Genomic DNA, 115,343 nt, shown 5'->3' with positions numbered 1-115,343 from the left:
TTCCGTTCGCAAACTGTGATCGTTACTGATATAGAGCAGCCTTCATCCGATATCATCAAGGCTATCAAAGAGAAGGGAATGATGATTGGGAGCGGTTATGGGGAATTCAAAAACTCCCAGCTAAGGATCGCCAACTTCCCGGCTACATCTGCGGAAGAAGTCGAAAAGCTGCTTTTCGAGTTAGGGAAGGTATAGTAAGAAATATTTTGTGACCGGGAGGTTGTTTGAACGTCTAAATTCAAACAACCTCTTTTTTTGTGCAAATAAATGACATACTCTGGAAGTCGATCCTGGAAGATATCTTCGAGGATTTTCTTTTGTTCTTTTTCCCGGATTCAAAATCGTTATTCGATTTTAGCAGGGGGTTTCAATACCTTGATAAAGAGCTCGAACAACTTTTTCCTGTCGACAATTGTGATCATGAAGTCAGGTTTGTAGACAAGTTGGTAAAGGTGTACTTGCTTGACGGCCAGGAACAATGGATATTAGTACATATTGAAGTGCAAGGGTATGTGGACAAAACTTTCTCGGAGCGAATGTTCACCTACTATTACAGGATCTGGGACAACTACCGCCGCCCGATCACTGCATTTGCTATTTTAACGGACGAGCATGCCACTTTTCTGCCTGCGAAATTTGAGCAGCACTTTCTGGGAACACGGCTGAGTTTTGAGTTCAATTCATACAAAGTGCTCGATCAGTCAGAAGAATATTTGCTTAAAAGCACAAATCCTTTCGCACACGTTATCTTGGTTGTGAAATTAGCGATGAGAGGTAAATCCTTGCAAAAAGAGGATTTGTTTTCACTGAAAATAGCCTTAGCCAGGCGGTTGCTGGCCATGCAAATTCCGAAGAGGAAAATTGGAAAGTTGATGAAATTTCTGAAACTTTATGTGAAGTTCAATGATAAGAATTTTGAGAAAAAGTTCGAAAACGAAATAATCAACATCACTATAAATACGCACAAAGCTATGGGAATCGACGAACTGTATTTGCAGATAAGAAAACAGGAGGCGAGAGAAAAGGGGTTGGCGGAAGGGAAGAAGGTAGGTCGGGAAGTGGGCCTGGCAGAAGGTGAACATCTTGCCAAGATGAAGCTCGTTCAAAACTTGCTACGGGAAACTTCATTTGACCACATTACAATCGCTAGACTTGCAGACGTTCCATTAGAATTTGTGGAGCAAGTGAGGTCGGAATATTAGAAAAATCACTACTTATATATCAGCGCAAAGCGTAGAATCACCGATTCTGCGCTTTTTGTTTTTTAGAGTTAAGAAAAACAACCTTAATACAAATGAAACTACTGAAATCGACCGTACTCACGGTATTTGCCGCATTCCTGTTTTTTAGTTGTTCTCCAAAAAAAGAAGATAACCAAACATCAACCGACTCCACGGCTACCTCGGAAGCCAGGGAGATCTGGACCAAGGAGCAGGCGAAAGACTGGTATGCCAAACAAGGCTGGCTGGTAGGCGCCGATTTTTTGCCTAGTACCGCCATTAATCAGCTTGAAATGTTCCAGGAAGCGTCTTTTGACACCGCAACAATCAATCGTGAGCTGGGCTGGGCGGAAGATATTGGCATGAATACGATGCGCGTTTATCTCCACGATCTGCTTTTCCAGCAGGATTCTGCGGGCTTTGTAAAGCGTGTTGGCATATTCCTGGATATTGCTAAGAAGCATAATATCAAACCAATGCTGGTCCTCTTCGACTCCTGCTGGGACCCCTTTCCAAAATTGGGCACGCAACGCGCACCGAAGCCGGGTGTTCATAATTCGGGCTGGGTACAAAGTCCGGGGCTGAATGCATTGAAAGACAGTACCCAATATGCAAGACTGGAAAGATACGTAAAAGGTACAGTAGCTGCATTTGCAAACGACGACCGCGTGCTAGCGTGGGACATTTGGAACGAGCCGGACAACCCAAACACCAGCTCTTACGGGAAAGTCGAAATACCAAATAAAGTAGACTATGTATTGCCTTTGCTCGAAAAATCATTTGCCTGGGCGCGTACCGCTAATCCTTCGCAACCACTTACAGCCGGCGTTTGGAATGGAGACTGGACTTCGCACGAAACTTTGAAACCTATTGAAAAAGTAATGATCGACCAATCGGATATCGTTACTTTTCACAACTACGAGGACGCTGCGGACTTTGAAAAACGCATTAAACAATTACAGCAATATGACCGCCCGATGATCTGCACAGAATATATGTCTCGTGGAAACGGCAGCTTTTTCAAAGGTTCTTTGCCGATCGCAAAGAAATACAATGTAGGTGCGATCAACTGGGGCCTGGTGAGCGGGAAATCTCAAACCATTTATCCCTGGGATAGCTGGAAGAAAACCTACACCAGCGAGCCAGAACTTTGGTTTCATGACATTTTCAGAAAAGACGGAACGCCGTACAAAAAGGAAGAAACGGATCTGATAAAAAGTCTAACGGCATCCAAATAGGATTCGATATTCTGCGAAGCTGAAAAAAAGAGACTTAATACTAAGTTACTATTACAAAGAAGTTGCGTCTAAATGCATAAACACAAATCGTTTATGCAAACACGCTACCCAGTATTTCGAATTGTCCGGAAAGCACTCATTGTAGTGCTTTCCGTGTTTTCAGTCAGTCACGCGCAAACCGTGTATTTCCATCAGGATTTTGCGAAAACGACTTGGCTTGTCAATCCGTTGCCTGATACCGGCCAGTTTAGCCACATGATCCTAACAGCTCCGCAGCTTTCCTATCACAAATTTCACAAGGGATACCTGGAGCTGGTCCGTTCGCAGCAGGATTCGGCGACGGGAGGCATTATCAGGGCAATGCGCGCGACGCCTTTTCAGCCCAGTCCGCAGACATTAATGATTCAAATTACGTTCAGTGCAGAATATTTGCCCTCCGACGCGGCGAATGCGTTATACTTATATGTTGGCGAAAATTTCAATCCGGTTAATAATTCTTTTCCCGGAAATGACCTGATGTTTTCGAAATGTGCGGTCAGTTTTGTAAAGGATTCAATGATCATCAAGGACCCGGAAACCCAGCGGACGAGCAGGTCTATTCCAATAAAAAAGCGCATTACGCTCACCTGGGTATTAAATAATTCCAATGAAATGCTTACCTATCAAATACCGGGCGATTTGCAGGAAAGAGCAGTTTCTTCCGGTACTTATGATTTGTGGGTTGACAATGAGCCAGTTTGTTTAGGTGCTACCGCATATCCGGGAAATGCAGAATTCTCGACCGCAAAGCTTTCCAATTTCGAACTCAGGTTTCGGAATGGACTTGGGAAAATTCGGATCTATGATATATTGATCAGGGAAGGTAAAGTGCCAAAATTACCTGCGGAAGCGATTGCAGTGCCGAATCCAGTCTCAGGAAATTCATTTTCCATTAACACAGACAATATGGATATGTCGACATTACAGCTTGTTTCATTGAAAGGCATTCCGGTAGCTTTTGATATTAAACCATCGAAAAAAGGGTTTTCACGAATATTTGTTCCTGAATATTTTGTGCCGGGTTTTTATATTTTGTGTTATAAAGATCTGCAACGGCGGAGGAAGAATTTGAGAATAGTGGTACAGTAATTTTGCCGGAAGGAGTATGAAATACATCGTTATTTTACTGATCTGCATTGCGCCCTGCCTGGTTTCTGCTCAGAAAGGTGTTTTGGATACAAAGAAATTCAAGCATTACGTCGACGAGTTTAACCAGAAGGACCATGAACTGTACCGGCAAAAATTTCCAAATTCCGAAGCCTGGGCATTTATGGAAGCGAATATTCCATTTTTTGAGTGTCCCGATAAACAGTTGGAAAAGACCTACTATTTCCGGTGGTGGACTTACAGGAAGCACATCAGGGAAACGCCGGATGGGTATGTGATCACAGAGTTTCTTCCGAATGTCCCGTGGGCAGGAAAACACAATACGATTAGTTGCCCGGCGGGTCACCACTTTTACGAAGGCAGGTGGCTGCATAATGCCTCCTATTTGTCGGATTATGCTCAGTTCTGGTTCAAAAAAGGTGGAAATCCCAGATCTTACAGCTTCTGGGCCGCTGATGCGATCACGCGATTTTGCGAAGTGCAGGGTGACTTTTCCGTCGGTTTAAATTTGCTGCCGGACCTTATATCAAACTACAATGCGTGGGAAAGTGAAAAGCTGGATTCTACGGGTTTGTACTGGCAAAAAGACGATCGGGACGGAATGGAAGTATCAGTTTCGGGCGCGATGAGCGAAGGTAAGTTAGGCTATCGCGCTACGATCAATAGCTACCAATATGGCGACGCGAAGGCTATTGCATATCTGGCCGGTTTGAAAAATGACAGAATCACTGAAAATGCTTTCAAACAAAAGGCAGCAGCTATTCGGAAGAATGTAACCGAGAAATTATGGGACGAAAAGGCGCAGTTTTTCAAGGTAATCCCGCGCGGTAAGCCGGAACTTACGCAATCTGATGCGAGGGAATTGCACGGTTTTACACCCTGGTATTTCAATATGCCTGATAATAAATATGCGGTCGCCTGGCAGCAGCTGAGAGATACGTCCGGCTTTTCGGCACCTTTTGGATTGACAAGTGTAGAGCGGCGGCATCCGGACTTTCGGATCAGTTATGAGGGGCACGAATGCCAGTGGAATGGTCCCAGCTGGCCTTTTGCTACTTCGATAACACTTGCGGCGCTTGCCAATCTGCTTAATAATTATCAACAAAAATACCTGACCGGATCAGATTACCTCAAGGCACTGCGTACTTATAGCCGAGCCCATCGTCTTGAAAAAGCAGACGGAACTAAGATACCCTGGATAGACGAAAACCTGAATCCATTCACAGGTGACTGGATTTCGAGAACGCGGCTGAAAAGCTGGGATAATGGAAGCTGGTCGGCCGGAAAGGGAGGCGAGGAACGGGGCAAAGATTACAATCACTCTACCTTCTGCGACCTGATCATTTCCGGATTAATAGGCATCAGGCCGCAGCAAGGCAATATCCTGGTTGTAAACCCGCTGGTACCACAGAACGAATGGGACTACTTCTGCCTCGATCGCGTGAAATATCACAACAGGATACTCACTGTACTTTACGATAGATCCGGGAAGAAATACGGAAGGGGTAAAGGGTTCAGGGTGTTTGTAGATGGGGTTGAGAAATTTGCATCTGACAACATTGCGAAGGCAGAAATACGGTTGTAAAGGACTGTCCGCGGTTCATTTCATCTTAGGCTTAACCACTTGCTCAATATCGGTACCGGTTACTCGGTATCACTTCCGCAGAACAACTTACACATCTATTTTCGTGATTATTTAACAAAAACAACATAGTCATGAAAATGTTATCCCTGAAAAAATTAACCAGTCTTCTATTGTCTATCGCGCTGCTGGCCGGTGCTGTATCCTGTAAAAAAGACAAAGACGATCCTACTCCCGGCGGCAATGGAAATGGCGTGGAAGGATCCTGGAAACTATCCGCAATTACTGTCGATCCTGCGCAGGATGGGATTTCGGATTACCTCGCGTATTTGGAAGCATTGACCGGAACGAAATGTCTCTCGCAAACTACTTTTGTTTTTAAAGGAGATGGTACCGTTTCAGGAAACGTTCCGGCAGGTTGCACGGTGGACGAATCTCCTGTTATTGAAGGAGATGGAGGCTGGAAAGTTGTAGGAAATAAAATCCAGATGACGGATGGAACCGAAGTTGATGAATACGACCTGGAAGTAAAAGGAAACGAAATGAAATGGTCGGATACTGTCACGGAAGACGGCGCTACTTACAAAATGACGCTTGTCTTCAAGAAAGCATAACACTGCGGGTGCTCGAAGGATAGTTGACTGAACACAACTTTCTCTTTAAATTTTAGAAATTATCAAACAAATAGCCGGTCTTATGTCCGGCTATTTGCATAATATTGCAGTCATTCCTAAGAAACCCATATAACTTGAAATGAATACCCTTACGCAAGCACCTCGTTCAGATGCTTCCCACCTTTTTAGTGCACCCGTCATTGTTGCAGCGCTTGGTTACTTTGTCGATATCTACGATTTACTCCTTTTCGGGATCGTGCGCATTCCCAGCCTTGTCTCGCTTGGTTTAACCGAGGCTGAAATTTCCATCACCGGCGCCAGTATTCTGAACTGGCAAATGACAGGATTACTGCTTGGCGGTATTTTGTGGGGTGTTTTGGGAGATAAAAAAGGCAGGCTTTCCGTTTTGTTTGGTTCAATTATCACTTATTCGCTTGCTAATATTGCCTGCGGTTTCGTACAGGATCCGGATGTTTACAAGGTACTGCGTTTCATCGCAGGAGTTGGTTTGGCAGGGGAGCTGGGCGCTGGTATCACGCTCGTTTCCGAAATTTTACCCAAACATCTGCGCGCTATCGGCACTTCGCTGGTAGCAGGTATTGGTCTTTTGGGCGCAGTTGTGGCCTATTTTACGGTTGAGTTCTTCGACTGGCGTTATGCCTACTTTATCGGCGGCGGACTTGGGGTCTCGCTACTTTTGCTGCGCATCGGTGTTTTTGAATCGGGCATTTTCAAGGATATCAAGAATCAGAAACACGTTGAAAAAGGTAACTTTTTTGCTTTGTTCACCAATAGGGAAAGATTATTCAGATATCTCCGTTGTATCGGGATCGGCTTGCCTACCTGGTTTGTGATCGGTATCCTGGCTACTTTCAGTAATGAATTCGGGCGGGCATTGGGTATTGAGGAGGGAATCAAGCCTGGCTTATCCATTATGTGGTGCTATGTCGGATTGTCGATCGGTGACTTGGCGAGCGGATTTATCAGTCACTGGCTCGAATCGCGCAAGAAGGCTGTATTTTATTTGATGATTTTTACGTTAATAGGAAGTTTGGTCTACCTCTACGCAGGACTCAAAACTTCAACCTCTTTTTACGCCACGGCAGGTTTGCTGGGTTTCGGAATAGGTTATTGGGCAATGTTTGTGACAATCGGAGCGGAACAATTTGGGACTAACCTGCGCGCGACGGCGGCCACAACAGTACCTAATATGGTAAGAGGGACGGTGGTGTTAATGACGACTTTATTTGCTACTTTTAAAGAGTCCTTTTCAGTAGTCAACTCTGGTGCATTGGTAGGGGTAATTTGCTTTGCAATAGGCATTTACTGCATTTTGACAATACCTGAAACACACGGCAGGGACTTGGACTTTTTGGAAGAATAGGAGGGAAGATCCCCACAGGTTTTTGAATGTTCACAATCAAATTTTTATAAGTAATGGAAAGACGCATAGCTCTTAAAAGCATGGCGTTGGCTGTGGGTGCTTTGGCCAATTTACCGGCATGGGCGTCGGGGTGGACGAAGGAAACGATCACAAACACTGCATTTCTTTCGGCTGATCAGGCTAAAAACCTGGTAGCAATAGTGGAAACGATGATACCTAAAACCGATACACCGGGAGCGGGTGAATTGGGAGTAGGCGATTTTGTACAGAAAATGGTAACGGATTGCTACGATGCAAAAACGCAGAGCAGCTTTACCAGCGGCATCTCCAATCTCGACCAACAAAGTGTCCAGAAATCTGGCAAATCCTTCGCTGAAAGCAGCAAAGAACAGCGGCTGCAATTGCTGAAAGACCTGGAAGCAAGTTCAGATATGGCGCAAAAGGGATTTTTTAGTCTGGTAAAAAACCTGACCATTCAGGGATACCTGACTTCGGAATACGTAATGACCAACATAACTCACTACGAACTGGTGCCAGCCCGCTACCACGGCTGCGTTCCTGTTAAGAAAGTATAAAAAGGGAGGAAGGAGGAAGGGAGGAGGGAGGAAGGAAAATATCACTTTAATATCCCTTTCCTCCATTCTCCGTTTCTCCATCCTCCCTTAAAAACAACGACTATGGCGAATTTTAATATAGATAGCAAAAAGGCCCGGACTTATGATGCGATTGTGATCGGGTCGGGGATAAGTGGCGGCTGGTCTGCCAAGGAATTGACTGAAAAGGGCTTGAAAACCCTCGTTCTTGAACGTGGCCGGGATGTGCAGCATATTAAGGATTATCCTACCACGAATATGATGCCGTGGGAATTTCCACACCGTGAGAAGCTTCCCAAAGAGGTTACCGACGCAAATCCGATCGCAAGTCGCTGTTATAACTTCAAGGAATCTTCCGCTCACTTTTTTGTGAAAGATAACGAGCATCCCTACGTGCAGGAAAAGCCTTTTGACTGGCTGCGTGGCTACCAGGTAGGGGGGAAATCGCTGCTGTGGGCTAGACAGACGCAGCGTTGGAGCAAATACGATTTCGAAGGTCCGGCGCGGGACAAGTTTGCAGTCGAGTGGCCGATCGGTTACGATGATATTGCACCATGGTACAGCCACGTTGAAAAATTTGCCGGGATTACCGGTAATAAAGACGGGCTGGATTCGCTGCCAGACGGCGAGTTCCTGCCTCCGCATGAGCTGAACTGCGTTGAAAAATATTTCAAAGAGCAGGTTTCCAAACAATATAAGGACCGCCATTTTATCATTGGACGCGCTGCGCATATCACTCAGCCAAATCAAATTCACCTGGATCAGGGCCGGGCGCAGTGCCAGAACCGGACATTGTGCGAACGCGGGTGCCCGTTTGGAGGCTATTTTAGTAGCAACTCATCCACGATTCCGTGGGCAATGAAAACGGGTAACCTTACCCTGCGGCCGCATTCGGTTGTTCATTCTATTATTTACGACGACAAAAAGCAAAAGGCTACCGGCGTAAAGGTGATCGATGCGACTACGAACCAGATGATCGAGTTTTATGCTGATATCATTTTTGTAAATGCAGCTGCATTGAATACAAATCTGATCCTGATGAATTCCACTTCGAGCCGGTTCCCGAACGGACTTGGGAATGATAGCGGCGTGCTGGGTAAATATGTGGCTTTCCACAATTACCGCGCAACTGTTTCCGGTGAGTACGAAGGATTTCTGGATTCTACAACAGATGGTCGCCGACCAAATGGCGGGTATATTCCACGATTCCGGAATGTGTATAAGCAGGAAACTGACTTTTTAAGAGGATATGCGGCAGGTTTCGGTGCAAATCGGCAGACTTCTAACGACCGAAGCGGGATCGGCGAATCTTTGAAGGATGGTTTATTCCAGGTAAAATACGGCAACTGGAGTGTAGGGTCGCACATGATGGGCGAAACCATTCCAAAGGAATCCAACTATGTCTCGCTCGACAAAACGCAAAAGGACGCGTGGGGTATTCCGCTATTAAATATCTCAGTCGATTACGACGACAACGACGAGAAAATGATCAAGGATTATGTGGAGCAGGTAAGTGAAATGTTCACCAATGCGGGCTTCAAAAATATCAGATCAAATGACGGTAAGCGTAACCCGGGAAATGATATTCATGAAATGGGCGGCGCGCGGATGGGTAAAGATCCTAAAACGTCTGTGCTGAACAAATTCAACCAGTTGCACGCGTGTAAAAACGTATTTGTAACTGACGGTGCCTGTATGACTTCTACCTCAACTCAGAATCCGTCGTTAACCTATATGGCGCTTTCTGCCCGGGCTGTGGACTTTGCGGTGAAAGAAATGAAGGCGAAGAATTTGTAATTATAATTTGAAAAACGTTCAAGAGGCTGTCACGAAGTGTGACAGCCTCTTTTTGTATCGGATGATACCTTTTCCTGGATTTTTTTTAAACTTAATTGGGATGACCATTCGTTTTCACCTCAACAAATGGCTCATTGTTGTCGATAAGACTGTCTTTGATTACATACGATTGCAGTTCGTCAAGCTTGATTCTTAAATTCGCAAGGCTACGCAAGGCAGCCTCATCTACATTATTATATTGACCGCCCCATCCACTGCCAGGATCATAGCAGATAGTCATAAGCTTGCCAGCTGCGTAGTAATTAATAATGTAATCGCCTTTTGAGATCACCTCAAAATACTCTTTGGTATTATCGGAATTAGAGTAATGTTCGTAAAATTTCGAAAAAGCCTCACTTCTTACCGAGTCTGAATGTTTAGACTTTAAATAAAAAGTTTCGACCGCCGGATCGACCTTGTTAAAGCAAGCTGCTAAAACAGCAATGCTCAAAATGATAAGTAGTTGATTTGCTTTTTTCATGATTGATTTTATTAAATGCCTACAAAGTCCCATAACAACACTTATCTAGCCTATATTCCTTCTCTACAAGTTTGAGACGCGTTTTTTTAACTTCGGCTAATTCGGATGACCGTTCGTTTTTACGTCAATCCTCGGTTCATTATCATCAATAATGCTGTCCGTGTTTACATACGACCGAAGATTGTCCAGTTTGATCTTCAAATCGGCAAGCCTACGTAAGGTGGCTTCATCTACATTTTTGTATTGACCGCCCCAGCCGCTACCAGGATCATTACAGGTTGTTAATAGTTTGCCCGCCGGGTAGTAGTTGATAATGTAGTCACCCGTTTGTTTTGAGACCACCTCATAATATTCCTTTGTTTTATCGGAATTAGAATAGTGTTCGTAAAGTTTCGAAATAGCCTGGCTCCTTAATGTGTCTGTACGGCCTGAGCTGAAATACAGTGTATCTACCGCCGGATCGACCTTGTTAAAGCAAGCTGCTAAACCAGCAATGCTCAAAATGATAAGTAGGTGATTTGCTCTTTTCATGATTGATTTTATTAAATGCCTACAAGGTCTCATAACAATACTTATCTAGCCTATTCCTTCTCTACAAGTTTGGGACGCGTTTTTTTATTTTGGCTAATTCGGATGACCGTTCGTTTTTACCTCGAGAACGTTATTAGGGTTCTCACTAATTATGCTGTCTTTGGATACATATAATTGCAGGTCAACTAGTTTGATCTTTAAATCTGCAAGCTTACGCAACTCGGCTTCGTCTACATTCTCATACTGATTGCCCCAGCCACTCCCAGGATTAGTACAGGTTGTCAACAATTTGCCGGCAGGATAGTAATTTAAAATATAGTTACCTGTTCTTTTTGAGATCACTTCGTAGTACTCTCTGGTTTTATCCGAATTAGAATAGTGCTCGTAAAGTTTCAAAAGCGCTTGATTCCTTAAAGTGTCCGGATGACCAGTGCTAAAATAGAATGTACTTACCGCCGGATCGACTTTGTTGAAGCAAGCTCCTAGGCCAGCAATGCTCAAAATTATAGCTAGTTGATTTGCTTTTTTCATGATTGATTTCATTCGATGTGTACAAGGTGTTCATAAGGCCCATACATATTGTTATAGAGATTATTCCACCCAGTAGCATTATTTCCTCCATGGGCATTTAGTATCGCGTTAATGGTACCACTCGCATCAATCAAATGCTGATAGAAAATTGCTATTGCTGCTTTTCCTTTCATTTCTGCAATAATCTCGCCATAGTCTGGCATTTTTCTAAATGGCCCTATTCCCCAAGAAGTTTTCTTTTCCATCCAGACTCGCGCAGACATATTGTTGTGTAGATCCATTGCAGCTGCTGTTGAATGTATTTGACCGTCTTTATTCATTTCATGCTTGGAAGTACCATCCTGAACAAAGTCTATTGCCTGATTTTCGCTCGCAGGGGCAGACGTTAGTATATTTCTAATGGCGAATGCATTCCATACAGCATGTCTAAAGGCATTTCCAATTTTACTGTCGGCCAAATTCCCATAAATGGACTGCGTGTAACTATTTGCGTCAAGCCCAGAATTTACGTATGCCAAACCATACGCCGGAACGGTGAGCAAATGCACTTGTTCCTGATCTGATAATTTGCCGGGAGATAGCGTTCTCAGGTTTTCATCACTATTTCCGTAGTTAATAACTTCCAATGTGGCGTCACGTTTACATAAATCCTGGTAGTACTCAAAGATGACAGGCCTTTTGCTATTCACTTCTTCTACCGTTCTGAGCCTCGGAAAGTCTTGAAAAATTCTTTTAAGATCATTTTCAGATATAATATTGTCCGAAGTTATCTTCGGATATCTCTCAACGCACTTCTGCAATATCGGTTGCAATTCCTCAAAGGATAATATGCTCATTTCCGCCGTGGTATTCGTCCGGGCACTTACAAAAAGACTACGATAATAACTTTCGAACTCTTCTGGTGACTGATCAAACAGCGTTTTCGGGAAGCCGGTAGGTACAATGACTGTTTCTCCTTTGAAGTCGATCAGTTCGATTGGATCAGGTTGCTCAGCTGATTTTTGTAGGAATTGTTCTTTACAGCTAAATACCGTACTGGTGAGAGCTATCATAAATAAAGCATTCAGAAACGTTAAGGTATCTGTTAGCTTAATGCACAAAAGTCTTTTCATTTAATTTGAACTTGATGGTGATATAGTGCACCAAAATTCAGTCAAATGAATGCGCGTAAAAAGTCATTTGAGTGATCAAAAATTGACTACTTAAGTGACTTGCATGCTTCGCGCTTTTTTATTAGTTAGAGAGCCGAGGCGGAAACAGAACGCGGAACAATTGTTTGAGCGCCCGCCGATGCTGTCTCGCAAATCTAGCCAGCGTGTTGTGTCCCTTCAATATCAGCTTGTCGCCAATGCGGTTGCGCATCGACCTGATGCTTTCAATCTTCATGTTTGTAATAACAGCAATATCCTTATTGCTCCTGTCTTCCGATATCAGGAGCAAAATTTCCCATTCACGGAAAGTCAGTTCCGTAACCGCGAAGTCGGACAACGATGCATTCTCCTCAGATTCAGTAAAGTCAGGCATTTGCTTTGATTTTTTTGGTAGAAAACACGGAGGTGGAAGGCTTTGCGATGCCTGGATATCGAGGTTTAAGCGTACAAGACAAATATAGCCGAGGTAATATCAACTCAATTTATTACACCAGATGCGTTATTAACCGGCAGACACAAATAATCCTGCGGCATAGCATTAACAAAAGTTTCAGTTTTTTTTAATTAAGACTAAGGGGATTCAAGTGCAAAAAAGTCTTTCTATTATTACATAAATAAAGACTCAATGCAAGATCCTTTGCTTACTAACGAAACGAAGCATTCAAGTCCGTTTGTGTCACCTGCGCAGGAGGTTAAGGTGGAAGCAAACGAAATTGATTCTGCCACTTTCCTGAAAGCTACTTTTGAGCAAAACCCTTCAAAAGGTCTGGAATTGCTGTTCAGGCGTTTTTATACGCCACTTTGCAGCCACGCGGTCAGGTTCGTTTATTCCAAACAGCTGGCTGAAGATCTGGTAAGCGAGGTCTTTTTTCAGTTTTACCGCACCAAAGCATACGAGAATATCACTTCTTCCTACACCAGCTACCTCTTCCGATGCGTGCGAAACGAATGCTATACGTATATGCGTCGGGAGTTTGGGAAAATGGATACGCTGGAAACGACAGAGGAAAACTCCATTTCTTGCTACCAGCAGCTGCCGGATGCTGAAATCCACTACAATAACCTTTTTATAAAGGTGAACGAGGTGATCGCAAGACTGCCGACGCAATGCCAGCGGGTATTCCTGCTCAGCCGGTTCGAAAACAAGAAATACAACGAAATAGCCAACGAGCTTCATATTTCCCCTAAAACCGTAGAAGTACATATCTCAAAAGCACTAAAACATCTGAGGTCCGCCTTGCACGGCGAATGGATGATCTCGCTTGGTTTGACGCTTTTGAGTTTTTCAGAATACTGATCAGCGCCTGTTCAGGCTGTACTTCGAAATGCATTAAAAATGAAAACACTTATATCAAGATATACTCTTTTCGAGTATCTGGCCGGACGCGCCAACCCGCTCGAACGTCAGCTGGTGGAGGACTGGATTATCCGCAAAGAGAATAGCGAACTGTTTCATCAATGGTTGATGGAATATGAATCCAGGCACCCGCAGTTCGCTCCAAACCAGGAAAAAGCACTGGAAAACCTGCTGCAAAAACTTGATGACGATAAGGTTACCGAAAAAAGCCCCGAAAAGCTGAGCAGTTCTGCCGGAATTTCACCTAAACCATTGAATAACCGATCCTGGCTGATCGCGGCGTCGCTCCTGTTGCTGGTGGGTTGTGGCTGGCTGTTCCGTGAGCCGATCCAGTATAAAACCTACCAGACGGGCTACGGCAAAACGACTGATATCTACCTGGAAGACGGCAGCAAAGTTGCGCTTAATGCAAATTCTAAATTAAAAATTCCGCGATTTGGCTTCGACCAAAAAGTGCGGCAGGTAATGCTGGAAGGTGAGGCTGAGTTTTCGGTGAGCCACACTGTTGATAGTAAACTTTTTGTGGTAAAAACATCTGACAAGTTCAAGGTGGAGGTTTTGGGGACGACTTTTTCAGTGTACGCCCGGCCACGCGGAACGAAAGTCTCTCTTACCAGCGGAAGTGTCCGCATTGATTATTCCCAAAACGACCAGAATAAAAAAGTCATGATGGAGCCCGGAGATCAGGCAATACTTGATCCGGTAGGCGAAGTGCAGCTTGAAAAAAAGCAGGATGTTAAAACTTTTGCGAGCTGGAAAGAACATCGCTACGTATTCAATGCGACCCCGGTAAAGGATATTATCTCAATGATCGAAGAGAATTTCGGTCAGAAAGTGAGCCTCTCAGATTCTGCTATCGCCAGGCGCACGATTACGGGGAATTTTAAAACCAAAAATGCCGAAGAACTTTTACGGACGATCTCCGAAGTACTCGATATGAAAATCGAGCAAGATGGCCGCACTATCTTTTTGACAAACAACTGATTATTCTTAACCATTTTATTATGAATGTAATGCTATCAGCTAAGCAATGGGTGGCGATAGGACTTGTCTTGATGACGCAGGTCTCGCACGATGCCCGGTCCCAGGTAATTGCATTTGCATCTGTTCCTACCCGGCAGCATACCGGTTTCGGGCAAGAGATGAAATTGAAAAATGTCCTCCTAGAAATGCAAAAGCATTATGGAGTTGAAATCGTGTTTGAAGATCGGCTCGTTGGCTCGGTGAAGGTTCCTTCCGGCGATATTGACCTGACCCAGACACTTGAAAAAAACCTCGAACAGGTTTTGGGCCAGCACGGTCTTAAATTCAAGAAAACGCGGAAAAGTACTTTTGTGATCATTGATGCCAGAGCAAAGGATTCTCAGGATAAGTCAGAAAAAAAGGAATCGGCCGGCTTGCCCGACCAGTCGGTGAGATCGGAAAATCTTGATGCGCCGGGCACGGGACAGCAGGCTGCGGTTGACCGGACTATCAAAGGAAAAGTAGCTGACGAATCGGGTGCGGGCTTGCCTGGCGTGAGCGTAGTATTGAAAGGAACGCAGCGCGGAACATCCACAGGCGGAAGTGGCGAATTTACATTGGAGATACCCGACGGCGGCTCTAATGTGCTTGTATTCAGTTTTGTGGGATTTAAATCTCAGGAAGTTGCAGTCGGGAACCAGTCCGACTTTAATGTGGCGCTGGTACCGGACGAGAATTCTCTGGACGAGATCGTGGTCGTTGGTTACGGTACTGTTAAAAAGTCTGACCTGACCGGCGCAGTAGGTACGATCAAGGGCGAGGTGTTGCAGGAGCGTCCGGCTTCTTCACTAAACCAGGGACTTTCCGGCCGCATTGCGGGAGTGAACGTATCGTCCAATTCGGGCCGGCCGGGTGGGCGCGCGAATATCCGGATCCGTGGCGCGAGCTCGATCAGCGTTTCAAATAATCCGCTATATGTGATCGACGGTGTGATCCTGAATGCAGTGGACCTGGCCAACGGAAGTACACCGATCGATTACCTTAACCCGAATGATATTGCTTCGATCGAAGTATTGAAAGATGCTTCTTCAACGGCTATTTACGGAGCGAGGGGCGCGAACGGGGTTATTCTGGTAACCACAAAACGCGGGACTTCCGGAGGCGGCAAAATTACTTACGATTCCGATTTCAGTATCGGTGTAGCACCTAAGAAACTGCCGGTTTTGAATTCGAGGGAATTCCTGGCAGTGGAAGAACTGGCTTATACCAATGCAGCAAAATACGATCCGGTAGGCTGGGCAACCGGTACTAAATACACCGATCCGAAAAAGAAACGCACCAATCCGCTGTTGTTCGATTCGAATGGGAATCCGCTGTACGATACTGACTGGCAGGATGAAGCATTTCAAAAAGCTTTTACCCAAAATCACCAGCTCGGCATGACGGGTGGAAGTGAAAAAGGAAGCTATGGTGCATTCCTGAACTACCGGAATGAAAACGGTATTGTGCGGGAATCGTGGCAGAAGCGATTTGCAGGCCGGTTTGTATTTGATAGTCAGATTAAAAGCTGGCTGAAAGTTGGCGGTACCCTGGGTTACACGGACCAAAATGAAAAGCAGATCGATCAGCTTGGCGGCGGCGGTATTACGGCAATGCGCCAGGTTTTGGAAGCTTTGCCTATTATTCCTGTCAAATATCCTGACGGCCGCTGGGCAAGTAACCGCGATTATCCGGGAATGGAAGGCGGCGACAGCCCGTTGCGTGTAGGTGCGGAGCGACTTTCTTACCTGCGTACCCAGACGATGCTCGGCAATATGTACGCGACGATCAGTCTGGCTCCCGGGCTCGATCTGCGTTCTACGATCGGAACGAATGTGATCAACCAGCGGGAGGATTATTTTGCCGCCGCCGGGCTGCAATACATTTCCAACAATGGCGATGCTTCTGTGAATAACAGGCGGTTCAATTCCTGGCAGTTTGAGAATTACCTGACCTATGTAAAGGACTTTGGTAAAATACATTCTGTGAATGCAATGCTGGGGTTATCATGGCAGCATGTGGATCGTTTTGAGAATCTGGCGAGAAGTCAGAATTTCACAGATACCTACTTTCAGTTCAATAACCTGGGTGCCGGCGCTACTGCACTTGCCCCAAGTTCCAATGCATCTGCTTACGGTCTGAACTCGTATTTCGCGCGTTTGAATTACAGTCTGCTCGATAAGTACCTTGTTACATTCACGGGTCGTATTGATGGTTCGTCCAAATTCGGGGCAGCCAACAGGTATGCGTTTTTCCCGTCGGCTGCGGTTGCGTGGAGAGTTTCGGAAGAAGAATTCCTGAAAACAAGTACGACCATATCAAACCTGAAAATACGCGCCAGCTACGGAGCGACTGGTAACTCCGAAATTCCTGCTTATCGTGCTTTGGCTGGGATGACCAACAATATTGCCAATGTGATCGATTACAGCGTTATTTTCAGTGGCGAGCGGAATATCGGTACGGGTATCAGCCGGATGTCGAATTCGAATTTACAATGGGAGAAAACGCAGCAGGTCGATCTGGGTATAGAGCTGGGTTTGTTCTCTAACAGACTGAGTTTCGAGCTGGATCTTTACCGTCGGAAAGTCAATGAAATGCTATTGGACGCGCCACTTCCTTTGAGCAGCGGTTACAGCAGCATTTATACGAATATCGGAAGTATGGAAAATAAAGGTTTGGAGTTTGCGGTGAATTCCACCAATATCAAACTCGGTGATTTCTCCTGGAATACAACCTTTAATATTTCGGTAAATAAAAATAAGGTACTCGCATTATCCGGCGGCAGCGACATTTTCTCGGGTGCTACGGTGATCAGGGTAGGAGAGCCGGTGGGTTCATTTTTTGGCCGGGTGCATCAGGGAACGTATTCAACCGCAGAGGCTGAGCTGGCTAAAAAATACAACGAGCTGCCGGGCGATGTGAAATACCAGGATCTGAACAATGACGGAACGATCAATGATAACGACCGCACTATTATCGGAAAAGGTATCCCGGACGGATTTGGAACATTCCTGAATACATTCCAGTACAAAGCCTGGTCGCTGACAGTTGACCTGCAATACATGTACGGAAACGATGTGCTTGACAGAAGTATTCACTCGGCGGAAGACAGACAAGGTATTGCAAACAGCTACAAAACGGTTTTGAATGCCTGGACAGAAACCAACCAGAATACGCCTATTGCCCAGGTGAGGCCGATCAATGCTGGATATGATACCAATAATGATAGCCATAAAGTAACAGATGCTTCCTTTATCAGGGGCCGCAACCTGCTGCTCGCCTATTCATTTTCACCTGAACTTGTATCGAAACTGAAACTGGACAGGCTGAGAGCTTATGTATCTGTTCAAAACTTCTTCGTAGCCACCAAATACAAAGGTTATGATCCCGAAGTTTCCAATTCCGGCTCTCCTTTCGACCAGGGTTTGGGATTGTATGATTATCCCAAGCCGCGTGTATTTATGCTGGGATTAAACATTGGTTTATAAAATACGGACTCTTATTCAGAAGCAATATGAATCGAATATCAAATAAAATAGGATTGCTCGCGACAGTGGTGAGCATATTTTTCGCCACAGGTTGCAACGATTTTCTGGAAGAGACAGACCCGAGCAACTTCACGACGGACAGCTACTTTACGCAGCCGGCCCACGGCAGAAGTGCGGTCAATGCGATTTATGCAAGTTTGCGGGAGCCGCTCGGCAGCGGGTTTGGAGGAGGAGCCTGGATGATGACAGAGTTCGCAACCGGCCTCGCAAATACCGACCTTGGGCAGGCTGTAAACAGCTATTTTGTCAAAGATCTGCGTAATACATCGGATAATGGTTACGGCCAGACGTACTGGGCAGCCTATTACCGCGGGATTGCGAATGCAAATTTGTCCATTGAAAAAATCCCGGGTATTCCTGCTATGAATGCGGCAGAGGCGGCGAAGCTGGTCGGCGAGGCGCAATTTCTGAGGGCATTTTATTATTTCAACCTGGTGCGGATGTTCGGAAATATTCCCCTTGTGACGGAATCTGTGAACCTGCAATCGCCGCAACTGAAACCTTCTCAGGCGACAGTGGAAGAAGTTTACAATTATATTGTGGCAGATCTGAAAGCCGCCGAAGCATCGGGCTTACCCTGGGCAGATCCTTCCGGAAAGGTTTCTATGGGAGCGATCAAATCGTTGCTAGCTCAGGTTTACCTGACAATGGCCGGTTACCCGCTGCAAAAAGGAGCTGCATATTACGAGCTGGCAGCCAAAAAAGCGGAAGAGGTGATCGATTCAAAACAGTTCAGGTTGTTTACTACCTACAACGATCTGCATAATCCTGCAAAAAAGAATGTGGAGGAAAATATCTTCATGATCCAGTTCAAAACCCAGATACTACCTTCTGGCTGGCAGGTGTCTATCATTCCTTACAACAAGAATATCTCCCAGTATTCGGATGAAACCGGCGGGATTTATTCTACTGCGGATTTTGTAAAATCGTACGATTCGGCGGATTTGAGAGCGAAGGAAAAGCAGTTTTTCTATACCAAATTCACAGATGAAGCCGACAGGAACAAAGTGGTAGATCTGGGTGGGAATTTTATTTACAAACATTTTGATGTTACAGCACAGACAAGCACTGCCAACAGTGACCTGAACTGGCCGGTGATCAGGTATGCCGATGTGTTGCTCACTTATGCCGAGGCAGCGAACGAAGCCACCGGGCCTTCTGTAAAGGTTTATGAATCTTTAAATGCGGTCCGCACGCGGGCGGAACTGCCTGCATTGGCCGGCCTGACAAAGGACGGACTTCGCGAGGCGATCTGGCGGGAACGCTGGTATGAGCTTTGTTTTGAGAATATAACCTGGTTTGATATGGTACGTCTGCGAAAAGCATTCAATGTGACTACCAAAAAATTTGACAACTATGTAGGGCACAAATTCTCTTACGGACCGACAGTTACCGCGCGTGAACTGCTATTCCCGATACCTACTTCGGAAATGAGGAACAATACGAATTTGAAACAAAACGAAGGATATTAATGCTTGAAAAAATTGGCAATTAAGGTGCCGCCTGACGTAGGTGTTTCATTATCTGATAGCCAAACCCCTGGAAACTTTTCAGGGGTTTGTTCATTTAAGAGACCGCGTTGGCATTAAAATTTAGTGGTGTTTAAATTTTCAACCAATAAATTCATCAACAGATATGAAAAAGACAATGAGCGTATGGGTCGCTGGGACCATGATTTTAATGGCTTCGATGACATTCAGCTGTAATTCAGGTGCAGATAAGGATAGAAAAGAACTTGCGAATGCAGAGGAAGAGGCACTGGAAGCGGCTGAAAAGACCTCTGAGGTAGTATCCAATGATACCAGCAAAGAAGAAATGTCGAAGGCGAAAGAGGAATTGCTGGATGCAAATGCGAAGCTCAATGAAAAGCAGCAGGAATACCTCACTTCACTCAAAGAACGTGAAACGACAATTCAGGATCGTATTAAAAAGCTGGACGAGAAACTTCAATCGGCCAATGATAATTCTAAAAAGCGATTGACGGAAAGAAGGGATAAATTCACCAAAGAGCGCGATCTGCTGCAAGCCAATATTCTGGAATTGCAAAAACCGATGGAGGATAAGCGACTGGAAACCGTACAGAAAGAAGTACAGCAACGTGTGGTTGCAATTGATAAGGAGTTAAGTCAGCAAGACTAAATTCTAAATCTTCAAATAGCAAAAATGGCCGGCAATGCGCCGGCCATTTTTTATGGGATAATGTATTTGCTGATCAGCTTAGATAAACTTGTTGATCAGGTTTTCAAGGTATTCCTGTCTGCCGGAGATAATCGCCGGTTCACCGTTTGTTGCCGCCAGATCAAAAAGATCTTCCAGTTTCAATGCACCGTTTTCAAATTCAGCACCTTTTCCACCGTCGAAACTTGCATATCTGTTCGTACGGATCTTGTCGTATTCGCCGTTCTGAATGATTTTGTCAGCCACAACAAGTGCTCTTGCCACCGTGTCGATACCGCCGATATGTGCGTGGAATACATCCTCCATATCAGTTGAGTTACGGCGACGTTTCGCGTCAAAGTTGATACCGCCGCCCTGCAAGCCACCTGCTTTCAGGATCACAAGCAATGCTTTTGTCCATTCTGCCAGATCGTTCGGGAATTGGTCGGTGTCCCAGCCATTTTGGTAATCACCGCGGTTGGCGTCGATTGATCCCAGGATACCGGCGTCTGCTGCCACTTGCAATTCATGCTCGAAAGTATGTCCCGCCAATGTAGCGTGGTTTACTTCCAGGTTTAATGCGAAATCGTTCAACAGATCGTGGTGGCGAAGGAAGCCGATCACAGTCGCTGCATCGTAATCATATTGGTGCTTGGTAGGCTCGCAGGGTTTTGGCTCGATAAAGAACTTACCTTTGAAACCATTCGCACGAGCATACGCTACCGACATTTTAAGCATTTGCGCAAAGTGCTCCTGCTCTCTCTTCATATCCGTATTCAAAAGGGTCATATATCCCTCACGGCCTCCCCAGAATACATAGTTTTCTCCGCCCAGAGCGATCGTCGCATCCAGCGCCATTTTCACCTGTGCACCTGCGTGTGTTACCACAGCAAAGTCAGGGTTTGTGGAGGCGCCATTCATGTAACGGTGGTGACCGAACAGGTTAGCTGTTCCCCAAAGCAGTTTTACACCAGATTCCTTTTGTTTCTGACCCAGGTATTCAGTCAGGGTTTGCAGGCGCTTTTCGTTCGTTTTTACATCGTCGTCATAATCCACTACGTCCACATCGTGGAAGCAATAGTAGGGTAGTCCCAACTTGGTGATTAATTCAAATGCTGCATCTGCTTTATCTTTCGCACGGTCAACTGCGTCTGCTTTTTTATCCCATGGGTAAAAAAGAGTAGGTCCGCCGAAAGGATCCAAGCCTGATCCGCAGAATGTATGCCAGTAAGCAACCGCGAACCGCAAGTGATCTTTCATGCTTTTGCCGCCGATGATACGGTTTTCATCGTACCAGCGATATGCCAACGGGTTATCTGTTTCGGGTCCTTCAAAAGCGATTTTCCCGACTCCTTTAAAGTACTCCTGTTCTCCGAGTAAGATGCTCATTGTGATTATAAGTGTAAGATTGACAATTGATAGTGCAATACTATTACTTTTTTCTGAATTTTTTGCAGTCCTGAAACAAAAAGAGGAGCAGAAATGAATTCTGCTCCTCTCAGTGAAATATTATTTTTATTTATCTCAGAAAAACTTAGCTCTGTTATCTTCGATTTTCGCGTTATCCCGGATCGCCTCATTCACGAGGTAAGACGTTCTGCCTTCCAGTGATTGGGTCAGCTGCGTTTTGTATTGTGTAAAATCTGCAATTTTAGGAGCTTCTGTTTTGTTCAGCAGTTCTACGATGAAAACACCGTTCTCGCCTGTGAATACGTCTGATTTCTGACCAGCTTTCAGACCAAATGCTTTTCCCAATGCGATCGGATCAAATCCTGCGCTGGTAAGGAAACCGGTGGCCAGTGAAATATCATTTGCTGATTCAACCAATGCGCCTGCACCATATTTCTTGGCAATTGCATCCAGATCGCCGGTCGCGCCTTTCAGCTTGGCTGTGATTTGTTCCGCTTTGATCTGGTTACGTACCTTGGTAGTAAGCTCATCACGGAAATCATTCACTTTCACATCTTTTGCATCCGATTTGCCGGTAAGAACAGCCACGATATATTGTTCTTCTGTTTCAAATACCGGAGATACCGAGTTGATTTTAGAATCGTCTTTGAAAGCCCATCTTACAATCTCACGACCATTTTTGATCGCATTGATATTGGTTGAAGACTCAGGAATACGGTTTGCTGTCGCTACGATCAGGTTTTTATTTTTCTTAACCTCCGCGTCAAACTGTTCTTTTGTTTTAATAGAATTAACAAATTCATCCGCTTTTCTGTAAGCTTCGTCACGTGTTGCCTGACTTGGCGCGATCGTTTTTCCTATTGCAGCAATGCGGTACAGCGTATTCGATTTTGTGTCTGTTACCTTGATAATGTGGAAACCGAACTGGCTTTCTACAAGTCTTGGGATCAAACCAGGTGCGGTAGCAGAGAAAACTGCATCTTCAAATGGCTTTACCATTGCACCGTTGTTCTGGAAATAGTCAAGGTCACCACCACGCTGGGCCGAGCCCGGATCAGCGCTGGAAGTAGCAGCCAAAGCTTCGAAATTTGCTCCTGCTTTAATCTGGGCAAGAATACCTTCGGCTCTTACACGGGCAGCCGCTTTTGCTGAATCCGACTGATTTTCTGCACGGATCAGAATGTGGCTGGCTCTTGCAGATGAGACTGTATCAGAGCGGGTACCGCCGTATTTGTAGATATAATAAGTATTTTCTTCCCGGTAAGGTCCGTAAACACCACCTGGCACGAAAGTCTTAACTGCTTCTTTCAATTGGTCTGACATATTTGCCAAAGACATATTGATAGGAAGCGGAATATCTGAATTCATGCTCGCAAAAGCCGAATCGTTGGGTGCAGCTGCAAGACCTCTCGCCAATTCTTTGATCTCTGCATAAAGTGCAGCACTGTCATCCTTTGCAGGTTGTACCGGGAAAGTAACGTACTCGATCGAGCGGGTATCTGTTCCCTTATATTCTTTGCGGTGCGCGCTGAGGTAATCTTCCAGCTGCGCGTCGGTAACTTTGATCGTTGTATCTACAACCGAGAAATAAGGTACGTACAGGTAACGTAAGTTGGCTTTCGTGTTTTGCGCTACATATTCTTTCTCAGCCTGTGCTTTCGGAGTATAAGTAGAAAGTCTCAGCAGGTTTTCATATTTACTGCGGGTACGTTCTTCACGAAGGCTTTTCTCGAAATTCTCCCACGATTTTTGTTGTTCGATCGGAAGCGTTTTAAGATTTTTCAGATAGTTGATAACTGCATTTTTATCAAATTTTCCGGTGGTAGGATCCGAAAATGCTTGTAGAATCGATGGGCTGATGTGGTTTCCCTGAACCATATCGTATAGTTCGTCATCTGTAACAGTCAGTCCCAGCTTGTCGAATTGGCTTTTATAAGCAATATCCACTACGAACTGGTTCCAGGCCTGATCTCTCAGAGAAGCAAGCTCGCCTTCATTAAGGCTGCGTCCCGATTGCGCTTCGTAGTTCTGGCGGAATCCATCGACCCTGCCCTGGAAATCTTTTATGTTAATTTCTTTGCCGGCTATCTCGCCTACAACCTGGTTATTGTTTCCTCCAAGCATTGAATTGGGGCCCATAAGATCGCCGCCAATCATAAAAAGAATTAAACTGATAGCGATTACCGTCACGGCAATCCCGGATTTCTCTCTGATCTTGTTAATTAAAGCCATTTTCTCGATTCAAAATTAGTGCGCAAAATAAAATCTTTTCTTCGTGGAAAGCAAGACCTTAGATTCTCAATTTCACGAATTGAATGCAACGTGAGTCGCTGCGCGTTAGGGTTAAGATAGGATTAGGTAATATACTGATATTAAGACATGTGTTTCAGGTTCAAAGCATACAGCACGGCCATGAAAATACTCAGGAAGATACCCGCCATCGCATTGATCACTCCAAGCCAGCCACCTATCAGGAAAAGGGGCGCTAGAAATGCGACCGCAATGCCAGCCAGATAGAGATAGTACCCTTTCTTATTCAGGTTCCACATTAAATAGGCTGCATAAAGCGCAAGAGATTCAAAGATCAGCATAATGATCGCCGCAGTCCTGACAGAATCAGCAGTGGTCTGTTTGATCACGGATTCGAACATTTTGTCCATTGTTTCGGTATCTGCGGTTGCTTTCTGAGTATCCAGACTTTCACGCACAGTCTCGAAAGTCTCCCTGGTTTTGTCGGCCATGATCTCAGGACTCCATAGTTTTTCGGAATGTGTCCAAAGACCGGAAACGGCACTCATAAAGGTAAGAAAACACAGAATAGTGAGGAAAGTCGGACGTATTGCGGGAGCACTCATTGAGTAAGATAATCAGCAGGTCAGTTTAGCCTGCCATGTAAAATTTGCGGATTTAGATGAAAACACCAAAGCCGATTTGAATATTCTTAACGTCCAACATACATTTGTCGTTCAGGTTTGACTTAATATTCAACAACACAAAAACCATTATCATGAGCCTTCAAACACTTACCGAGCGCGTAACAAATATGCTCGGCACAGACAGCGGACTGAATGCGACCGCGAAATTTGTAACCGAAGAAGGTACTGTATACGTCGATGGAAAATCGGTGCCGAATTCAGTTTCAAATGAAGATAAGGAAGCAGATTGCACTTTTGAGGTTTCGACTAAAAATGCATTGAAACTCATGGATGGGGACTTAAATGCGATGATGGCTTTAATGTCGGGCAAGCTGAAAATCGACGGGGATATGGGCGTGGCTATGAAAATCGCTGAAACTTTCGGGGGTAAATAGTAGGGCTGGAATAGCGCTGGCTTTTCATCGAGACGGGTTTGTTTTATAAAGAACCTGCACTTCAAAATGGAAAATCAGCAGGCAGAGTCCGTACAGGAGATTAATCGCAGAAAATTCGTCAAAGCCGGCGCAATAGCGGCTGCAAGCTTTATGATCGTTCCTCGCCATGTGCTGGGGAAGGGATTTATTCCTCCAAGTGACAAGCTTAATATCGCCGCCGTGGGCTGTGGCGGCAAAGCCGATGTGAATATCAGGCTTGCATATAATAATGGTGCAGATAATATGGTCGCGCTCTGCGATGTAGACGACCGCCAGTCCGAAAAATACAGAAAGCAGTTTCCAAAAGCGCCCTATTACAGGGACTACCGGAAAATGCTGGAAAAGGAAGCCAAAAACATCGACGCTGTCCTGATCACAACCCCGGATCACATGCACTTCCCAATCGCAATGTCTTGCATTGAGTTAGGAAAGCACGTGTATGTTGAAAAACCGCTGACGAAGGATATCTGGGAAGCCAGGAACCTGACGCAGGCCGCTAAAAAGTACAAAGTAGTAACTCAAATGGGCAACCAGGGCAGCAGTAGCGACGGTACCCGGCAAACGGAAGCTATTGTTCAATCGGGCGTTATCGGTGATGTTTATAAAATTGAAGTATGGACCGACCGCCCGGTTTGGCCGCAGGGTGTAAAATCTCCAAAAGATAAAAATGAATCTCAGCCAATCCCGAAAGAAGTAGACTGGGATCTCTGGCTTGGTAATGCTCCAAAACGACCATATCACGAAGCTTATATGCCTTTTCGGTGGCGCGGTTACTGGGATTTCGGTACCGGCGCGCTTGGTGATATGGGTTGTCACTTTATAGATGTACCCTTTCGCGCGATGAAGCTCGGGTACCCTACTTCCGTCGAATGCAGCGTAGGCTCGGTATATTCCGATTTTTTCAGCCAGGCATTTTTCGATGACGTTTGCCCGCCTTCTTCCTCGATACATTTAAAATTCGCTTCAAAAACGCCCGGAAAGGAAATCAGCTTTTCTTGGTACGACGGCGGAATCAGGCCGCAGTTACCCGATGGTTGTGACTACAAAACTGTTTTTGGTAGTGTGGACGGCGGAATGCTGTTTATTGGTACCAAAGGCATTTTAAGTGCAGAAATGTTTGGTGAAAATCCCAGACTATGGCCGGAGAAGCAGTTTGAGAATGTGCGGCTGAATATCAATCCGCGTGAACTGGTACCCGGCGGCCCCGCAGGCCACCAGCAGCAATTTGTTCAGGCTTGCAAAAAAGGATTTGGCGCTTACACCAGCTCTTCATTCGATCAATCGGGCCCGCTCACTGAAATCGTTTTAATGGGAAACCTGGCAGTAAGAAGTTACCTGCACCGCGAAGCCAAGGCCGACGGAAAAGGATTCACTTTCCCCGGCCGGCAAAAGCTGATCTGGGACGGGGATAATATGAAGATCACCAATTTCGATATCGCCAATCAGTTTGTCAAAAGGGAATATAGAAAGGGCTGGTAGCCTTCGTTCGTCGAGCACGCCAGCCCGACGATTACAAGACCAACTCTCTTAAATACATTTGTATCGTATTTTCAAGACCCAGGTAAAGTGCGTCGGAGATCAGTGCGTGGCCGATAGAAACTTCGTCCATCCAGGGAATACTTTGTTTGAGGAAACGCAGATTGTCCAGGCTGAGATCGTGGCCGGCATTTAAGCCCAAACCTACTTCTCTTGCAGTTTCAGCGGCTGCTACGAATGGTAACACTGCTTTTTGTCTGTTCTCAAAATAGCCTGCGGCGTAAGGTTCTGTATAAAGCTCCACGCGATCGGCGCCGCATATTTTAGCTCCTTCTACCATTTTTTGATCCGGATCCACAAAAACAGATACACGAATGCCGGCAGACTTGAAAATGCTGATCAGATCTGTCAGTTCACTCTTATTATTAATGGTATCCCAGCCTGCATTTGAAGTAATGGCGTGCAATGCGTCTGGCACGAGCGTAACCTGGTCGGGCTTGTTGGCCAATACCAGCTCGACGAATTTTTTTTCGGAAGGATTACCCTCGATATTGAATTCAGTAGTAACCACTTCTTTCAGATCATACACATCCTGGTAACGAATGTGCCGCTCGTCGGGCCGCGGGTGAACTGTAATACCTTGTGCACCAAATCGCTCACAATCCAGCGCCACTTTCAGTACATTAGGATTATCACCGCCGCGGGAATTGCGCAGGGTAGCAATTTTGTTGATGTTAACGCTTAGGCGAGTCATTTTTTAATGATTGAATGATTGAATGATTGAATGAGTGAATGATTTAGCTAATACTTGTTGAAGGCGCTAATGAGCGATCGGGTGCAATGAATGCTTTGATTCGGGTTATTTGGGACGAATCTCTTAAATTCGCCGATTGCAAATTTAGTGTTCACTAGTTCAAAATACGTTTTATAAACAATTAATCAAATATTCATCGCGCCGGCACCCGGCAATTCAGTCATTCAATCATTCAATCATTCAACATTAAAAACATGTCTTTAAAAACACAAGTCGAGTCGGGTATAAAAGATGCAATGCGGGCCAAGGACCAGGATACTTTACGTGCACTCCGCGCTATTAAGTCCTTGATTTTATTGGAAGAAACAAAAGGCGGCGCGAGCGGTGAGCTGACTTCTGATGACGAGCTGAAATTGCTGACCAAAGCTGCCAAGCAACGTCGTGAATCAGCCGATATTTACAAGACGCAAAACCGTGAGGATCTTCTGCAAAAAGAGGAGGCAGAATTAGCGGTCATCGAACAATTCCTGCCAAAACAACTTACGGAGGACGAAGTGAAGGCGAAATTGCAGGAAATTATTACCCGCATAGGAGCTTCGGCGCCTTCTGATATGGGCAAAGTAATGGGCGTGGCGACCAAGGAACTGGCTGGCCAGGCCGACGGAAAAGTAGTATCTGCATTGGTGAAGGGATTGCTCGCATGAAATTACTGGATGTAATCATCCTCATTCCGCTTTTGTGGGGTGCATTACATGGTTACCGCAAAGGTTTGCTGATCGAAATTATCGGAATAGCAGGTTTTGCGGTCGCTATGGTTTTAGGATTTAAATTTTTAGGGCTCGGAATGGAGGTATTAACACCCTATTTCAGCGATAGTATGGCAAAGCGGATCCTGCCATATATCGGGTTTTCAGTGATTTTCTTTCCTACCATATTCTTATTAAATCAATTCGGATATATGATCCGGCGCTCGCTGAGGTATTCTATTCTGGGTACTTTCGACAGTTTTGCTGGCGCGATGGTGGGCGTTTTTACGTGGGTTTTCGGGATCAGCGTTTTCTTCTGGCTGGTCGATATGATCGGAGTGAAAATTCCGGCGCACCGCACGGATGATACTTATCTTTATCCGCTGGTGGTACCTATTGCGCCCAATCTGATCACCAAAGCATTGTCCATTATGCCCGCAGGTACCGACCTGATCCGCGAGTGGAAAAGTGAATATCTAACCGATTGAACTTTCAGAATCAGCGCCGGGTTAAGTTTTCGTTGCTGACTTTCAGTACCTTTGCAGCTCAAACAGGCTGAATGCAAAACGCATTTGACCCAAAAAAATAACAATGACCGGAATACAAGACAAGCAGGATATCCGAAAATTGACAGTCGATCAGCTGAAAGGCTGGATGGCCGAGCACGGAGAAAAAGCTTTCAGGGCGAAGCAGATATATGAATGGATCTGGAAAAAATCCTCCCATTCATTCGCCGAAATGACCAATCTTTCCCTTCCTACCCGCCAGTTGATGGATGAGCATTTTGTCATTCATAATATGGAAGTGGCAAAACAGCAGCAGAGTAATGACGGTACGATCAAATCTGCATTCAGATTATTTGACGGAAATCTGGTAGAAGGCGTTTTAATCCCTGCCACAGACAGAATGACCGCCTGCGTGAGCAGCCAGGTTGGTTGCTCGCTTACCTGCAAATTTTGCGCAACCGGATATATGGACCGCAAACGCAACCTGGAAGCTGGCGAAATTTACGATCAGGTAGTGGCGATCGCGCGCCAGGCGGAAGGAAGTTTCAATGCGCCGCTTACCAATATTGTGTATATGGGAATGGGCGAGCCGCTTTTGAACTATACAAATGTTCTGAAATCCATCGAGCACATTACCTCGCCGGAGGGACTGAATATGTCGCCAAAACGCATTACCGTTTCTACTGCGGGCATTGCGAAAATGATCAAAAAGCTGGGCGACGACGAAGTGCGTTTTCGGCTTGCATTGTCGCTCCACGCGGCAAATGATGCCAAAAGAAATCAGATCATGCCGATCAATGAATCCAATTCACTCGATAACCTGGCGGAGGCTCTGAACCATTTTTACAGAAAAACGGGCAACAGGATTACCTTCGAATATATCGTATTCAATAATTTCAATGATACTTTGCAGGACGCGAAAGAGTTGTGGGAGTTTACCAAACGCGTTCCTGCTAGGGTGAATATCATCGAATATAATCCGATTGCAGAAGCCGATTTCAAGAATACGGAAGGGGATAAGCTAGATAAGTTTGCCGGGTTTCTGGATGATCGTGGCGTATCTGTGCACGTGCGCAGAAGTCGTGGGAAAGATATCGACGCGGCGTGCGGCCAGCTTGCAAATAAGGAGACAGCATAAAACTTTGGCTTAACAATTTGTTAATATTGCATCGCTCAAGAATAAGTAGCTTTGTGCTGTTTATAAATAAACTTATATACTTCTTCTATGTTTGGTCTTGAAACCGACATCTTTATTCTCCTCGCTTTTAGCCTTTTAGCCGCCTGCGCATTCGAATTTGTCAATGGTTTTCACGATACTGCCAATGCGGTCGCTACTGTGATTTATACAAATTCCCTGAAACCAAATGTGGCCGTAGTTTGGTCTGGTTTTATGAATTTCTGCGGTGTTTTCTTTGGTGGAATAGCAGTAGCAATGGGTATTGTCAACCTGCTTCCCGTCGAATTGCTCATTGATCAAAACGTTTATCATAGTGCCGCAATGGTCTTCGCGCTGCTTTTCAGCGCGATCATCTGGAACCTGGGTACCTGGTATTTTGGCTTGCCTAGTTCGAGCTCCCATACATTGATCGGCTCTATTTTAGGGGTAGGTCTTGCATTTACATTCATGCCCGAGAATTCCAATGCAGCGGGTGTAAACTGGTCGAAGGCAAAAGAATTGTTCATGTCGCTGCTGACTTCTCCGATCTTCGGTTTTGCATTGGCGATCATCATTATGTTCATATTAAGGCGGTCACTTTCAAAGCCTTTACGTGAAATCGTTTTCAGTGAGCCCAAGAAAAATCAGCCGCCTCCAATCTGGATCCGCGCTATTTTGATCACAACCTGTACATTAGTAAGCTTTTTCCACGGTTCCAACGACGGACAAAAAGGAGTAGGGTTGGTAATGTTGATATTGATTGGAATTGTGCCTGCACATTTTGCATTGGACAATAGCCAGGATCCTATTCAAATGAAAGCGGATCTGATCGGTATCGAGCAGGCGGTTTCAAAAATTGATTCTTCCAGACTTTCAGTTACAGATCGCCACAATCTGGCGACAATTAAACATGAAATTACCAACCTGAATGCACAGGTAAGCGACTCGCTGCCGGAACATAAATTACCGTTGGAAAAAAGAATGGACGCCCGTCGCTCATTGCTTTTGATCAGCCGCAATACAAAAACGATCCTTGATAACGGACATGCAAACCTGGGTCCGGCCGATGCTGCTTACCTTAAAATGCAGTCGGGAAGTGAGCAGGGTATCAGACGTTACACGGATTACGCGCCGGACTGGGTTATTTTGATGATCTCACTTTCGCTGGGTCTGGGTACAATGGTGGGCTGGAAACGTATTGTGGTGACGATTGGTGAAAAAATCGGGAAACAACATTTGACTTATGCGCAAGGTGCTTCTGCTGAGCTCGTTGCAGCCAGTACGATCGGTGTTTCGTCTTACCTCGGCTTGCCGGTGAGTACAACGCACGTACTTTCTTCCGGGATCGCGGGTTCGATGGTAGCCAGTAAAGGTGTCAAAAACTTACAGGGTGGAACAGTCCGGAATATCGTAATTGCCTGGATATTAACATTACCGGTCACTATGCTGCTTTCAGGAACGTTATATGCGTTTTTTCGCTGGATATTATAAGTAAGAAATTTTGTTGGATTGAAGCCGGGGCGGAAACGTTCCGGCTTTTCCATTTATAAACCGCGTCGCACTTTCTTTGCTTTGGATTGGTTTTAATATCGTAATTTCGAAAAGGAGTTTTAATATCAATTAGAGCCAATTATTCACCAGAATGACAACTATTGAAGAGCAGGTAAACCGTTACGGGTATGTCACCGAAGCTGTTGCCGAAGATATCGATCTGATCGCCGAGATCACGAGGTTAAAGAAAGAAAAGAATGCAGTGATCCTCGCACACTATTATGTGGACGCTGAAATTCAGGATCTTGCGGATTATATTGGTGACAGTCTCGGTCTTTCTCAGCAGGCGGCTGCGACGGAGGCAGATATGATCATCTTCTGCGGCGTACATTTCATGGGCGAAACTGCAAAAATTCTGAGCCCCAATAAAAAAGTCGTTATTCCTGATCTCAACGCAGGATGTTCGCTCGCGGATTCTGCACCCGCCGACAAATTTGCTGCATTCAAGGCGCAATATCCCGATCATATTGTGATCAGTTATATCAACTGTTCCGCAGAAATTAAGGCTTTGACGGATATTGTTTGTACGTCCTCAAATGCATTGCAGATCGTTGAGAGTTTGCCGAAAGATCAGAAAATTATATTTGCTCCCGATGCAAACTTAGGAAGATATGTCGCGCATAAAACAGGTCGGGATATGGTTTTGTGGGACGGCGCCTGCATTGTTCACATTGATATTTCGAGGGAAAAATTGAAGCAGTTGCAGGATGAAAATCCGGATGCATTGCTGATTGCGCACCCTGAGTGTAAGGAAGATATATTGAAGCAGGCGGATTATGTTAGTTCGACGACCGGGCTATTGAAGTTTGTTAAAGAATCTAACCATACCAAGTTTATAGTTGCGACCGAAGCAGGCATTTTACACAAAATGAAGCAATCGGTGCCGGACAAAAAACTGATCCCTGCGCCAGGTTCGGACAACAATACCTGTGCATGCTCAGAATGTCCATACATGAAGATGAATACGTTAGAAAAAGTTTATAATGCACTTTATTATGAGCAGCCGGAGATTTTTGTACCGGAAGATATCAGGCTGAAAGCCTACGAATCAGTGGCCCGCATGCTGGAACTGAGCAAAGGTATCTAATCTTATAATTTGTATTTTTCTCTCAATTTATGCCCCAGTTTGATTTTCTGATTATTGGTTCGGGTATTGCCGGACTCAGTTACGCGGCCAAACTCGCCAGACATTTTGATTCCCTGAAACAGGAGAAGTCCATTGCCGTGATCACGAAAGTTCAGGCTGACGAAACGAACACTAAATATGCACAAGGCGGTATTGCGGTCGTTTGGGCAGAATCGGATTCATTTGAAAAGCATATTCAGGATACGATGGACGCGGGCGACGAGGTCAACAAGCGGAATATCGTCGAAATCGTTGTGCGCGAAGCGCCCGAGCGAATCCAGGAACTGATTGATTATGGTACCCGGTTCGACAAGGAAAGCGGGGGAGAATATGACCTGGCCAAAGAAGGCGGACACTCGGATAACCGGATTTTACATTTCAAGGATATTACCGGCGCTGAAATCGAGCGGGCACTTTTGGAAGAAGTGAACCGGCACAAAAGCATTCAGATATTCACCCACTATTATGCTGTCGAACTGATCACGCAGCACCATTTGGGCGAGACCGTTTATCGTTACCAGGAGGATATCAAGTGTTTTGGCGCGTATGTTCTGAACCGCCAGACCGGAGATGTGGAAAAATTCATAGCAAAAACTACGATGCTCGCGACCGGCGGGATCGGGAATATCTACCAAAGTACTACCAACCCGACGATAGCGACCGGCGACGGAATCGCGATGGCTTACCGGGCAAAAGGGATTTGCGACAATATGGAATTTATTCAGTTCCACCCCACCAGCTTCTATAAACCGGGTCAAAAACCTTCATTCCTGATCTCCGAGGCAGTTCGCGGTTTTGGAGGGATATTGAAAAGAGCTGATGGAAGTACATTTATGGAAAATTACGATTCCAGGCTTTCACTTGCGCCGCGCGATATTGTAGCCCGGGCTATTGACTCAGAAATGAAGAAGAACGGGGTGGATCATGTTTACCTCGATGTGCGTCATTGCGATTATGAAAAGTTCGTTGAGCATTTTCCAAATATCACAGAATACTGTCTGAACGAGGGAATTGATGTACGGAAAGATATGATCCCGGTGGTGCCTGCGCAACATTATATGTGCGGAGGAATCCGGGTGAATGAATGGGGTAAAACTAATATTGACTTTTTATACGCAGTTGGGGAATGTGCCTGTACAGGTTTGCACGGATCCAACAGGTTGGCTTCCAATTCATTGCTGGAAGCAGTAGTTTTTGGCCACCGGGCTTATGAGAGCACAATATCCAGTTTTGAAAATGCCTTTACTCCTGATAATATCCCAGAATGGGACGATTCCGGCACTACGCACCCCGAAGAGCAGGTATTGGTCACAGAAATGACGCGGGAGCTGAATAGTATCATGTCCAATTACGTAGGTATCGTCCGCACCGACCGAAGGATGAAACGCGCCTACGACCGGCTTGAATTGCTGCATCAGGAGCACGAAGATCTGTATCGCGAATCCAAAATTTCCGTAGCAATATGCGAGCTGCGGAATATGATCTCTGTTTCGTATCTGATCATTAAAATGGCTATGGCGCGAAGAGAAAACATCGGCCTGCACTACAATGCGGATCGCGTCGCGTAGATCGAGTCGCGTAGATCGCGTCGCGTAAAAAAATCACTTACTGGCAATTGCGTGACGACCTTTCTTGGTAACCGCGCGTTGCCAGACATTTTGACCGATTTTTTCACCCAGATAAGTGCCTTCTTCCACGCCGTCGCGGTAGTGTATTCCGCCATAAACCCGACTCATCGAAGCATCCCAATAGGCTTCTTTAAACGATTTAAAGGATTTTACACCATGCCCGTATTTCTTTTCAGTCGAATCTGTAAAAGCTACATTGTCGCCGATCAGGTTCGTTAATACTACTCCGCACGCGGCCGAGATCGTGCTGTGCCCACTTACATATTCCGGGAAAGCCGGTGTTTCGAGGAATGGTCGCCAGTTTGGGTCCCAGTTATTATTGATCACCGTTTCGGGCCGGATTCTCACAGTCCTGTACTTTTCATCCCAGCATGCTGAAAACGCGTCAAACAGTGCCAATGCGCCCAATGTATATGCTTCGGTGGAGCGGATCAGATCCAGCTTTTTGTCTGTCGATACCGTTCTGATAATAGCGAGCCAGTGTCCGGCGGGAGTCATTTTCTTGTTTGCGAACATTGCGTGGCCGACTACATTGGTAACAAATGCATTATCATCCCAAAAATAGGCAGCTGCCTTTTGCTCTTCGGTCAGCGTTTTGCCGGTATTGTAAACCTCCATCGCCAACTTCATAAACTTGCTGTTTTTGTCAAGATCGTACTTGGCCGGGGGCGGGCAACGGAACTGTGTGATCGAATCTAATGTGAAAGTCCGGACCGTATTCCACATAGGTTCACAAGCATCGGCGTAAGCGGGCGGCGTCGGTACCCAGGTGCCGGGCGCGTGGGTTACCGTATACCTGTAACCACGGATTTCCTTATAGTGATCTTTGGAAGAATATTGCATCACATGCTTCGCAACCGAATCACCGTATGCTAGTGACCGTTCGTATACTTCTTCCGGAATTCCCATGTTTTGATACTTCTCAAAAAGCCCTTTTTCATACTTATCCCACATATCACCTGAGAAAGTCAGTGTGCGGCCCACGGAAGTAAATGCCCGGATACTAGCCAGGGGAAAGCAATAGGCAAGCGAGGAATCAGGCTTTGGCGGTGCTGTAAACTTGACCAGCTGGCCTGCAAGAGATTGATATTCAGGATACCCGGGCACTAGTGCTTCGTAAGCAGCCAGGAACGAATAACTGTAAATGCGGCTTGCAACCGGCGGTTTGAAAATATCGTGGATGATCACGTCCGTCAGGTAGGTAGCGGTTTCGTGGAAAAGCGCTGGATCTGCCGCCTTTGCATTGTATTCGGCTGGCGTGAGCTCTTTTTTACAACTAAAACAAAAGGCGAGAGTGATCAGGGAGAGTAAGCTTAATCTCATTACAAGTAGATAGGTGGGTAAAGACAGTAGCAGTTAAGAATGCGAATATAAATAATCAATCAGTGGTTACCAATTCTGGATTAAAGAACGAATAATTGTAACTTATATATTACAATAACTGCATTTCCAGCTAAATAAGTGATATATATTGTTATTTTCTTATAAATTATAGACTATAACCGTGAACGCTTTCTTTTGTTAAATAATTAATATCTTTTTGTACAATCGCATGAGTAAATCATTCTGATATGTACTTATCGAAGGGATTTTGCAGGCGCTGTAAATCGAATTGTGTTAAAAGTACACCCTCTGAATTAATGACTGAACGTTTCAACCACCCTTAAAAAAAGCGTATGTAAAAACTTTCCGATCCAACTCTTCTTTGACTTGTAGACTACTTCCGTGACTGGGAGAATTTTTCAGCTCTACGTTCCGTGCTTATACGGTTAAGCAACTTTCAATTACCACTTTTAACTCTAAATTTTAATCTATGAGATTTTCTACTGATTGGGTACCCCGTGTCGTGTCGCGTGGTATTTTTTCACTTCTCCTCATGCTTGCTTTTGTGACAGCCGCCCACGCGCAGAACACAATCAAAGGTAAGATCAAGGATGAGCAAGGCCAGGCATTGCCGGGTGTAAGTGTAGTCGTAAAAGGGACTACCGCTGGGACTGTGACCGACAACGAGGGTAACTACACTGTGAATGCAGAAAGAAATGCCACGCTCGTCTATTCATTTATCGGTTACCTGACCCAGGAAATTGCGATCGGGAACAGGAATTCTGTCGATATCACGCTGCAAACTGATACCAAAGCACTGGAAGAGGTAGTGGTTGTAGGTTACGGTACCGCCAAAAAAGCGACGCTTACCGGTTCAGTTACAGCGGTTAAGGGAGCCGAATTGCAAAAAGCACCGGCAGCCAACTTATCAAATACATTGGGCGGCCGCCTTCCGGGTGTTTCTGCTGTACAGGCAAGTGGTGAACCAGGTTATGATGGATCGGCGATCCGTATCCGGGGTACTAACTCTCTGGGTAACAGCAATGCACTGATCGTTGTCGACGGGGTACCAAACAGAAGCGGTGGTCTTGACCGGATCAACCCTGCTGATATTGAAAGTATTTCGGTTTTGAAAGATGCTGCGGCTGCGATTTACGGTTCACGCGCCGGTAACGGGGTTATCCTGATTACTACCAAACGCGGAAAAACCGGCAAGCCGATGATTTCGTACGATGTGAACCTGGGGTTGTCTGCACCAACGCGTACTCCGGAAATGTCGAATGCAGAAGAATATGCGACAATCCGTAACGAATTGCAGATTTACGATAACCTGCCTGTGGGACAATGGGGCGGTGCTTTGCAAGGATTTAATTCAAACGGATCCTATACCCGTACCGACAATCAAAATGTGGTTAATGCAGTTTTCAAGCCGGAGGATATTCAAAAATTCAGAGACCAATCTTCGCCTCTGCTTTACCCTGATACAGACTGGTACGGTTCGGTACTTCGTAAATGGGCACCTCAGCAGCGCCATAACCTGCAATTGACAGGTGGTAGCGAGAATATCAAATACCTTGCCTCGATCGGGCACATCAAGCAGGACGGATATTACATCAATTCTGCAACCGGTTACAAGCAATATGATATGCGTATCAATCTTGATACAAAAATCAATAAATATGTAACTGCTAATCTGGGACTTACACTGCGCGAAGAGCACAGGCATTTCCCAAGTGGTGGAAACAGCGCGCAGGCGATTTTCCGTATGTTAATGCGTGGAAAGCCGACTGAAATCGCAATCTGGCCAGACGGTCGCCCGGGTCCTGATATTGAAAATGGTCAGAACCCTGCGGTTATCACAACCAATACAACTGGTTATAACAACGATAAAAGGGATTATATCCAGACTAACGGTGGACTTGAAATTCAGATTCCAGGCGTATCCGGGCTGAAAGTAAACGTGATGGCGGCTCTGGATAAGCAGCTGCGTCGTCAGAAAAACTTCGAAACGCCGTGGACTTTGTATTCATGGCCTGACAAATCTAAATTCGAAGCCGATGGCGTAAGCCCGCTCCTTAGCGGAACAGTTCGCTCTACTTTCAAAGATCCTCGTTTGAGAGAAAGTGCTTCTCAGGAGCTTTCAATCCAGCTTACTGGTCAGGTTTCTTACGAAAAATCTGTTGGCGCGCATAACTTCAATGTGATGGCGGGTATCCAGAATGAGAAAGTGGACGCAGACGGATTCTTCGCATTCCGCCGCTACTTCATCTCTCCGGTAGTTGACCAGCTTTTCGCGGGTGGTACTGCCGAGCAGGATATCAATAACTTCGATTTGTATAAAAGAGCGCGTTTGAGCTACTTCGGTCGTGCGGGTTATAACTACAAAGAGAAATATCTGGCTGAATTCCTGTGGCGTGTGGATGGTTCTTACGTATTTCCAAAAGAAGGCCGTTTCGGATTCTTCCCTGGTGTTTCGGCAGGATGGAGGGTTTCGGAGGAAGATTTCTGGAAAAACAATATCCGCTTCCTGAACAATGTGAAAGTACGCGGATCGTGGGGCCAAATGGGTGCTGAACCTTATTTCCTTGGAACAGAAACATTGGCTGAATACCAATATCTGTCTACAATGGGCTTCGGAAGCTACATTATCGGCGATCAGGTTGCTAAGACTTTGCTCGAATCACGCGTTGCGAACAAGAACTTCACCTGGGAGGTTGCCAACAATACCAACTTCGGTATCGAGGGTACACTGTTCCGTGATAAAGTCGCTTTCGAATTTGATTATTTCGTAAACAACCGTTCTAATATCCTGATCCCTAAGGCTGGTTCTACACCTTCAACTGCCGGTATCGACGGAAAGCTTCCTCCTCAAAACCTGGGTAAGCTGCAAAACAAAGGATGGGAATTTAAAGTGAGCTACGATGGTAATGCGGGTGATTTCACGTATTCTGTCAGTGTAAATGGTGGTTTTGCTAAAAATGAGATTAAATACTGGGATGAAACGCCGGGTGCTCCTTCTTATCAGAGATCTACCGGAATGCCTTACAACTCATTCCTAGTCTATCAGTTTGACGGTGCATTCAGAGACCAGGCTGAGATCGATGCCAATCAAATCGATTACAGCCCGATCACTGGTAACCTGAGACCAGGTGATATGAAGTTCAAAGATGTGAATGGTGATAAGAAAATCAGTGCGGATGACCGCGTGCGCAGCGAGAAAGTGCAGCGTCCATGGTTTACAGGCGGTGCTTCTATCAACCTTGGCTACAAAGCATTTGACCTTTCAGTATTGTTCCAGGGCGCTACCGGCGGTTTGCAGATCATCGGTCTGACAGAATCCGGCGACATTGGTAACTACCTGAAATATGACTTCGACCACCGCTGGACGATCGATAACCCAACTAGCGAGTACCCACGTTTGACAAACCGTAACAACCGTTACTACACCAACACTGGTCAGGCTGGTATCAACGACTACTTCCTGAAAAGCAGCAATTACCTGCGTTTGAAAAACATCGAACTGGGTTATAACCTGCCTTCTGAGATCGGATCGAAAGTCGGGTTGAGCAATCTGAGAATTTATGTGAACGGACTGAACCTGCTTACGATCGACAAGATCAAAGTGTGGGATCCGGAAGCGACCAGAAATGATGGTCAGTATTATCCTCAGGCAAAAATTATGAGCGCTGGTGTACGTTTGGCATTTTAATGAAAACAAATATGAAATTAAGATATAAAGGTTTAGCTATCGTAATGCTGTTGGCGGGCGGTTTGGCATCGTGCGATACCGAGTTCCTCGACGTAACGCCACCGACCGAAATCCCGACCGAGGAGGTTTGGAAAGACGGGGCATTGGCAGAAGGTTTTGTAACGGGTAATTATGGAGGACTTCAGCAGGGTGGATTTAGTGAGCAAATGCTCGCTTCCCTCACGGACGAAGCCGTTTTTACCCACACTGGTCGTAATATCAATACAGTGACCGAAGGAAGTTTAAGCCCGTCCAATCTGGGCTGGGTTGACGCGACTTACGGATGGAGCCAGATGTATACGCAGGTTCGTAATGCAAATATTGCACTGAACAACCTGCCTATCGCTACTTTCACTGACGAGGCGCTTAAAAGCAGACTGATCGGAGAAGCTTACTTCCTGAGAGCTTACTACTATCAGCAGCTGGTGCGTTACTATGGATCTGTTCCTATCATCAAAAAAGTGTACAAACTGAATGAAGATTATTCGGTGGCACGTAACACTTTTGACGAATGTATCAAGGCGATCGTAAGTGACTGCGACAGTGCTGCATTGTTATTGAAAGGGAAAAATCTTGCAAAAGGCCGCGCCACTGAGGCAGCTGCTTTGTCACTGAAAGCGAGGGTACTCCTTTACGCAGCAAGTGATTTGCACGATATCCCGACTGCCAAAGCGAAATCTTCGGTAATCGCAGGCTATCCTAATCCGGAATTCCTTGGATACACAACCGGCGACCGCAAAGCGCGCTGGCAGGCTGCGCAGGTAGCTGCGAAAGCTGCTTTGGACGCAACAATAGGCGGAGGTTTCAAGCTGAACCTGGCTGCCCCCGTAACTCCGGAACAAGGTAAACTTAACTATGTATCGATCGCAATGGGCGGCGCAAGTGCTGACAAAACCCTTGATGCAAGTGCCGGAAGTGAGATCGTTTTTGGCCGTTATTTCTCGCCAAGTATGAACGAAGGCGCGCGCCAGACAGGTTTGAACAACGGTCCTAACGGATACCACAACTGGGCAGGTAATACGCCGATCGGTACGTTGGTTGACGATTACCAGATGATGGACGGAACACCTTTTTCATGGACAAACCCTGTTCACAAGGTGAGCCCGTACACAAACCGTGATCCGCGTCTTTATGCAACTGTAATGTACGATGGTGCACCCTGGAAGCCACGTCCTTCCGATGCCAAAGATCCGGCCAACCAAATTCAGACAGGCGCTTATGATTTGCTTGATGACAAAGGTGCGTTGATCAACCGCAAAGGATTAGATACCAGAAGCAGCTCAATAGAAGACTGGAATGGTAGCCGCACAGGATATTACATGCGTAAATTTATCGACCCAAATCCAGGTTTATATGACAATACCGACCGCCAGAACATCCCGTGGCCATTTATTCGCGTTACTGAAAACGTATTCAATTACGTAGAGGCAAGCATTGAATTGGGTCAGGATGCAATTGCGTTGGAATGGTTGAACAAAATCCGTTTCCGCGTCGGTATGCCTGCATTGAAAGTATCGGGAGCTGCATTAAAAGATGCTTTACGTCACGAGAAAAGGGTTGAAATGGCTTATGAGGAACATCGCTACCACGATGCACGTCGGTGGATGATCGCTGAGGCTACATTGGGCCGGCCACTTCAATACATCAACGTGATCGGTAAATTCAAGGCGGGTAAGTCGATGAAAGAGCCTTATCATTACGATCCGACGGTTTACGATTATACTTACACGCCGGTGGAGGAAAAGTCTCACGAAAATCGGAAATGGGTGGATAAAATGTACTTCCGTCCGTTCAGCCGCGATGAGATCAATCGGAATGCGTTGTTGGTTCAAAACCCTGGATACGACAAATAGTATTATTTTATTGATTATTTTTACAGAAACTATGTCTTCGAAAAGGAGACATAGTTTCTTTTTTCTATCCCTACTAATAATCCTAGTTCGCTGTTATGATGAGCGCCAGATCCTGGAAATCGGGTATTTTGATATTGCTATTCGGTTTGACGCTCGCTTCCTGCAAAAAAGACGCGGAGACGGAAAAGCCGGAAGAGAACACCGGACCGACACTTTTTACACTGCTCGCCCCGGAAAAAACCAAGATCGATTTTGCCAATACATTGACAGAAGGTTTGAATACCAATGTGTTGATGTACGAATATTTCTATAACGGTGGCGGCGTGGCTGTCGGCGATTTAAATGGCGATGGGCTCGAAGATATTTACTTCACCGGCAATATGGTTTCTAACAAACTATACCTCAATAAAGGGAATATGGTTTTTGAAGATATTACAGCTCAGGCTGGGGTAGGAGGTAGAGAAAAACCGTGGAAAACGGGCGTGACGATGGCCGATGTAAATGGGGACGGGAAGTTGGATATCTACGTTTGTTACTCAGGAAATGTATCTCCTGAAAGTCTAAGGAACCAGCTTTTTATAAATAAAGGAAACGGCGCAAATGGAATTCCTCAGTTTGAAGAGGTGGCATATAAATATGGTTTAGGCGATCCCAGCAACAGTACCCAGGCCGCTTTTTTTGATTTTGACAAAGATGGCGATCTGGATATGTTCCTGCTCAATCATAATCCCAAGTCGCTGCCGATCCTTGACGAGGCCAGTACTGCGGACATTTTAAAGAAGAATGATCCCGTGACAGGAGTGAGATTATTTCGTAACGATCAGAAAGGCGGCGAACCGATTTTTACCGATATCACCGAAAAGGCTGGCATTCTCAGCTCGCCGCTGACTTATGGGCTGGGCATTGGTATTGCCGATATTAACCAGGACGGCTGGCAGGATATGTACATTTCCAACGACTATTCGGTGCCAGATTTTATGTATATCAATAATAAAAACGGGACGTTTACGGATGTGATCGGAGAAGGGATTGGGCATACTTCACATTCATCAATGGGAAACGATATTGCCGACTTCAACAACGACGGGCTGCCGGATATTTTTACACTCGATATGCTGCCGGAAGATAACAGAAGGCAGAAACTCCTCGCGGGCCTCGACAATTATGAATTGTTTGATTTCAATGTAAAAGTCGGCTTTCACCACCAGTATATGCGGAATATGCTGCAACTGAACGAGGGCGCGGGCAAAGGTTCCAAGGTCCCTGTTTTTTCAGAAATAGGTCAGCTTGCGGGCGTTTCGAATACCGATTGGAGCTGGGCATCGCTGTTTGCCGATTATGATAATGACGGCTGGAAAGACCTTTTTATCACAAATGGTAACCTCCGGGACTTCACTAATATGGATTTTGTCAAATTCATGGGCGACCATTTAAAGCGGATAGAGGGTCAGGTGAAGCGGGAAGATGTGCTGCAAATGGTCTACCAAATGCCTTCTTCCAATATGAAAAACTATCTTTTTAAAAATGGCAAAAACCTCACATTCAGCAATGTAGCCGACAGCTGGGGGCTGGGAGAAGTGTCAAACAGCGGAGGAGCGGCTTATGCAGATCTGGACAACGACGGTGATCTGGATCTGATCGTCAATAACATCAATAAACCAGCATTTATTTACCAAAATGATGGAGATAAGCTCTTGAAAAACAACTATTTAAAAATAGAACTCGAAGGCGAAGGAAAGAATACACTAGGCGCCGGCGCAAAGGTTACCATTTACCAAAAAGGCCAGAAACAATATCTCGAACAAATGCCGACACGCGGTTACCAGTCCAGCGTTTCACCGATTTTGCATTTCGGTTTGGGAAAAGAAACGAGCATTGATTCGCTTTCGATAACCTGGCTGAGCGGTAAGCAGCAAAAATTGATTTTGCCTAAAATCAACCAGCAACTGGTACTGGCCGAGAGCAATGCAAAAGCGACCAGGCCCTCGACGAAAAATAGCAACCCGATATTCATTCCCGTCACTTCTCCGATCGCATTCAAAAGTGCGTCCAGCCAGACAAATGATTTTAAAAGACAGCCGCTGTTGATCAATCCGATCTCATTTTCAGGACCTTGTTTGGTAAAAGGCGATATCAATGGCGACGGGCTGGAAGATGTTTTTGCAGGCGGCGGGGCTGGGGAACCTTCGAAATTATACATTCAGCAGAGAGGTGGTGCTTTTACTAATAAGCCGGTCGGTGCATTCGAGGCAGATAAGCATTCAGAAGATACGGATGCAGCCTTTTTTGATGCAAATGGTGACGGTTTTCAGGATTTGTTTGTGTGCAGCGGCGGCTATGCGAGCTTCATGCCCGAGGATCCGTTGCTGCAAAGCCGGCTGTATATCAATGACGGAAAAGGAAATTTAACCAAAAACACTACTGCACTACCTAAAATGCTCACCAGTACCAGCTGCGTGCGGGTTGCCGATCTGAACGGAGATTCTAAACCGGACCTTTTTGTAGGCGGTCGCGTGATTCCCGGCAGGTATCCCGAGGCGCCCAGAAGTTATATTCTGATCAATGATGGAAAAGGTAATTTTTCAGATCAAACCAAAAACTGGAATGCCGACCTGGAAAGGATCGGACTGGTTACCGACGCGGCCTGGACAGATCTTAATAATGACAAAAAACCTGATCTGGTATTGGTAGGAGAGTGGATGCCGGTGACAGTACTGATCAATACCAATGGCAAACTGGAAAATAAAACGACCGATTATTTCGACAAACCTTACAAAGGCTGGTGGAATAAAATACTCGTGGATGATTTCAATGGGGACGGAAAACAGGATTTGGTGATCGGGAATCTGGGTCTGAATACGCAATGCAAAGCCAGCGACAAAGAGCCGGTGCAAATGCTTTACAAAGATTTTGACGACAACGGGTCCGTCGATCCGATCATGAGTTTTTATATTCAGGGGAAAAGTTACCCTTATGTGACGCGCGACGAAATGCTGGATCAAATGAGCATTATGCGTACCCGTTTTCAGGATTACAAGAGTTATGCGGATGCTTCTGTTAAAGAGATATTCACGCCGGAAGAACTTGAAGGAGCGAAAGAGCTGGAATCCAATTATTTGAAAACGGCTTATTTCGAAGGCAATGCAGCCGGGAAGTTTGTTGAAAAAGCGCTGCCGTTGGAAGTCCAAAATTCACCAGTTTACACCATCACCAGCCTCGATTATGATGGCGACGGTAAAAAAGACCTTTTGCTTTGCGGAAATGTGAGCAAGGCGCGCCTGCGTTTTGGAAAGTATGACGCCAATTATGGTGTTTTACTAAAAAATAATGGCAAAGGTCAGTTCAGCTATATTCGTCAGAACGATTCGGGATTTATATTAAAAGGCGATGTGAGAAGCGTTTTGCCGGTGGGTAATAAGTTGTTGTTTGGGATAAATCAAAAGGAAATCAAAGCATATCAGGTTGGCAAAGTTCAGTAAGATCATTATAATAGTCGCCTCCGTTTGTCTGTGGTTTGGTTGCGCAAAAGAGCGGAAGGAGCATTTTGTCAGTCCGGACGCGATAGGGCAGGTGACGCTGCAAATGACCGACGTGATGGTCCACGACGTGACAAACCCGCCGCTGAGCGCCCGCTTTTTTTCCTATGCCTGTCTGGCGGGATACGAAGTTGTGGCGCAGCATGATACCGCATTCAAAAGCATGAACGGCGTTTTAAACGGTTTTCCTGAAATCGTGAAACCGGCTGTTGAAACCTATTCCTACCAGCTCGCGGCGATCATGGCGATGCTGGAAACCGCCAAGAAAATGCAACCCTCCGGCGCACTTTTGCAGAAGTACCAGGACAAACTGGTTGATTCATGCAGGACGCTGGGCTGGGACGAGGAGGTTCTGGCTGGTTCCAAAACTTATGGAATAGAGATGAGCAAGCAGATCCTGAAATACGCGAAAGCTGATAAATACAATCTGATCAGCAACTTCCCAAGATACGAGCCGCGCAGGACGCCAGGGACCTGGTACCCGACTCCACCAGGCTATTTCCCGCCAGTAGAGCCCTATTTCGCAACTGTTCGACCATTTACGCTCGACTCCGCCTCGCAATTTCCGCCTCCTCCACCGGTAGCGTTCTCGGAAAATAAGAATTCAGAATTCTTTAAACTAATGCAGCAGAATTACGATGACAAAATGGAGCAGGAACACCGGGTTACTGCGGCTTTCTGGGACTGTAATCCGTTTGCACTGGAAAATAAAGGACATTTATTGGTAGGCATGAAGAAAATCTCGCCGGGCGCGCATTGGATGGGGATCACGGATATTGCGTGCCGGCAAGCGAAGGCCGATTTTGGGAAAACGCTGCTCATTAATACCTCGGTCGCGATCGGGTTAATGGACAGTTTTATGACGTGCTGGGACGAAAAGTACAGAAGCAATCGCATTCGTCCCGAAACGGCGATCCGCAAGTATATTGACCCAACCTGGACCCCATTTCTACAAACCCCGCCTTTCCCTGAATACCTCAGCGGACATTCCGTGATCTCGACTTGCTCAGCAGTTATCCTGACGCATTATTTGGGCGAAAATTTTGCCTATACCGATTCAGTAGAAGAGCGGTTCAATTTAAAAGCCCGCAAATTTCCGTCTTTCATGGCCGCCGCGCTCGAATCCGGCATGTCCAGATTTTATGGTGGAATACACTTCATGGACGCAATCACCAACGGGCAAAAGCAAGGGCAGCAAGTTGGGGATTGGGTGATCGGGACTTTGGAACGCCACGATTAAATTTCACTTAACTCTTTTTCAAGAAAATCAATCAGGCTGATAATCTTGACATTGTGACTTGTATTGTAAGTGTCACTTCCCGGCGTGATGATAAATTTATATGCAGGATTTAAATCCTCAGTACAACTTATAAATCCTCGGGAGACTGTGGGAGCATTACTCAACTTAATCTCGATACATGCGACCGGCGTAATTCCTCTGACCAAAATCAGATCACACTCGGCTCCGGTCTGGGTCCTGTAAAAAAACATATTAATGTCGTGTTGAGCTCGTTGATAAATTTGCTCAATAACATATCCTTCCCAGGAAGCACCAACTCCCGGATGTCCTGACAGCTCCTCTGGATTCGGGATATTCAGCAGCCGGTGCAGAATGCCCGTGTCACGAACATATACTTTGGGAGATTTAATCAATCTTTTTTTAGCGTTTACGAACCAGGGTTGAAGGCGTTTGACCATATATCCGCCCTCTAGAAAACTTACGTACCGCAAAACAGTTGGAGCACTTACCCCAAGAGACCTCGCGAAGATTTCAGCATTCCATAGATTGCCATTCGAATGAGCAAGCATGTTCCAGAAATTACGTAAGGTTGTCGGCACCAGCTCCACACTAAAAAGGTGCGCTAAGTCTCTCTCCGCATAACTTCGAATGAAATCGTCAAGCCATTTGGTGGCTTCCTTGTCATTTCCGGAAAGTAAAGCCTCCGGAAATCCGCCTCTGAACCAATGGTCACGCATCGAGATTTCATCAGGCAGTTCCGGTAATCCGATTGGGGTTAATTCAATATAGGAGATTCTGCCGGCAAGCGATTCCGAAACGCCCTTGATCAGGGCAGGTGAAGCAGAACCCAAAATAATAAATCTTCCTGGCGTTCGCTCGGCGTCTATCAATGGCCGTAGTAGTGAAAATAGTTCTGGTTGTAATTGGATCTCATCAATGATTACGCAGTTTGCGCTCAGATTTTCAAGAAAAGTGTAGGGATCGCTTAGTTTCACCTGATCCCTTGGGTTTTCTATATCAAGATAGGTGAAGGATTTTTTACTTGAAGTCGCAAGGCTTTTTGCCAGTGTGGTTTTTCCGACCTGCCTAGGACCAAGAATTGCGACCGCCGGCGTCTTCGCTAGCCGCTCCTCAATTATAGATTGGATATTGCGATTTATCATAAATGCAATGTAAGTATTAACCTAGTAAATCCAAAGTGTAACTTTGGATTTACTAGGTTAATTATTTGTTAGATTTCTGTTTGCGGGGTTTTCCAATAGCTTAGTCGTATAGACATACCCAACCTCAAAAAGCGCTTTCGCTTTCTTGAAATCAAAAATTCCGAACCGGTTCAAAGCAGGCGGTTCTATCATAAGGTTGCATTTTTTGAAACGCTCTCGGTTTTTGGCGTGCATGGCCAGGATCAGGCTTCGGTATATGATCTCGGTGGTTGTTTTTAAAGGTTTGTCGAGACTGAATGGATTGCAGTGGCTGCCGATAATAAGATCCGCCTCGCCCTCAATATGCTCGACGGGCAGATTATTCAATACCCCGCCGTCGACCATATCCCGGCCATTTACCTGAATAGGACTGAAAAGTCCGGGAATGCAGCAGGACGCCAGCAGAGGCAATGCGAGTTCACCGCTTCTGTAAAGTACAGTCTCCCCAGACACAATATCAGTCGCATTCAGTATCAGGGGGATTTTTAGGGATTCGAAGGAATTTTCAGGAATATATTGACAGATCACCGTTTCAATGCGCTTCATTTGAAGCAAGCCAGTCGCACCGAAACCTGGCCTTAAATAGGGGTAAAAGCTGGTCTGGGTAATTTTTTCGAGCACTTCTTTTGGCTGATATCCGTATGCTACCATCGCCCCGACAAATGCGCCGGAGCTCGTAGCACTGATCAAATCGGGCTTGATACCTTTTTCAAACAAAGCCTGAATAACCCCCAAATGTGCAATTCCGCGCGCGCCGCCTCCCGATAATACCAGACCGATTTTCATTTCAACTTTTAATAAAATCGCTTAATTTACCCCGTTCCTTTATCCGTACTCCCTTTTCTGTCTGTTCTACGATCGCCGCTTCGTATATAGGATCATGTTCGAAAAGGAGAATGTGATTTCCGTCGGCCGCATCTTTAAGTACAGCCTGTTTTTCGTCCATCGTTTGCAGCGGCCGCATATCGTAGCTCATAATCCAGGGGAGCGGAATGTGAAATGAGGAAGGCAGCAGATCAGCTACGTAAATGATCTTTTGATCTTTATATGTGATCACCGGCAGCATCATTTGCTCAGTATGCCCATTTACGTACAAAAAATCCATAGAACCAAAAGGGGAAATATTGTCCTGAATAAATTTCAGCTGTCCCGATTCTTGCAGTGGAAGTATATTTTCCTTTAAGAAAGAAGCTTTTTCCCTCGGATTTGGATTGACCGCCCATTCCCAATGCGCCTGATTCGACCAGTAAGTTGCATTGGGGAAAGTGGGTACCAGACGGGATTGGTCCTGAAAACGCACCGCTCCGCCCACGTGATCAAAGTGCAGGTGAGTTAAGAGTACATCAGTAATGTCCTCCGGCGCAAATCCTTTTTCCTGAATAGAAGAAATCAGCGTCGCGTCGCCGTGCAGGTCGTAGTGCCCGAAGAACTTCGCGTCCTGCTTGTCGCCCATCCCGGTATCTATCAAAATCAGCTTTTCGCCGTCCTCAATCAGCAGGCAGCGCATTGCCCAGGAGCACAGGTTCTTCTCGTCAGCTGGATTTTGTTTGTTCCAGAGTGATTTCGGGACTACGCCAAACATAGCGCCTCCGTCGAGTTTGAAAAAGCCGGTATCGATGATGTGGATATTCATAAGTGGCAGAATATGATATTCGTCCAACATAGCATTATTTTCTCGATCTTCCGACTTCGAAAGCCAATAAGCCTCGCTATGCAATAAATTTCACTTTCAGCATTCAGTAACAAACAAATGTTGCTCAACTGGGAAAATGTAAAGTAATAATTGGATTAAATGCTTTGTGTGGAAATATTCTTTTGAGTTAATACCAGTAGGCAAGAGATAATTTCTTAATATTAAAAATAACAATATCTCATTTGACCCAGCTTTACTTACCTTAACCCGATGAACCGCAGAAACTTCTTCGAAAAAGCAATTCCCGCCAGTTTTGCATTAGGCACGATCGCGTCTGCCTGTGCGCCAAAAACGCAGCTGCAATATCCCGACAAACATTTTCATATCAGTCGGGGCTACCACCAGATTCCCAAGCTCCGGCTTTCGATGGACAGGATCGTGAAGGAAACGGTAGGCTTGCGGCCTTTTCGGGCTTCGGGGCCGAGGCTCGACGTGGAGCAGCTGGGTAACAAAACGCTGGTTCATAACTACGGGCACGGCGGAAGCGGCTGGTCGCTTTCGTGGGGAACCGGCAATATCGCGCGCAACAATGTGCTCAAAACGGGTGAAAAGAAAGTGGCGGTAATCGGCTGCGGAACCGTGGGAATTGCTACTGCCAGACTTTTGCAGGAAAGCGGATGCGAAGTGACTATTTATACCAAAGATGTTCCGCCTAATATTACCAGTAACCTGGCGACAGGTACGTGGTCCCCGGCATCGCGGGTTTGTGATAAAAATGTGGCTAAGCCGGAATTCAAGACGATTTGGGAAGAAGCGACGCGCTTTTCGCACCGGCGGTTTCAGTTTATGTTGGGTATGAATGATATTGCCTGCTGGGCAGAAGAATACAGCGTTTTTCATCAGGTACCTGTGTATACGCCGGGCGCGGGCGGGGAGGATTTTGAGATAGAAGGTTTGCTGCCGGAACGCGTGAGGCTGGATAAAAAAGAGCATCCATTCAAAGCGGAATATGTGACGCGGCGCTCCAATATCATGTTCAATATCCCTACTTACCTTCGTCACCAGTTGCAGGATTTCACAATGTTTGGCGGGAAAGTGAAGATCCAGGAAATTAAAAAACTGGAAGATATTGACGCATTGCCGGAGAAAGTGGTGGTCAATTGCATGGGGCTGGGAGCGAAGCCGGTTTTCAATGATGAAGAGCTGACTCCCGTCTCCGGCCAGCTTTCGTGCCTTATTCCCCAAAGTGATATTAACTATAAACTTTACACCCAGGGAGCCAATTTTATTTCAAGAAAAGACGGCATTTATATCGGCAGCAACGGGATTGTGGGCAATTGGGACACGACGCCCAACAAAGAGCAAACTGAAAAAACGGTCGGTATCCTGATGAAGATTATGGAAGAAATGAAAGGATAATGCTTGCTTCCTAGTCTTCCTTCAGATGGTACCGTCTCCTGATCTCGTTGATCAGGAATTTTTTGTGCTGCGTAAAACTTTCAGGATGCATCGTTTGAAAAATGCTGCTCCATTCCTCAAAACGTGCCGCATCGGCCTTTTTGAAGGCATTTACATCAATCTTTTTCGTTATCAGATACTCTTCGAAGTCCATATTTCGTATTTTGAATGCAATATATCTGTTTAAATGTATTCATAATGAAAATTGACTTACGCAGTGATACCGTTACGAAACCGACCCGGGAAATGCAGGAGGCGATGTGGGAAGCCACGGTGGGCGACGATGTAATGGGCGACGATCCTACTGTCAATGCATTGCAGGAAAAGGCTGCGGAGCTTTTTGGAATGGAAGATGCACTGTTTTGCGCTTCGGGAACGATGACTAACCAGCTGGCGATCAAAGTACATACCCAGCCCGGCAGCGATGTGATCTGCGACAAATATTCTCATATATATCTGTATGAAGGTGGCGGCATTATGCTCAATTCGCTTTCGTCGGTGAAGCTCCTGGATGGTGACAGAGGAAGGCTTACTGCAAGTCAGGTAGCGGCTGCTATTAGTCCCGAGCACGATATTCACTCCACCGTAACCCGCCTGGTTTCTCTCGAAAATACCATGAACAAGGGTGGCGGGAGCTACTATGATTTTGAGGAAATAAAGGCGATCAGGCAGGTTTGTAACGAAAAGGGTATTCCCCTGCACCTGGACGGAGCTAGATTGTTTAATGCATTGGTGGAAACCGGCGAGACGCCGCGTCAGTTTGGGGAAGTTTTTGATAGTATCAGTATTTGTTTGTCCAAAGGTCTTGGGTGCCCGATAGGTTCGCTGTTGCTCGGATCAAAAGAAACGATCAATAAGGCTCGCCGTTTCCGGAAATCGATGGGCGGCGGTTGGCGGCAGGCCGGCTTTTTGGCGGCGGCGGGTATTTATGCATTGGACCACCACGTAGAAAGGTTGAAGGAAGACCATGCACGCGCAAGAGAAATCGGGAAGATATTCGAAGCAAAAGCAGAAGTGGAAGCTGTATTCCCAGTTGATACCAATATCGTAATCATCAGGTTAGCGGACGGGATCTCAGAAGTTGAATATGTGCAAAAACTGGCGGAGCTCGGGATACTTGCTGTTACTTTTGGGCGGGGACTGGTCCGTTTTGTAACCCACCTGGATTTCAACGATTCACATCTGGAAGAACTTCGCAAAAGTTTAGCCTGAGCGATAACGCCCCAGGCTATACTTCCGGAATGCTCTCCTCATATTCATATTCAGAGTTGGGTCCCTGATAAATAATCGTCATACCCGTAAGGTCGGCGACGTAGGTGTGAATACCTGCTGCGCCGATCTCCCTGAGGAAAGTCTGATAGTCGATTTCGCCATCCTGGCTTCGCTTGATCGCTTTCTTTACCTCTTCCAATTCGAAAGCTTCTGCGCATTCAAACTCGGGATAGTCGCCGGGGATATGGAGCTTGTCTCCGTTTTTGGCTGTATAGGTACGCGCATGATCTCTCACGCGGATTTCGTAATTATCTACCCCGATCGCTTTCAGGTTTTTTGCAAAATGAGGATAAGGCTGTCCTTTCGACCGCTCCTCGGCTGTCCTGATCAGTTCTTCTGTCAATTCTATCATTTCCATAGCTGTGTCATTTTTAAAGCAAAGCCGTTAAATAGCTGTGCCAGCGCGTTTTTTCGATGTTTTTAACTTAAAATACTATCCAATGCGCAACGAATTGATCGAACATACCCACTCGTCTCTGCTGCATACCTCACAGTTGTGCGTACCTGGCTCCAACTTCTCGGTGTGCCCGCAAAAGGTACAGGAATGGTAACCCGCATTCAATATCGTCTTGCTTTTCTTGTAATACAACTCTGGCAGGAGCGGCAAGCCATATTTTACTTCCTCGTCCTGATAAAAGAAGATACTCACTTCACCCGAAGGTTCCAGATAAGCTTTACGGATCTGTCCAAGATGTTCAATACTTTTTGACCGTAATTCCGAGAAAAATTCGTCCTGAGCGAGTGTTTCTTTTTTGAATTCAGAAGTTGAAAATTTGCCTTCGTGAATCAAACATACCGTTTTTCCTTCGATCAGTTTCTCGAAAAATTTACTCTTTCCTGTAAGCCAGGTTACTACCCGGTATAACGCGATAATAGTTGCAAAAACGACCAATGCAGGCAAAATACCCACATCTTCATAAAACATCGGATCACCGGCGGCAGATCCCAGCGCGATAATAATAACCGTTTCAAAAATGGAAAGCTGCCTTACACCACGTTTTCCGGTTATGCGAAGTGCGATCAGCAAAAAGACAAACATGACGGTTGAGCGCACCAGCACTTCAACAAGAAAAATGGGAGGAAGCTCATTAAGCAATACCCTTTCCCATTCCAGAATGTCTTTCATGCAATATGTTGATTAGTTGATAGGTTCGGGCAAAATGAAAAGATGCCACATTACACCAAAAGGCTAACGTAACATCTTTTCCACTCTTCAATTTACAATATAGTGTGAATAAGAGCGCAATTAATGCGCAATATCGTCATCGTCACTATGCACGATCAGCGAACTTCTCGTATCCAGCTTTTTGATCATTTCATTTGACATCGCGTCAGCATATACGCCGTAGCTGCTGACCATCGTACCTTTCAATCCGTCCTTGGACTCGATCGCATAAAGTATCGACATATCCGCCGGGTCGGTCATCCCTTCAAAGCGGTACACCTGAACGATATCGAAATCCTCGGGAGAGAGATTCAGACAGATTCCGTCTTCCTTGTGGACTTCCAGCGCGTGCGCCGTAAGGTTGAAATCGTACGTGTAACCTTCTTCTTTCAGGCTTTCGAGCGTTTCAACCAGTGTGTCCGGCTCGCTCATATTCTTATTTGAAGGATTCGGTTTTTTCTCTTTATCCTTATCAGTTCCTTGCAAGTCCATAATTAATCTGTTTAAGGTTATCAATAGGATCACATATACTGGTGATATGTATATATTTTAAAACCACTCTTTCCAGACGTGGTAGTCCATTCAGTATTTATAAAATAGTGCTGTGTGAAGGGGATTCAGAAAAAAGTATGCCTTGAAGTTACTTGTGACTTAGATTTCAAAAGCCGGGTGAATTTAAGAAGGTCTGGAATCCGAAAACTGCGCTTTAAACTCGCCAACAGCTTTTTACGATTAGTTAAGTGATGTATTTTCTTGTAAAACTTTTAAAATAGAGGAAACATTTTGAGGTAGTTTAACCTCAGTTTGTCTTCACGTGTAGAACGCATTTGAGTAGGAAAGTAACCCTTAATTTACTCCGCGCGATAAACCAGCTGCCCGATATGATATGCGGCAAAACAGCCCAAACCGCCATTTATGTTCGTAAAAACAAGAGAAGGTTCCACAAATGGATTGTCAGAATTTCGCGCATTATCGAGCGACTTGTGATATCTATAATAAACTTCATCCGTATTAAATACCTCCATTGTCACGGATACGATCTTTGATTTTGGATAAACAGTAAATACATTTCCATTTCCGAGATCGTACGCCGTAATTCCGGGTAACCTCAATGTGCCTCGCGGAGAAGTAAATACTGTCCCGTCCAGGCTGGCGTCACTCTGAAAGTTATCCCGACCAATAGTCTCTTCCCAATTGACATTGAACCTGCTACGAACCCTGCGCTCCTTAAATTCTGCTGGGTTAGTATCATCCGGAACGCTGTATTCCAGGTCGATAAAGGCTCTCACGCGATAAAAGTTTCTTTCGCCAGGAATATCGTCCCACTGCATTTTTAGTGTAAGCAAGGTGTCGTTGCTGAAATTACTGGAAAGCGTTGTATCTATCTCGAAGCTCTTTGCGCTGACTATCTTTATCGGCACCGTGCAGAAAGCATTAACCGACCTTTTTCCGTCAGAAGCAGTGATTGTATATTTTTTGCCCGCCTCGATCGGAAACCTCGATTTATCAATTGCGTAAAGCATATTGACCGAATCGTAGGGTACCACCGCTTCCTGGCTGCCATTGGAAATGGTAACCAATGCATTTGAAATGAGAAGCGCCTCTGGAATATCCTGTCCGAATAATGGCGCAGACTGGCTCACTACTACAAGTGTTTTCTGATTTTCGGGAGATATAAAGGATTGAACAACCAGCCTGGATTCTGTTTTAGGTAAATCTGCATCATCGATTTCTGTCACAAGCGACTCACAGGCGCCCATACCGAAGCAACTTATACAGATCAGTAAAATGCGGATATTCATTTTCATAGCCATCAAAACTTGAAATTGTAGCTGAAAGACGGAAGGATAGGGAAGAGCGAGTATCGTTTCAAAGTTTTCTTGTTTCTGATTGCTGAACCTTCGGTAACGGTCTCGTCATCAATATTATAGAAGAATGGGTTGCGGCGATTATAGATATTATAAAACCCAAATTCCAAGGTTCTTTCGTGCCGTTTTTTCTTTTTGTGAAATTGAATGGCAACATCCCCACGGTGAAACGGCTCGGACCGGAAACTGTTTTTTTCTCCATATTCATTCACTTCCCTGCCACCCCAGTCAATGATCGGTTGGCCGTTTGGTGTCACGCGCGGAATGAAGTTATCGCGCAGGCCGGTATAAGTTGCTATTGGTAAGGTAAGTGCATTGCCGGTACCGTAAACCCACGTTGCGCTGAGCGTGATCCGCTTGCTGAGTTCGTAAATACCCACTACCGAAAGATCGTGGCGGCGGTCGTAGCGGGGGAAAAATGTTTTGCCGAAATTCAGTTCGGGGAATTTCCAGTATGTCCAGGATAAGGTATAACCGACCCAGCCCGAAAAGCGCCCCGTCTTCTTCTGGACCAGAAATTCAGCTCCGTAAGACCAGCCTTTACCCGAAGTTACGTTGTCTTCCCAGCTCAGTTCATTTGCATTTTCACCATTGAAACTCAGGAAAGAAGAGCCTTCCTTATAGTTCAGGATATTGTTCATCACTTTATAATATCCTTCCAATGTAAATGTCAGCGCCGGCCGGTCGAGGTCCTTTGCAAAACCAAATGCTACCTGCCTGGATTGTTGGGGCGCGATGCGGTCTGTGGTAGGGACCCACAAATCGGTAGGCAAACCCAGGCCAGTGTTGGAGAGCAAATGCACATATTGGTTCATCTGCGCATACGAAGCTTTGAAAGACAGGTCTTTGGCTAATCTGAGTGCAGCAGAAAAGCGTGGTTCGGGCCGGATGTAATTTTTGGATTTGGTCTGAAATGAGCTCAGCCTGAGACCTGCATTGATCTTCAATGCGTCCAGCGCCTGCCAGGTATCTTCAATATATATTCCCGCTTCGAGGGTATTCACCGGCTGTACGGAGCGTTCGATAGGGTTGTCGAAAAATGAGCCGGCAATGGCGAGGGCGGAGGGTACGAATTTGTGAAAAGTAGCCTGGCCACCAAATTTTACCGCATGTTTGGTGGAGGGATAAAAGTCAAAATCCGTTTTAATCCCCAGATCGCGGATCTTGGAATTGTATTCAAGACTAAACTCATCACCGTTGCTTCCATTGAAACCGATATCATTGGAATAACTCGAAACGCCGAAGTCGAAATTGCTGTAAATGAAGGAAGTATTTACAAAAAGTTTTTGGTTGATCAGGTGGTTCCAGCGCATAGTAGCGGTCGCATTCCCCCACGCCAAACCCGCCCTGGTTTCCGAATCGGAGCTTTTTTCGTTTGCATGAAACTTATCCCTGCCGAAATAGCCGCTGATATAAAGCTTGTCTTTTCTGCCAAGATCGTAGTTCATCTTGGCGTTTAGATCATAAAAAAAATAGCCCGGCTTAACCTGGCTATCGGACCCTTTCTGGGATTGGGCAATGAATGGAGCTGCCAGCACATCAATATAAGTGCGCCGCCCTGAGATCAGAAATGACGATTTTCCTTTTGAAATCGGCCCTTCGAGCGTGAGTCTGGAAGAAATTAGCCCTATACCGCCTTCGCCGTGCAGCTTTTCTTTGCTGCCTTCTTTCATATTCATTTCGAGGACCGACGAAAGTCGGCCTCCATATCTTGCCGGAAATCCGCCTTTGGTTAGCTCTACACTTCTGAGTGCGTCACTATTAAATATGGAGAAAAATCCGAAAAGGTGATTTGCATTGTAAACCACCGCGTCGTCCAATATAATCAGGTTCTGGTCCGGCCCACCGCCGCGCACGTACAGTCCGGTTTGTCCCTCAGTGCCTTTTTGTACACCAGGCATAAGCTGTAATACACGCAAAACGTCTTTTTCACCAAAAAAAGCAGGTATCTTTTTGATCTGCTGAATCGGGATTTCGATTTTGCTCATTTGCACGTTCCGGCTTACGTAATCCTCCTGTTTGCGCGCCGAAACGAGCACTTCTTCGAGTTGATTTACCGTAAAAAGGAATATGCTCAGTTCAATATTCTTGTTCAAAACAACCGGCCGGCTGACCTTCTCGTAGCCTACAAATGAAAACGAAAGTGTGGCAGTGTCCGCAACAGGTACGGTCATTGAGTAAAAACCGTACGTATTGGTTACTGTCCCGTACGGCGAATTTTCAATATATACATTCACGCCCGGCAGCTGCTCCTGACTCCCGTTTTCCTTAATAAAACCGCTGATTGTGATGCGTTCCTGACAAAAAGCCGCACCTGATAGGAGAAGAAACAGATTCGTAAAAAAAGCACGCATAGGCATAGGCGGGGTTCGCTTGTGTAACGACCCGATAAAATATATAGTATAGGACAATCCCTATTGCCCTATACTACACCGTCTATTTCACGCCTTTTACTTTCATTTTCAAACCGTAAACCGCAGTCTCGGCAGTAATGAAAAGCATATCGTTATTTTTTCCGCCGAAACAAAGGTTGGCAGTCCAGCCTTTATGCACCGGGAAATGCGCGATTTTTTCGCCGTTTTTATCAAATACGGTTACGCCGTCGCCGGTAATGTAGAGATTTCCTTCCGCGTCGAGGATCATTCCGTCGGAGCCTTTTGAAACAAAAAGTGCTCTGTTGGTTAATGTTCCGTCTTTTTCGATATCGTACACGTAGGTTTTGTTATCACCAATATCCGCCACGTAGAGCTTTTTCCCGTCTTTGGTGCCGATGATGCCGTTTGGCTTTTTAATATTGGCATCAACGCGGATCAGATTTTTGCCTTTTGGGTCGAGGTAATATACGTGTTCGCCGTCCTGTTGCATTTTCGGGTCACGTTTCCAGTAATCGCGTTTGTAAAGTGGGTCAGTGAGGTAAATTCCACCTTTTGGGTCAATCCATAGATCGTTTGGGCCGTTGAGCAGCTTACCTTCAAAATCTTTTACCAAAACGGTAGGCTTACCATCTTTGTCAAAAGACCAAACCTGATTGTTCTCGTCCGAACACGCAATGAGGTTTCCTTTTTTGTCAAAATACATTCCGTTTGCACGACCTGCATTATCCGAAAAAGTAGAGAATTTGCCTGTTTCGGCGTCCCAGCGAATGATTTTGTTATTGGGTTGATCGGTGAAGAACACGTTACCGTCCTTATCTGCCACGGGGCCTTCTGTGAATTTGTACCCATCGCCCAGTTTTTCAACTTTTGCGTCTGGTGCTGCAATTGATTTCGAATCCATTATTTGTGCTGAAAGTAAGGCCGGGAGTAGCAAGGCTGCCAGCCCGGATAAAATTGAACAAATACCTGCTGTCTTTTTCATATCAAAACAATGCCGGGAGAAGTTAGCCCCGGTTGTTCTAAAAGCAGTAAAATTCTTGTTCCTTACTTATTGGATTCTCAATGCACCCGGGATAACTATGGGATCAGGCGCTGCTGATTTTTTTCGAGCTCTATCAAAAATGCCTTAGCCCGCGCCGTCTTTTCCGGAAAAATCTCCCGCCCACGAAGCTTGTCCAGCACGTATTGCCTGGCTTCCGATTCGGTCATTTCAGGCATACCACGAAATTTCACTTTTTTCTCTTCCATATTCTAATTTACGATTATTTCCTGAACATAAGAATTGCATCATATTTTCTCCCCGGAATGTAGATTTCGGTAATTATCTGGTATCTCAATCCCCGGAAACCGCCGAGGAACCAATAGTCTTGGCTTAGCGTCAGGAAGTGTTTTTCAACGAAATTTCGATAGATTGAAATCCTTTGGTTTGACTTTCTGCACGATGTTTTACAGTTTTTCAGGCAGGTTCTTTTACACTCTGCGGCGAAACCCTGTCGGCTATCGCTTCCCTGGACCATTAACATTGAGTCGGAAAACTTTTCAAAAAATAGCGGGATTGTTGCCAGAACGGTATTAAATACGACATATGCATCGCCATTGTTGGTCTGCACCCGGTCCTCTATGTTATCATCCTCGTCAAAATAATCTCCAAAACCCAAATTGTACACATCGCGATTTTCAAATTGATGCGTGCATGTATAAACAACGATCTTCGAGACTATTTTTTTACCAACGCTGAGAAAGACATATCTCAGTTCCGTCGAAGATTGTTCTTCATCAAATTCATAAACATTAGCCGTTCCTGCCATTCAAAACGATTTGATTCGAAATGGCAAAATTTACGTATGACAAAGGATTACAACGACTTTAACTTAGCCCGAGGCTTTCAATCAATGAGCAAGCGGTGAGCTACTCTTGCCAAATCTCCAATTGAGGGGTCTTTCTCAGTTCTCCCACAGGTTCAATAATCAATCTGCTATCTTCCAACCGCACCGTTATATGCGCTCCATATTCAAATCCCATATCTTCCAGCCACTTTCCGCAGAGACGTATTTCGGGGACGAATTTGGAGTTCCATTGTGAGGTTTGTTGGAATTTCGAATAAATTTTTAGACGGCGTGGCTTGCGCATATTAAAATTTGTAGGTCAGATTTTCGATACATCTATATTGTTTTTCTGGATAAAGCTAGTGATATACTGTCGAAATTACAAAGCAGTATGTGGAAATTCTATATAGATCATTGCCTATTCTAAATTTATATCCTGAAAAGCAGGAATATAATGACAGAATTAGGTCTATATCTGGGAAGAAAATCCATCAATAAGGCGGAAATTTCACGTAAAACTGGAATTAGCGCTTCGAGACTTAGTGAACTGACTTTGAAAGAAGGTTCTCATTTAAGAGCTAAAGAATTGTATTTAATTGCCCTCGCGATGGATGTCGATCCATGTGATCTACTAAGGGCAGTTTTCAAAGGTGTTGAGTTACCTTCTTAGTGGAAAAAATAGAACTCCAAAAATTAGTAGGGAAAAGGATTGTTCAACTCCGAACTGAAAAGGGATGGAGTCAGTCGGATCTTGCCCGGGCTTGTGAAAAGGACAGGCAGTCTATTGAAAGGATTGAGAATGGAAAGGTTTCGCCTTCGCTTTATTCTTTGTATGAAATTGCCTCGGCGCTGGAAGTGAGGCTGGAAAATCTAGTATCAATAGCCACTGACCATTGACATTTTCAGTGTTTTGGCTCTGAAACTGGCATTAGCCTTGGCGGTAGTTTCACGTTTTTTAGCTCTTCTTGTACGTGGGCTAATTTCTCAGGAAACAAATCCATATCCTCATATTTGTTCAGCGCGGGATTGATCTTGACCTTCGGCACTTTTCTATTCCAGCTATCATGTGTTGTTCTCATAATGATTCAATTTAAGAAAGTTTTCTTTGAACTAAAAAAGCATCATAATCCTCATTGATTATAAACGGGTGGAGAACCTTATTTCTCATGCCATATAGTTCAAAATCTTCCACCATCTCAAAATAAAAACGTGATATACCCATTCGGTAAAGCCTGGTTCGAGTCGGCGTACTTCCAGTTGCATAAACACTTGCAGTTGGATATGTGTCAAAAAAGAAATAAAGTGCCGAAACAACTGTTGCAAGAATCTTTTCAGTGTCACCATTATTTGATACCGCACGATCGTCTAAACGACGTCCGCCATTATTGCTATTCCCAAACGCAAGATTATGAAGTCCTGCGTCATCGATTTTTTGAAACTTAATAATTTTCGGAATAGCACCTTTCGGTCCTGTGCTTGTAAATTCAAATATTTTGGAGTCGGAACTTCTTTCCAGTGTGTATTTGTCAAGATTCATTAATAGATAGCTAGTGTGTCAGAATGCTGCGAATATCGCAAAAATTCATTTCCCCTTCACCACCCCATCAATCTCACCCAACAACGACTTCACCCCAGTGCTATCCTGCAACAACTGCCAAATCATCACCCCACCAACCTTCTCTTTCGCCAGCTCAGTCTTCTTCCGAATGGTCGCTAACCCATTATAATATACCATCCCGCCATTCAAATGCATCTGATCCTGGTTAACGGAGTCAGGATATTGGCGGAGAATGTTCTTGTAAGACATACTTTCTGGCGCGGTGCCGCCGAAGCCGTAGCCGTAGAATGGGACGCCGAGTGTCAATTTTTCTTTTGGAATTTTGCGGGTTTCGAGCCAGTATTGGAGGTCTTCTTCGGCCATGGAGTAGGGGGAATGGGGACCGGGTTTGTCGGGGCGCCACGGGCCGGTGCGGTCGTAGGACATGATGTTGACGAAATCGAACTGGGCTAATGCTTTGTCGGTAAACTGGCTTTTGTAAACTGTCGCTATTGCGGCTGTGATCAGCTTGTTTTTCTGTCTTAATGCAGTCGCGAGGTCGATTACAAAGTTTTCGTAGTTAACATCGATCAGGTCGCCTTCCAGGTCTACGTCAATGCCATCGAGATTGTTTTCAACTGCCAGATTTACAAGATCGGTGATCAATTTTGCTTTCTTTTCCCCAACCAAAAAAGAAGGATAATATTTTGGAGCACCGCCGCCGCCAATAGACGCCATGATCTGCACATTTTTAGAATGGGCCAGGGCAGCTACTTCTTTGAGATTCTGAGTTACAGTAAGGTTGCCGAGTGAATCCGGATTGATGAATGCAATATATAAATGTGTGATTTTGGCAAAATCCACCTGATTAGCTGCTGCTACCAAATCAATCCGGTTGGGCAAATAACCGATTACTTTAAAGCGATTATCGGTGCGAGCTTTTTTGGAAACGGTAACGCTTTTTTTGCTGCAACTGGTACTGAATGCAAAAATCACCATGAAGGCGAAGATGCATTTTGTGAACAACTTCGGGAGTTTCATGGTGACTCTTTGTGGTTAGAAATGCTATTTGCCTGCCAACATAATCTTCGCGCCACCTTTGCGGATCGATTCATAAAGCGCATCTACCACGATCATATCCTTCAATCCTTCGGCGCCGCTTACATTCGGATCGGGCTTGTTGTTGAGGATAATATCAGCGATTCCGTCCATTTGCAGGGTTTGATGCGTAATTACGGGCTGGTTCATCGGCCCATTATGCGTCCGGCCTTTGATCGGGCCATAGCTGAATGCGGGGCTAAGTTCCACAAAACCTTTTTCGCCGATCACATACAGTCTTTCGTAGTTATTGAAATTATAAGTCGTGCCGCAACTTGCCACCACACCACTCGGGAAACCAAGTTGGAACATAATCGTTTCGTCCACTTCCTTGAATTTCACCGGATCAGTTTTGGTTTCCTGCGCCGTCACCCAAATCGGTTCTTCGCCTGTTGCATAGCGTGCGCCATTCAACGCATAAATGCCCACGTCCATCATGGCGCCGCCGCCGGCCAATGCTTTTTTGAGTCTCCATTGATTCGGATCGCCGGATTTGAAACCCATATAATTGTTCACATGCATGATCTTGCCCAACTCGCCAGCCTCGCGCATACGGATCAGCTCGCGGGTATGCGGCTCGAAATGCATGCGGTAACCAATGTAAAACTTCACCCCGGCTTTCTCACAAACCGCGATCATTTCACGAGTTTGTTTAGCATTGTCAGCTACGGGTTTTTCGCAAAGTACATGCTTTCCAGCGGCTGCAATTTGCAGCACATGCTTGTAATGCAGTGAGTTAGGTGTGGTAATATACACGAGGTCAATGTCAGGATTGTCCTTGATCTTGCTGACGGTCTCGTAGTTATAAGTGTTCTTTGCCGGAATGTTGTATTTCTTTTTCCAATCTTCCAGTTTAGCGGGTGTGCCGGAAACAGCGCCGACCAATGTTGCCATTTTGCAATCTTTCATCGCTTCCGCCACGCGGGTACCGTAGCTGCCCAGACCCATAATCGCGACGCGTAATTGCTTGTCGGCTTTTGGGCCCGAATATAGCTCGCGGGCCGTGGCGGGAAGGTCGGTCAATGCAGTAGCGCCTATTCCCAACGTTAGTTTTTGAAGAAAATCACGACGTGAATCCATAGTAATTGAGTGATTATTTTTTGATAAATACTTTCGCGCCGTTTTTGCGAAGCGACTCATAAACTGCGTCGATCACCAGCATATCCTTTAAACCTTCCTCGCCAGTCACATTTGGGTCTGGTTTTCCGTTGAGTATCGCATCCGCAATTCCGTCCATTTGGTAAGCCTGGTGATTCACATCGGGCTGGTCAATCGCGGCTTTGTGCGTAGTGCCTCTGATAGGGCCGTAACCAAATGCAGGGTTCATCTCGGCCCAGCCTTTTTCGCCCATCAGCCGCAGCATTTCAACATGATTGAAATTATAGGTACAGCCGCAGTTAGCAATAATCCCGCTCGGGAAACCTAACTGAAAAGTTACCGTTTCATCCACATCCTTGAATTTCACAGGATCCGTTTTAGACTCCTGCGCAGTGACCCAGATCGGCTCTTCGCCTGTGCAATAGCGCGCGCCATTTGTAGAATACACTCCAACATCCATCATCGCGCCGCCGCCTGCCAGTGATTTTTTCAGCCTCCATTGCGTAGGATCGCCGATCTTGAAACCCGCGTAATTATTGACGTGCATAATTTTACCAAATTCCCCAGCTTCGCGCATTCTGACCAGCTCCTTGGTATGCGGCTCAAAATGAAGACGATAGCCAATATAGAATTTCACATTAGCCTTTTCACAAGCCGCAATCATTTCTCTTGCCTGCTTTGCATTGTCAGCCACCGGTTTTTCACAAACCACATGTTTTCCAGCCGCCGCAACTTGCAATACATGCTTGTGATGCAGTGAGTTAGGTGTGATTACATATACGAGATCAATATCAGGGTTGTTCTTGATCTCATGCAGGTTTTCGTAGTTATATACATTTTTATCTTCAATGCCATATTTCTGCTTCCAAACGGGAATTTTAGAAGGAGTACCCGTCACAATGCCCACGAGTCTGGCCGTTTTGCATTCTTTCATGCCACGCGCGACGATATCTGCATAGCCACCGAGGCCCATTAATGCAACCCGGAGTTGCTTGTCGGCCGGAACATTTGATGTAACCGGAGCAGCTATGCCAGGAGTAAGATCAGTGAGCGTGGCAGCTCCGATTCCTAATGAAAGTTTTTGTAAAAAGTCTCGGCGGGAATTCATAGTCAGTTGTTAAAGTGATGAAAACAACTGAAAAAGGGGTGCATGATATGAATCTCCTTATAAAAGAAGCAGGTATGCGTGGAATGATTTTCTGTTAAATATGGTCAATTTCTAGGGCTGCTTTTATGTAATAAAATAACCGGGATCAGCGGCGCCGGTTCCATTCTACGGTCCGGTAACCTATCAGCAAATCAGCCCGGCCTGCGGGAGGACGGTGGTAGATAAGGATATCATAATCGTTTTCAGTAGCGGCATAATTTCCCTCGATCATCGATTCGTCCGCTTTATTATCTGCTTTTGAAACTGCCGTGTAATCGTAATTAATAACGCCCTGTTTGATCACAATTTCTGCTTCATAAGCTTGTGTGTCAGCATTGTAGGTCATTCGGTTGCGATCGTTCAGCTGCCAGAGATTGAATGCGCCATTTACATAATAAGTAACATCCTGATTTTCAGGTGTTTTTAATGTAAACAATACCGGCGTGTAATCCGCTTCCACACTTCCTCTTCCCGACTCCCGCTGATCGACAATATACTGGCCATTAAAATCGTCGATCTGAATGTAAGCGCCGACTGCCCTGGATTTGTCTGGAAAAAGTGAAAGGCTGGTATATTCATCCGTACGCTGGATTTCATTTATCCCGTAACCGCGCCCGGTTAGCGAGCGGCTGTCGAAATACCGGAATTCGTTGCCACCGGGAAATGTATTTTCAAGATCAAAAAACGTGTATTCCAGAAGCTGATCGAACGGTCTCACATTCGTGGGCTTAAATCCCGATTTCATCTGGTCAAACCTGAAATTTTTCCGGATGAAAACTTTCAGATCAGTTTGCGGCGCATTGAGCGGGTAACCTTTATATTCTACTGCGAAATCAATCTGCTGATCCGAAAACTGTTGCTGAATACCCTGCGAGAAACGCGCCTCCGCTTTCAGGTTTATTCTTGACTCAAACAACATAAACCGCCTGCTCAGAACCGGCTTTCTGTCTCTGTCGGAATAAACGTACACCACATAATTTCCTGAAAGTTTCAGCCGCGGCAGTTCGAGGCGGTAGTGAAAATAAGGGACTTTGGTGCTGAATGCCTGCTCTGAAATGGTAATTGGATATTCATTGAATTCGTAAGTGAATTCAATATCGTTCAAACCCGATTTGGTCCAATCTGCATTACAATGGATGATTTTTGCACGATACCCTTCAAATTCTCCCGACATATCGTCGAATTCAAGAACAAGCGGCGAAGTGCTCGCGAGCGGTTTTACGGGCGGGGTCAGCAGGCGGGTAGGGTTCTCAGGATCTTCAATTGCCGGATAAAGCAGCACAGTCCTGATCCTTTCATTATATATATAATCTTCCAGACGGATATTCTGAGCCTGCGCAAAAGCGGCAGTAATGCAAAGTGACAGACAAATGGAGAGGATAAAGCGCATCAGAAATATTTTCAAATAATAACGTTACTTCCCGAACCAAGGTACGTCTAAACAGGAAAAGGTCATTTGAACATTATTAACTATTTTTGTTTACACACGTATGACAGCACAACCTATTCAAATGTATTCAGCAGAAGAGTATCTCGAACTAGAAAGAGCCGCGGATTACAAAAGCGAGTACTACCGTGGGGAAATTTTCGCGATGGCCGGAGCCGGCTATAACCACAACGCGATTGTAGCAAGCTTGTCTACCGAAATCGGCTTTTTTCTTAAACGGAAAACTTGTAGAAGCCTCACTCAGGATATGAGAATTTATATTCCGGAAAATGGTCTGTATACATATCCCGATTTGCTAATTCACTGCGGGAAACCGGAATTTCTGGGTGATAAGACTGATAACTTACTCAATCCGTCAGTTATTGTTGAAGTTCAGTCTCCAAGCACCGGTGAGTATGACCGGGGTGAGAAATTTCATTTGTATCGGAGCATACCCACGTTAGTTGAATATGTATTGATTGACTCCCGAAGATTAGCGGCAGAAGTGTATCACAAGGGCGAGGATGGTCTCTGGTCCCTTGTTTCCGAAGCATATACAATAGATGAGGCCATTGAAATCAGCCACATTGGCCTCACTTTGAAAATGGCTGATATCTATGCGCAAACGGAAGAAATTATATAACTGATTTTATTAAAAGCAGAAGATGAATCATTCGATTCCCTTCTTCTGCTTTTAATACCTATTTAGCAGCCAGCTCTTCGACTTCCATCATCAGGTTTTCCCAATCCTCTGTGGTCTTTTCCAGCTTTTGTTTGATATCTGCGTAAAAGCGATTGATCTCCGCAAGTGCCACAGAATCATTGTAAATCTTCGGGTCGCCCAGCTTTGTTTCGGTTTCCGCTTTCCGAATTTCCAGATTATTAATGGTCGATTCCAGTTCCTCGATCTGCTTTTGCGCTTTTTTCAATTTCGCCGAATCTTCCGACGAGGTAGATTTCGGTGCGCTTTTAGGAGCAGAATTTTGCTGCGTTGATTTTTGAGGCGGCGCGCTGCTTACAGTGGCTTTTTCACTCACGGCAGACTGCAAACCTCTTTCTTCAACCCAAATCTCATATTCCTGATAAGTTCCGGGATATTCCTTGATCTGGTGGTCTTCGATATACCAGATCTTGTTTGCAATGTTTTCAACGAAATACCGGTCGTGGGACACGACGATGTAGCTTCCTTCGTATTGCTGCAAGGCCTGGATCAGAATGTTCACAGACTGCATATCCAAGTGGTTGGTAGGCTCATCGAGCAGCAGGAAGTTCGCTTGTGAAAGCAATACTTTCGCTAATGCAACCCGTGATTTTTCACCTCCTGACAAAACCTTGATCTTCTTGAAAACATCGTCACCACTGAACAAAAAGCAGCCCAGAACTGTCCGTAGCTCTGTTTCTGTCTTATTTGAATTGGCATATTTCAGCTCTTCTATCAGGTTATGCGCGACATTCAGCGATTCCAGCTGGTGCTGTGCATAGAATGTAAAAGACACATTGTGACCCAGTCTTCTTTTCCCCTCAATAGGCTCGGTACCCGCCACCACACGAAGTACAGTCGATTTTCCACGTCCGTTCGCACCTATCAACGCGATTTTATCACCGCGCTCCATACTTATATTGGTACTGTCAAGAATTACCTTGTCGCCGTATGCTTTCGAAGCCTCTTCAAGCTGAAAAACGTGTCTTCCGGGCTGTGTGGTAAACTGGAAGCGGAAATGCACTTTTGCATTTTCATCTACTACCGCATCCACAACATCCATCCTGTCCAATGCTTTTACACGGCTCTGAACTTGCTTCGATTTGGTCGCTTTGGCTTTGAATCGTTCAATAAAACGCTCTGTCTGACGGATCTTAGCCTGCTGATTTTCGTAAGCGCCGCGCTGGATTTCGTTACGCTCTTCTTTTTCCTCTAAATAATAAGAATAGTTTCCTGCGTAATAATTCAGTTTCCCACCGGACACTTCTACGGTCGTATCTATCGTATTATCAAGGAATTGCCTGTCGTGAGAAACCACAATTACTGCGCCTTCGTAAGACTGCACGTATTTCTCAACCCACTGAATAGAAGGTAAGTCAAGGTGGTTGGTAGGCTCATCGAGCATGAGCAGTGACGGTTTCTGCAAGAGCAGTTTCGCCAGCATTACCCGCATTCTCCATCCCCCCGAAAACAGACGCAAAGGCTGATTCAGGTCGGCGGTAGAGAATCCCAGACCTTCCAGGATCGCTTCCGCTTTGGATTGTACCGTGTATCCGTCAAGCGCCTCGAATTCATCCTGCACGCGCGCAAGTTTGTCAACCAGCGCATCTGTATAATTGTGCTCCATATCGTGCAGGATCTTGTCGATCTGCACTTGCAGCATATTTTGTCTTTCAAAAGCCTGCATAGCCACTGAAAGTATGGAATCGTCGCTTTGGTATGAAAGCAAATCCTGGTTCAGAAAGCCGATAGTACAATCCCCGGATTTGGAAATATTGCCTCCGTCCGGCTGGAATTCACCGTTAATCATGCGCAGCAGCGTAGATTTTCCTGTTCCGTTCAAGCCGATCAGCCCGATCTTTTGTTTAGGCTTTATATGAAGCGACGCACCGTCATAAAGTGCTCTGTCGCCTAGAAAATAACTGAGGTTGGTAATTGCGATCATAGTACAAAGTTACACGGAAGAAGCAGATAGTAAAAGTCCGATTGTTGGAATAGTTATAAATGAAACCTGACAGACAGAATCAAAACATATTTTCCTGTAAATTTGATTATAAACCATTCATCCCAAACCTGCGCCGTGAACGAGCTTTTTCCAATTTTTATCAAACTTGAAAACCTGCAAACATTGATCGTCGGAGGCGGATATGTAGGCCTTGAAAAGATCACCGCAGTACTTGATAATTCGCCGCAAGCCAACATCACATTGGTGTCCCCCGAGATCAGGCAGGAAATCGTAGAGTTGGCTGGAAATAATGATCGTATCTTCTTGATAAAAAGGAGGTTTGTGGATGAAGATCTTACCGGAAGGGACCTGGTGATCGTGGCTACAAATGATAAGGAAGAAAATAAGCGCATCGCCGCCACTTCAAGAGCGAAACATATTCTCACAAATGTGGCCGATACACCCGCTATTTGCGACTTTTATCTTTCTTCTGTTGTAAGAAAAGGAAATCTGAAAGTCGCGATTTCAACCAACGGAATGTCGCCGACGCTCGCGAAACGATTAAAAGAAGTACTAGGCGAAGCATTACCCGATAACCTCGAAACCGCTATGCAGCAGCTCAAAGCTGTGCGGGATATGTTGAAGGGAGATTTTGCTTATAAAGTGGATGAGCTGAACCGGATAACTTCCGTGCTGACAGCCCCGGTAAACCCCCAGGAAAATGCTGATAAAATCGATTGAAAATCGGGCATAGATCTCACAATAAAACGCAGCGTAAATTGTTTTAATAAAGATATTTGCAGAATATCGCCCGTGCCCCCTCCACATCAGTCGTAACCTCTGAATACCTGAGCTACTGACCTTAGTACTAAAATTTTATTTCAGCATTTTTACTATGTAACTGATAGTAAAAAATTGTGTTCGTTTTTTATTGCTTTAATACGTATTATTGAAATAAGTAATATTCAAACCGGTAATTCGGAAACCCATTCATTTTTGAGATAGACTTATACACGAGCATATATGGATCTTTTTTACCGGAACAGTGGCCAGGGTAGGCTTTCTTTGTTGCTTCTTGGTGCCATTTTTTTTGCTTTCTCAATCCTCCCCATTCACGCTTTTTCCAATATCATCAATATTGATATAAAGGGTGTTGTTAAAAGCAATACAGGGGAAATACTGATCGGTTCTACCGTGCGCGTGAAGGGTACGCAAAAGGGAACTGTGACCAACGAAAAGGGCGAATTTGTACTCACCGACGTCAACGAAGGCGCGACGCTGGTGGTGACGATGATCGGATTTCTGCCCAAAGAACTTCCCGCTGCAAGAAGCATGAGTATCGAGCTGGCCGAAGATGCGGTAGGCTTGCAGGATGTGGTAGTGACTGGTTTTCAGAACATTGATAAAGATAAGTTCACAGGATCGGCTGTTACCCTTAAAACAGACGATGTTAAAATTGACGGACTTCCTGATGTAAGCCGGATGCTCGAAGGCCGCGCTGCCGGGGTTTCCATTCAAAACGTTTCCGGTACTTTCGGGGCTGCTCCAAAGATCAGGATCCGCGGTGCAACTTCCTTAAACGGTGATAATAAGCCGCTTTGGGTGATCGACGGGGTTGTTCAGGAGGATATTGTGAATATTTCAAACGATCAGCTTTCAAGCGGCGACCCGACTACATTGCTGGGTTCTGCGGTGGCGGGGTTGAATCCAAACGACATTGAAACCTTTGATATTCTGAAAGACGCAGCCGCCGCGGCATTATATGGTGCACGCGCGATGAACGGGGTAATCGTAATTACGACCAAAAAAGGAAAAAGCGGTAAGCCGGTGATCACTTACTCCGGCAATTTTAGCACCCAACTTACGCCATCTTACCGGAATTTCAACATTATGAATTCGGCGCAGCAAATGTCTGTGCTCGGCGAACTGGAACGTAAAGGTTATCTGAATTCTGATATTCTTTCAAGGCCGGATTTTGGTGTTTATGGTAAATATTACAACTCGCTGAACGGTGATAACGAAGGCAACTTTCCATTACCCAATACACAGGAAGCCAAGAAAAACTATTTGCTCCGCTATGCTGGCTCCAATACCGACTGGTTTGATGTGCTCTTCAAGCAAAATTTCATTCACGAACATTCATTAAGTGTTTCTTTCGGAAGTGAGAAGTCAAGTTCTTATGCGTCTGTAAGTTACCTCGATGATAACGGTTGGACGATCGCTGATAAAGTGAAACGTTACACCTTGAATTTCAACAATACCTACCAGCTTTCCGACAAGCTGAGCATTGGGCTGACAACCCTCGCTTCTGTCCGCCGGCAGCAGGCTCCCGGCTCGCTCAGCCGCCGAAGCAACCCCGTGGAAGGGAAATTTGACAGGGATTTTGATATTAACCCGTTCAGCTATGCATTAAATACCAGCCGGACTTTGACAGCTTATGATGAAAATGGCGATCTGGAATATTTCAGAAGAAATTTTGCCCCTTTCAATGTAGTCTCCGAGCTGGCCAACAACCGCATTAACCTGAATCTGGCGGATATTAAGTTACAGGGAAATCTTTCCTATAAAATCACGGATAACATCACTTACGATTTCCTGGGCGCACTCAGGTACATTCAAACCGGTCGCGAGCACATTATTACCGAAAACAGTAATATGGCCAATGCGTATCGCGCAGCAGATAATTCGACGATTGCTTTGGCTAATAAATACCTGTACACCGATCCCGACGTGCCCAATGCATATCCGGTTGTAGTATTGCCGAGCGGCGGTTTTTACAATACCAACGAGGATCAGATGTTGTTTTATAACATTCGTAACAACCTCAGGTACAACAAAAAATTTGCAGAAAGGCACCAGATCGATATTCTTGCAGGTCAGGAAATTAAATATACCAACCGAAAAAATTCCAATAATACAGGTTACGGATTTCAGTATGATCAGGGAGGAACACCTTTCGTCGATTACCGGATTTTGAAGCAAACCATTGAGTCTAATTTCCAATACTATGGAATGCGGATGGACTACGAACGTTTCGCGGCATTTTACGGAAGCGCAGGATATACGCTGGATGATAAGTACAATTTTACCGCTTATATCCGCTATGATGGTTCAAATAGTTTTGGGAAATCGGCGATTGCAAGGTGGCTGCCAACGTATACAGTGGCCGGATCATGGAATTTTGATCGGGAAAATTTCCTGAAAGATTTCAAATGGCTTAGTATGGGCAGGCTTCGCGCCAGTTACGGGCTTTCCGCTGACACCGGGCCGGCAACCAATTCAGCGGTTTTATTCCAAAGTATTATCAGCAGAAGACCTTACGCGGATGAAAAAGAATCGGCCATCGCATTGGCGTCTCTGCAAAACACGCAGCTGACCTGGGAGAAATTATATAGCGGAAACCTAGGACTTGACCTGGGTTTGTTTGCCAACCGGATTAACCTGACAGTAGACGGTTACACCCGGAACAGCTTTGACCTGATCGACCAGATCAAAACTTCGGGTATTGGCGGGCAAATTTATAAAGTAGCCAACTATGCAGATATGCAGTCTTACGGGGTCGACTTCTCGATCGACGGCGTGCTTTTTAAAAACAAGGACTGGGATTTCCGTTCCCGGATCACGGTGGGTTACGCACAGACGCGCATTACCAATGTAGACAACAACCCAGGCATTTTTGATTTGGTCAAAGCGGAAGGGGCGAATGTGAAGGGGAGACCGGTACGAAGCTTATTTTCAATAGATTATCGTGCATTGAATCCGAAAACTGGCGTACCCATTTTCCTGAACGAGAATGGAGAAGTGAGCTCGGACGTTTATTTACAGGATCAGAATGTATCTTTTCTAAAATATGAAGGACCAGTTGATCCGCCTGTGACCGGAGGTTTTAACAATACATTGACATACAAAGATCTGTCACTGAATGTTTTCTTTACTTACCAATATGGTAACAAAATCCGCCTCAATCCACTCTATAAAGGGGTATTCAGCGATCTGGACGCACTTCCACGTGAGTTTCTGGATAGATGGCTGATTTCCGGCGAAGAAGCGGTTACCCCGGTCGCGTCGATTCCCGACAAGCTGGAAGCGCAATATCTGGCGGGTACTTATCCTTACAGCATTTACAATTATTCCACCGAAAGGGTAGCAAGAGGAGATTTTGTTAGATTGAAATCCGTGTCACTTTCTTACAAAGTGCCCGTCGTATTTGCGGGCAGATACGGGTTCAAAGCGGCGAGCATTCAGCTGTCTTCTATTAATCCATGGTTGATTTATGCGGATAAAAGGTTGAAGGGACAGGATCCCGAGTTTTTCAATTCGGGCGGTGTCGCGCAGCCGATCCAAAAGCAATTTACAGTGGCGATCAAGCTGACGTTATAGTGCATTGTGAAACCGGTACATTGATTTAAGATATTAAATATGAACAGACTAAGAAATATAAAAAGCCTTTTGATCATCCCGCTGCTGCTTGTTCTGGCGGGCTGCGAGGATTTTCTTTCTACCGAACCTGACAGTACCCGGGCAACCATTAACTCGCCTCAAAAAGTATCTCAGTTGCTCGCTACCGCTTATCCGCAGGCCAGTTATGTGCTGTTTGCCGAATCCATGAGCGATAATGTGGCCGATAAGGGTACCGGGGAAGATGATAAGACCAACCGCTTTTCATTTCTTTTTGAGGAAGTAGAAGCGACGGTAGACGAACAGGATTCGCCTGATCAGTACTGGGCGGAATGTTACCGCGCTATTTCGGTAGCGAACGAGGCGCTGGACATTATCAGCAAAGTCCCTGATCCACAGCAGTATTCTGCGCAAAGGGGAGAGGCGCTGGTCGCACGTGCTTACGCGCATTTTATGCTTGTCAATTTTTTTAGTCAATTTTTTGACGCGACACAAACGAACCCGAGCCCGGGCGTTCCGTATGTGACAGTTCCTGAAAAAGTGGTATTGAAACAATACGATCGCCGCACGGTAGATTTTGTTTACAGTATGATCGAGAAGGATTTACTCGAAGGTCTTCCTCTGATCGCCGACGGCAGCTATACAGTACCTAAATACCACTTCAACCGCGCAGCAGCAAATGCATTCGCCAGCCGTTTTTATCTGGTAAAAAGGGATTATGCCAAGGTTGTGCAATATGCGAATGCCGCTTTTCCGGGTGAGAGTATCAGAGATAACCTTCGCCCCTGGAACACTACCTATGAAAGTTTATCCCCGCAGGAATTATACAACACCTATTCCCGCGCGAGCCAGAATGCCAACTTGCTCCTTGCCGAAACTTCGTCTACTTACGGTAGGTATGTAGCGCAATACCGTTACGGAATGAATTTCAGGAAATGGCAGGAAGTTTCGCAAGGGGAGGGGATTATCGGTGGCAGTGCGAGCTGGGCTTATCCTTTGTACACGCAGGGTGATAACAATTATCTGATCCCGAAATTGAATGAATATTTCGTTCGGGAATCTGTGAATGCAGAAATTGGATTTCCTTATGTAATGGTGCCTCTGTTTACAGCAGAAGAGGTTTTGTTCAACAGAATTGAGGCAAATGCTTACCTGAACAATACGAGTGCGGCAATTGCGGACCTTAACCTGTTTGCAAGCAAAAGGGTTTCCAACTACAATCCTTCCACGCACGTGATCACTTCCAGAAGTATTACAAACTTTTTTGGTGGTAACCTCAGGTCAGGAATTGTGAATACGGTGCTGCTTTTCAAAAGGGTTGAGTTTGTGCAGGAGGGAATGCGATGGTTTGATATACAGCGCTACGCGATTCCGGTACAGCACCAGACTTCATCGGGGCAGGTGATTTCGGTGCCGGCCGGCGACCCAAGGAGGGTTTTGCAAATACCACAATCGGCAACATTGGCAGGAATTGAACAGAATACCAGATAATCGAAAAGAAATATGCTAGCTAAAACGATATCGAAAATTTTCTTTCTTGGAATGCTTGCTTCCAGCGCGCTTTTGAGTTCGTGTAAAGAGGAGAAAATCGGCGAAGTGGAAGATATTCCGGGTTTGGGTGGAGATACCTGGGTGCCCGGGCCCGTCGATAAGTGGATACTTGACAGTATGACAACGCCTTACAACATTTCGGCCAAGTACAAATGGGACCAGTTTGAGTTCGGTAACATCACAAAAACGCTGGTACCGCCTGACGAAGCGCAGGTAATCCCGCTATTGAGGACGATTACAAAAGCGTGGACGATACCTTACGTGCAGGAAGCAGGGAAAGTTTTTTACAACAAATTCTCACCCAAGTTCTTTATTCTTTCGGGCAGTAACGAGTATAATGCTGAGGGTTCGGTGACGCTCGGTACTGCCGAAGGCGGACGTAAAGTGGTTTTGTTCGGGGTTAATTTGTTCAAGATCAAAGGAATGCAGGGCTATAATGCGGCTGAGGATTCTTCTTTTGTGAAAGACTGGTTCCTGCATACGATACACCACGAATTTGGTCACATTTTGCATCAGACAGTTTTGTACCCGGTTGAATATAAGAACATTACCAAATCGCTTTACCAGGGTGGGAACTGGATCAACTGGTCTAATGAGGACGCGCGGCGTGATGGTTTTGTGACTGCATACAGCTCGCTGAATTTTGATGAAGATTTTGTAGAAATGATCGCCATGATGCTGACGGAAGGGAAAGCCGGGTTCGACAAGATCGTAAATTCAATTCCGGAGGGTACTAGTCCAAGGGGCGTTACCAAAGCGCAGGCGCAGGCGTCGCTCCGGCAAAAAGAAGCGATTGTGGTTGCCTATTACAAAAACACGTGGAATATAGATTTTTATAGCCTTCAAAAAAGGGTTAGGGGATCGATGAACCAACTTTTTTAACCAAATGAAAAAACTCTTTCTCTGTCTGCTATTCGTTGCTCCGGCTTTATTTTCCTGCGAGAATAGCGATGATACCCTGTTTGAAGAATCTGCCGACACGCGCTTGAATGCTGCATTGGCGTCTTATGAAAAGCTGCTGGTGGATGCGCCTTACGGCTGGAATGCCATTATTTATCCAAAAGGCGGGGGTACTTATGGATTTCACTTCAAGTTCAATGATCAGAACAGAGTGGTGATGTATTCTGACTTCTCGGCCGAAACTGCCGCGAAACCCAAAGAAAGCAGCTACCGGTTGAAAGCAATGCAAACACCGTCCCTGATTTTCGACACCTATTCCTATCTTCATATACTCTCGGATCCTAATCCGGACGTGAATGGCGGGGGAGTTGGAGAGGGACTACAATCGGATTTTGAATTCAGCATTTTTCCGGATTCTCTAAAAGAAGAAACTGTGACATTCGTCGGACGGAAAAACCAGAGCAGGCTTGTACTCACCAAAGCGACGCAGGCACAGGCGACGGCTTATGCAAATGGAGACCTGGCCAAAGCGGTGTTATTCAATAATATATCCAAGTATCAGACTTATTTCAAGCGGATCACTGTCGGTAATATAACTTACGAAATTACACCCAATCAGCAGACAAGAACCATAAAACTGACCTGGCTGGAAGGGAATGTACCTAAGAATTTTACAACAGGCTACTACTTCGCCGGCGCCAGTCTTATATTTTTGAAACCGCTTGTTAACGGTTCTCAAACTATAAACGGGTTTACCAATTTTACGTGGAATGCAAATCCGACGCAGCTGCGGTTTTCAGCAGGAGGGGCTAATACGGTTGTACAAGAAGCGATCAAACCACTTTCTGTTGATATTGCCGCTGTAAGAAGGTGGTGGCAGGAACCGGTTGAATCTGGCGGTGACTGGCGGACGGAATTTGGATTTCATGTCAATGGGGTTGATGATGCGTTTGGTGTGAAGGATTTGGAATATGAGGATAAGCAATATGCCTATTACAGTTACGTACCTGGCGGAGATACCCGTTACGAGGTATTCAGTCCCATTTTTTTTACGGCGGATGCTTTGTTCCAAGAATACGGACACCTTGGAGAGCCGCCCACCTTTACAGCCGACGGCAGGATTATCTTAACCGCCCGCGGAACATTTGGAGCAGTACCGACGAGCGGCCCGGCGATTAATTCAGTCAATTTATTATACGAAAAAAGCGGCTACTACCTGATTCAGACCTCAGAAACAACCTATGATATGGTAAGTGCGAAGGATGCGAAAGCGTGGATCAGCTGGGAGTAATCTGGCTTTTAATATTTTCAGGGCATAAAAAAACACTCCTCGTAATGCACGAGGAGTGTTTTTTTATGCTTTCAGTTTCGTCTACTGGTAACCTTCATTCTGTACCAGCGCCTTGTTCACATCAATTTCGCGCTGCGGAATCGGCATGATCAGCTTCGGAGAGTTGTAGGGCAATGTGCCCACATTCTTTTTGTTCCGCTTGATATCATGCAACATGTGACCCTCGAATGCAAGTTCCAGATGACGCTCTTTCAAAATTGATTCCAGTGTAACCGCAGCAGCCGGTTTAAGTCCTGCGCGTGTTCTGATCAGATTGATATCCGCCACCGGCGTTGCGCCCACAGCCGTGCCCAGACGGAAATTCGCCTCTGCGCGGGTCAGGTACATTTCAGCAGACCGGAATTGCAGCACGTTACCGAAGTTATCAATATGTTTTTGCGTATAAGTATTGATCGTAGTGATAAAAAAGCTACCGCGTGTATCACCGGCTTCATACAAACTTCGGTGTTTAGGCGAAATCCGTATATCTCCTCTTCCCGCAGTACCTGTAATATCCTCGATGGTCGCGCCAAAGAAGGTATTGAGGTCATTTACTCCGTCTTGCGCCGTTACTTTCATCGCAAAGATGTACTCGTCAGGGTTGTCACCGCCATTGCGCAAAAAGGTGTAGAAGAGCGATGCAAAATTGTCTTCCAGCGGATACATTTCGGAATTGATCACTTCATTAGCCTCGTCTCTTGCCAGTGCAAAATTGGATTGCATCAGGTACACGCGCGACAGCTGGGCAGATGCGGCATATTTGTTGGCGTAAATAGAGTTTTCTTCCGGCAAAAGTGTTTTCGCAGCCGTTAAATCTTCCAAAACCTGTGCGTACACCTCTGCTACTGAGTTACGCGGGACATTATTTGCGTCCGTCACAACGCGGGTCGGGGTCAAAATAAGGGGGACGCCCGGATTTGCATTGTTATCGCCATCGCCCCAGGTTTTTGCATAAAGCCGCACCAGGTCGAAGTACACGGAACCACGGATAAACCGAGCCTCGCCTTCCACACGTTCGCGCTTGTCTTCTTCCAGGATATCGAGCGCCGACAGCACATTGTTGCAGCGGTTGATCGTCGCATAGGAATCTCTCCACGTCGCGAGCGCAGTTACATTCTGTGTCGTAATTTCCTTGTTGTACATTTCCAGCAGATTCTGAAAAGTACCTCCAAAACCCAGTTCGTCGCTGTTTCCGAGCAGCTCGGAAGCCAGCTGAAAAGCGCCGCCGTAAACGTCCACATCCTGTAATCCGTCGTAAGCACCGATCAAAGTTACTTCCACGTCACGCGAAGTGCTGAGTGCCACTTCTTCATCGATACTCTGCGTCGGCTCAACATCGAGCTTACTGGCGCAGCCATTGGCCAGAAACAAGCCTGCTACCAGGGCCAGGGAATATATGTATTTTCTTTTTTTCATGATTTTGCAATTAAGAGCTGAAATGAATTAAAAGCCAACATTGATACCAACCAGAATAGTACGCGGCTGAGGAGGCGTGTAGAAGTCAGTTCCTGTCGCAAATTTCAGGTCCCTCGCACTCAGGTCATCGGTGTTAACTTCCGGGTCCCAACCTTTATAGTTGGTAAATGTGGCCAGGTTCAATCCTGAAACGTAAACTCTCACGCGGTCCATTTTGATCTTACTCGTAACTGTTGAAGGCAGATTATAACCCAGTGTCAAAGTACGCAGGCGCAGGTATGATCCGTCCATAATATAGCGGCTGGAAGCCTGATTCCCGTTTCCGCGGTAAAAGCGAGCCTCTGGGACATCGGTATTCGGATTCTCGGGCGTCCATGCGTCCAGCTGATCCACGGTTTGGTTATCTTCATAAATACCATTTGCAGAAGAATACTGGCCCACTCCGTAGAAATTGAGCTTGTTACCCGCAACTCCGTTGAAGAATACATTGAGGTCGAAACCTGCGAAGGAAAATGTGTTGGTAATACCGCCAACCACCTTGGGATTAGGGTTACCTGCCACTACGCGCTGGGCCGTGTTATAGCCATTATTTGTAACGGTGGTTCTCCCTTCGGTAGGGGTATTTTTGTAAAAAAGCGCATTACCGTTCGCCGGATCAACACCTGCATATTCTACGGTATAAAAAACACCAACCGGCTGACCTTCCATTACCCGGCTCATATTCGCCAACCCACCTTCGATGATCTGATCCTGAATATCAGTAACCTTGTTCCTGTTTGCGGCCAGGTTCAAAGAAGTGCTCCATTTGAACTTGCCGATCAGGTTTTGGGTATTCAATACAAATTCAAAACCTTTATTTTCCAGTTTACCAACATTCGCAACTTTAATAGCAAAACCTGTGGTAGCCGGCACGTTCACTTCCAGTAGCAACCCATTCGTCTTTTTCTCGTAATAGTCGATTTCCCCATTGATACGGTTATTGAACAAACCAAAATCAATACCAAAATCCGCCTGTTTGGTCGTTTCCCATCGCAGGTCCGGATTAGCAAGTTGCGAAGGCCGCTGTCCCGCTGCTCCCGCGTATCCCGCATCTCCCGAAAACAAACCAAGCTGAGGAAAGTCGCCGATCTCCGAGTTTCCGGTCGAACCGTAGCTACCTCTCAGTTTCAGGAAGCTCAATACATTGTTATTTTTCAGGAAATTCTCCTCTGTAAGTACCCAGCCTGCCGATACGGAAGGGAAAAATCCGTAGCGCGAATTAGCTCCGAAACGCGACGATCCGTCAATACGTGCACTGGCTGAAAGCAGGTACTTGTCTGAGAATTTGTAATTAAGCCGCAGGAAATAGGAAAGGAAACGGAAATTGGTTTCCGAAGAACCTCCGCCCGACTTGGTAGCCGCACTGGCGATCTTCTTATAAGAATTGGAAGGAAACTGCGATCCCTCAATGAAACTGCTCTTGTTTTGCGACTGCTGGTACGACATACCCAATGTGCCCCCAATCGTGTGGTTATTCAGTGTTTTGTCGTAAGAAAGAAAGTTGTTCGTATTGTAGTTCGTTACAAAAGTTGCAAAGTTCTCGCCCAGCCCGCTGCTAGCAGTACTTACGTTACGTACGTTTTGAGTCTGGTAGTAGCTTTCTTCATTCTGGTTCAAAAGGTCAATACCCAGCTCACTGCGGAATTTCAGCTCCGGTGTAATATTGATCTGCGCATAAGCATTGGTCAGGTTCCTGAAAGAAGTCGCTATAAAACTTGCATACCGGCTTGTGATCATCGGGTTGAAGTAAAGCGGCACGCCCACTTCTCCCGGAGGAGTTCCCGTAGGTAAGCCCGTTTCGGGATCATTAAATGGCGTCAATGGTGTCAATGCGGCCATTTGGAGGGGGTTTGAGAACGCATTATCCCCAGGCAAACGTTTGTTGATAGTTCTGGCAAGCCCCATTGAAAGTCCGATCTGCAACCATTTGTAAGCTTGGTGATCCAGGTTCATTCGAGCCGAAACGCGGTCGAGCTTGTTGCCGATGATTGTTCCTTTCTGGTCAAGATATTGGCCCGAGAGGAAAAATTTAGTCTTGTCTGTTCCGCCGTTCAACTGGAAATCGAGCTGCTGCATAGGCGCTTTCTGAAATGCCTCATCCTGCCACAAATACTCTTTCTGCTGCGGTGTACCGAATGTGCCAAGACTATAAGTGTCCAAAAAGCCGCCTTCACCGATCATGTATTGCGTATAAGAATCCGGGTCATTTGGATCGGTGCCGTCGATGCGATCACGGTTATTAGCTGCCTGGGTGTAAAATTTCACGTATTGGTCTGCATTCAGAAAATCCACGCGGCGCGTCGCTTCTGAAGAACCCAGCTGGTAATTAATGCTCACATTCGTTTTTCCTGCCTTCCCACGTTTCGTCGTGATCAATACCACCCCGTTTGCTGCACGTGAACCGTAAATAGCACCCGCAGATGCATCTTTCAGGATTTCGATCGACTCAATATCGTTGGAGTTAATGTCGGCCAAAGGGTTGGTCGCGCCGCCGGTACTATTGCTTAGGTCCGCAGTCGTGATCGGCATTCCGTCCACTACATATAAGGGCTGGCTGCTTGCACTGATCGAGGAATTTCCACGGATCCGCACGTTGATCGCCTGGCCCAGTTTACCACTGCCACTGTTCACATACACACCGGCCGCTCTTCCCTGTAAAGCCGCATCCACACTCGCCACGGGCATATTCTGGATCTCGGTACCTTTTACCTGTGCAATGTTCCCCGTTACATCCCGCTTGATCTGCGAGCCAAAACCAGTCACGACCACTTCGCTGAGATTTCTGCTGTCGCTCAATAACTGCACGTCGATCACGCTTTGGCTCCCCACAGGTATTTCCTGGCTTATCATACCTACGAAACTGAAAACTAGTATGGATTCAGCGTTCCGCACGTTGATCGTGTAACTACCGTCCGTACTGGTTTGTGTTCCGGTTGAGGTTCCTTTTAACTGCACAGAGGCTCCCGGAAGGGTCGAGCCGTCGTCACCTGATACTTTTCCAGTGATCCTCACATCCTGTCCGCTCGCCGACATCCATGTTACCACAAAGAAAAAAAGTGCTAATAGCAGAGTTTTTTTCATAATTATTTGGTTTGGTTGAGTTGATTTTCTTCAAAAGCAAATATATGTCTAATGAAAGTTAGCCCAAATTATATTACGAAATATTTGAAAACGCATGTAGTATGAGTTGTTAACATTCCTGTAAAAAATAGGATATCTTCGACTTGGTGCGCTGTATTTGCGTATTTCGAAGAATAATTTAAAATAGTAATAAAGAAGAGTGGGGGTATTTACCAGTATTTGCCTCTTTTAACAGCAAAATTAATGCCACGGTAAATAATCTTCGCGTGACTTAAAATGGTGGGAATCAAGCCGAAATGTCGTTTTAAAACTATGAAGCGATCGGTCAGCGAGCGACGGTGATTTTTGACAGAAGTACCGCCCAGCAGGTAACGGCAGAGTATAAGTGAAAGGAAATGGGTGGAACTGGCTCGTTTAAGACATTTTATCTCCCAGTCAATATCGGCACTGAGGTTATTCACCTCGTAAACAGGCGCTATCTCTTTTTTTACTATAAATGCCTGGTGGCAGATTTTCATTCCCAGGTTGAAGTCTTTCCAGCTGATATTTTCCGGCAGGTCGTGCGGCGTAAACTTGCTCCGAAGACCCTGCTCTTTCCCCGACTCAGTAACCATCATTGCGTCGCTGTAAACGATATCGAAACCTTGATTCAAGACAGGAAGCAATTTTTGGAGAATGTCAGGACTATAAATCTCGTCACCGGCATTCAGAAACCAGAGGTATTTTCCTGTCGCCAGCGCCATTCCTTTGTTCATTGCATCGTAAATGCCCCGGTCTTTTTCAGAAACAACCCTTGAAATTAGTCCCGAGTAGCGTGCGCATATTGAAAGCGTGTCATCGTTGGATTTCCCGTCAATGATGAGGTATTCTACCAGCTCCGGTTTCTCGACTTGCGCGAGCGCCGCCTGCACACTTTTAAGCGTCCGTTCCACGACAGTTCCGGCATTGTAAGTGACCGTGATAATGGTCAATAGCGGCTGGTTATCCATTCAGGAGTGACTGGTAGAGTTGTTGATACTGATCTGCAATAATATGCTCAGAATAGCTTTCCAGCACTTTTTCCCGGGCAAGTGCAGCTATTTTACCGCCCTGATCATTTTCCAAAACCCACTTAATACCTTCTGTTAATGACAAAACTGACCTGAGCTCTGCAACATAACCATTTTTTTTGTGGTCGATCATTTCAGGAATTCCACCTGTTGCAAAACCCACCGCCGGCGTACCGCACGACATTGCTTCCATAATAGTATTGGGTAAATTGTCTTCCAGCGAAGGCACCACGATCAGGTCGGCAGCATTGTAAGCGTCGACCATTCCTTGTGGCTCCGTGATTTTTCCAAGATAATGTACCGGCACCGGAAAATCGACCAGGTTATCCTTATCTGCTTTTCCAAAAATCATCACTTCAATATGCGGAAAGTGGCTTTTTGCCAAGGCCAGCGCTTCCTGAAAATAGCTGAATCCTTTTCTCACATCCTGAATATTAGCGCCGGTGAAAAGGATCAGTGTTTTATCAACTGGTAATCCCAGATTCACTCGCACGATATTCTGGTCTAGCGGAGTAAAAAACTGGGTATCAATGCAGTTGGGAATGCATTTGGAGCTGTTTCCAGCGGTAAGCGGCGCATTTTTAACCATTTGATCCAGCCAGTTGCTGGGAGATATTAATGCCAGATCCGGCTTGGCGTACAATGCTTCTTTTGCCTCGAACTGAGAAAATGAAATGTCGTAACGGTCGGGTTTGGCGAGATAGGGACAGTAGCCGCAATGCGTCAGAAACTTGTCACAGCCGCGACTATAATGGCAGCCGCCCGTAAAAGTCCACATATCATGCAAAGTCCAGACGATCGGTTTACCAAGCAGAAACAGCTTTTGCAGCGAACTGATTGACAAAAAACCAAAATTGACCCAATGCAAATGAATCACGGTAGCTTCACGAACCAAAGGATGTTCCGAAATGTCGACACCAGCTTCTGCGGGCGAAAATGCAAACCGGACGGAAGCATCTTTTTCGTGCGGATAAAAGGCGAGGCGCTCGGCAATGAAGTAGCTCCACGCCTTTCTTGTCTGCCATTTAGTATCGGCCAAACTTGTTACATTTTCCTTCTCCCGGCTCGAAAACTGAGTAAGCAAATGTGAGTCAATCCCCGATTTTTGCAAGGCTCTGTGTAACCTCGCCGCCGCCACTCCCGCGCCTCCTTCCAAATGAAATGTACTTAAATGAAGTACCATGTAAATGTTTTGTGCTGATCCGGTTCCGCGGCAATCGTGTTATAGGTGGTAAATTTAAACAGTTCCGGGGTTAAAAATTTTATTCGTTAATCTATCTTTATCGGGAAATAAGTAAACTGACGAACATGTCTAATGAAAAGCGCAGCCACGAAGCGCATTCGGAGTGGTACGATGTTCAGTACGCGACGAAGGAAGCGAAGGACCGGGCGATTGAGTTGTGGGAATATGATAATGAGCACAAAACGATCAATCACTGGATCCACCAACGAATGCTGGCGCTGGCCAATCCATTCATGAAAGAGCCGAAATCCTGGCTGACAGTCGGTGACGGTTATGGGTTCGATGCCAATTATTTTTATAAAAACGGGCTCGAAACGACCGCTACTGACATATCCGAAGCATTCCTGCCTTTGTCAAAGGCAAGAGGTTTTATTGATAAATTTTCGGTTGAGAATGTAGAGAAGCTCACTTTTGATGACAATAGTTTCGATTATGTGTTCTGCAAGGAAGCTTACCACCATTTTCCAAGACCATATCTGGGCGTTTACGAAATGCTTCGCGTCGCGAGGGAAGGTGTGATATTGGTCGAGCCACACGATCCGATCTCAAAAATGCCCTTTTTATTGGCGTTAAGGAATATTTTTGATCGGTTTGATACTACACTTTTACAGAAATACTGGAAAAACAGGTATTCGTTTGAAGAGGTTGGGAATTATGTTTTCAAGCTTTCAGAGCGGGAAATGGATAAGCTAGCCAATGGAATGGGGCTCCCTATGGTTGCTTTCAAAGGTATTAATAACAACTATTATCACCCGTCGTACAGTCAGGAAAAGGCCGACGATTCATCCGTTGCATTCCGCAAGATCAAGCGCAAGCTCGCATTTCATAATTTCCTTGTAAAGGCATCATTAATGCCTTCGCAGGTACTATGCGCAGTGATTTTTAAGAAGATACCTTCTCCGCAAACGCTGGAAGCAATGCGAAAAGACGGCTTCCAGATCCACACATTCCCACCCAATCCTTACGCATATTGATCATTCACCCGGCCGAAAACCGATCGGTGATCTTTCTGCATTCAATTTTTATAACAGTTTAATCATGTAGGCCCGGTAAGATTACGGTTCTAATAATCTCTATACTAATCTGCACTGCCTTTTCACTTCTTAAAACACTCGATAGCATAGCAATTCCAGGTTCGGTGAATGCAAATGGGAGGTATCTGTTACCGCCCCGAGTTGGGGTCACGTATTGTGACCTCAACCCGATGAACTCATTCTGCGAGAGTTCAAACATGAAATCGCTTGGGAACCGGTCTGTGTTTCTTCTGACAGCCTGCTTCAATGCTTTTGTCTCCACTCCATACATTTCTGCCAGGTCGAAATCGAGTATTACCTTGAACCCGCGTAGGGTGAAAACTTTGTTTTGTATGATATCCAGTTCCATAGTATTGTTTAAAATTTCTCAGCTTTACTTTAATCAATACGTAGCAAATGCAAATTGGTAACGGTCAGAACTGAAATTTTTTGGTAGGGTGAAATATGCATAGTTTTATGCCCTACAAAATAATTGAGCGTAGATGTTTCCGGATTTGCAAGAGAAAATTGCCGTGATCGGGCTGGGGTATGTGGGGCTTCCGCTGGCAGTGGCGTTCAGCGATAAGTATGATGTTTTAGGATATGATATTAACAGCCAGCGCATTTCGGATCTGCTCGGTTTTGAGGATACAACCAGGGAAATTTCCAGCGGGGAGCTCGAAGCAGCTGTTCATCTGCGGTTTTCAAATACGGAGTCAGACCTCGAATCTGCGAACATTTACATTGTAACAGTACCTACGCCCGTAGATCAGCGCAAAAAGCCGAACTTGTTACCATTGCTCAATGCAAGCAGAACGATTGGTAAATATCTTCGCAAAAACGATATTGTGATCTATGAGTCAACGGTTTATCCGGGTTGTACGGAAGAGGATTGCGTGCCAGTGCTGGAAGAAGTGAGTGGATTGAAATATAATGTAGATTTCTTTTGTGGCTATTCACCCGAACGCATTAATCCCGGAGATAAGGTGCGGACTTTTACCAAAATAAAAAAAGTAACCTCCGGCTCGACACCTGAAATTGCAAACTTTGTCGACCGTTTATATGCATCCGTAATCACCGCCGGCACGCACCTGGCGCCCAGCATAAAAGTAGCCGAAGCCTCCAAGGCGATCGAAAATGCGCAGCGAGATGTCAATATCTCATTCATTAACGAACTTGCGCTGATTTTCGACCGGATGAATATTGATACCACCGAAGTGCTGGAAGCTGCCGGTACCAAATGGAATTTCTTGCAATACAAACCTGGCCTCGTTGGCGGGCATTGTATTGGTGTCGATCCCTATTATCTTGCTTACAAGGCCGAATCGCTGGGTTATTATCCGCAGGTTATCCTCTCCGGCCGGGATGTGAATGATACGATGGGTGTTTTTGTGGCTAATAAATTAGCAAAGCTGCTAGCAAAAAAAGGGCATCGACTGGATAAAGGCCGGGTACTGATTCTAGGCATTACATTCAAGGAAAACTGCGCGGATATGCGGAACACGCGGGTTGTTGACGTATATCGCGAACTGCGCGACTTTGGTTTGCAGGTCGATATTTACGATCCCTGGGCCTCGCCCGAACTGGCGCTGGCGGAATACGGGATTACATTGGTTCCCGAGCCAAAAGGTCAATATGAAGGAGTAGTGTTGACCGTGGCGCACGATCTGTTCCGTGAACTGGACTTCAAAAGCTTTACTTTTCCCGAATCCGTTATTTATGATTTGAAATCGGTATTGCCGCGCGAAATGGTCGATGCGAGGTTGTAGTGTTTATTCCCGCCAGCCGAAGATATTTAATTGCAGGTCCATGACGTCGTTCCCCCGGTAGCGGCGATTGGTAAATGGTCTCTGGCGGTGCTGATTGGTATCTAAATAATATCTGAACCCATTTTCTTCAAAGATCCGGATCACATCTGCAAGTCCCTGTGGGTTGTTGAAATAGGAATGAAATTCAACAAAAAGGTTGCTCACGTGCTGTAAATCATACCGGCAATCATCGAGCACTTCCTTTTCTGCGCCTTCAATATCTATTTTGAGGAAATCAATATGTTTCTCGGCCAGCAAAAAATCTTTCAGACGAACCGAAGCAATTTTCTTTTTTTCTGACTGCGAATAAATAGAAGAGGAATCCGCCGACTCGCTGCCGAACCAGATACCTTCCGAATCTTTCCAAACTGCTTTGTCGACTACTTCAACACCCTGAATCGAGTTTGCCGCCAGATTCTTCTTCAACAATGCGGCAATGTCCGGCTCCGCTTCAAATGCTATTACCCGCGCATTCGGGTACAAATTTTTGAAATACAAAACACTCATTCCCACATTTGCCCCGCAATCAAAAATGACTGGCTGCGGGTTTCTGGTCTCAAAATGATAAAATTCATCTGCAAAGATCTCCTTGTGCTGCCATAGGAAAGACATTACATCTGGCACCGACAGTTTGAATTTCCCGAATGCGACGTCAGTTAGTTTGTACCTGGGGCTATTTCCATATTTAAGCAATAACCCCACAAACTCCCGGCCGGCAGCCGTGTTGAGCGCATTATAAGGTTCTTTCAGCAGGTATCGGAGCCAGTACATAAGCGGTGGAGGTCAGATTCGGTACTTGACCCAATTTTTTATTTTGACAGAAAAAGGTAAATTATAATATTCCCGGAAAAGCCGGATTACATGCTCGTCGGGCTGAATATCGGGTTTCATTTCAACTTTGCCGGTGTTCATTTCGTGCCCGTAACTCCCGGATTTGAAGGTAAAATTAGTGCCGCTACCGTCTGTTCCAATGTTTTTTATTTTGGAATGAACCGGGTACAAACCGTAAGCCTGCTGTTGCGACTGTGTAAACGTCCAGCGGATCGCCCAGGAATCGATAATGCCCCGTTGCTGCTTGATCAACATCGGCCAAAGGTCATTTCCACCTTTTTCCAGCCTTTCACGAATAGGAGCAACTTTGTCGGAATTTGTCAATTCCTCCGCATTCCAATCGGCTTTTTTCCATTTTTCCGCCCAGGTACCCCAGCCCCAGGAGCTGGCTCTTGGTGCGAGATAAACGTCGTTTTTATAGTTTTTTGGAATTGATATAGGTGGTGTGTAGGCAGTTACTGTAAAAATATCTTTCCGGGAACCGTACACTTGCAGAGCCTCATTCATATAATCGAGGAAATCAGGCGTAGTAAGCATATCATCTTCCAGCACAATCACTTTCCCGTATCGCGCAATTACCTCGCTTACGCCCTTTATTACAGAAAAAGCAAGCCCCTGATTTGTTTCCGACTCCGTAATATTGATTTTTTTAAAGCCGCCTAATTGAGAAATATAAGCGCGTATTTCCTGAATCGCAGCTTGATCGGATTCCTTTTTTGGGCCGTCGGAATAAATGTATAATTCACTTTCCGAAGCCAGTATATTAGCCTGCAAATGTTCCAGTGTCTGGCGCAAATGTCCGGGTCGATTGTAACAGAATAATACGATAGGAGCTAGCGGTTCCGACTGATTCATCAGTTTTTATAAGCGTCAATGATCAGGGAGGTGTAGCCGAGTTTACCGCCTTTGTTGCGGTCGTCGTGATCGGCGGAGCGCCTTACCATTCCGTCTTCGGTCCGCCAGGGATTTTTGTGGAACTGACCATTTTCGTCAAAATATTCAAGCGGTTTTACTGTAAAACCGATCTCTTCGAGGAAGCCTGACATGATCTGGTAGTTGTACAGAATCTTATGGTCATCGGCGCCTTCGCCGGTGCCGCCTGGCTTGACGTAATTAATGTAATTTTCGTCTGTATGGTAGCCGTCGGGCACTGCAACTCTCAGAAAGCCACCGGGTTTCAGGTACATGTAGCAATGCTTGAAAGCCAGCTTTCCTTCTTCGGGAGTCAAATGTTCCCAAACGTGCTCGGCGAGAACGCGGTCAATGCTGTTTTCTTCGAAATACTTAGCCCAGTCGCTCTCTTTCAATAAGTTAAGGGTCTCAATGTCAGAATGTATCCAGCCTTTGTAAACGGAAAACATCGAGCCTACCACCATATTGATCGGCTTGCTGCGGTCGTAAGTTGTTAGCTGAAACCGGCTAAACGGTTCTTTCAGAAGGCCGGCTACTATTTTTTGTTTTAAAGACATTGATCAGGCTGATATATTGGTACGCCCGGATTAAAGGACGTTTTTACCCAAAGATAATAAACTTAGAATATCCGCTTCAATCCACCTTATTTGTGTCTGAGCAGACTGGTTTTGAAAAACTGCCAGCCCAGATTGAAGCCGGCTGAAATATCTTCCGAAACCTTCCAGACCAAAATTCCGCCGCCAAAAATGGTGGTTACCAATACGGATCTCAACAAAATATCGAACAATACGGTGCTCAGCACTTTTGAGTCTGTGGGTGCTGGAATAAAATAAACGGACAAATAGGCTAATGCAGCCAGGAAAGCCACTTTTACGGTTCCAATCGTAAATGGCTGAATGCCCATTTTGTTTTTGATAAAAAACAGTTTCAGGAAATTGTAAGTGATCGTAGAGAATAGCGCCGCCGCGGCTGCTCCGTTGTATCCGTATATTGGGATCAGTAACTGGTTGCTTAACAGTAGCATAATTGTGAAAAACAGCATGAATACGATATCGTAACGATAAAATTTGGAGTTGGTCAAAATCTCCGTATTTAGTCCTGTTGCCATATCAAAGATCTTCGAAACTCCCACCATAAACACGACCCATTTTCCCTGCGAGTAAATATCCGATTTTGGGATCAGTCCGAAGATCGAATCAATATTACACCAGATACCCAGGAACAGAAAGGTGCCGATAATGAAGAGGTTAAGGGAGGATTTCTTGTAAATATTGTCAATGTGAGCAATGTCATTTTTTGCGTAAGCTTCTGAAATAATCGGCGCGCTGATCATCACAATGCTGTTTCGCGGAATAGAAATAACCAGTGCGATACGGGAAGCAATATCAAAAATCGCGGTGTTGCTCAAACCCCCTTCAAATGCAGGAAGCAGCACTTTTTCAATATGCGGAAGTAAAGCTGCACTTGCGCCGCCCAGCAAAACCCAGAGTCCGTAACGGTACATTTCCCGGAATGCGGGATGTTTGATAAAACCGAAATCCAGCGAAGTATAAAGCCTTTTCTGGAAATATAAATAGATCAGCATTGCCGCGATCGCCAGTGCATAACTCAGCACCGTGAGCCAGACCAGCGTATCAAACGAAATGATTTTAAACCCAAAAAGAATAACCAGCAAACTATTCAGCAAACGCAAACCGACCTCACGGATCAGCGAAGGAACTGCAATGCGCAAATTGATACGCGAATAGGATTCCAATGCCAGTAAATAAACCATCCCTACCGTTAGGGGAATGAAAACGTAATAGTACTTGACCAGCAAAGGAGAATGGTCGAGGTAAAACTTTAAATAGAGGGGCTTGAAAAGAAGATAAAGGGAAATAAATGCAGCGAGCCCTACCAGCGGCGTGATGATAATGAAGGTAAAAAGCTGCCTTCGCGACGCATCGTCCTGAAACCGGCTATGAAACCGCACAGCCACTGACGGTACGCCGAGCAATGCGAAAGACATGTAAATCACAGGAAAAGTGAGCAGGGTAGAAGCGTACAAACCGAGCTGCTCCTGCGTCATAAACTGGTTATAGAGGATCAGAATGTTGAAAGTTCCTATGATAACCCCGACGTAGGAAACAATAGAACTTTTAAAACCCTGACGAACAATAATCCCCATTGAGTGAACTTGATTGGCGGGACGAAATACGATAAAAAGGTTTAGATACCCTAAAAGAATACGTTTTGAAAATTCTGAGCATTGTGGGTGCACGTCCGAATTTCATGAAAGTGGCCCCGCTTCACCGGGCGTTTTTGGCTTATCCTGATATGGAGTCTAAAATCGTCCACACGGGGCAGCATCATGATTTTATGATGTCGGGGATTTTTTTTGAACAGCTGCAAATTCCGAAGCCTGATTGTTTTTTGAATGTAAATGGCGGAACGCACGCGCAGCAGACGGGGCGGATCATGCTCGCATTTGAAAAAGTGGTTTTGACAGAAAATCCTGATCTGATTGTGGTAGTGGGCGACGTGAATTCGACGCTGGCTTGTGGGCTGGTCGCTGTCAAAATGCATATTCCTGTCGCGCACGTGGAGGCCGGGCTGAGGAGCGGCGACCGGAATATGCCGGAAGAGATCAATCGCATTTTGACTGACGCAATTTCGGATCAGCTTTTTGTGACGGAGCATTCGGCGATGAAGAATCTATTGCTCGAAAATGTGCATCCGGCGAGGATTCACCTGGTGGGAAATACGATGATCGATTCGCTGGTCCACTGTGAGTCGCATATTAATGCGTGTGATATTGTTGCCGAGCTTGGGCTCGCGGCAAATACGTATATAGTAATTACCATGCACCGGCCCGCGAATGTGGATAATCAGGGCGGGTTAACAAACCTCCTCGAAGTAGGAAAATGTCTTTCCCGACATTTGAAAGTCGTTTTTTCTGTTCACCCAAGAACACTGAAAAATATCAATGCTTTTGGAATGGAACAGGATTTCCAAGCAATTGAGAACTTAATTATGATTGCTTCTCTGGGTTATTTTGAATTTATAAGGCTTATAAAAAACGCGGCGCTGGTGATTACGGACTCGGGCGGGATCCAGGAGGAAACTACCTTTTTACAAATCCCCTGCATTACGCTACGAAATAATACTGAAAGGCCAGTGACGATTTCGGAAGGTACCAATCACCTGCTGCCCGACTTTACAGCGGAATCTGTTGCGCAGCTAGCGGAGAAAATTTTGTCCGGTAAATCTAAAAGAAGTGGTATTCCTGAATATTGGGACGGAAAAGCTGCGGAGCGTATTTCGCGCATTCTGAGAGAAAAGTACATTAATTCGTAGGTTTGTAGCTGACAATATCCGAGCAGCAATATCAATGTTGAAACAAATAAAGAACAGTACTTGGGGTTTGCTTAATAAAATGGGCCTGGGCGGCAGCGTCCAACTTTTTATGGGTGGCGCTTTGAAGCAATATGGCTGGTTTAAAAGCTACCATACCAAACAGTCGGTCGATGCCAATGGGAACCCGCTTCCCTGGTATACTTACCCTTTTATTCTTTTCCTGAAACCACGTTTGAAGCCTGAATTCACCGTTTTTGAATATGGTTCAGGGAATTCTACGATCTGGTATGCTGGGCAGGTTCGTTACATTACCGCAGTGGAACATGAAGCCGGCTGGATCAAGCAAATTGCGCCGAAATTACCTGCAAATACTACCTTATTGGAAAAACCGCTGGGCGACAGCTACATTAAAGCTGTGCAATCGACCGGTGATTTATATCAAATTGTGATTGTAGATGGGCGTAACAGGGTTAAATGCGCCATTTTTGCCTCTGATTTCCTGACGAATGACGGCGTGATCATTCTTGATAATTCCGAAAGAACCTGGTACACACCTGCCAAAGAGTACCTGGCGACCAAAGGTTTCAGGCGGCTGGATTTTATCGGAATGACGCCGATTGTTGGTATTGAAACGTGTACGAGCGTTTTTTACAGAGACGGAAATTGTCTGGGAATATAACTTACCATGTAAAATGGTAGGTCACTTTCTCAGAAGTCTCCGCCCCCAGGTTTCGCTTGAACCGGCTTAGTGATTCCTTGTGAGTTCCTAAATGATCCAGGGAAGTCCCGAGGTCTAATATTTTAAAACCATTCTGCTGACCATATTCATAAATTTTTTGAGTCAAGAAAACGATCGGGCTGAATGTGGCGAAATCCGGCAGGTAGGACGAGAGGAATGTATACAATACTTTTTCATTAACGCGCACTACGATAACCAGCGCAATTATTTCATTGTTTTTTGTCGCTGTAAAAATCAGAAAGTCGTTGGGGAATTGAGTTAGCAACACTTCCAGCTCATTGTTCGACACAGAAATTTGGTAACCTTTTGTTGTTCTGCACTTGAGCAAAAAGTCATAGCATTGTTTAGCTGTCAGCTGATTGGTCAAACCGGCCTCAAAGCCAGCATTTAAACACTTTTTAAGTCTTCTCTTTTCCGACAAATGTATGCCGCTCAGAAAATTGGAGGGCGTGATAGGAATATGTTGATTTGAAATGGTACATAATTCGCAATTGTCAGTATTATTGTATACGTCATGTAGTATCGTGTGTATGCCGGGGTCGTAGCAAGTAGGGGCGGTTTTGATAGTAAGCTTCTTTCCCGATTGGGTTTCAATCCACATCTTTATAGTATTCAGGAAGAAAAACAGATCGCTATTTGCACACCTTTTGCCCAACTGTATTCCGCCAAACGGGGACCTGGGCGGGCAGACCCAGTTAACACCATCCGCTGACGTACAGTGAAGTTCTGCTACAACGTCCGAAGATTCGCATTGAAGCAAAAAACAGGAGAAAATGGTCTGATTGGTTTGCGTAACAAGGTGTTCGGGCGTGTAATATAGATAGTGGCCCGGTTGGTAGTTAGCTGCTTCTGGAAAGTGCTTGTCGAATATCAGGACAGTATTTCGACCATCGTCCAAAGAAAATACGGTCTTTTTCCGTAAATCGCGTATAATCAAGTGTGTGTAATTGTAATTATGAATATAACGGTATACTAATTTGATATTTTTTATGTTTAATACAATGCAGATTGCTATTTTTGTTAATTATTCAAACAGTCCGGATTGAGAGGTTGAGAATAGCACTGGTTGGTAATCAAGTCTTTGAGCCCCGCGAACAGCCGCGCAAAGATGAAAGCTTAACATTAATTTAACCAGATTTTTACATTTTTTTGGCCCCAGCCCATCCATGAAACACATACTTATTGCCGAAGATCACGCAGTAGTGAGAATTGGTACGAAGCACCTCCTCAAATCCCTTATTCCGGATTCCACAATTTCGGATGTTGATGATTTTGATAAAATCTTGCAAGAGATTGAAGTTAAATTTTACGATCTGCTGATACTGGATATTAATATTCCGGGCGGAAATACAACCAAAATGGTTGAAACAATCCGCCAGAAATCTCCGGGAACCAGGATATTGATGTTTTCAAGTTACGACGAGCAGCTCTACGGACTCATGTACCTGCAAGCAGGTGCCGATGGTTATCTGTCGAAAGACGCTCCCGAAGAAGAGTTCAAAACAGCGGTAATGAGCGTTTTGAACAATAAAAAATATATGAGCGAGGATATGCAGCAAATGAATATCAATCGCCTGATCAATCCAAAAGAATACCTGCCGGATCCGATCGTGAGCCTGTCGCCACGCGAAACGGATGTGATGAACTTGCTGAAAGAAGGGTTAGGTACTGCCAAAATCGCCGAAAAACTGAATTTGCAGCTTTCGACTGTGAGTACCTACAAAGCCCGGATTTTTGAAAAGCTTGGTGTAAAGAACATTGTTGAGCTGATCACGAAGATCAAATAAAGAATTAGCATGGTCAAAAAAGCTCCTGAATATAGTTCAGGAGCTTTTTTAGTTTATAGTAGTCCGGAATGCAAGCCGGAAATCGCCTTTTTTTGAATATGAGAAAATTAGAAGTAGAAGAAATGAACCGCCTCAGCATCGAGGAGTTCAAGGAATCGGAAAAATTTCCTTTTGTAATTGTATTGGATAATATCAGAAGTCTTAATAATGTAGGTTCATTTTTCCGGACTGCGGATGCATTCCGGGCCGGAAAAATTTACTTGTGCGGTTACACCCCGCAGCCACCTCATCGCGAAATCACAAGAAGCGCACTCGGCGCGGAGCTGGCCGTGAGCTGGGAAAAAGTGGAAGATATCGCAGACCTGATCATCCGATTAAAAAGTGACGGATACCAGATATGGTGCGTGGAACAAGCTGAGGGAAGTGTGCTTTTGCAGCATTTTAAGCCCGAGCGTGGCAAACCCTGCGCATTTGTATTCGGAAATGAAGTAGAAGGAGTTGCCGACCAGGTGATCGCTGCAAGTAACGGTTGTGTGGAGATACCGCAATTCGGGACGAAGCATTCATTTAATGTTTCCGTTTCGGCAGGAATCGTACTTTGGGAGTTTGTGCGGGAAAATATAACATAAATATAACATTGGAAATTTGGTCTTTACCGATTAATAAACGGTAATTGCAGGTTACAGCATCGATCCTTTGTACTAAGAAAATAACCTTATGAAATCCGCTACAAAAAAGTTATCCAGCGAAATTGCCGAAACGATCACAGGTAAAATTGAGGCCGTTTCAGCCGGTTCAAAAAAAATAAAGAAATCGATTGAAAAAGCGGCTGCGAAGCTTGCTAAGAAGGTCGCTAAGTTCGAAAAGGAAACTTTGAAGAAGAAAGAGAAAGACACAAAGAATGCTGAAAAGAAGATAAAGGGAAAAGGAAAAGACAAGAAAGACAGCAAAAAAGGTAAAGCGGAGAAAACAGAAAAGATCGCGGCGCTCGTTGCAGCTGCATCTTCCAAAGCACCGGTAGCAGCTCCTGCGAAGCCGGTTGTTAACAAAGCAGTTGCCTCAAAATCCGTCGCTCCAAAAACCAGAGTTTCGAAACCAGCGGTTGCTAAACTGGCACCAATCACGCCGGAACCAGTTTCCTCCGAACAATAGTCAATCGACATAAAGCCAGCCCGCAAGCTGGCTTTATTGTTTTACACCTCCGGGAAATAACCGATCGTCGCCAGCAGGCGGCCAGTTACGCCATTTTCCAGCCGGTAGGAAAAGTAGTCTTCATTGTGCAGTACCGTGGAATAGGGAGATACCTCGATATTCTCCTGCAATAGCCCGGCTGCGAGAAGCTGCTCTCGGTTAGCGTTTTTTAAATCCACAAAAAACTTTCCTTTATTCTCATCCCAGCGCTTGAATGCACTGGTGAAATGCTGCGCCACGTCTTCGCCTACCTCAAAAGAACATTCATCAATACAGGTACCGACGTACGCGAAACAGTTTTTCGGGTCAGAGCCGAAGGAGTTTTGCATAGCCGCTATCGTTTTACTCACAATTCCACTCACAGTTCCGCGCCAGCCCGCGTGAATGGCTGCGGAAGCCTTATTGACAGTGTCAAACACGAGAATAGGCGTACAATCAGCGACCGTTACAGCTAGTTGAATACCCGGAACATTTGTTATCAATGCGTCAAAACCTTCAAATCTGTCGGGTGCTTTTACATTGATAATCTCATTTCCATGCACCTGGTGGGATTTGGCGACCTGCTCAAAAGGCACGCCTAGCGCCGCGAAAAACCGGTGGTTATTAGCCAGAATATGCGTTTGCGAATCTTGCGAGCCGCCGAGGTTAAGCGAGTTGAATGGAGCCGGACTTACCCCGCCGTGCCGCGTACTTTCGGCAGCTATCACGTGTTCCAAACCTGCAAATATTGACGGTTTGCGAAAAAGTGGTTTTTGATTTGTTGTACTGAAATCGGTCATTTCTTAATTCGTGTATTTATTCAAAAGTAGGCTAATAAGCTTTGGAGCGGAAAAGCAGCTGAATTTATTTTACGCGGCAGTGGTTTGAAGATTGGGCCGGAAGATCGTGGGCCGGTAATTGCCGCAAGTAAGCGGACAGCCCGATATTTGTAATAAATGAATAAATTTGCCCCGGGCGAACAGCTTAAAATCAATGCATGAGTGATATGATAAAAGTGAGTGTCTGCGTAGTTACCTATAACCACGAGAAATTTGTAGCTAAAACGCTGGATTCTATATTGATGCAGCAAACTACATTTCCTTTTGAAATTGTGGTGGGCGACGACAACTCCAAAGACAATACTGCCGCGATCCTGAAAGAATATCAGCAGCGTTATCCCGACAAGATCAGGCTGTTGCTTCATCCCAAGAATATGGGGCTGAACGGAAAATTCAATGCATTGTCCACATTTGCGGCCGCGAAGGGTGAATACATTGCGCAATTTGATGGTGACGATTACCTGACTTCCCCGCATAAGCTGCAAAAACAAGTGGAAATGCTCGACGCAAATCCGCATTATTCGGCTTGCTATCATAATGCGCGTGTTATTTTCGACGATAATGCCGCGCCTCCTTACCTGGTAAATTCGCTTGATAAACCTGAAATAACGGTCGACGATCTGATCGGCGAAGATGAATTGTGCTTTATTGCTACTTCCAGCCTGATGTTCAGGAGAGAGGATTTTGCTAAACATCCAGATCCTGAGTGGACTAACCTCTCGACCAGCGGCGACATTCCACGCAATATCATGCTCGCCACACGCGGACCGATCGGTTATATTAATGAAGAAATGTCCGTTTATCGTAAAAACAGGGGTGGGGCGAGCTTTGCTGACAACCATTACGGCGCTGATTTCCTTTTTAACCGTATTCAGATGTATTCGAATATCAATAAGGAATTGGGGTATAAATACGATGAGCGGATCAAGAAAAATATCTCGGTATATTACTATAAGTTGCTGTTTTCCAGGGAGTACGGTCACACTTACTGGCCGCGACTGAAATTTGCGCTTAAATATCTTTCCCTCGGCGACCCCGCGCCGGAGCGAAGAAAAGAAGTGATCAGGGACTTCATTATTCCCGGCTTTGCAATGAAGATTTACAGCTTTCTTGCTCTCAACCTTTACAATCTGAAATCGAAAGCGAAAGCTTAAAACTTAAAAGGGCCGCTACTGGCCCTTTGCTTATTCCTATGCCTGAATCTTCAAAAGAACGAGCTGAAAAATACCTTGACCTTGGTCACAGTGAAGCTGAGAACCACGCGAAAACGCAGCTCGAACTGTATGAAAAACGCGTAAAAGATACCGCTTCGGCCACGAATGCGATTTCAGAGTTTTTTAAAACCAACCTAATCGATTTTGCGTGGCATTACCTTCGCAGCCGCTTCGGTCCCCGGCACCCTTATCAGGCTTATCCAAGAAATGGCGATACCGGCATTTATAAACTGCAATCCTCCATTCCCAGCCGCACCGAAATCAGCCTCGCTTTGTTGTCCGACTGGGCCAGCGATACGGAGGAGTCTGACAAGATAGCCAACCTGGTTTCCAAATATACGCCCGATTATTCCATTCATATGGGCGACATTTACTTTGTAGGTACGCCGAAGGAGATCGAGTTAAATTTCACAGCGCCTTACGCTTCCTGGTATTACGGTGCGTCGGGCAGTCTCGCATTGTCGGGTAATCATGAAATGTATTCGAATGGAAATGCTTATTTCCAGCATTTGCTGCCCGCAATGTATGCGATGGAGGGTGAGATCAAGAAAACGCAGCAAGCCGGTTTTTTCTGTCTGGAAAATGACGACTGGCGGATTATTGGGATAGATACCGCCTACACTTCGGTGGGCCGCCCGCTGCTTGAAATCATTTCACCGCCTGATTGCCATTTAAAAAAGGAGCAGGTAGAGTGGCTTCGGGATGTTGTCAAGTTGGGAGATAAAGAAGATAAAAGAGGACTGGTTTTTCTGAGTCACCATCCTTATCTGTCCGCATTCCGGGAAGAATATCCCAAGCCAGGCGCTCAGATCAGGGAATTATTGGGCGAAGCCGACAGGCCGATCGTCTGGATCTGGGGGCACGATCACCGGCTTGTGATTTATGATATGGTCAAAAATGGCGACGGGCCGGTTGCCTACGGAAGATGTATCGGCCACGGTGGATTGCCGGTTGAAATTAAGCTGCCCGACGCGACTGATATCAAGAAAATTAAATATTACGATACGCGCGTGCGGACTGTAATTAAAAGGCATTCACTGGGTTACAATGGATTTGCAAGGGTATTGATCCAGGGGAAAGAGTTGAAGATCGAATACCGGGATATTGAAGATACTTGCGTGTATGAAGAAGCCTGGGAGGTTGATAAACAAAATGGCCAGCTCTCCTGGAAAATCAATCACGTGATTCCGGAGCTGGCCATTCAGTAATATCCGGCACGTGGCCGGCAAGCAAATTAGTGATGGTGATCGGCATCGTGGCTATTATCGCGGTAAAACGCTGCAAATGTGACGATCAGCCCGATTGTTCCTAATATAAATGTGAACAAATCGCCGAATATCGCAAGAATAGCAAATAAGATTACGAATGCTGCAATGTAAACAAAGCTTGATAATTTGGTTGATTCGGTATGTTGCGTTTCAGACATTTCTATATTGGTAATGTAATTGATTCCTTCGCGAAAATAATAATTACTCCTCAGGTTTCAGTTTTTCGGCTCGTTTTTTTAGGTGAAAAGCAGTGAATAGCAATCTGACTTGCAGCTTATTCTAAAATCAATACATTTGTTTTAATAAAATTCGCGGTAAAAAGGGTAGTGTAATCCACCTTTTCCAAGACTAAAATTCGTTCCAATGCCCTATTTGATCGGTTGTGATATCGGCACAACAAATGCAAAATCCGTCGCTTTTGATTCCGTTTCCGGTGATATTCTGGCTTCCCACAGTGAAGGTTATGAAATGAACCATCCTCAGCCCGATTGGAGCGAGGAGGATCCCGAAGAGATATTTCAGGCGGTTTGCAAAACGCTGCAAAAAGTAGTCGAGGAGGTAAAAGATAGCGAGCTGCTCGGCGTGAGTTTCAGCGCGGCTATGCACGCAGTGCTTGCATTGGATAAAAATGGAAAAAAGCTGACAGAACTGGTAATTTGGGCCGATAACCGCAGTTCCAAGATTGCTGTTAAACTCCGTGCGTCTCAGGTTGGCAAGAAAATATACAACAACAATGGAACACCGATCCATGCGATGGCGCCAGTTTGTAAACTACTCTGGTTCAAGGAAAACGAACCCGGGCTCTACAAAAAAGCCAGCAAATTTATTGGTATCAAAGAATATGTGATTTATAGATTGACCGGGCAATATCTCGTGGATTATTCAATTGCTTCGGCCACTGGGATGTTCAATATCAGGGAGTTGCAGTGGGATACTTATACTTTAAAAAAGCTGGGCTTAAAATCTGAAAAGCTTTCCAGAGCCGTTTCTCCCTATCATATTGAGAAGGTACCTGCGGGAAACGAAGCGAAATTGCCGGCGGGTACTTCGTTGATCATGGGCGCGAGCGATGGTTGCCTGGCTAACCTGGGCAGCGGCGCAATTCATCCCGGTTCAATGGCCGTCACGATCGGTACCAGTGCAGCTGTGCGGATTTGTTCCAATAAGCCTTATTCTGATCCGCTAATGCAAACTTTTTGCTACGTACTCGACGAGCAAACCTATATCGTTGGCGGGCCTTCCAATAATGGGGCGGTGATTTTCGAGTGGCTTGTCAATACGTTTTTTCCGAATGAAGAATTCGATGCAGTTGTCAAAGAAGCTTCTGAAATTGAACCGGGCGCCGATGGTCTGCTTTTCTATCCTTATTTACTGGGTGAAAGAGCGCCGCTTTGGAGTTCGATGGTCCGGGGCGGCTTCTCGGGACTGGATATCCGGCATACCCGTGCGAATTTTGCCCGAGCTGTGATGGAGGGTATTATGTTGAATCTGTACAGCATTGGTAAGATCCTGCTGGAAATGGGAAAGATCCGGACGATTTATGCAAACGGCGGGTTTGCCCGCAGCCCGGCCTGGGTACAAATGCTGGCGGATGTTTTTGGTATTGAGGTAAAATTGAATGAAACCGTCGAAACCGGTGCGGTAGGCGCGGCGATGATGGGATTGAAGGCGCTGGGAATCTACAATAGCTTCTCCGAAATGTCGTCTTTCACGACGGTAGGACAAGAATTTGATCCGGTCCCATCTGTTCACAAAATATATGATTCACAGCACGAGCGTTTCAGCAGAGGTGCGCAGCTTATGCTATCTCACGCGATCTGATTTTTTACATTTAAATACAAAAAAATGCCCGACTGATCAGTCCGGGCATTTTTTGTATTGATTCAATTGAACCTAGAACTTGTAAGCAATGCTCAATCTGTAATTTCTCGGAGGCTCAGCCTGCCAGTAATACGATGTGATCGGGTTGCCTGCATCGGTCGTGAAATTATAAGTACCACCGCTGTACAGGTATTTATCCAAAATATTGAACACATTGAGTGTCAGACGAATTTTGTCTTTTTCCCAGAACACACCACCATCCAGTTTGAAGTAATCAGGAAGGTTGTAAGTGTTATCGGTATTGCTCCACGTAGAAGTGGCGCGGTCGCCCTGGTAAGTGAAACCGCCGGATATTCCAGCACCTTTCAGCGCACCTTTCTGAGCTTTATAGCTCAGCCACCCATTTGCAGTATGTTTTGCAAAACCCGGAACCGGATCGCCCACTTTCGCTACCTCCACTCCCTCAGTAACCTTGGTCACTTCTGAATTGGTATAGGCATAATTGGCAGTAAGGTTTAAGCCCGGCAGGATCGTTCCACGCACATCGAACTCAATTCCCTGCGCCCTTTTCTGGCCCAATTCTACGCTGAAACCTGAGTTGGCAGGACGGGTTGGGTCGCCGGTAAGCTCGTTGTTTTTGAGAATGCGGTAAAATGCCAGGGTTGTATTCCAGCGCCCTTCCGCCCAATCTCTTTTCAGACCGAATTCTGTATTGTTACCTGTGATCGGCTGCACTTTTTCGCCGCTGCTCAAACGTCCCGATTGCGGAAGGAACGCCTGGTCATACAAAGCGTATACCGAAGTGTTTTTAGTAAGTGAAATGCTCAGACCAAGGCGTGGCGTGAAATGGTTCGCCTTGTCGGGTGCCGCGCCCCATTGTGCCTGGCTCAGGCTGGTATAACGGCCTGCAATGGTCAATCTAATCTTGTTGTCAAGAAATCCAAGTTCATCCTGCAAATACAGACCTGTGTATTTCTGGTCCATCAAACCACCTGCCTGTACAGCCCGTGCTTCAAGGTTGAGAGTGCGATCAAATACCGGGTAACCTGCATTTGGTCTGCCGTAGAACGGGTCCTTCGGATTGAAAAGGCCGCCCAGTGTGTCCAACGGAGCTGATTGTGCCCAGTCGGCAAGATATTCCTTAGTACCCACATCAATACCTCCCAAAAGACGATGAACGACGCCTCCGGTAGTTACTTTACCATTCACAAACACCTGTCCAAGCGTCATTTCGCTTCTTGCATCCCAGATACCCACACCGCGCTGCATGGTCGCGTCCGGGTTCACCAGCCACGGCCACTGGCTGCTGCCAGCCATTTTGTAATTCAGGTAAGCCAGCTGACCGGTAATTTTCCAGTCTGCATTGATTTGGTGTTGAAGATTAACAAAAATACTGTGGTCTGTGATCTTGGTCGGGCTAAGTCCCGGAGGCGTCGAGGTGTAATCTCTTGGCAGGGTAGCATATCCCTCCGGCGAGAAAGCGTAGTAAGAACCCACATCCGACATTTTGGCGTATTGCAGCGCGTATTCGGCGGTCAGTTTCGTTTTTTCGTCGATCTGGTAAGTGATCACCGGCGCAACGCTGTAACGGTTATTATATTCATTCGGGCGGAAAGAGCCCTTATTCTGTCCTGCCAGGTTAAGGCGATACAGGAATTTCCCGTCTTTGCTGAGCTTACCATCCAGGTCGAGCGTAGCACGGTAAAGGTCGAAACTGCCAATTGTAAAACTTGCTTCTCCTTTGGTTTCACCGGTTGGTTTTTTGGTAACTACATTATAAAGGCCGCTTGGATCGCCATTTGCAAGCATAAATCCAGCCGGACCTTTCACAAACTCAATGTGATCTACAAAACTCATATCCTCGGTCAATGGTCCCCAGAATGAGTTAACGATATTAAAACCGTTACGAAAAGCCTGGATCTGTGAGCCGCGCATGCTGATATTGGCATACATATCTCCCCAATGTTCGAGGCGGGTCGCGCCGCTTACATTGCGGATCAAGCCATCGCTCATACTGATAATCTGCTGGTCTTCAAATGCTTTTGAAGTTACTACCTGTACATTCTGAGGTGTTTCCAAAATAGGTGTCATCAGTTTCAGGCTGGGGGAGAGGTTTTCGTTACTATACACATTTCCACCCTTTACGATCACTTCCTGCAATTGGTTGGCGCTTTCTAAAAGAGTAATAGAAACTTCGGCAGTTTCGCCAGCCAGAATGTCGATCGGTTTTTCCAGCGTTTCGGAGCCAACGAAGCTAATAAGCAAAGTATATGCGCCGGCTTTCAGTCGCTCAATTGTGAATTTTCCTTGAGAGTCGGAAACGTCACCCTTCGAAGATCCTTTAATACCCACGGAAACAGATTGGGCTGGCTGCCCGCCAGAACTTAGTATTTGCCCTGTAACTCTGCCGGTTTGCGCAAAGGCGGCGGCAGTTGTCAGCAGCAACAGAAGGAGCGTGTAAATTTTTTTCATTTCTTATGAATTGGACTTTGGAGTTAATAAGCGCGCAAATATGAAACAGGTAATTTTGCGATACAAGTTTTTATTTAGATTTATTTAAAATAACGATGGTCAACCGATCGCTCCCGGTTATTACAAGGGCATAAGAAAAGCCGCACAATCCAGGATTGCGCGGCTTTTAAATTTTGCGAGTTGCTATGCTATTTTTTCTCTTCCACAGCCTCGACCATTTTCTCAGTGATCATTTTCTTTTCAGAAGAATTACCCCAGGAGTTCATGATATAGTTCATCACATCGGCAATCTCGTCATTTCCGAGCCCGGGACTCGGCATCATATTGTCGTATTCAACTCCATTTACTTTAATTTTGCCCATCAACCCGAACTTGACAGCTTTGATCCCGTTTTCCGGGTTTTCCATAAAGTAATCAGATTTGGCCAAAGGTGGAAAAGTGGCGGTTACGCCTTCGCCAGTGCCCATATGACAGCTAATGCAATTTTCTGAATAAACCATTTTTCCGCGTTCAATGCTCTTCGCCAGTTCGTCGTCCTGAGTAGGGAAAACGGCGGAGCAAAAGACAATCCCGGAAAGTAGCAACACTATTAGTTTCATGTATTTAATTAGCTTTTTGGGCTGATACGCACCACTTTACCCGAATTTTCAAGTACTACATAAATGTTACCGTCCCAGCCCTGGCGTACGTCACGAACGCGACCGATTTTGTCGAAAATCACTTCGCGCTTGGTAACCTTATTTCCCTTAACGGTAAGGTGTTGCAATTGCATAAATTTCAGCGAACCTACGATCAGGTCGCCTTTCCAGTCTTTGAATTTGTCGCTGGTCACGAAAGTCATTCCGCAAGGTGCGATCGACGGTCTCCAGAAGATCACCGGCTGTTCCAAACCTGCTTTTGCAGTATCTTTTGAAATAATGCTATTGTCATAATCGATACCGTAAGTGATCAGCGGCCAGCCGTAATTTTTACCTTTTTCAACGATATTAAGCTCGTCTCCGCCTTGTGGGCCGTGTTCGTGTTCCCAAATTACGCCGGTAGTCGGGTGAATTACCATTCCCTGCGGGTTACGGTGACCATAAGTCCAGATCTCAGGTTTCGCGCCAGCCGTTTTCACGAAAGGATTGTCAGTAGGGATTTTTCCGTCTTCAAACAACCGCACCACTTTTCCTTGGTCTTTGCTCAGGTTCTGCGAGTTTTCTTTCTGGCCTCTTTCGCCCAGTGAAAGAAATACGTAGCCTTTTTTATCAAACACAATGCGACCACCGAAATGGACATTTCCTTTTACATTAGGAAGCGCCTTAAACAATTGCTGAATATCGGTCAGCTCTTTACCTTTCAGTTTCGCGCGCATCAATGCAGTATTTGCACCGCCATCGTCGCCTTCTTCACCGTCCTTTTTAGGAGAAGAATAGCTGATATAGATCCAACCGTTTGTTTTGTAATCGGGATGCAAGGCAATATCGAGCAACCCACCCTGACCTTTGTACCAAACTTCCGGAATACCAGCAACCGGGGTCGCATCGAGCTTACCTTGTGAAACCAGGCGCAACTTGCCGCCGCGCTCAGTTACCAGGATATCGCCATTTGGAAGCAATGCAGAAGCCCAGGGCATTGTCAGGCCGGTTGCTACTGTGTCAACTTTCAGGTCGGATTCGGCCAAAAAGCTTTTACCCGGACCATTATTGTAACTCATTAAACCCACGGAGGCAGTTAATAACATGCCTCCCAGCGCAAGCGGAAGGTATTTCTTGAAAACGGAAGAATTCTTGTTCATAAACTATGGTGAATAAAGCTTGGTTTAAATTTAGAAATGCCCATTATTTAACTAATTCCAGCTCATTTAAGTGTGCTGTGATCGTATTGATTTCGTCTGCACTCAATGCAATATTAATTGCCGCAGCGTTTTGAAGTGCCTGTTTCGAATCTCTTGCACCCGCCAGGGCGATCGTAATACCTGGTTGCTCCACAGTCCAGCGCAATACCAGCTGGCCCAGCGTCGCATTCTTTTCGTCGGCGATAGGTTTTATTTTTGCAAGAAAATCATTGACCCTTTTCAGGTTTTCATCTTTGAAAAAATAAAGAGAAGCACGGTGATCGTCTGGCGCAAACTGGTGCCCCGGCTTCATTTTACCCGTAAGTAGACCACGCTCCATCGGGCTATAAGCCAGGATAGACTTCTCATGCTCAATGCAATACGGTACCAGTTCTTTTTCAATATCCCTTTTTACCATACTATAAGGAACCTGATCTGAAACCAGATTGATATACTGAGAAGCTTCACGCATTAGATTTGCGTCGTAGTTACAAACACCTGCGAAACGCACTTTTCCCTGCTGGATCAGCTGACTTACCGCTTCCATCGTTTCCTGAATCGGTGTCGTTTTGTCGTGCCAATGAATTTGGTAAAGGTCTATATAGTCGGTACCCAGGCGTTTCAGGCTGTCTTCGCATTCTTTGATAATGCTGTCTTTTGCAGCGTATTTATAAATGTCAATATCCTGGCCCTCGTTGTTTTTGCTGTGCATTGCAAAATCGCCGGTGGTCACATCCCAGCGCATTCCATATTTAGTCAGAATCTGCACTTTATCGCGGGGTATATCTTTAATAGCCTCACCCACAATCTCTTCACTCAATCCCTGGCCGTACACCGGAGCGGTATCAATGGAAGTTACGCCCGCATCGTACGAATCGCGGATCGCTTTCACAGCATCACTTCTCTCCGACCTCCCCACATCCATCCCCCGGCGGCCCAGGCGCCAAATGTGATAACAGAAAGTTCAAGATCAGCTTTTTCAGGGTGGTCGGAATTGCCTACTTTTCGATATTGCATGGTTTGGTTGCTTTTAGCTGTTAGCTCTTGGCTTTTAGTTTGATGATAATTTTTACGCTACTTGCTCAACGAAAACGGCGCTGCTTCTGGCTTGGTTCCCCATGTTTTGGATGGTTTGCTGCTCATATTGAATTGCACTGTGCCGCCTTTTTGAATATCAGCGTGTTCGAGGTACGTATTTCCGTAGCTTTTTCCATTCAGGTTCGCGGCCTGGATATACATATTCTTGTCGCTGTTTTCATTTGCCTGCACTACAAATTTCTTGCCATTTTCCATCGTCAGCGTCGCATTCTTGAAAAGTGGGGAGCCGATCACGTATTGAGTAGTGCCGGGCGTGACGGGGTAAAAGCCGAGTGACGAGAATACATACCATGCGGAAGTTTGCCCGTTATCCTCGTCGCCGCAGTAACCGTCGGGCGTTGGCTTGTACAATCTCCGCATTACTTCCCGCGACCAATACTGTGCCTTATCCGGCGCGCCGGCGTAGTTGTATAGGTAGATCATGTGCTGGATCGGCTGGTTTCCGTGCGCGTAATTTCCCATATTCATAATCTGCATTTCGCGGATCTCGTGGATCGGGAAACCGTAATAGCTGTCGTCGAAAATCGGTGGTAGTGTGAAAACCGTATCAAGTTTTTGGACAAAAGCTTCGCGCCCGCCCATTAATCCGATCAGTCCTTTTACATCCTGAAATACAGACCAGGTATAATGTATGCTGTTCCCTTCCGTAAATGCATCGCCCCATTTGAATGGATTGAATGGTTTCTGAAACTGTCCATCCTTGTTTTTGCCGCGCATCCATTTGGTTTCAGGGTCAAAAAGGTTGCGGTAGTTCTGGCTTCTTTTCAGGTACAGATCCACTTCCTTCTGCGGCTTTTTCAATTCTTTCCCAAGCTGTGCAATGCAAAAATCGGCGTAGGCATATTCAAGCGTTCTAGCCGCATTTTCATTCACTTTCACATCATAAGGAACATAACCCAGCTCGTTATAATATTCATGACCAAAACGCCCCACAGAACTTACCGGACCTGCATTTTCTGTATTTTTCAGGATCGCTTCGTACAGTTTATTGATATCATAACCACGGATTCCCTTCACATAAGAATCGGCGATGAGCGAGGCAGAATTGGAGCCGATCATACAATCGCGGTGACCCGGACTTGCCCATTCCGGCAGAAAGCCACTTTCGTCGTATGCGTTCGCCAAACCTTCCATGATCTGCCCGTTCAGGGTAGGGTACATTAAGGTAAAGAATGGGAAAACTGCCCGGAAAGTATCCCAGAAACCATTGTCTGTAAACATATATCCCGGCCGCACCTCGCCATTGTAGGGACTGTAATGCACAACTTTATTGGCTTTATCAAATTCATAAAACTTCCTTGGAAATAGCAGCACGCGGTAAAGGCAGGAATAAAAAGTGCGGATCTGGTCGATATTATCGCCTTCCACCTGAATACGTGAAAGCTCCTGCTCCCAGACTTTTTCACCTTTGTCTTTGGTCACATCAAAACTGTCATTTCCCAGCTCGCGTTGCAGGTTCAGTTCAGCCTGTTCCGGGCTGATAAATGAAGATGCTACTTTCAAACCCACTTTTTCACCCCGTTTTGTCTTGAAACCGATTACCGCGCCAACGTGGTTTGCTTTCAGTTCAAGGGTATCTTTCGCCAGTTGCTTACCCCGGAATGCGGAGTTGAATGTGAATGCTTTATCAAAAATCAGTACAAAATAGTTCTTAAAATTAGCCGGAACACCGCCGCTGTTTTTGGTAGTATATCCGATGATCTTACGTTCTGAGGGGATGATTTTTACATAAGATCCTTTGTCAAATGCATCAACCAGCACAAATGAGCTGTCGGATTCGGGGAACGTGAAGCGGAATTGTGCAGCTCTTTCTGTTGGCGCGATCTCTGTCGTAACGTCATAATCCGCGAGGTATACCTTGTAATAATGTGGCCTGGCAGTCTCGGCTTTGTGCGAAAACCAGCTGGCCCGGCTCTCTTCATCGATTTTCAATTTCCCTGTGACGGGCATAATGGAGAACTGGCCGTAATCATTTATCCATGGGCTCGGCTGGTGCGTTTGTTTGAAGCCGCGAATCTTCTCAGCATCATACATATAACTCCATCCGTCACCCATTTTTCCAGTCTGCGGCATCCAGAAATTCATGCCCCAGGGTAATGCGATAGCCGGATAAGTATTGCCTGCCGAGAGACTGAACTTCGACTGCGTCCCCATCAGCGGGTTCACGTAATCGACCAGTTTTGGCTTTTCAGCCGTTTGTCCAAATGCAATGGAGGTATTTAAAAGAAAAAGTATCAGGTAGAGGCAACTTTTTTTCATTGAGCTGGTATAAAATGATTCAGAAAATGCGTGATCGCGACAAATGTAATGCAAGGTGGCGGAAGAAGAATCAATTGAATCAAGAATTGCAACCGGTTTCGGTATGACATTTTGTACCGGCATAGTTCTTTTCGGTACAGAGGCAGAGTTCAATACTTTCCGGCTTAATCATATCTTAAAAGATCAGCGGGACCGTTCCTTATAACAGAACTGGTTTGAAACACATATTATCTTACATATTGATATAAATACGATGACTGAACACTTAGATCGCCTGACCCCCCGGCAAATCGTTTTTGAGCTTGACCAATACATAATCGGACAAAATGACGCGAAAAGGAATGTCGCGATCGCATTGCGGAACAGGTGGAGGAGAATGAACAGCCCGGCGGACATTCAGAAGGAAATTATTCCAAACAATATATTAATGATCGGCGCCACGGGTGTTGGTAAAACTGAAATAGCCCGTCGCCTCGCCAAAATTGCTGACGCTCCATTTGTAAAGGTGGAAGCTTCTAAGTTTACCGAGGTAGGTTACGTGGGCCGCGACGTGGAAAGCATGGTACGCGATCTGGTTGAACAGGCTGTGGGCATGGTGCGGATGCAGAAAAAGGAAGAAGTTAAAATCAAGGCCGAGCAGGCGGTGGAGGATATTATTCTTGACGCATTGATCCCGCCGGTTCACGGATCAGGTACGCCGCGTGTGAAGAGCGAGAATGGAAATGACGATATGCCTGACGATGACGGCGAGCTTAATCAAAGGACGAGGGAGCGTTTTCGTGAGAAAATAAGGAATGGAGAGTTGGATAGCCGCAAGATCGAGATTGAAGTACAGCAAAATCAGACGCCGAATGTGGGTATGATCGGTGGTGCTGTGGATGATGTTTCGATGATGAATATCCAGGAAATGATCGGTAATATGATGCCGAGACGTGGTAAAAAGCGAAAAGTGACCGTAGAGGAAGCGCGCAAGATCCTGCTTGATGAAGAGGCTTCCAAGCTGATCGATATGGACGAGGTAAAGGTGGAGGCGATCAAAAAGGCAGAAAACCTGGGGATTATTTTTATTGATGAAATTGATAAAGTAGCATCAAGCCGCTCTGGCGGCGGCGGCGGCCCCGATGTAAGCCGCGAAGGTGTGCAGCGCGATTTGCTTCCTATTGTGGAAGGCAGCGCGGTGAATACCAAGCACGGCGTGATCAATACAGACCACATTCTTTTCGTAGCAGCCGGCGCATTCCACGTTTCGAAACCTTCGGATCTGATTCCCGAGTTACAGGGACGTTTCCCGATCCGTGTTGAGTTGAATAGTCTTACCGAATCAGATTTTTACCAGATCCTGAAAACCCCGAGAAACGCGCTGACCAAGCAATATGAGGCGATGATGGAATCGGAAGGTGTAGAGCTGATCTTCGAAGACGGCGCGCTTCGCGAAATGGCAAAGATTGCGTTTGAAGTGAATAGTGAAGTTGAAAATATCGGTGCAAGGCGTTTGCAAACGGTCATGAGCCTGTTACTGAACGATTTCATGTTCGATATCCCCGACGTAATCGGCGCAGATTCCCAAATCACCGTCACCGCAGAAATGGTAACCGAAAAACTGTCACATCTCGTTAAAAATCGGGATTTGAGTCAGTATATATTGTAGGGAGGATGGGAGGAAAGGGAGGATGGAGGAAAGGGATTACTTCTTTTTCCTTCCTCCTTCCTCCCTTTATTCCCTTTCCTCCCTCTATCCCTTTCCCCCTTCAAAAAAACAACCACTTCAAAGCAATCGGAAATTCTTTGCTCCATTGATTTTCCGAGTGTTGTCCTTTTGGGTCGATGCTGGTTTTGATCTGTACGCGGTCGTAGCCAAATCGTTGTGTTTCGAGCGTTTGGGTCAATTTCGTGAAGTTCGCTAGCATATTCGGGCCTTCTTTTCCACCGGCGTATAAATAGATCCGTGTTTCGAATGGTTCGAAAAAGTGTATTACATCGAAATAAATGCGCTGGGAAATCCAGAGAGAAGGTGAGAATGCCATGATCCTGCCAAATACCTGCGGGAACATCAATGCTGCATAAATGCTCAGCAAACCACCCACTGAACTTCCGCCTATTCCGGTATTCAACCGGTCGCTTTTCGTACGATATTTTTTATCAATCTGCGGTTTAAGCGTTTCTGAGATAAACCGCAAAAAATGTTCGCCGCGGCCTTTGCCCAGTTTGGTATTGACATAAGGTGAAAATTCCTCGATCCTGTCCTCCTCGGCATGATCAATCGCGACAATGATAACGCCCGATTTACTTTCTTTCGCCAGTTTTTCAAGGCTTTGGTCAATATTCCAGTTACCATATTCCGATCCTTCGCCAAAAAGATTTTGGGCGTCGGTCATGTAAAGCACAGGAAAGCTCAGGTCGGGTCTGTCGTAATAATCATGCGGTAGCAGCACCTGTATCTTTCTCGTCCTTCCAAATTGAGGAATTTCGAAATTTTCGGAGACCAGCTCTACGATCGGTGATAGATCGGTTTTTTCCAAAATGCCTGTCTGCCAGCGTTTTACAATATCCTGGATTACGCTATCTTTTTCTGGAATAGTTCGATTGGCGTAAGGATTGCCAAATTCATCCAGTTCTACCTGGTCCCATCCGCCACGGGTATATTTGTATTCGAGGGGAAAGGTGAGTTCTGCTTCTTCAGGGAATTGAAAAATGTACTGTCCTGGTTCCACTAATGTCATCTGGTATTCTTCCAGATCGGGAAGCCATTTGCAAAAACTTCCGGTGATGTAAACCGGGCGCTTGTCAACTGGTGTGGTACTTAATTCAATGGTGAGTGTTTCAACTTCAATTTGCATTACTTGTAGAGTCACATTTGGATTACGTCAATGCAAAAGTACTTAATTGTCAGCTCTTCTAGCGTAATTTACAAATTCGAATTTTAAAGAATGTCTTTCGTCGTGCTCGTGCACACTGCGCTCGGTCTCCTGCCAACTCTCCGGTTTAGCTATTTGAAAATACGTGTCGCCGTCAATTTCGGTATGTACTTCCGTAACATATAATCGATCAGCGAGCGGCTGAGCCTGTTTGTATAATTCTCCGCCCCCGATAATAAAAACTTCGTCACGCTCAGTTTCCGCTGCCAGCGCAATAGCCGCTTCGAGTGAATGAGCCACAATAATTCCCTCATAATCAAAATCCGGATTTCGGGTAACCACAATTGATGTCCGGCCAGGTAGCGGCTTTCCGATAGATTCAAACGTTTTCCTACCCATAATCATCGGGTGATTCAACGTCAACTGCTTAAACCGCTTCAAATCGTCCGGCAACCGCCATAACAACTGATTGTCTTTCCCGATAACCCCATTATCGGATACCGCCACTATGATCGCTATTTCCATTTTTCTACAAATGTTTCATCCCTCTGGGATTTGCTTTTTTGCGGCCCCTATTACTGCCGATATATTGTCGCTCTGCGACATTCGTATTATATACAAATTATGACATTCCTGATAAATCGCGTAGCGATGTGAGATCTGTACCCCACCTGCATGCTACCTAACCTTTCTAAAATCGCGTAGCGATGTAATATCTGTAACACACGCGTCGGCTACAGCGTATGTCAAAATCGCGTAGCGATGCAATATCGGTAAGACGGCAGTGCGATGGCACGACACTAGGGTAACTGCCGGATACCGTAGGCATCCCGTCTATGGCTCTAATCAAATACCTTTATTTAGGCTTTTCAAAAATGTATGCCTCGTTGTAGTCAACTGCGAATTCTTCCAGGATTTTCATGTATTCGTCCAGAAACTCTACTTTCCTGTGATGTTCTTTTTGATTTTGAATATAGCGGATCACGTTGTTTACAGCCGATTTACTGTATGAAAACACCCCGTACCCAATCTGCCACTCGAATCTTGAACCGCAATACTCGCGACTATTGATCCATTGCGATGAATCGGCTTTTACATCCTGCATCAAACTTGCGATACTTTGTGTGGTCTGAAATCCTATAAACATATGGACGTGATCCTCCGTGCCGTTGATCGCGAGCATTTTGTGCTTGTTCTTCTGCACTATGCCCGTGATATACTTGTAAAGTTCTGTTTCCCACGCAGGATCAATCAATGCAGCGCGGTATTTAGGTGTAAAAACGAACTGCAGGTGGACTTGCGAATACGTGTTTGCCATTTTTTTAAAATTATAGTGTGTAAAAATTTTCGTTCGACTCAGTCTCAGAGCTTATATCCCCGCAGGAAATCCCCAACCGCCATTTTTTTCTTCCCTTCTAATTGTAACACTTCCACGGCAACCCAACCGTCACCGGTTTTGAAATGCAGAAATGATTTTTGGTCTGTATTAAAATCTCCCGGCGGGCCTGCTTCACTCAGATCCAGCACTTGCGTTTTGAAAACCTTGCAGGAAAGTCCGTTCAATGTGGTCCAGGCGGCGGGGTAGGGAGATAAGCCTCGTACAAAATTATGTATTTCGATGGAAGTCTTGTTCCAGTCTATTTCACAGGTTTCACGGAAGATCTTGGGGGCCAGTTTTATCTTTTTGGATTCATCCTGCGGCTCCTGCGGATATTGTCCTGCTTCAATTGCTCTCACCGTTTTCACCACTAGCCTCGCACCTTTTTCCATTAGCCTGTCGTGCAGCGTACCCGCATCGTCGTCCTCAGAAATAGGCTCTTTATCCTGGAAAATGATCTTGCCGGTGTCGATCTCTTTTTCGATAAAAAAAGTGGTCACGCCTGATTCGGTTTCTCCATTGATCACCGCCCAGTTGATCGGTGCAGCGCCACGGTATTGAGGGAGTAGCGAGCTGTGGAGGTTGAATGTACCTTTCGGCGGCATATTCCATACTACCTCCGGCAGCATACGGAATGCCACTACTACCTGCAAGTCGGCTTTGAACGATCTTAGTTGTTCCAGAAATGCCGGATCGCGTAGCTTTTCAGGCTGCAAAACGGGAATTCCCTGAGATTCTGCGTAGATTTTTACCGGCGAAGCAGTCTGCTTTTGACCTCTTCCCGAAGGCTTGTCTGGCACGGTTACTACCGCCACAACATTAGAATTGCTTTCGACCAGACTTTGTAAACTCGGGACCGCAAACTCGGGCGTTCCCATGAAGATTATCCTGAATGTATTTGACATAGTCACTGTACTGCTTTTCACAAATATGGTGTTACCATTCGCAAATATTATTATTTTTGTCGTTCTTAAACGCAAATTATGTTGAAGTCTAAGTTACATAGCAGCCCAAAAGACAAGGTCTTCTAGCCTGATTCTACGAGTGTAGTTACTCTTGTAGAGCGGTCTTTGAGCCGTTCTTTTTTTTTATCTGGAAATCAAAAAATCATTAAGACAAAAAACCAACAATTAAGGTCATGGCTAAAATTTCATACTATACGGAGGAAGGATTAAACAAGCTGAAAAATGAGCTGAATGATATGAAAACCAAAGGCCGCACGGCCATTGCTGCCCAAATTGCAGAGGCCCGTGATAAAGGAGATTTGAGTGAGAATGCTGAATATGACGCGGCAAAAGATGCGCAGGGAATGCATGAAATGAAAATTGCAAAGCTGGAAGAAATCCTTTCAACGGCGCGGGTGATCGACGAATCGTCTATTGACAACTCCCAGGTTTCGGTGCTCTCGAAAGTGAAGATCAGAAACCGGAAAAACGGAATGGAAGTAACATATATATTGGTTTCAGAAGAAGAAGCCGACCTGAAAACTGGTAAAATATCGGTAGGTTCTCCGATCGGGAAAGGTTTGCTGGGTAAAAAGATAGGGGATACAACCGAAATCAAAGTGCCTGCCGGCGTGATGGAATTCGAGGTTCTGGATATTAGTCGTTTCAGCGAATAGATATTGTATATAAAAAATTTGGATCGTGCGGCCGAAGTGGCATTCACGGTCCAATTTTTTTGTTTCATGGTACATACAACGGCAAAATGAAAATCAAAGGATTCATACTCAGCATTTCGTTTCTCTGGGTGGAAGGTATGGCGATATTTCCTTTTATTTTACTCAAAACCAAAACCCCGGGCCGCTTCCTGATCAACCACGAAAGGATACATTTGAAACAGCAGCTCGAACTCGGGCTGATCCTCTTTTACGCCTGGTACTTCATCGAATATTTAATCCGGCTCGCCCAGTACAAAAAACATTATTTAGCCTATCTTCATATTTCGTTTGAACGCGAAGCTTTTCAGCATCAGTCTGATCTTGAATACCTGAACAAACGTCCATTTTGGGCTTTTTTGAGGTATTTGAAAAGATAAAAGAGCATTGGGCGAAGTTCTTCAGACAAATCACTTTCAATACATTTTCAAATCGATTTATGGCAGACAAGAACACAGAGTTTCTTTATAAGTATTTAAATAATGCGTCCCCAACCGGCTTCGAATCCACGGGTCAGCAGATCTGGCTGGACTATGTCAGGCCCTATATTGATGAGGAAATTATTGACACGTACGGTACCGCTGTCGGCGTTATCGCGGCTGGGCAAAATTACAAAGTGGTGATCGAGGCGCATTCGGATGAAATTTCCTGGTTTGTAAATTACATTTCTGACGACGGCTATATTCACGTGCGCCGAAATGGCGGATCCGATGCTGCGATCGCGCCTTCCATGCGCGTTAATCTGCATACTGCAAAAGGGATTGTAAAAGGCGTTTTCGGTTGGCCGGCAATTCACGTACGCGAGGTGGCCAAAGACCAGGTTCCCAAAGTGCACGAGCTGTTTATAGATGTGGGCGCGGCGAAAAAGGATGAGGTTCTGGAAATGGGCATTCACGTCGGGACCGTCGTGACATTTGCAGACGGACTTGACGAGCTGAACGAAAAATACTATGTAGGCCGCGCGCTGGATAACAGAATGGGCGGCTACATGATCGCGGAAGTGGCGCGTATGCTGCATGAGAACAATGTGCGTTTGCCTTTTACATTATATGTAGTGAATGCAGTTCAGGAAGAAATTGGATTACGCGGGGCGGAAATGATCGCTCGCCGACTGAAACCCGACCTGGCGATTGTAACCGATGTGACCCACGATACACAGTCTCCGATGTACAATAAAAAGGAGCAGGGCGATTTGAAGGCTGGAAACGGGCCTGTAATATGCTACGGTCCGGCGGTTCAGAATAATGTGCGTGACCTGCTGATCAGCGTGGCCGACGAGAAGAAGATTCCTTTTCAGCGCCAGGCAGTAAGTCGCTCGACCGGGACTGACACCGATTCATTCGCCTATTCAACAGAAGGAATTGCATCTGCATTGATCTCATTACCATTGAAATACATGCACACAACGGTAGAAATGGTGCATAAAGAAGATGTGAAAAACGTGATTCAGCTGATGTACGACGTGCTTTTGTCGCTTAAAGGCGATGAAGATTTCAGATATATTAAGTAATTTAGATTGCGCTTCCCGGATGCAAGTCCGGGAAGTTTTTAAGACCCATACAACCCATCTTAACATCAACAAATATGAAAATCACTACAAAATGGACAACCGGGCGCGGGGTAGGGGAGCCTCCATCAATCCCCACAACAAATTCTTCAAACAATCCACCGAGTATACTTCTGAGGACTGGCAGCAATGGGAAGACCCTGAGGTAAATCCCAAAACCCAGTTTATTGAAGAGGAATCCAAAACCTTACTAAGCGTTTCCGACAGTCCCGATCTCGGGAACTTCCATTCCGTAAATCCCTACCGGGGCTGCGAGCATGGCTGTATTTACTGTTACGCGCGCAATTCTCACGAGTATCTTGGCTATTCAGCCGGACTTGATTTTGAGACAAAAATTGTAGTCAAAAAGAATGCACCCCAGCTGCTTGAAAAGCTTTTTAACTCTAAAAAGTGGGAGCCTACCAGCATTCACATTTCAGGGAATACGGATTGCTATCAGCCGGGTGAAAAGAGATATCGCATTACCCGGCAGCTGCTGGAAATTTGTTTGCGTTACCGGAATCCGGTGAGTGTACTGACCAAAAATGCACTGATACTGCGTGATCTCGACCTTTTTGAAAAGCTGGCAAAGCTCAATCTCGTCCATGGCGCTATTTCCATTACTTCATTAAATGAAGACCTGCGGCAAAAGCTTGAACCGAGGACTGTAACCGGAAAACGGCGGTTGCAGGTAGTGAAAGCATTGACCGAAGTCGGGGTGCCGATGGGTGTAATGACGGCGCCGATCATTCCGGGACTAAACGACCACGAAATTCCTGCTATCATCGAAGCCGCTGCCGAAAACGGCGCGCTTTGGGCTAATTATACGGTTGTGAGATTGAATGGAGCGATCGGTACTATATTCGATGAATGGGTGCACCACCATTTTCCTGACCGTGCTGCCAAGGTTTTGAACCAGATCAAGGAATGTCACGGCGGGAATGTCAACGATTCTCGTTTCGGGTACCGAATGGTGGGCGAAGGGAATTTTGCG

The 115,343-nt window shown here is 45.6% G+C and carries 101 protein-coding genes and 1 pseudogene (2 of these 102 cut by a window edge); 51 read left to right on the top strand and 51 right to left on the bottom strand.

The window, feature by feature from the left end:
- The 9 genes from KOD92_RS12395 to KOD92_RS12355 all read left to right on the top strand — a co-directional run.
- Positions 1 to 195: the final stretch of an aminotransferase class V-fold PLP-dependent enzyme gene (locus tag KOD92_RS12395; RefSeq protein WP_215233886.1), read on the top strand. 879 nt of this gene lie to the left of the window's left edge; the window shows 195 of its 1,074 coding nt (coding positions 880–1,074); its start codon lies beyond the left edge, outside the window; its stop codon occupies positions 193 to 195.
- A 62-nt stretch (positions 196 to 257) separates the two neighbouring features.
- Positions 258 to 1,202 (top strand): RpnC/YadD family protein, encoded by a 945-nt coding sequence (locus tag KOD92_RS12390; protein WP_215233885.1) that lies wholly within the window; start codon positions 258 to 260, stop codon positions 1,200 to 1,202.
- A 92-nt stretch (positions 1,203 to 1,294) separates the two neighbouring features.
- Complete coding sequence (locus KOD92_RS12385; RefSeq protein WP_215233884.1) at positions 1,295 to 2,458, top strand: cellulase family glycosylhydrolase; 1,164 nt, start codon at positions 1,295 to 1,297, stop codon at positions 2,456 to 2,458.
- Between the two features lie 93 nt (positions 2,459 to 2,551).
- Positions 2,552 to 3,586: a T9SS C-terminal target domain-containing protein gene (locus KOD92_RS12380; RefSeq protein ID WP_215233883.1), complete on the top strand. Its 1,035-nt coding sequence runs from the start codon at positions 2,552 to 2,554 to the stop codon at positions 3,584 to 3,586.
- A 16-nt stretch (positions 3,587 to 3,602) separates the two neighbouring features.
- On the top strand, positions 3,603 to 5,189 hold the full coding sequence (locus KOD92_RS12375) for an MGH1-like glycoside hydrolase domain-containing protein (protein WP_215233882.1): 1,587 nt from the start codon (positions 3,603 to 3,605) through the stop codon (positions 5,187 to 5,189).
- 131 nt (positions 5,190 to 5,320) lie between these two features.
- Complete coding sequence (locus KOD92_RS12370) at positions 5,321 to 5,800, top strand: lipocalin-like domain-containing protein (protein ID WP_215233881.1); 480 nt, start codon at positions 5,321 to 5,323, stop codon at positions 5,798 to 5,800.
- 139 nt (positions 5,801 to 5,939) lie between these two features.
- On the top strand, positions 5,940 to 7,184 hold the full coding sequence (locus tag KOD92_RS12365; protein WP_215233880.1) for an MFS transporter: 1,245 nt from the start codon (positions 5,940 to 5,942) through the stop codon (positions 7,182 to 7,184).
- Positions 7,185 to 7,237: 53 nt separating this feature from the next.
- Positions 7,238 to 7,759: a gluconate 2-dehydrogenase subunit 3 family protein gene (locus KOD92_RS12360; protein WP_229254652.1), complete on the top strand. Its 522-nt coding sequence runs from the start codon at positions 7,238 to 7,240 to the stop codon at positions 7,757 to 7,759.
- A 102-nt stretch (positions 7,760 to 7,861) separates the two neighbouring features.
- Complete coding sequence (locus tag KOD92_RS12355; RefSeq protein WP_215233879.1) at positions 7,862 to 9,574, top strand: GMC oxidoreductase; 1,713 nt, start codon at positions 7,862 to 7,864, stop codon at positions 9,572 to 9,574.
- A gap of 91 nt (positions 9,575 to 9,665) precedes the next feature.
- Here KOD92_RS12355 and KOD92_RS12350 read toward each other — a convergent pair whose 3' ends face one another.
- The 5 genes from KOD92_RS12350 to KOD92_RS12330 all read right to left on the bottom strand — a co-directional run bounded on the left by KOD92_RS12350 (position 9,666) and on the right by KOD92_RS12330 (position 12,680).
- Entirely contained in the window at positions 9,666 to 10,094 is a 429-nt protein-coding gene (locus KOD92_RS12350; protein WP_215233878.1) for a hypothetical protein, read from the bottom strand.
- A 96-nt stretch (positions 10,095 to 10,190) separates the two neighbouring features.
- On the bottom strand, positions 10,191 to 10,625 hold the full coding sequence (locus KOD92_RS12345) for a hypothetical protein (RefSeq protein ID WP_215233877.1): 435 nt from the start codon (positions 10,623 to 10,625) through the stop codon (positions 10,191 to 10,193).
- A 93-nt stretch (positions 10,626 to 10,718) separates the two neighbouring features.
- The gene (locus KOD92_RS12340) at positions 10,719 to 11,156 is read right to left on the bottom strand and encodes a hypothetical protein (RefSeq protein WP_215233876.1); all 438 of its coding nucleotides are present in this window, start codon (positions 11,154 to 11,156) and stop codon (positions 10,719 to 10,721) included.
- Between the two features lie 8 nt (positions 11,157 to 11,164).
- A complete protein-coding gene (locus KOD92_RS12335; RefSeq protein ID WP_215233875.1) occupies positions 11,165 to 12,268 on the bottom strand; it encodes a DUF6973 domain-containing protein in 1,104 nt (367 codons plus the stop codon).
- Between the two features lie 121 nt (positions 12,269 to 12,389).
- Positions 12,390 to 12,680 carry a LuxR C-terminal-related transcriptional regulator gene (locus KOD92_RS12330; RefSeq protein ID WP_215233874.1) on the bottom strand — a complete coding sequence of 97 codons (291 nt, stop codon included), beginning with the start codon at positions 12,678 to 12,680 and terminating at the stop codon, positions 12,390 to 12,392.
- Positions 12,681 to 12,932: 252 nt separating this feature from the next.
- Between KOD92_RS12330 and KOD92_RS12325 the strand changes: the two genes are divergently transcribed.
- From KOD92_RS12325 to KOD92_RS12305, 5 genes are all read left to right on the top strand, one after another.
- Entirely contained in the window at positions 12,933 to 13,604 is a 672-nt protein-coding gene (locus tag KOD92_RS12325) for an RNA polymerase sigma-70 factor (protein ID WP_215233873.1), read from the top strand.
- 39 nt (positions 13,605 to 13,643) lie between these two features.
- Complete coding sequence (locus tag KOD92_RS12320; protein ID WP_215233872.1) at positions 13,644 to 14,648, top strand: FecR family protein; 1,005 nt, start codon at positions 13,644 to 13,646, stop codon at positions 14,646 to 14,648.
- A gap of 20 nt (positions 14,649 to 14,668) precedes the next feature.
- Positions 14,669 to 18,154, top strand: coding sequence for a SusC/RagA family TonB-linked outer membrane protein (locus KOD92_RS12315; RefSeq protein ID WP_215233871.1), 3,486 nt, complete (start codon positions 14,669 to 14,671; stop codon positions 18,152 to 18,154).
- Positions 18,155 to 18,180: 26 nt separating this feature from the next.
- Positions 18,181 to 19,686 (top strand): RagB/SusD family nutrient uptake outer membrane protein, encoded by a 1,506-nt coding sequence (locus tag KOD92_RS12310; RefSeq protein ID WP_215233870.1) that lies wholly within the window; start codon positions 18,181 to 18,183, stop codon positions 19,684 to 19,686.
- Positions 19,687 to 19,849: 163 nt separating this feature from the next.
- Entirely contained in the window at positions 19,850 to 20,353 is a 504-nt protein-coding gene (locus tag KOD92_RS12305; protein ID WP_215233869.1) for a hypothetical protein, read from the top strand.
- 78 nt (positions 20,354 to 20,431) lie between these two features.
- Here KOD92_RS12305 and xylA read toward each other — a convergent pair whose 3' ends face one another.
- The 3 genes from xylA to KOD92_RS12290 form a co-directional block, all read right to left on the bottom strand.
- Entirely contained in the window at positions 20,432 to 21,760 is a 1,329-nt protein-coding gene (gene xylA, locus KOD92_RS12300) for a xylose isomerase (RefSeq protein WP_215233868.1), read from the bottom strand.
- 135 nt (positions 21,761 to 21,895) lie between these two features.
- Positions 21,896 to 24,013: a peptidylprolyl isomerase gene (locus KOD92_RS12295; RefSeq protein WP_215233867.1), complete on the bottom strand. Its 2,118-nt coding sequence runs from the start codon at positions 24,011 to 24,013 to the stop codon at positions 21,896 to 21,898.
- A gap of 140 nt (positions 24,014 to 24,153) precedes the next feature.
- Positions 24,154 to 24,579 (bottom strand): hypothetical protein, encoded by a 426-nt coding sequence (locus tag KOD92_RS12290; RefSeq protein WP_215233866.1) that lies wholly within the window; start codon positions 24,577 to 24,579, stop codon positions 24,154 to 24,156.
- 209 nt (positions 24,580 to 24,788) lie between these two features.
- Between KOD92_RS12290 and KOD92_RS12285 the strand changes: the two genes are divergently transcribed.
- Together KOD92_RS12285 and KOD92_RS12280 are read left to right on the top strand one after the other, a co-directional pair.
- Positions 24,789 to 25,091, top strand: a complete 303-nt coding sequence (locus KOD92_RS12285) for an SCP2 sterol-binding domain-containing protein (RefSeq protein ID WP_215233865.1) — start codon at positions 24,789 to 24,791, stop codon at positions 25,089 to 25,091.
- A gap of 66 nt (positions 25,092 to 25,157) precedes the next feature.
- Positions 25,158 to 26,609: a Gfo/Idh/MocA family protein gene (locus KOD92_RS12280; protein ID WP_215233864.1), complete on the top strand. Its 1,452-nt coding sequence runs from the start codon at positions 25,158 to 25,160 to the stop codon at positions 26,607 to 26,609.
- Positions 26,610 to 26,640: 31 nt separating this feature from the next.
- On the opposite strand, the gene KOD92_RS12275 is transcribed toward KOD92_RS12280, so the two are convergent.
- Positions 26,641 to 27,360, bottom strand: a complete 720-nt coding sequence (locus tag KOD92_RS12275) for a pyridoxine 5'-phosphate synthase (protein ID WP_215233863.1) — start codon at positions 27,358 to 27,360, stop codon at positions 26,641 to 26,643.
- A gap of 254 nt (positions 27,361 to 27,614) precedes the next feature.
- On the opposite strand from KOD92_RS12275, the gene KOD92_RS12270 reads away from it, so the two are divergent.
- The 6 genes from KOD92_RS12270 (at position 27,615) to nadB (ending at position 34,013) form a co-directional block, all read left to right on the top strand.
- On the top strand, positions 27,615 to 28,064 hold the full coding sequence (locus KOD92_RS12270) for a GatB/YqeY domain-containing protein (protein ID WP_215233862.1): 450 nt from the start codon (positions 27,615 to 27,617) through the stop codon (positions 28,062 to 28,064).
- Positions 28,061 to 28,594, top strand: a complete 534-nt coding sequence (locus KOD92_RS12265) for a CvpA family protein (RefSeq protein WP_215233861.1) — start codon at positions 28,061 to 28,063, stop codon at positions 28,592 to 28,594. The genes KOD92_RS12270 and KOD92_RS12265 overlap by 4 nt, the downstream gene beginning before the upstream one ends.
- Positions 28,595 to 28,697: 103 nt before the next feature.
- Positions 28,698 to 29,750: a 23S rRNA (adenine(2503)-C(2))-methyltransferase RlmN gene (gene rlmN, locus KOD92_RS12260; RefSeq protein WP_215233860.1), complete on the top strand. Its 1,053-nt coding sequence runs from the start codon at positions 28,698 to 28,700 to the stop codon at positions 29,748 to 29,750.
- Between the two features lie 87 nt (positions 29,751 to 29,837).
- The gene (locus KOD92_RS12255) at positions 29,838 to 31,259 is read left to right on the top strand and encodes an inorganic phosphate transporter (protein ID WP_215233859.1); all 1,422 of its coding nucleotides are present in this window, start codon (positions 29,838 to 29,840) and stop codon (positions 31,257 to 31,259) included.
- Between the two features lie 151 nt (positions 31,260 to 31,410).
- Positions 31,411 to 32,406, top strand: coding sequence for a quinolinate synthase NadA (gene nadA / locus KOD92_RS12250; RefSeq protein ID WP_215233858.1), 996 nt, complete (start codon positions 31,411 to 31,413; stop codon positions 32,404 to 32,406).
- 29 nt (positions 32,407 to 32,435) lie between these two features.
- On the top strand, positions 32,436 to 34,013 hold the full coding sequence (gene nadB / locus KOD92_RS12245) for an L-aspartate oxidase (RefSeq protein WP_215233857.1): 1,578 nt from the start codon (positions 32,436 to 32,438) through the stop codon (positions 34,011 to 34,013).
- 33 nt (positions 34,014 to 34,046) lie between these two features.
- Here the strand turns inward: nadB and KOD92_RS12240 are convergent, their stop codons facing one another.
- Complete coding sequence (locus KOD92_RS12240; protein WP_215233856.1) at positions 34,047 to 35,396, bottom strand: vanadium-dependent haloperoxidase; 1,350 nt, start codon at positions 35,394 to 35,396, stop codon at positions 34,047 to 34,049.
- A gap of 553 nt (positions 35,397 to 35,949) precedes the next feature.
- Between KOD92_RS12240 and KOD92_RS12235 the strand changes: the two genes are divergently transcribed.
- The 4 genes from KOD92_RS12235 to KOD92_RS12220 all read left to right on the top strand — a co-directional run bounded on the left by KOD92_RS12235 (position 35,950) and on the right by KOD92_RS12220 (position 45,773).
- Positions 35,950 to 39,105, top strand: a complete 3,156-nt coding sequence (locus KOD92_RS12235) for a SusC/RagA family TonB-linked outer membrane protein (RefSeq protein WP_215234303.1) — start codon at positions 35,950 to 35,952, stop codon at positions 39,103 to 39,105.
- An 11-nt stretch (positions 39,106 to 39,116) separates the two neighbouring features.
- The gene (locus tag KOD92_RS12230) at positions 39,117 to 40,997 is read left to right on the top strand and encodes a RagB/SusD family nutrient uptake outer membrane protein (protein WP_215233855.1); all 1,881 of its coding nucleotides are present in this window, start codon (positions 39,117 to 39,119) and stop codon (positions 40,995 to 40,997) included.
- 95 nt (positions 40,998 to 41,092) lie between these two features.
- Positions 41,093 to 44,476: a VCBS repeat-containing protein gene (locus tag KOD92_RS12225; RefSeq protein ID WP_229254650.1), complete on the top strand. Its 3,384-nt coding sequence runs from the start codon at positions 41,093 to 41,095 to the stop codon at positions 44,474 to 44,476.
- Positions 44,460 to 45,773, top strand: a complete 1,314-nt coding sequence (locus KOD92_RS12220) for a vanadium-dependent haloperoxidase (protein ID WP_229254649.1) — start codon at positions 44,460 to 44,462, stop codon at positions 45,771 to 45,773. Before KOD92_RS12225 ends, KOD92_RS12220 begins: the two co-directional genes overlap by 17 nt.
- On the opposite strand, the gene KOD92_RS12215 is transcribed toward KOD92_RS12220, so the two are convergent.
- Genes KOD92_RS12215 through KOD92_RS12205 form a run of 3 tightly spaced genes read right to left on the bottom strand, consistent with a single transcriptional unit; the run spans position 45,770 to position 48,608 of the window.
- A complete protein-coding gene (locus KOD92_RS12215) occupies positions 45,770 to 46,936 on the bottom strand; it encodes an ATP-binding protein (protein WP_215233854.1) in 1,167 nt (388 codons plus the stop codon). The genes KOD92_RS12220 and KOD92_RS12215 overlap by 4 nt on opposite strands.
- A 57-nt stretch (positions 46,937 to 46,993) precedes the next feature.
- Positions 46,994 to 47,761 carry a patatin-like phospholipase family protein gene (locus KOD92_RS12210; RefSeq protein ID WP_215233853.1) on the bottom strand — a complete coding sequence of 256 codons (768 nt, stop codon included), beginning with the start codon at positions 47,759 to 47,761 and terminating at the stop codon, positions 46,994 to 46,996.
- 1 nt (position 47,762) lies between these two features.
- Positions 47,763 to 48,608, bottom strand: coding sequence for an MBL fold metallo-hydrolase (locus KOD92_RS12205; protein WP_215233852.1), 846 nt, complete (start codon positions 48,606 to 48,608; stop codon positions 47,763 to 47,765).
- A 270-nt stretch (positions 48,609 to 48,878) separates the two neighbouring features.
- Here KOD92_RS12205 and KOD92_RS12200 point away from each other — a divergent pair, with 270 nt between their 5' ends.
- Positions 48,879 to 50,027 carry an FAD-dependent oxidoreductase gene (locus KOD92_RS12200; RefSeq protein ID WP_215233851.1) on the top strand — a complete coding sequence of 383 codons (1,149 nt, stop codon included), beginning with the start codon at positions 48,879 to 48,881 and terminating at the stop codon, positions 50,025 to 50,027.
- Between the two features lie 10 nt (positions 50,028 to 50,037).
- Here the strand turns inward: KOD92_RS12200 and KOD92_RS12195 are convergent, their stop codons facing one another.
- Positions 50,038 to 50,220, bottom strand: a complete 183-nt coding sequence (locus tag KOD92_RS12195) for a hypothetical protein (protein WP_215233850.1) — start codon at positions 50,218 to 50,220, stop codon at positions 50,038 to 50,040.
- Between the two features lie 44 nt (positions 50,221 to 50,264).
- On the opposite strand from KOD92_RS12195, the gene KOD92_RS12190 reads away from it, so the two are divergent.
- Positions 50,265 to 51,278, top strand: coding sequence for a threonine aldolase family protein (locus KOD92_RS12190; RefSeq protein WP_215233849.1), 1,014 nt, complete (start codon positions 50,265 to 50,267; stop codon positions 51,276 to 51,278).
- Positions 51,279 to 51,294: 16 nt separating this feature from the next.
- Here the strand turns inward: KOD92_RS12190 and KOD92_RS12185 are convergent, their stop codons facing one another.
- From KOD92_RS12185 to KOD92_RS27545, 9 genes are all read right to left on the bottom strand, one after another.
- The gene (locus tag KOD92_RS12185; RefSeq protein WP_215233848.1) at positions 51,295 to 51,696 is read right to left on the bottom strand and encodes a DUF1398 domain-containing protein; all 402 of its coding nucleotides are present in this window, start codon (positions 51,694 to 51,696) and stop codon (positions 51,295 to 51,297) included.
- A gap of 75 nt (positions 51,697 to 51,771) precedes the next feature.
- Complete coding sequence (locus KOD92_RS12180) at positions 51,772 to 52,464, bottom strand: DUF421 domain-containing protein (protein WP_215233847.1); 693 nt, start codon at positions 52,462 to 52,464, stop codon at positions 51,772 to 51,774.
- Between the two features lie 120 nt (positions 52,465 to 52,584).
- Positions 52,585 to 52,995 carry a hypothetical protein gene (locus tag KOD92_RS12175; RefSeq protein WP_215233846.1) on the bottom strand — a complete coding sequence of 137 codons (411 nt, stop codon included), beginning with the start codon at positions 52,993 to 52,995 and terminating at the stop codon, positions 52,585 to 52,587.
- Between the two features lie 359 nt (positions 52,996 to 53,354).
- A complete protein-coding gene (locus KOD92_RS12170) occupies positions 53,355 to 54,311 on the bottom strand; it encodes a DUF4249 domain-containing protein (protein WP_229254648.1) in 957 nt (318 codons plus the stop codon).
- Between the two features lie 5 nt (positions 54,312 to 54,316).
- A complete protein-coding gene (locus KOD92_RS12165) occupies positions 54,317 to 56,725 on the bottom strand; it encodes a TonB-dependent receptor (RefSeq protein WP_215233844.1) in 2,409 nt (802 codons plus the stop codon).
- An 82-nt stretch (positions 56,726 to 56,807) separates the two neighbouring features.
- Positions 56,808 to 57,647: an SMP-30/gluconolactonase/LRE family protein gene (locus tag KOD92_RS12160; RefSeq protein WP_229254647.1), complete on the bottom strand. Its 840-nt coding sequence runs from the start codon at positions 57,645 to 57,647 to the stop codon at positions 56,808 to 56,810.
- Between the two features lie 176 nt (positions 57,648 to 57,823).
- Positions 57,824 to 57,994, bottom strand: coding sequence for a hypothetical protein (locus KOD92_RS12155; RefSeq protein ID WP_215233842.1), 171 nt, complete (start codon positions 57,992 to 57,994; stop codon positions 57,824 to 57,826).
- 14 nt (positions 57,995 to 58,008) lie between these two features.
- On the bottom strand, positions 58,009 to 58,554 hold the full coding sequence (locus KOD92_RS12150; protein ID WP_215233841.1) for a DUF6934 family protein: 546 nt from the start codon (positions 58,552 to 58,554) through the stop codon (positions 58,009 to 58,011).
- Between the two features lie 100 nt (positions 58,555 to 58,654).
- Positions 58,655 to 58,876, bottom strand: a complete 222-nt coding sequence (locus KOD92_RS27545; RefSeq protein WP_215233840.1) for a SymE family type I addiction module toxin — start codon at positions 58,874 to 58,876, stop codon at positions 58,655 to 58,657.
- Between the two features lie 150 nt (positions 58,877 to 59,026).
- Between KOD92_RS27545 and KOD92_RS12140 the strand changes: the two genes are divergently transcribed.
- Positions 59,027 to 59,242, top strand: coding sequence for a helix-turn-helix domain-containing protein (locus KOD92_RS12140; RefSeq protein ID WP_215233839.1), 216 nt, complete (start codon positions 59,027 to 59,029; stop codon positions 59,240 to 59,242).
- The gene (locus tag KOD92_RS12135; RefSeq protein ID WP_215233838.1) at positions 59,242 to 59,469 is read left to right on the top strand and encodes a helix-turn-helix transcriptional regulator; all 228 of its coding nucleotides are present in this window, start codon (positions 59,242 to 59,244) and stop codon (positions 59,467 to 59,469) included. The genes KOD92_RS12140 and KOD92_RS12135 overlap by 1 nt, the downstream gene beginning before the upstream one ends.
- Positions 59,470 to 59,474: 5 nt before the next feature.
- Here the strand turns inward: KOD92_RS12135 and KOD92_RS12130 are convergent, their stop codons facing one another.
- The 6 genes from KOD92_RS12130 to KOD92_RS12105 form a co-directional block, all read right to left on the bottom strand.
- Positions 59,475 to 59,651 (bottom strand): hypothetical protein, encoded by a 177-nt coding sequence (locus tag KOD92_RS12130; RefSeq protein WP_215233837.1) that lies wholly within the window; start codon positions 59,649 to 59,651, stop codon positions 59,475 to 59,477.
- Between the two features lie 11 nt (positions 59,652 to 59,662).
- Positions 59,663 to 60,109 (bottom strand): DUF6934 family protein, encoded by a 447-nt coding sequence (locus KOD92_RS12125; protein WP_215233836.1) that lies wholly within the window; start codon positions 60,107 to 60,109, stop codon positions 59,663 to 59,665.
- A 45-nt stretch (positions 60,110 to 60,154) separates the two neighbouring features.
- A complete protein-coding gene (locus KOD92_RS12120; RefSeq protein WP_215233835.1) occupies positions 60,155 to 61,150 on the bottom strand; it encodes a glycosyl hydrolase family 18 protein in 996 nt (331 codons plus the stop codon).
- Positions 61,151 to 61,174: 24 nt separating this feature from the next.
- On the bottom strand, positions 61,175 to 62,287 hold the full coding sequence (locus KOD92_RS12115) for a Gfo/Idh/MocA family protein (protein WP_215233834.1): 1,113 nt from the start codon (positions 62,285 to 62,287) through the stop codon (positions 61,175 to 61,177).
- Positions 62,288 to 62,300: 13 nt separating this feature from the next.
- Positions 62,301 to 63,413, bottom strand: a complete 1,113-nt coding sequence (locus KOD92_RS12110) for a Gfo/Idh/MocA family protein (protein ID WP_215233833.1) — start codon at positions 63,411 to 63,413, stop codon at positions 62,301 to 62,303.
- A gap of 145 nt (positions 63,414 to 63,558) precedes the next feature.
- Positions 63,559 to 64,842, bottom strand: a complete 1,284-nt coding sequence (locus KOD92_RS12105; protein ID WP_215233832.1) for a type IX secretion system plug protein — start codon at positions 64,840 to 64,842, stop codon at positions 63,559 to 63,561.
- A gap of 100 nt (positions 64,843 to 64,942) precedes the next feature.
- Here KOD92_RS12105 and KOD92_RS12100 point away from each other — a divergent pair, with 100 nt between their 5' ends.
- On the top strand, positions 64,943 to 65,521 hold the full coding sequence (locus KOD92_RS12100) for a Uma2 family endonuclease (protein ID WP_215233831.1): 579 nt from the start codon (positions 64,943 to 64,945) through the stop codon (positions 65,519 to 65,521).
- Positions 65,522 to 65,579: 58 nt separating this feature from the next.
- Here KOD92_RS12100 and KOD92_RS12095 read toward each other — a convergent pair whose 3' ends face one another.
- Positions 65,580 to 67,523, bottom strand: a complete 1,944-nt coding sequence (locus tag KOD92_RS12095; RefSeq protein WP_215233830.1) for an ABC-F family ATP-binding cassette domain-containing protein — start codon at positions 67,521 to 67,523, stop codon at positions 65,580 to 65,582.
- Positions 67,524 to 67,658: 135 nt separating this feature from the next.
- Here KOD92_RS12095 and KOD92_RS12090 point away from each other — a divergent pair, with 135 nt between their 5' ends.
- The 5 genes from KOD92_RS12090 to KOD92_RS12070 all read left to right on the top strand — a co-directional run bounded on the left by KOD92_RS12090 (position 67,659) and on the right by KOD92_RS12070 (position 75,663).
- Positions 67,659 to 68,264, top strand: coding sequence for a precorrin-2 dehydrogenase/sirohydrochlorin ferrochelatase family protein (locus tag KOD92_RS12090; protein WP_215233829.1), 606 nt, complete (start codon positions 67,659 to 67,661; stop codon positions 68,262 to 68,264).
- 282 nt (positions 68,265 to 68,546) lie between these two features.
- Positions 68,547 to 71,903, top strand: a complete 3,357-nt coding sequence (locus tag KOD92_RS12085; RefSeq protein WP_215233828.1) for a SusC/RagA family TonB-linked outer membrane protein — start codon at positions 68,547 to 68,549, stop codon at positions 71,901 to 71,903.
- Between the two features lie 39 nt (positions 71,904 to 71,942).
- Positions 71,943 to 73,412 (top strand): RagB/SusD family nutrient uptake outer membrane protein, encoded by a 1,470-nt coding sequence (locus KOD92_RS12080; RefSeq protein WP_215233827.1) that lies wholly within the window; start codon positions 71,943 to 71,945, stop codon positions 73,410 to 73,412.
- 12 nt (positions 73,413 to 73,424) lie between these two features.
- Positions 73,425 to 74,354 (top strand): zinc-binding metallopeptidase, encoded by a 930-nt coding sequence (locus KOD92_RS12075; RefSeq protein ID WP_215233826.1) that lies wholly within the window; start codon positions 73,425 to 73,427, stop codon positions 74,352 to 74,354.
- A gap of 4 nt (positions 74,355 to 74,358) precedes the next feature.
- On the top strand, positions 74,359 to 75,663 hold the full coding sequence (locus KOD92_RS12070; protein WP_215233825.1) for a DUF4302 domain-containing protein: 1,305 nt from the start codon (positions 74,359 to 74,361) through the stop codon (positions 75,661 to 75,663).
- An 81-nt stretch (positions 75,664 to 75,744) separates the two neighbouring features.
- On the opposite strand, the gene KOD92_RS12065 is transcribed toward KOD92_RS12070, so the two are convergent.
- The 4 genes from KOD92_RS12065 to KOD92_RS12050 all read right to left on the bottom strand — a co-directional run bounded on the left by KOD92_RS12065 (position 75,745) and on the right by KOD92_RS12050 (position 82,470).
- A complete protein-coding gene (locus KOD92_RS12065; protein ID WP_215233824.1) occupies positions 75,745 to 77,118 on the bottom strand; it encodes a RagB/SusD family nutrient uptake outer membrane protein in 1,374 nt (457 codons plus the stop codon).
- Positions 77,119 to 77,145: 27 nt separating this feature from the next.
- Positions 77,146 to 80,238 (bottom strand): SusC/RagA family TonB-linked outer membrane protein, encoded by a 3,093-nt coding sequence (locus tag KOD92_RS12060; RefSeq protein WP_215233823.1) that lies wholly within the window; start codon positions 80,236 to 80,238, stop codon positions 77,146 to 77,148.
- A 209-nt stretch (positions 80,239 to 80,447) separates the two neighbouring features.
- Positions 80,448 to 81,227 carry a glycosyltransferase family 2 protein gene (locus KOD92_RS12055; RefSeq protein ID WP_215233822.1) on the bottom strand — a complete coding sequence of 260 codons (780 nt, stop codon included), beginning with the start codon at positions 81,225 to 81,227 and terminating at the stop codon, positions 80,448 to 80,450.
- On the bottom strand, positions 81,220 to 82,470 hold the full coding sequence (locus tag KOD92_RS12050) for a glycosyltransferase family 4 protein (RefSeq protein ID WP_215233821.1): 1,251 nt from the start codon (positions 82,468 to 82,470) through the stop codon (positions 81,220 to 81,222). The genes KOD92_RS12055 and KOD92_RS12050 overlap by 8 nt, the downstream gene beginning before the upstream one ends.
- A gap of 125 nt (positions 82,471 to 82,595) precedes the next feature.
- Between KOD92_RS12050 and KOD92_RS12045 the strand changes: the two genes are divergently transcribed.
- Positions 82,596 to 83,504 carry a class I SAM-dependent methyltransferase gene (locus KOD92_RS12045; protein ID WP_215233820.1) on the top strand — a complete coding sequence of 303 codons (909 nt, stop codon included), beginning with the start codon at positions 82,596 to 82,598 and terminating at the stop codon, positions 83,502 to 83,504.
- A gap of 58 nt (positions 83,505 to 83,562) precedes the next feature.
- On the opposite strand, the gene KOD92_RS12040 is transcribed toward KOD92_RS12045, so the two are convergent.
- The gene (locus tag KOD92_RS12040) at positions 83,563 to 83,913 is read right to left on the bottom strand and encodes an ORF6N domain-containing protein (RefSeq protein ID WP_215233819.1); all 351 of its coding nucleotides are present in this window, start codon (positions 83,911 to 83,913) and stop codon (positions 83,563 to 83,565) included.
- Between the two features lie 133 nt (positions 83,914 to 84,046).
- Between KOD92_RS12040 and KOD92_RS12035 the strand changes: the two genes are divergently transcribed.
- Complete coding sequence (locus KOD92_RS12035; RefSeq protein WP_215233818.1) at positions 84,047 to 85,312, top strand: nucleotide sugar dehydrogenase; 1,266 nt, start codon at positions 84,047 to 84,049, stop codon at positions 85,310 to 85,312.
- Positions 85,313 to 85,315: 3 nt separating this feature from the next.
- Here the strand turns inward: KOD92_RS12035 and KOD92_RS12030 are convergent, their stop codons facing one another.
- The 4 genes from KOD92_RS12030 to KOD92_RS12015 all read right to left on the bottom strand — a co-directional run bounded on the left by KOD92_RS12030 (position 85,316) and on the right by KOD92_RS12015 (position 89,261).
- Positions 85,316 to 86,122 (bottom strand): FkbM family methyltransferase, encoded by an 807-nt coding sequence (locus KOD92_RS12030; protein ID WP_215233817.1) that lies wholly within the window; start codon positions 86,120 to 86,122, stop codon positions 85,316 to 85,318.
- Positions 86,123 to 86,134: 12 nt separating this feature from the next.
- Positions 86,135 to 87,037 carry a glycosyltransferase gene (locus tag KOD92_RS12025; protein ID WP_215233816.1) on the bottom strand — a complete coding sequence of 301 codons (903 nt, stop codon included), beginning with the start codon at positions 87,035 to 87,037 and terminating at the stop codon, positions 86,135 to 86,137.
- Complete coding sequence (locus tag KOD92_RS12020) at positions 87,037 to 87,651, bottom strand: class I SAM-dependent methyltransferase (protein WP_215233815.1); 615 nt, start codon at positions 87,649 to 87,651, stop codon at positions 87,037 to 87,039. The genes KOD92_RS12025 and KOD92_RS12020 overlap by 1 nt, the downstream gene beginning before the upstream one ends.
- An 86-nt stretch (positions 87,652 to 87,737) precedes the next feature.
- Positions 87,738 to 89,261, bottom strand: a complete 1,524-nt coding sequence (locus KOD92_RS12015; RefSeq protein ID WP_215233814.1) for a lipopolysaccharide biosynthesis protein — start codon at positions 89,259 to 89,261, stop codon at positions 87,738 to 87,740.
- 65 nt (positions 89,262 to 89,326) lie between these two features.
- On the opposite strand from KOD92_RS12015, the gene wecB reads away from it, so the two are divergent.
- Both wecB and KOD92_RS12005 read left to right on the top strand, forming a co-directional pair.
- On the top strand, positions 89,327 to 90,430 hold the full coding sequence (gene wecB, locus KOD92_RS12010; protein ID WP_215233813.1) for a non-hydrolyzing UDP-N-acetylglucosamine 2-epimerase: 1,104 nt from the start codon (positions 89,327 to 89,329) through the stop codon (positions 90,428 to 90,430).
- 34 nt (positions 90,431 to 90,464) lie between these two features.
- On the top strand, positions 90,465 to 91,109 hold the full coding sequence (locus tag KOD92_RS12005) for an FkbM family methyltransferase (protein WP_215233812.1): 645 nt from the start codon (positions 90,465 to 90,467) through the stop codon (positions 91,107 to 91,109).
- A 1-nt stretch (position 91,110) separates the two neighbouring features.
- On the opposite strand, the gene KOD92_RS27710 is transcribed toward KOD92_RS12005, so the two are convergent.
- Complete coding sequence (locus tag KOD92_RS27710; RefSeq protein WP_215233811.1) at positions 91,111 to 91,497, bottom strand: GNAT family N-acetyltransferase; 387 nt, start codon at positions 91,495 to 91,497, stop codon at positions 91,111 to 91,113.
- A gap of 838 nt (positions 91,498 to 92,335) precedes the next feature.
- Between KOD92_RS27710 and KOD92_RS11995 the strand changes: the two genes are divergently transcribed.
- The 3 genes from KOD92_RS11995 (at position 92,336) to KOD92_RS11985 (ending at position 94,108) form a co-directional block, all read left to right on the top strand.
- Positions 92,336 to 92,956 carry a response regulator transcription factor gene (locus KOD92_RS11995; RefSeq protein WP_215233810.1) on the top strand — a complete coding sequence of 207 codons (621 nt, stop codon included), beginning with the start codon at positions 92,336 to 92,338 and terminating at the stop codon, positions 92,954 to 92,956.
- 98 nt (positions 92,957 to 93,054) lie between these two features.
- On the top strand, positions 93,055 to 93,585 hold the full coding sequence (locus tag KOD92_RS11990) for an RNA methyltransferase (protein WP_215233809.1): 531 nt from the start codon (positions 93,055 to 93,057) through the stop codon (positions 93,583 to 93,585).
- A gap of 88 nt (positions 93,586 to 93,673) precedes the next feature.
- Positions 93,674 to 94,108: a histone H1/H5 family protein, HCT subfamily gene (locus KOD92_RS11985; RefSeq protein WP_215233808.1), complete on the top strand. Its 435-nt coding sequence runs from the start codon at positions 93,674 to 93,676 to the stop codon at positions 94,106 to 94,108.
- A 41-nt stretch (positions 94,109 to 94,149) separates the two neighbouring features.
- Here the strand turns inward: KOD92_RS11985 and pgeF are convergent, their stop codons facing one another.
- Positions 94,150 to 94,854: a peptidoglycan editing factor PgeF gene (pgeF, locus tag KOD92_RS11980; protein WP_310589444.1), complete on the bottom strand. Its 705-nt coding sequence runs from the start codon at positions 94,852 to 94,854 to the stop codon at positions 94,150 to 94,152.
- A 269-nt stretch (positions 94,855 to 95,123) separates the two neighbouring features.
- Here pgeF and KOD92_RS11975 point away from each other — a divergent pair, with 269 nt between their 5' ends.
- Entirely contained in the window at positions 95,124 to 96,119 is a 996-nt protein-coding gene (locus KOD92_RS11975; RefSeq protein ID WP_310589443.1) for a glycosyltransferase family 2 protein, read from the top strand.
- Between the two features lie 38 nt (positions 96,120 to 96,157).
- The gene (locus KOD92_RS11970; protein ID WP_215233806.1) at positions 96,158 to 97,387 is read left to right on the top strand and encodes a metallophosphoesterase family protein; all 1,230 of its coding nucleotides are present in this window, start codon (positions 96,158 to 96,160) and stop codon (positions 97,385 to 97,387) included.
- 26 nt (positions 97,388 to 97,413) lie between these two features.
- Here the strand turns inward: KOD92_RS11970 and KOD92_RS11965 are convergent, their stop codons facing one another.
- Positions 97,414 to 97,605 (bottom strand): hypothetical protein, encoded by a 192-nt coding sequence (locus tag KOD92_RS11965; RefSeq protein WP_215233805.1) that lies wholly within the window; start codon positions 97,603 to 97,605, stop codon positions 97,414 to 97,416.
- 205 nt (positions 97,606 to 97,810) lie between these two features.
- On the opposite strand from KOD92_RS11965, the gene KOD92_RS11960 reads away from it, so the two are divergent.
- Complete coding sequence (locus tag KOD92_RS11960) at positions 97,811 to 99,268, top strand: gluconokinase (protein WP_215233804.1); 1,458 nt, start codon at positions 97,811 to 97,813, stop codon at positions 99,266 to 99,268.
- 72 nt (positions 99,269 to 99,340) lie between these two features.
- Here the strand turns inward: KOD92_RS11960 and KOD92_RS11955 are convergent, their stop codons facing one another.
- The 5 genes and pseudogenes from KOD92_RS11955 to KOD92_RS11935 all read right to left on the bottom strand — a co-directional run bounded on the left by KOD92_RS11955 (position 99,341) and on the right by KOD92_RS11935 (position 106,913).
- On the bottom strand, positions 99,341 to 101,740 hold the full coding sequence (locus KOD92_RS11955) for a TonB-dependent receptor (protein WP_215233803.1): 2,400 nt from the start codon (positions 101,738 to 101,740) through the stop codon (positions 99,341 to 99,343).
- 188 nt (positions 101,741 to 101,928) lie between these two features.
- Complete coding sequence (locus KOD92_RS11950; RefSeq protein WP_215233802.1) at positions 101,929 to 102,339, bottom strand: c-type cytochrome; 411 nt, start codon at positions 102,337 to 102,339, stop codon at positions 101,929 to 101,931.
- A gap of 8 nt (positions 102,340 to 102,347) precedes the next feature.
- Positions 102,348 to 103,517, bottom strand: a complete 1,170-nt coding sequence (locus KOD92_RS11945; protein WP_215233801.1) for a PQQ-dependent sugar dehydrogenase — start codon at positions 103,515 to 103,517, stop codon at positions 102,348 to 102,350.
- Positions 103,518 to 103,560: 43 nt separating this feature from the next.
- A pseudogene (locus KOD92_RS11940) lies at positions 103,561 to 104,573 on the bottom strand (aldo/keto reductase).
- A 57-nt stretch (positions 104,574 to 104,630) separates the two neighbouring features.
- Positions 104,631 to 106,913, bottom strand: coding sequence for a GH92 family glycosyl hydrolase (locus KOD92_RS11935; RefSeq protein ID WP_215233800.1), 2,283 nt, complete (start codon positions 106,911 to 106,913; stop codon positions 104,631 to 104,633).
- A 253-nt stretch (positions 106,914 to 107,166) separates the two neighbouring features.
- Between KOD92_RS11935 and hslU the strand changes: the two genes are divergently transcribed.
- On the top strand, positions 107,167 to 108,561 hold the full coding sequence (gene hslU, locus KOD92_RS11930) for an ATP-dependent protease ATPase subunit HslU (protein WP_215233799.1): 1,395 nt from the start codon (positions 107,167 to 107,169) through the stop codon (positions 108,559 to 108,561).
- A 100-nt stretch (positions 108,562 to 108,661) separates the two neighbouring features.
- Here hslU and KOD92_RS11925 read toward each other — a convergent pair whose 3' ends face one another.
- From KOD92_RS11925 to fmt, 4 genes are all read right to left on the bottom strand, one after another.
- Positions 108,662 to 109,750: an alpha/beta hydrolase gene (locus KOD92_RS11925; protein ID WP_215233798.1), complete on the bottom strand. Its 1,089-nt coding sequence runs from the start codon at positions 109,748 to 109,750 to the stop codon at positions 108,662 to 108,664.
- A 42-nt stretch (positions 109,751 to 109,792) separates the two neighbouring features.
- Entirely contained in the window at positions 109,793 to 110,293 is a 501-nt protein-coding gene (locus KOD92_RS11920) for a dihydrofolate reductase (protein WP_215233797.1), read from the bottom strand.
- 331 nt (positions 110,294 to 110,624) lie between these two features.
- Positions 110,625 to 111,086, bottom strand: a complete 462-nt coding sequence (tnpA, locus tag KOD92_RS11915; RefSeq protein WP_215233796.1) for an IS200/IS605 family transposase — start codon at positions 111,084 to 111,086, stop codon at positions 110,625 to 110,627.
- 44 nt (positions 111,087 to 111,130) lie between these two features.
- The gene (gene fmt / locus KOD92_RS11910; protein WP_229254646.1) at positions 111,131 to 112,051 is read right to left on the bottom strand and encodes a methionyl-tRNA formyltransferase; all 921 of its coding nucleotides are present in this window, start codon (positions 112,049 to 112,051) and stop codon (positions 111,131 to 111,133) included.
- A 233-nt stretch (positions 112,052 to 112,284) separates the two neighbouring features.
- Here fmt and greA point away from each other — a divergent pair, with 233 nt between their 5' ends.
- The 4 genes from greA to KOD92_RS11890 form a co-directional block, all read left to right on the top strand.
- On the top strand, positions 112,285 to 112,767 hold the full coding sequence (greA, locus tag KOD92_RS11905) for a transcription elongation factor GreA (RefSeq protein ID WP_215233795.1): 483 nt from the start codon (positions 112,285 to 112,287) through the stop codon (positions 112,765 to 112,767).
- An 86-nt stretch (positions 112,768 to 112,853) separates the two neighbouring features.
- The gene (locus KOD92_RS11900) at positions 112,854 to 113,183 is read left to right on the top strand and encodes a hypothetical protein (protein WP_215233794.1); all 330 of its coding nucleotides are present in this window, start codon (positions 112,854 to 112,856) and stop codon (positions 113,181 to 113,183) included.
- Positions 113,184 to 113,242: 59 nt separating this feature from the next.
- On the top strand, positions 113,243 to 114,313 hold the full coding sequence (locus tag KOD92_RS11895; protein WP_215233793.1) for a M42 family metallopeptidase: 1,071 nt from the start codon (positions 113,243 to 113,245) through the stop codon (positions 114,311 to 114,313).
- Positions 114,314 to 114,404: 91 nt separating this feature from the next.
- Positions 114,405 to 115,343, top strand: partial view of a PA0069 family radical SAM protein gene (locus tag KOD92_RS11890; RefSeq protein WP_215233792.1) — the 5' portion only. The gene runs 114 nt beyond the window's last position; the window shows 939 of its 1,053 coding nt (coding positions 1–939); its start codon is at positions 114,405 to 114,407; the stop codon falls past the right edge of the window.

The sequence above is a fragment of the Dyadobacter linearis genome, assembly GCF_907165045.1.
Taxonomy (GTDB): Bacteria; Bacteroidota; Bacteroidia; order Cytophagales; family Spirosomataceae; genus Dyadobacter; species Dyadobacter linearis.
The sequence above is the reverse complement of the archived record's forward strand: the minus strand, read 5'-3'. Positions and strand labels throughout refer to the sequence as shown.

What these genes read in the sequence shown, in the direction of transcription:
- KOD92_RS12385 (WP_215233884.1), top strand. Translation starts at nt 1,295, where the DNA reads ATGAAACTACTGAAATCGACCGTACTCACGGTATTTGCCGCATTCCTG.
- KOD92_RS12380 (WP_215233883.1), top strand. Translation starts at nt 2,552, where the DNA reads ATGCAAACACGCTACCCAGTATTTCGAATTGTCCGGAAAGCACTCATT.
- KOD92_RS12375 (WP_215233882.1), top strand. Translation starts at nt 3,603, where the DNA reads ATGAAATACATCGTTATTTTACTGATCTGCATTGCGCCCTGCCTGGTT.
- KOD92_RS12370 (WP_215233881.1), top strand. Translation starts at nt 5,321, where the DNA reads ATGAAAATGTTATCCCTGAAAAAATTAACCAGTCTTCTATTGTCTATC.
- KOD92_RS12365 (WP_215233880.1), top strand. Translation starts at nt 5,940, where the DNA reads ATGAATACCCTTACGCAAGCACCTCGTTCAGATGCTTCCCACCTTTTT.
- KOD92_RS12360 (WP_229254652.1), top strand. Translation starts at nt 7,238, where the DNA reads ATGGAAAGACGCATAGCTCTTAAAAGCATGGCGTTGGCTGTGGGTGCT.
- KOD92_RS12355 (WP_215233879.1), top strand. Translation starts at nt 7,862, where the DNA reads ATGGCGAATTTTAATATAGATAGCAAAAAGGCCCGGACTTATGATGCG.
- KOD92_RS12350 (WP_215233878.1), bottom strand. Translation starts at nt 10,094, where the DNA reads ATGAAAAAAGCAAATCAACTACTTATCATTTTGAGCATTGCTGTTTTA.
- KOD92_RS12345 (WP_215233877.1), bottom strand. Translation starts at nt 10,625, where the DNA reads ATGAAAAGAGCAAATCACCTACTTATCATTTTGAGCATTGCTGGTTTA.
- KOD92_RS12340 (WP_215233876.1), bottom strand. Translation starts at nt 11,156, where the DNA reads ATGAAAAAAGCAAATCAACTAGCTATAATTTTGAGCATTGCTGGCCTA.
- KOD92_RS12335 (WP_215233875.1), bottom strand. Translation starts at nt 12,268, where the DNA reads ATGAAAAGACTTTTGTGCATTAAGCTAACAGATACCTTAACGTTTCTG.
- KOD92_RS12330 (WP_215233874.1), bottom strand. Translation starts at nt 12,680, where the DNA reads ATGCCTGACTTTACTGAATCTGAGGAGAATGCATCGTTGTCCGACTTC.
- KOD92_RS12325 (WP_215233873.1), top strand. Translation starts at nt 12,933, where the DNA reads ATGCAAGATCCTTTGCTTACTAACGAAACGAAGCATTCAAGTCCGTTT.
- KOD92_RS12320 (WP_215233872.1), top strand. Translation starts at nt 13,644, where the DNA reads ATGAAAACACTTATATCAAGATATACTCTTTTCGAGTATCTGGCCGGA.
- KOD92_RS12315 (WP_215233871.1), top strand. Translation starts at nt 14,669, where the DNA reads ATGAATGTAATGCTATCAGCTAAGCAATGGGTGGCGATAGGACTTGTC.
- KOD92_RS12310 (WP_215233870.1), top strand. Translation starts at nt 18,181, where the DNA reads ATGAATCGAATATCAAATAAAATAGGATTGCTCGCGACAGTGGTGAGC.
- KOD92_RS12305 (WP_215233869.1), top strand. Translation starts at nt 19,850, where the DNA reads ATGAAAAAGACAATGAGCGTATGGGTCGCTGGGACCATGATTTTAATG.
- xylA (WP_215233868.1), bottom strand. Translation starts at nt 21,760, where the DNA reads ATGAGCATCTTACTCGGAGAACAGGAGTACTTTAAAGGAGTCGGGAAA.
- KOD92_RS12295 (WP_215233867.1), bottom strand. Translation starts at nt 24,013, where the DNA reads ATGGCTTTAATTAACAAGATCAGAGAGAAATCCGGGATTGCCGTGACG.
- KOD92_RS12290 (WP_215233866.1), bottom strand. Translation starts at nt 24,579, where the DNA reads ATGAGTGCCGTTTCCGGTCTTTGGACACATTCCGAAAAACTATGGAGT.
- KOD92_RS12285 (WP_215233865.1), top strand. Translation starts at nt 24,789, where the DNA reads ATGAGCCTTCAAACACTTACCGAGCGCGTAACAAATATGCTCGGCACA.
- KOD92_RS12280 (WP_215233864.1), top strand. Translation starts at nt 25,158, where the DNA reads ATGGAAAATCAGCAGGCAGAGTCCGTACAGGAGATTAATCGCAGAAAA.
- KOD92_RS12275 (WP_215233863.1), bottom strand. Translation starts at nt 27,360, where the DNA reads ATGACTCGCCTAAGCGTTAACATCAACAAAATTGCTACCCTGCGCAAT.
- KOD92_RS12270 (WP_215233862.1), top strand. Translation starts at nt 27,615, where the DNA reads ATGTCTTTAAAAACACAAGTCGAGTCGGGTATAAAAGATGCAATGCGG.
- KOD92_RS12265 (WP_215233861.1), top strand. Translation starts at nt 28,061, where the DNA reads ATGAAATTACTGGATGTAATCATCCTCATTCCGCTTTTGTGGGGTGCA.
- rlmN (WP_215233860.1), top strand. Translation starts at nt 28,698, where the DNA reads ATGACCGGAATACAAGACAAGCAGGATATCCGAAAATTGACAGTCGAT.
- KOD92_RS12255 (WP_215233859.1), top strand. Translation starts at nt 29,838, where the DNA reads ATGTTTGGTCTTGAAACCGACATCTTTATTCTCCTCGCTTTTAGCCTT.
- nadA (WP_215233858.1), top strand. Translation starts at nt 31,411, where the DNA reads ATGACAACTATTGAAGAGCAGGTAAACCGTTACGGGTATGTCACCGAA.
- nadB (WP_215233857.1), top strand. Translation starts at nt 32,436, where the DNA reads ATGCCCCAGTTTGATTTTCTGATTATTGGTTCGGGTATTGCCGGACTC.
- KOD92_RS12240 (WP_215233856.1), bottom strand. Translation starts at nt 35,396, where the DNA reads ATGAGATTAAGCTTACTCTCCCTGATCACTCTCGCCTTTTGTTTTAGT.
- KOD92_RS12235 (WP_215234303.1), top strand. Translation starts at nt 35,950, where the DNA reads ATGCTTGCTTTTGTGACAGCCGCCCACGCGCAGAACACAATCAAAGGT.
- KOD92_RS12230 (WP_215233855.1), top strand. Translation starts at nt 39,117, where the DNA reads ATGAAATTAAGATATAAAGGTTTAGCTATCGTAATGCTGTTGGCGGGC.
- KOD92_RS12225 (WP_229254650.1), top strand. Translation starts at nt 41,093, where the DNA reads ATGATGAGCGCCAGATCCTGGAAATCGGGTATTTTGATATTGCTATTC.
- KOD92_RS12215 (WP_215233854.1), bottom strand. Translation starts at nt 46,936, where the DNA reads ATGATAAATCGCAATATCCAATCTATAATTGAGGAGCGGCTAGCGAAG.
- KOD92_RS12210 (WP_215233853.1), bottom strand. Translation starts at nt 47,761, where the DNA reads ATGAAAATCGGTCTGGTATTATCGGGAGGCGGCGCGCGCGGAATTGCA.
- KOD92_RS12205 (WP_215233852.1), bottom strand. Translation starts at nt 48,608, where the DNA reads ATGAATATCCACATCATCGATACCGGCTTTTTCAAACTCGACGGAGGC.
- KOD92_RS12200 (WP_215233851.1), top strand. Translation starts at nt 48,879, where the DNA reads ATGAACCGCAGAAACTTCTTCGAAAAAGCAATTCCCGCCAGTTTTGCA.
- KOD92_RS12195 (WP_215233850.1), bottom strand. Translation starts at nt 50,220, where the DNA reads ATGGACTTCGAAGAGTATCTGATAACGAAAAAGATTGATGTAAATGCC.
- KOD92_RS12190 (WP_215233849.1), top strand. Translation starts at nt 50,265, where the DNA reads ATGAAAATTGACTTACGCAGTGATACCGTTACGAAACCGACCCGGGAA.
- KOD92_RS12185 (WP_215233848.1), bottom strand. Translation starts at nt 51,696, where the DNA reads ATGGAAATGATAGAATTGACAGAAGAACTGATCAGGACAGCCGAGGAG.
- KOD92_RS12180 (WP_215233847.1), bottom strand. Translation starts at nt 52,464, where the DNA reads ATGAAAGACATTCTGGAATGGGAAAGGGTATTGCTTAATGAGCTTCCT.
- KOD92_RS12175 (WP_215233846.1), bottom strand. Translation starts at nt 52,995, where the DNA reads ATGGACTTGCAAGGAACTGATAAGGATAAAGAGAAAAAACCGAATCCT.
- KOD92_RS12170 (WP_229254648.1), bottom strand. Translation starts at nt 54,311, where the DNA reads ATGAAAATGAATATCCGCATTTTACTGATCTGTATAAGTTGCTTCGGT.
- KOD92_RS12165 (WP_215233844.1), bottom strand. Translation starts at nt 56,725, where the DNA reads ATGCGTGCTTTTTTTACGAATCTGTTTCTTCTCCTATCAGGTGCGGCT.
- KOD92_RS12160 (WP_229254647.1), bottom strand. Translation starts at nt 57,647, where the DNA reads ATGGATTCGAAATCAATTGCAGCACCAGACGCAAAAGTTGAAAAACTG.
- KOD92_RS12155 (WP_215233842.1), bottom strand. Translation starts at nt 57,994, where the DNA reads ATGGAAGAGAAAAAAGTGAAATTTCGTGGTATGCCTGAAATGACCGAA.
- KOD92_RS12150 (WP_215233841.1), bottom strand. Translation starts at nt 58,554, where the DNA reads ATGGCAGGAACGGCTAATGTTTATGAATTTGATGAAGAACAATCTTCG.
- KOD92_RS27545 (WP_215233840.1), bottom strand. Translation starts at nt 58,876, where the DNA reads ATGCGCAAGCCACGCCGTCTAAAAATTTATTCGAAATTCCAACAAACC.
- KOD92_RS12140 (WP_215233839.1), top strand. Translation starts at nt 59,027, where the DNA reads ATGACAGAATTAGGTCTATATCTGGGAAGAAAATCCATCAATAAGGCG.
- KOD92_RS12130 (WP_215233837.1), bottom strand. Translation starts at nt 59,651, where the DNA reads ATGAGAACAACACATGATAGCTGGAATAGAAAAGTGCCGAAGGTCAAG.
- KOD92_RS12125 (WP_215233836.1), bottom strand. Translation starts at nt 60,109, where the DNA reads ATGAATCTTGACAAATACACACTGGAAAGAAGTTCCGACTCCAAAATA.
- KOD92_RS12120 (WP_215233835.1), bottom strand. Translation starts at nt 61,150, where the DNA reads ATGAAACTCCCGAAGTTGTTCACAAAATGCATCTTCGCCTTCATGGTG.
- KOD92_RS12115 (WP_215233834.1), bottom strand. Translation starts at nt 62,287, where the DNA reads ATGGATTCACGTCGTGATTTTCTTCAAAAACTAACGTTGGGAATAGGC.
- KOD92_RS12110 (WP_215233833.1), bottom strand. Translation starts at nt 63,413, where the DNA reads ATGAATTCCCGCCGAGACTTTTTACAAAAACTTTCATTAGGAATCGGA.
- KOD92_RS12105 (WP_215233832.1), bottom strand. Translation starts at nt 64,842, where the DNA reads ATGCGCTTTATCCTCTCCATTTGTCTGTCACTTTGCATTACTGCCGCT.
- KOD92_RS12100 (WP_215233831.1), top strand. Translation starts at nt 64,943, where the DNA reads ATGACAGCACAACCTATTCAAATGTATTCAGCAGAAGAGTATCTCGAA.
- KOD92_RS12095 (WP_215233830.1), bottom strand. Translation starts at nt 67,523, where the DNA reads ATGATCGCAATTACCAACCTCAGTTATTTTCTAGGCGACAGAGCACTT.
- KOD92_RS12085 (WP_215233828.1), top strand. Translation starts at nt 68,547, where the DNA reads ATGGATCTTTTTTACCGGAACAGTGGCCAGGGTAGGCTTTCTTTGTTG.
- KOD92_RS12080 (WP_215233827.1), top strand. Translation starts at nt 71,943, where the DNA reads ATGAACAGACTAAGAAATATAAAAAGCCTTTTGATCATCCCGCTGCTG.
- KOD92_RS12075 (WP_215233826.1), top strand. Translation starts at nt 73,425, where the DNA reads ATGCTAGCTAAAACGATATCGAAAATTTTCTTTCTTGGAATGCTTGCT.
- KOD92_RS12070 (WP_215233825.1), top strand. Translation starts at nt 74,359, where the DNA reads ATGAAAAAACTCTTTCTCTGTCTGCTATTCGTTGCTCCGGCTTTATTT.
- KOD92_RS12065 (WP_215233824.1), bottom strand. Translation starts at nt 77,118, where the DNA reads ATGAAAAAAAGAAAATACATATATTCCCTGGCCCTGGTAGCAGGCTTG.
- KOD92_RS12060 (WP_215233823.1), bottom strand. Translation starts at nt 80,238, where the DNA reads ATGAAAAAAACTCTGCTATTAGCACTTTTTTTCTTTGTGGTAACATGG.
- KOD92_RS12055 (WP_215233822.1), bottom strand. Translation starts at nt 81,227, where the DNA reads ATGGATAACCAGCCGCTATTGACCATTATCACGGTCACTTACAATGCC.
- KOD92_RS12050 (WP_215233821.1), bottom strand. Translation starts at nt 82,470, where the DNA reads ATGGTACTTCATTTAAGTACATTTCATTTGGAAGGAGGCGCGGGAGTG.
- KOD92_RS12045 (WP_215233820.1), top strand. Translation starts at nt 82,596, where the DNA reads ATGTCTAATGAAAAGCGCAGCCACGAAGCGCATTCGGAGTGGTACGAT.
- KOD92_RS12040 (WP_215233819.1), bottom strand. Translation starts at nt 83,913, where the DNA reads ATGGAACTGGATATCATACAAAACAAAGTTTTCACCCTACGCGGGTTC.
- KOD92_RS12035 (WP_215233818.1), top strand. Translation starts at nt 84,047, where the DNA reads ATGTTTCCGGATTTGCAAGAGAAAATTGCCGTGATCGGGCTGGGGTAT.
- KOD92_RS12030 (WP_215233817.1), bottom strand. Translation starts at nt 86,122, where the DNA reads ATGTACTGGCTCCGATACCTGCTGAAAGAACCTTATAATGCGCTCAAC.
- KOD92_RS12025 (WP_215233816.1), bottom strand. Translation starts at nt 87,037, where the DNA reads ATGAATCAGTCGGAACCGCTAGCTCCTATCGTATTATTCTGTTACAAT.
- KOD92_RS12020 (WP_215233815.1), bottom strand. Translation starts at nt 87,651, where the DNA reads ATGTCTTTAAAACAAAAAATAGTAGCCGGCCTTCTGAAAGAACCGTTT.
- KOD92_RS12015 (WP_215233814.1), bottom strand. Translation starts at nt 89,261, where the DNA reads ATGGGGATTATTGTTCGTCAGGGTTTTAAAAGTTCTATTGTTTCCTAC.
- KOD92_RS12005 (WP_215233812.1), top strand. Translation starts at nt 90,465, where the DNA reads ATGTTGAAACAAATAAAGAACAGTACTTGGGGTTTGCTTAATAAAATG.
- KOD92_RS11995 (WP_215233810.1), top strand. Translation starts at nt 92,336, where the DNA reads ATGAAACACATACTTATTGCCGAAGATCACGCAGTAGTGAGAATTGGT.
- KOD92_RS11990 (WP_215233809.1), top strand. Translation starts at nt 93,055, where the DNA reads ATGAGAAAATTAGAAGTAGAAGAAATGAACCGCCTCAGCATCGAGGAG.
- KOD92_RS11985 (WP_215233808.1), top strand. Translation starts at nt 93,674, where the DNA reads ATGAAATCCGCTACAAAAAAGTTATCCAGCGAAATTGCCGAAACGATC.
- KOD92_RS11975 (WP_310589443.1), top strand. Translation starts at nt 95,124, where the DNA reads ATGAGTGATATGATAAAAGTGAGTGTCTGCGTAGTTACCTATAACCAC.
- KOD92_RS11970 (WP_215233806.1), top strand. Translation starts at nt 96,158, where the DNA reads ATGCCTGAATCTTCAAAAGAACGAGCTGAAAAATACCTTGACCTTGGT.
- KOD92_RS11965 (WP_215233805.1), bottom strand. Translation starts at nt 97,605, where the DNA reads ATGTCTGAAACGCAACATACCGAATCAACCAAATTATCAAGCTTTGTT.
- KOD92_RS11960 (WP_215233804.1), top strand. Translation starts at nt 97,811, where the DNA reads ATGCCCTATTTGATCGGTTGTGATATCGGCACAACAAATGCAAAATCC.
- KOD92_RS11955 (WP_215233803.1), bottom strand. Translation starts at nt 101,740, where the DNA reads ATGAAAAAAATTTACACGCTCCTTCTGTTGCTGCTGACAACTGCCGCC.
- KOD92_RS11950 (WP_215233802.1), bottom strand. Translation starts at nt 102,339, where the DNA reads ATGAAACTAATAGTGTTGCTACTTTCCGGGATTGTCTTTTGCTCCGCC.
- KOD92_RS11945 (WP_215233801.1), bottom strand. Translation starts at nt 103,517, where the DNA reads ATGAACAAGAATTCTTCCGTTTTCAAGAAATACCTTCCGCTTGCGCTG.
- KOD92_RS11935 (WP_215233800.1), bottom strand. Translation starts at nt 106,913, where the DNA reads ATGAAAAAAAGTTGCCTCTACCTGATACTTTTTCTTTTAAATACCTCC.
- hslU (WP_215233799.1), top strand. Translation starts at nt 107,167, where the DNA reads ATGACTGAACACTTAGATCGCCTGACCCCCCGGCAAATCGTTTTTGAG.
- KOD92_RS11925 (WP_215233798.1), bottom strand. Translation starts at nt 109,750, where the DNA reads ATGCAAATTGAAGTTGAAACACTCACCATTGAATTAAGTACCACACCA.
- KOD92_RS11920 (WP_215233797.1), bottom strand. Translation starts at nt 110,293, where the DNA reads ATGGAAATAGCGATCATAGTGGCGGTATCCGATAATGGGGTTATCGGG.
- tnpA (WP_215233796.1), bottom strand. Translation starts at nt 111,086, where the DNA reads ATGGCAAACACGTATTCGCAAGTCCACCTGCAGTTCGTTTTTACACCT.
- fmt (WP_229254646.1), bottom strand. Translation starts at nt 112,051, where the DNA reads ATGTCAAATACATTCAGGATAATCTTCATGGGAACGCCCGAGTTTGCG.
- greA (WP_215233795.1), top strand. Translation starts at nt 112,285, where the DNA reads ATGGCTAAAATTTCATACTATACGGAGGAAGGATTAAACAAGCTGAAA.
- KOD92_RS11900 (WP_215233794.1), top strand. Translation starts at nt 112,854, where the DNA reads ATGAAAATCAAAGGATTCATACTCAGCATTTCGTTTCTCTGGGTGGAA.
- KOD92_RS11895 (WP_215233793.1), top strand. Translation starts at nt 113,243, where the DNA reads ATGGCAGACAAGAACACAGAGTTTCTTTATAAGTATTTAAATAATGCG.